Genomic DNA, 87203 nt, shown 5'->3' with positions numbered 1-87203 from the left:
AGCCGCAGCCCTTCGGCAGGCACATCCCGCCCACCGGGCGCGATGTGTCCGGCCTCAGCCCCCGCGGGGACGGCGATGCTTGCGGCATTGAGCCTCAAGCACATCGCCATGGCGGGCCGGCTAGGGAGCGGCCCGGCGCTCGGCCCGCGGGCCCCCATGCGGAGTGGCAAGCATGACACTGCCGCCGCTGCAGCGCCGTAGCCTGCTGATGTGGCTGGCCGCCTCGTCGGCCCCATCGGCTTACAGCCAGCCCAGTGGTCCATGGCCGACGCGGCCGCTGCGCATCGTCGTGCCCTATGCAGCGGGCGGCGCGGCCGACGTCGCCGCCCGTCAGCTCGCGCCCGAGCTGCAGAAGAGCCTGGGCCAGCCGGTGACCATCGACATCAAGCCCGGCGCCGACGGCAATATCGGCACCGCCGAAGTCGCCGGCGCCAGCGATGGCCACACGCTGCTGATGGGCAGCGTTGGCACGCATGTCATCAACCCGCTGCTGTGGCGCCGCCTGCCCTATGACGCGGTGAAGGATTTCGCGCCGATCAGCCTGGTCGCGACCGTGCCGCTGGTGCTCGTCATCAACCCCGGTGTCGCGCAAGCCTTGGGCGTGCGCAGCGTGAGCGACCTGGTGCACGCCGCCACCACCCAGCCCGGGCGCCTGCACATCGCCTCCGGCGGCAACGGCAACCCGACGCACCTGTCCGGCGAGCTCTTCAAGCGACTGACCCAGACCTACATGCTGCACTTCCCCTACCGCAGCGCGGCCTCGGCCCAGCAGGACGTCATCGCCGGCAACATGGACCTGATGTTCGACTCCCTGCCCTCGGCCCTGCCGCAGATCAAGGCCGGCAAGCTGCTGGCCTTGGCCGTCACGAGCGCGCGGCGCAGCCCCAGCCTGCCGGAGCTGCCCACCGTCGAAGAAGCCGGCGGGCCGGCGCTCAAGGGCTATGAGGCCAGTGCCTGGATCGGCCTGTTTTCTCCCAGCGRCCAGCCGGCGGAGCAGCTTGCCCGCCTGCAGCGTGACAGCGTTGCCGCACTCGCCAGTCCCGCGCTGCGCGAGCGGCTGACCGCACGTGGCATGCTCGTGCATGGCAGCGGCGGGCCGGAGTTCGCTGCGCTGATTGCCGCCGAGACGGCCAAGTGGGCGCGCGTCGTCCAGCTTTCGGGCGTCAAGGTAGACAGATAGAGTGAGCCCCTCGCCCGGTCTTGCTCTGCTGGACGCGGGCAAGCCCAGTCGGTCCCCCGTGGGGACGACGATGCTTGCGGCATTGAGCCGCAAGCACATCGCCAGCGCGGGCCGGCTTGGGAGCGGCCCGGCGCTCGGCCCGAACGCGCATCACTGATGGAGATCGCCATGAAGCTGAACCGTCGCCAAGTTGCGGCCCTGGCCGGCAGCCTCGCGCTGCCTGCCGCCGCCCAAGCGCCGTGGCCGAGCAAGCCCATCCGTCTCGTCGTGCCCTTCACGCCTGGTGGCACGACCGACCTGCTGGCCCGTGCAATGGCGCCCGAACTGCAGCAGCGCCTGGGGCAGGCTGTCGTCGTCGACAACAAGCCTGGCGCCGGCGGCAATATCGGTTCGGCCGAGGTCGCCAAGGCCACGGACGGCCACACGCTGCTGATGGGCACGGTCGGCACGCATGCGATCAACGCGTCTCTCTACCCCAAGCTGCCCTACGACCCGGCGAAGGACTTCGCGCCCATCACGCTGGTCGCGGCCGTGCCCAATGTGCTGGTGCTCAACCCCGCCAACGCGGCGCGTTATGGCATTCGCAGCGTGGCTGACCTGATCCGCGTCGCGCGCGCCAATCCTGGCAAGCTCAACATGGCCTCCAGCGGCAACGGCACGTCCATCCACCTGGCCGGCGAGCTGTTCAAGAGCATGACGGGCAGCTTCATGCTGCACTTCCCCTACCGCGGCTCGGGTCCCGCCCTGCTCGACCTGATCGCCGGCAACACCGACCTGATGTTCGACAACCTGCCCTCGGCGCTGCCGCAGATCAAGGCCGGCAAGCTGCTGGCCCTGGCCGTCACCAGCGCTCAGCGCAGCCCGGCGGTGCCCGACCTGCCCACGGTGGCCGAGGCGGGTGGCGCGGTCCTGAAGGGCTATGAAGCCAGCTCCTGGTTCGGCCTGTTGGCGCCTGCCCACCAGCCGGCCGACCAGGTCGCCCGCTTGCAGCGCGAAGCCGCGGCGGCGCTGAATACGCCGGCGCTGCGCGAACGGATGGCGGGGCAGGGCGCAGTGGCTGGTGGGGGCTCCTCCGCGGAGTTCGCGGCGCTCATCGCCAGCGAGACCCTCAAGTGGGCCAAGGTCGTGAAGGTCTCGGGCGCCAAGGTCGATTGATGTCCCTCTTGCGCACCTGGCGCGCTGACCTGATCGCCGGCGCCGTCGTCGCCGTGCTGTTGATCCCGCAGAGCCTGGCCTACGCGATGCTGGCCGGCCTGCCGCCGCAGGTGGGGCTGTATGCCAGCCTGCTGCCGCTGCTGGCCTATGCGGCCCTGGGCTCCAGCCCGGTGCTGGGCCTGGGCCCGGTGGCGGTGCTGGCGCTGATGATTGCGCAGGCCCTGGGCGCGCTGCCGGCCAGCGTCAGTGCGACCGAAGGCGCGCTCGTGCTCGCAGCCGAGGTGGGCCTGCTGCTGGCCATGGCGGCCTTGCTGCGCCTGGATGCGCTATCCAGCCTGTTGTCGGTGCCGGCGCTGCGCGGCTTCGAGACCGGCGCGACGCTGATGATCGCGGCCGGCCAGCTGCCGGTGTTGCTGGGCAGTGCGGCGGCGGGCTTCACGCTGCCCGACCTGATCGCATCGGCCCCGCAGGGCGGCTTCGGCGTCGCCAGCGCGGTCTGGGGAGGCGCAGGCATCGCGCTGCTGCTGCTGTCGCGCCGGGCCGGCCCACGCCTGCTGGCGCGGCTGGCGCCGCTGCTGCTGCTGGTTGCGGCGATGGCGCTGTCGGCCTTCACGCCCGCCGCCATGGGCGTTGCCCAGGTCGGTGCGCTGCCGTCGCTGGTCTTGCCGCTCGGCTTGCCGCGGCTGGAGGCTGCGCTGTGGCTGCAGTTGCTGCCGTCCGCAGCCCTGGTGGCCCTGATGGGTTTCGTTTCCAGCCTGGCGGTGTCGGAATCGCTGGCGCAGCGGCGTGGCGAAAAGCTGCTGCCGGCGGCCGAGATGCGCGGCCTGGCAGCGGCCAACCTGGTCGCGTCGGTCAGCGGCGGCATGCCGGTGGCGGGCAGCTTCTCGCGCAGCATCCTGCTGCACGAGGCCGGCTCGGCCAGCCGCTGGAGCCTGGTGTTCGTCTGCGCCTTCATGTTCGTCGCGATGCTGCTGCTGGCCGAACCGTTGGCTCATTTGCCCAAGCCCGTGCTGGCCGCAACCATCGTTGTGGCCGTGCTGGGCGGCTTCTCGCTGCAGCCCTACCGTGAGGCCTGGCGCTATGCGCGCGCCGAAGGGTTGTTGATGGTGGCCGTCACGGTGGCCGTGCTGTGCTGGAGCATCGCGGCCGCGCTGGCCATCGGCGTGGTGGGTTCTGTCGCGCTGCTGATCCAGCGCACGGCCCAGCCCCACGTCGCCCGCATCGGCCGCGTGCCGGGCACGCAGCATTACCGCAACCTCGAGCGCTATGCCGTCGAGTGCCGGCCCGAGGTCGTCGGGCTGCGCGTCGACGAGAGCCTGGTGTTCACCAATGCCCGCGGCCTGGTCGACGCCGTGCTGGCCCATGTGCGCGAGCACCGTGAGAAGGTCGGCGCGCCGCAGCGCGTGCTGATGCTGATGGCGCCGGTCAACCACATCGATGTGTCGGGCCTGACCGCCCTGCAGGAGCTGCATGCGGCGCTGCAGGCTGAGGGGCTGAGGCTGGAGTTCTCCGAGGTCAAGGGCCCGGTGCTGGACAGGCTCAAGGCCGTGGGTTGGCTGGAGCGCTATGACGTTTCGCTCTACCTCAGCCACCACGAAGGCATCCAGGCCGGCGAACATGCCCTGAGGCCGAGTCTGGCCGACATGGATGCCCCAGGACAGCTGTAGGGCTCTTCTGCTACCGTCTTGGCCCAATTCCCGGTCCCCGGACGCCATGAACGACAAAGAGACATTGCTCGGCATCCGCCGTGGCATCGAGAAGGAAAGCCTGCGCGCCCTCCCCGGGGGCGGCCTGGCGTTGACACCGCATCCGGTGGCCCTCGGCGCGGCCCTGACCCATCCGCACATCACGACCGACTACAGCGAGTCGCAGCTGGAGCTGATCACCGGCGTGCATGCCGGTGTCGACGACTGCCTGCTGGAGCTGACCGAGGTCCACCAGGCCGTCTACCGGGCCCTTGCCGACGAGCGGCTCTGGGTGGGCTCCATGCCCTGCGGCCTGCCCACGGACGAGACCATCCCGATCGGCCGCTACGGTTCGAGCAATGTCGGCCGTGCCAAGAGCGTCTACCGCATGGGCCTGGGCCAGCGCTATGGCCGGCGCATGCAGACCATCTCGGGCATTCACTACAACTGGTCGTTGCCGGGCGTGTCGACGGAGGGCTATTTCGGTGCCATCCGCAACTTCCGCCGCGAGGGCTGGCTGCTGCTCTACCTCTTCGGCGCCAGCCCGGCGCTGTGCGACAGCTTCGTGCATGACCGCGAGCATGGCCTGCAGCGCCTCTCCAACCACACCCTCTACCTGCCGCACGCCACCTCGCTGCGCATGGGCCGGCTGGGCTACCAGAGCGACGCGCAGTCCAGCATCGCCGTCACCTACAACTGCCTGGAGAGCTATGCGGCCTCGCTGCAGGAGGCGCTGAGCCGGCCTTATCCGCCTTATGAGGCCATTGGCGTGCAGACGCCCGGCGGCGACTACAACCAGCTCTCCACCAGCCTGCTGCAGATCGAGAACGAGTTCTACAGCACCATTCGCGCCAAACGGGTGATCCGCTCCGGCGAGCGGCCGCTGCATGCGCTGCGCGAGCGCGGTGTCGAGTACATCGAGGTGCGGCTGATGGACCTCGACCCCTTCGAGCCGGTCGGCATCGGTGCCGACGCCATCCGCGTGCTGGACGCCTTCCTGCTGCACTGCCTGAAGAGCGACAGCCCCGACGACACGCCCGACGAGATCGCCGCCAACAGCCGCAACCAGCACCGCGTGGCCGCCCGCGGCCGGGAGCCGGGCCTGATGCTGGAGCATTGGCGCGGGGGTGAGCGCAGCCTCGCCGACTGGGCCGGCGAGATCCTCGCCGCCTGCGCTGTGCACGCCGCGGCCCTTGACGCGGCCCATGGCGGCGACGCCTACCGCGCGGCCCTGCGCCGCGTCGGCCAGCGCCTGCAGCAGCCCGAGCTCTGCCCATCGGCGCGCGTGCTGACCGTGATGGCCCAGGACTTCGACGACAGCTATGTCGGCTTCACCCGCCGCCAGAGCGACGCCACGCGTGCGGCCCTGCTGGCGCTGCCGTTTCCAGACGAGCTGCAACGCCGCTTCGAGAAGATGGCGGCCGAGTCGCTGGCCGAGCAGGCCCGCATCGAGGCGGCCGACACCATGGATTTCGAGGAGTTCCGGCGCTTCTACGTGGCGCCGGCGCGGATGGCGGTTTAGGGCCGTTCGGCCCTAAATGCTGGGGTCCAGCGTTGCGTAGACCGACGAGCTGAAGCGCGGCCGGTCGTCCTGCGCGTCCTTCGCCCAGCGCGTCAGGTCCTCGGCCGGCATCGGGCGCGCGAACAAAAAGCCCTGCAGCTTGTCGCAGCGTTTGCCGCGCAGCACCTCGGCCTGGCCTTCGGTCTCGACCCCTTCTGCCACCACCTGCAGGCCTAGCGCATGGGCCAGTTCGATGACGGCCCTGACGATGGCGCGGGCGTCGGCGCTGCTCTCCAGGTCCTGGATGAAGCTGCGATCGATCTTGAGCTGCGACACCGGCAGGCGACGCAGATAGGCCAGGCTGGAATAGCCGGTGCCGAAATCGTCAATGGACAGGCACAGACCGAGTTCGGCCAGGCGCTGCAGTGAGCGTTCGGTGGCGGTGGCGTCGTCCATCGCGACGGACTCGGTGATCTCGCAGGTCAGTTGGCGGGCGTCGACGCCATACTGGGCCAGCGCCTCCTCGAAGCGGCGCACCAGGGCGTCGGGCTGGCGCAGCTGCTGCACCGACAGGTTGATGGCCACGCGCATCTGCAGGCCCGCCTCACGCCAAAGTGCAATCTGGCGACAGGACTCCTTGATGACCCAGTCACCCAGCGGCACGATCAGACCGAAGCGCTCGGCCACCGGGATGAAGACGACCGGGCTGATCGCACCGCGCTGCGGGTGCTGCCAGCGCAGCAGCGCCTCGACGCCCCTGACTTCGCCGTGGGCAGTGGCGATCTTGGGCTGGTAGTGCAGGGTCAGGCGGCCGCTGCCGGTTTCGCCGGCCAGTGCGGCGCGCAGGTCGCGGGCCAGCTCGACCTGCTCGCGCACGCCGGCCTGCATATGCGCCTCGAAGAAGGCAAAGCCATTGCCGCCCGCACGTTTGACCGACTGGGCGGCCGAATCCGCCTGGGCCACCAGCGCCTCGCCGGGCCCCTTGCCGTCGTACAGCGCGATGCCGACCGAGGCCGACAGCCGCAGCGGCTGGCTGCCGGCGCCAGGCACGCCCGTCATGGGCTCGGCCAGTGCGTCCAGCAGACGCTGGGCGATTTGGGCCAGCGTCGTCTCGCCGACCTCGCCTTCGAGCACCAGCACGAATTCATCGGCGGCCAGCCGGGCCAGGGTGTCGTGGCCACGGGCCAGGCCTTGCAGCCGCAGAGCGGTCTCGCGCAACACCTGGTCGCCGGCGGCCAGGCCGAAGCTGTCGTTGATGGGCTTGAAGCCGTCCAGGTTGACGGTCAGCAGGGCCAGACGAGCGCCCTCGCGCTGGCCGCGCGCGGCGGCATGCTGCAGGCGGTCGTCAAGCAGCTGGCGGTTTGCCAGGCCGGTCAGCGGGTCGCGCAGCGCGATTTCCTGCAGCTCGGTCGTGGCGGCCTGCAGGGACTGCTGCAGCCGGTTGGTGCGGCGCTGGCCGCGGGCGTCCAGGGCCGAGGTGATCAGCGTCAGCAACAGCAGCGCGAAGGTGGCGCCGGCGACGAGATTGCCGAGGTTGTCGCCGCGCAGCGCGTCGGCGCTGAGGCAGACCGTGCCTTCGGCAATGTCGGCGGCGGCCATGCCGGTGTAGTGCATGCCGGCCACGGCCGCACCCATGACGAGGGCCGCGACGAGCTGGCCCCAGCGGGCCCAGGCCCGCGGCAGCCTGCGCAGGCCGAAGAAGATGATGAGGGCCGCGGCGGCTGCGCCGGTGGCGACGGCGACCGAGGCCGCCACCAGGCCCCAGTGCCACTGGATGCCGGGGGCCAGCACCAGGGCGGCCATGCCGGTGTAGTGCATGGCGCAGATGCCAGCGCCCATGCTGATGGCGCCCACGGCCAGGCGGGTGGGCGTCAGCGCCTCTCCGGCCGCAACGCGCAGCGCGATAGCCGACACGCCCACGGCCGCGAGCCAGCTCAGCAGTGTGACGGCGCTGTCATAGCCGACGAGGAAGGGCAGCTTGAGGGCCAGCATGCCGACGAAATGCATGGCCCAGATGCCCGTGCCCATGGACAGCGAACCGGCAATCCACCAGGTGCGGGCGACCAGCGCATCGGGCGTGCGCACGCGTTGGGCGAGGTCCAGCGCCACATAGGAGGCGAAGGCAGCGGTCAGGTAGGACAGCACCACGACCGCCGGGTCGAAGCGCAGCGCGAGTACGGCAGCGGACATGCCGCCAGTATGAAAGCCCGACGCAAGATTGGCCCGGCGCCATTCGCTTGCTGCGTGAAGGGGTGCCGGAACCCACGGCTCACGCTGGGGAGATGCGTGCAACGTGACCGGCCTCGCGCCCCACGGGGCGCGGATGGGCCTCTTGGCACAGGGCCGCAGGTCCCGGCGCACCAGCGCCGAGCGGCTCGCGCCAGCGAGCTGCGTGCCAAGTGACCAACAAAAAAAGACCCGGTCAGCAGGCTGCCGGGTCGTGAAGCCCTCAGGGTAGAGGGCGTCGTTGGGATGGAGGCACTCTAGAGCTTCGGCCGGCGCCCCGGTGGGCAATATTCACTTGCACTGCCCATAATCCCGCCATGTCAGCCCCCCAGCACCGCCCCACCGAAGCCCTGTCCGAAGCCGATCTGGAGCGCCTGCAGGCTCTGCTTGACGCCTTGCCGGCGCCGCTGGAACCGCTGGACGTCAGCATGGCCGATGGCTATCTCTGTGGCGTGCTGCTGCAGCCTTCAGTCGTGTCGCTGGAGCAATGGCTGCCGCCGCTGCTGGACAGCGAGGGGCGACCCATTCCCCAGCGCATCAGCGACGAGTTGATCGGGCTGCTGCGCCGCCGCCACAAGGAGCTGAACCTGGCCATCGTCGGTCGGCAGTGGTTCGACCCCTGGGTGTTCGAGCTCGACGAGGACGCCAGCCCCAGCGAAACCGTGCTGCCGTGGGTGGCCGGCTTTGCGCATGCGCTGGACGCCCATCCCGCGCTGATGAAGCTGCCCGAAGAACCGCTGCTGGAGCCGCTGGCGGCCCTCTATCTGCACCTGGACCCGGACGACCTCGAGGACGCCGATACGCTGCTCGAGGAGATCGAGTCGCTGGAGCCGCCGACCGATCTGGAAGAAGCGGTCGAGGGGCTGGTCAGCGCGGTGTTGATGCTGGCGGACGTGTCTAGGCCATTGAAGCCGCAGCCGGCCCAAAAAGCCGTCGGGCGTGCAGGCCCAGGCCGGTCGCGACCGAAGCAAAGCGGTCGCCGCTGACGCGCGCCGCGGCGGGGAAGCCGGCGGCCATGCCGTCCACCAGCAGGCGCAGCCCGGTTGAGCCGCCGGTGAAGTAAAGGGCGTCGATCTGGCCGGCCTTCAGGCCGGCAAGCGCCACGGTTTCGTGGGCGGTCGAGATGATGCGGTCGAGGTCGGCGCGCAGCGCGTCCACCGCGGTCTTCTCGCTCAGCGGCAGTACCAGGCCGGTCTCGATGTGACCGAGGTCCATCGTCGTGTCCTCGCCGCCCGACACGGCAATCTTGGCGCCCTCGGCGCGAGCGGCCAACTCGTGGCCCAGGCGCTCCTCCAGCACCGTCATCAGCCGGGCGTGCTGGCGCACGTCGCTGAACCAGCTCTTCATGCCGCGCCACTCGGCCACGCGCAGCGGCGAGTAGCAGGTGTTGATCAGATGCCAGGTGGCCAGGTCGAAATAGATGCCGCTGGGCACCTCGCGTCCGCTGGGTCCCGTGGTGCGGTAGCCGAACTCCTGCAGCAGGCCGGCGAGTTCGATGTGGCGGTCGAAATCGGTGCCGGCGATGTGGATGCCGTGGCTGGCCAGGATGTCGTCGCGGCGCGCCAGGCGCTGCATGCGCTCGGGGCCGACGCGCACGATGGAGAAGTCGCTGGTGCCGCCACCGATGTCGGCGACCAGCACGACCTGTTCGCGCGTCGCCTGCTGCTCGAAGTCGAAGGCCGCCGCGATCGGTTCGTACTGGAAATGCACCTCGCGAAAGCCGACCGCGCGGGCACAGGCCTCCAGCTGGGCCTGGGCGGCCGCATCGCGCTCGGGCTCACTGTCGACGAAGAACACCGGCCGGCCCAGCACGGCGCGCTCGGGTTCGCCGGCCAGGCGGCGCAGCCGCTTCAGGTAGCCGGCGACGATGTCCGAATACTTGGCGCCGCGGCCGCCGCCCACATCGGTGGTCTGGTCGATGAGGGGCGAGCCGAGGATGCTCTTCATCGAGCGCATCAGCCGGCCGTCGTGGCCCTCGACATAGGCAGCCACGGCGGCGCGGCCGAAGGCGCGCGGCGGGCCGTCGGCGTCGTGGGCGCCTTCGGTGAAGTAGAAGACCGCGGTCGGCATCGTGCGTTGAGCCGGTTCCAGCTCGATGAGATGCATCTCGCCGGCGGCCGTGCTGGCATTGGGCACCGCCACCGCGGAATTCGACGTGCCGAAGTCAATCGCGCAAAAAGGGGGAGGGGCAATCATTCGAATTACGGCCCTGGGAGGCCAGTCCTGACAAGTCCTGAAAAGTTCGGAGGAAAGGGCGCGGATTCTAGGAACACAATCGCGCGCCTGATTTGCGGAGATTCGATGAAGACGCGCCATTTCGCTCCCCTCCTGCTGGCTGCCGCACTGGCGGCCTGCGGCCAACGTTCCGAGCAGGACCTGCTCGCCGCCGCGCAAAAGCGCATGGAGCAGAAGGACGTCGGCGGTGCTGTCATTGAACTGAAGAATCTGCTGCAGCAGAACCCCGAGAACGCCAAGGCCCGGCATCTACTGGGCAAGGCGCTGCTGGATGCCGGTGACGTAGCCGGCGCCGAGATCGAGTTGCGCCGGGCCTGGGAGCTGGGCGCGCCGCGCGACGAACTGGCGCCGCTGCTGGCGCAAACGCTGCTGCTGTCGGGCCAGTCGCGCAAGTTGATCGGCGAATTCTCCGACCAGACCCTGGCCGACCCCGTGGCCCAGTCGACGTTGCAGCAATACCTGGCCATGGCCTTCCTGGCTCAGGGCAACGTGACCGAAGCGAAGGCGGCGGCCGGGCGAGCCCTGCAGCTGCAGCCCGAGTCCGAGGACGCCATCATCGTCAGCGCCCGCACCAAGGTGGCCGCCGGCTTTCCCGACGAGGCCCTCGCGGCGCTGGACCAGCTGATCCTGAAGAACCCCAAGGCGGGCAAGGCGCTGCTGCTCAAGGCCGAGGTGCTGCTGGCGCGCGGCAAGATGGATGAGGCCGAGCCGCTGCTGCGCGAAGTGCTGGTGCTGGATCCGCGCTCCTACGACGCGCGCTCGCTGCTGCTGCGCCTGGCGTTCGGTCGCCAGCAGATCGACGTGGCGACCAAGCTCGTCGACGAAATGCCGCCGGATCTCGCCAAGAAGCCGCAGGGTCGTTTCATGCAGGGCCAGCTCGCGCTGGCCAAGGGTGATGCGGCCAAGGCGAAAGAGCTGGCCGTGCCCCTGCTCAAGGTGATGCCCAACTACCTGCCGCTGCTGCGCCTGGCCTCGGGAGCCCATCAGCAGTTGGGCGAGCTTGCCGACGCGGAGAACCTGCTCAACCAGGCCCTCAAGCTCGCGCCTGAGGACCTGGCGCTGCGCCGCCAGTTCGCCGGGCTGCAGCTGCAGCGGCGCTCGCCCGCCAAGACGCTGGAGACGCTGCGCCCGATGCTTGAAAGCGGCCGCGCCGACGCCGACTCCCTGCTGATGGCCGGCAAGGCCCAGCTGATGCAGGGCAATTTCGAGGCTGCCGATCAGGCCTTCGGTGCCGCCGCCAAGCTGCGCCCTGACGACGCCAAGACCACCGCGGCCCTGGCACTGTCGGCCATCATTCGCGACAGCGCTGCGCCGGGCGGCGCCAGCCGGGCCAAAGCCGACGCGGCCATGAACCAGCTGCGCGACATTGCCGCCAAGGACAGCGGCAGCAGTTACGACCTGATGCTGATCAATGCGCTGCTGCGGCGCAATGACCTGCCTGCGGCCCTGGCAGCCCTGGACAGGCTAGCGCCCAAGATGAAGGACAGCCCGGTGCCGGACGGCCTGCGTGGGCGGATCCACCTCGTTCGCAAGGACACGGCGGCGGCGCAAGCCTCCTTCGAAGCCTCGCTGAAGGCCGATGCCGGCTATCTGCCCGCCGTGCTGGGCCTGGTCACGCTGGACATGCAGGCCAACCGCAGCGAGGCCGCCGTCAAGCGCCTGGAGAGCTTCGTCACGACCCAGCAGCATTCGCCGCAGGCCCGCTTGGCCCTGGCCGACCTGCTGGCGCAGACGCGTGCGCCGGTCGATCGCGTCACCGAGGTGCTCGCCGCCGGCGTGCGCGAGGAGCCGACCGAGGCCGCACTGCGCGTGTCGTTGATCGACCACTACCTGCGCAACGGCGACGCCGCCAAGGCCGCCCAGGCGGCGCAGGAGGCTGCGGCCGCCCTGCCGCTCAACGCCGACCTGCTGGAGCGCCTGGCGCGCACCCAGCTGGCGTCGGGCGACAAGGCCCAGGCTGCCAAGACCTATACGCGCCTGACGGTGATGGCGCCCACGCGCGCCCAAGGCTGGCTGGGCCTGGCCCAGCTGCGCTTCATGGAGAAGGACGACGCGGGCGCCGAGCGCGAAGTCAAGCGCGCGCTGGAAGCCGAACCGGCCTCCGTGCCGGCTCAGCGGCTGCTGATCCAGCTCGCCGCCCGCCAGGGCCGCGTCGACGAAGCGCTGACCGCCCTGCATGAGCGCCAGAAGAAGAATCCGCAGGAGGCCTTTGCGCTGATGGCGGAGGCCGAGATCGAGAGCAATCGCCAGCACTACGACGTAGCCATCGCGGCCCTGCGCAAGGCCGTCGCCCTGCGCGAGCCGGCCGACGCCGCACCGCGTCTGTTCTCCGTGCTGATGGCGGCCAAGAAGCGTGACGAGGCGCAGGCCTTCGAGACCCAGTGGGCGGCTGCGCACCCGCAGGACCAGAGCTTCCCGGCAGCCACGGCCGACATCCTGCTGGCCCGCGGCGAACTCGACCCGGCGCTCGCCCGCTATGAAGCACTGCTCAAGCGCAACCCTGACGCGCTGCCCATCATCAACAACGTCGCCTGGCTGCGCAGCAAGACCGGCAAGCCCGGTGCGCGCGAACTGGCCGAACGTGGCCTCAAGCTCAACCCCGACTACGCGGCCTTGCGAGACACCTATGCCACCGTGCTGGCCAACGAAAAGGACTTCAGCAAGGCGATCAGCGCGCAGCGCCAGCTCATCAGCGACCAGCCCGACCAGCCGGCCTACAAGCTCAACCTGGCGCAGATCCTGATCCAGTCCGGCGACAAGCCGGCCGCCAAGGCCGAGCTTGAAGGTCTGGCCAAGCTGGGCAAGAAGTTCCCGCAGCAGGCCCAGGTCGAGGCGCTGCTGAAGACGCTCTGATCAGACCGCGCCGTAGAAGCCGAAGGCCATGCCCGGCTTTCGGCCAGCGATCAACTCGGCCATCGCATGGCCCGAGCCGGCGCCATGCGTCCAGCCCAGGGTGCCATGGCCGGCGTTGATCCACAGGTTGCGCGCCTTCCTGCTGCGGCCGATGTAGGGGATGTTGGTCGGCGTGCTGGGGCGCAGGCCGGTCCAGTAGTTGGGCTCGCTGGTGTCGGCCACGCCGGGAAAGAGTTCCTCGTAGCGCTTGACCAGGGCGGCACAGCGCACCCGGGCCGTCGGTGAATCGAGGTTGAGGTCGAAGCCCGACAGCTCGGCCGTGCCGGCGATGCGGATGTGGTCGCCCAGGCGCGAGATGGCGATCTTGCGGGTGTCGTCCAGCAGGCTGACAACGCTGGCGGCCTCGGGCTTCTTCAGCCGCAGCGTGGCCGAGTAGCCCTTGGCGGGATAGATGTTCAGGTGCTCGCCGAGGGGCTGAACCAGGGCCGGCGTGTACGAGCCCATGGCGGCGACGAAGGCATCGGCCTTCAGCGTCTTGCGCTCGCCATTGCGGGTGTGGGCAACCTGCACGGACTCGATGCCGTCGCCCGCACGCTGCAGTCCGAGGATGTCGTGCTCGTACAGGAATTGCGCGCCGCGTTCGGCGCACAGCCGGGCGAGCTTCTGCGTGAAGACCTTGGCGTCACCGCTTTCGTCGCTGGGCGTGAAGGTGCCGCCGAATATGCGGTTGCCGAAGGCCGCCAGCGCCGGCTCGACCTTCAGCACCTCCTCACGGCCCAGCACGCGGCGGTCCACGCCATGGCGTCGCATGATCTCGGCGCCGGCGGCGCCGTTGTCGAAGTCGGCCTGGCTGGAGAAGAAATGCAGGATGCCGCGCTCCAGGCGGTCATATTCGATGCCGGTGCGCGCGACAAGATCTTTCAGCGAGGCATGCGAGTAGCGGCCCAGCTGCACGAGTTCCTCGACATTGCGCTCGAAGGCGGCGTTCGTGCACTGCATCAGGAAGGCCAGGCCCCAGCGCCACTGGTTGGGGTCCAGGCGCGGACGGAACAGCAGCGGCGAGTCGTCGCGCAACAGCCACTTGGCCACCTTGAAGGGTGCGCCGGCATTGGCCCAGGGTTCGCAAAAGCTGACCGAGATCTGCGCGCCGTTGGCGAAGCTGGTCTCCAGCGCGGCGTCCGGCTGGCGGTCGACGACGATGACCTCATGCCCCTCGTCGAGCAAATACCAGGCGGTGGCGATGCCGATGATGCCGGCGCCGAGAACGACGATCTTCATGGCTGTCCTTTTGAGTTCTTAGAGGGGTTGCAGGAGGAGTTGTAAACCCAGCGCGGCCATCAGCACAGCGACGAGGGCATCGATGACCCGCCAGGTGTGGGCGCTGCGCAACCGCGGCGCCGCCGCCGCCGCGCCGAAACCGAGCAGGCCAAACCACATCGCCGACGCCAGGCCGGCCCCGGCCGCGAAGGCGGTGCGCAGCTCGGCCGGCTGGCGCGCACCCAGGCCGCCGAGCAGCACGACGGTGTCCAGGTAGACGTGGGGATTCAGATAGGTGAAGGCAAAAGCGGCCGACAAGGTGGCGCCGAGGCTGGACGCGGCTGTTGCGGCATCCAGCCCGGGGGCGGGACGCCAGGCGCGCCGGGCGGCGAGCAGCGCGTAAATGAGCAGGAAGGCGGCGCCACCGAAGCGAAACACTTCCAGCAGAAGCGGCTGGCCCTGGATCAGCGCACCGAGGCCGAAGACGCCCAGCGCAATCAGCAGCCAGTCCGACAGCGTGCAGACCGCGACGACGGCGCCGACGTGTTCCCGCTTGAGGCCTTGGCGCAGCACCAGCGCGTTCTGGGCACCGATGGCCAGGATGAGGCCGGCGCCCATGGCCCAGCCCTGCGCAAAGACGGCGGGCGCGGTTGCAGAGGCCAGAGCGGAAGCGGGCATCGGCGGATTCTCTGCATCGGCAGGCAATTAAAGAAGTGTCATTCATATTATTGGCCATACATTAGCAGTGCTAATGAATGACTTCGATCACGCCGCGCTGGACTGCCTGGCCGCCCTGGCCGACGAGCAGGGCTTCGAGCGTGCCGCCCAGCGCCTGTCGATCACGCAGAGCGCCGTGTCGCAACGCTTGCGGTCGCTGGAGGCCCAGGTCGGCCAGCCGCTGGTGGTGCGCTCGCGGCCGCTGCGGCTGACGGAGGCGGGCAAGGTGCTGCTGCGCTTTGCCCGGCAGTTGCAGGCACTGCGCGTGGATGTGGCACGAGAACTGGGCGAGCGCGTCGCGCCGCAATCGCGCCTGGCCATTGCCGTCAACGCCGACAGCCTGGCGACCTGGGTGCCCGCAGCGCTGGACGCGCTCGTGCAGCGGGGCCTGCGTGAGGGCTATGGGCTGGAGCTCGTCGTCGACGACCAGGACTTCACCCACGACAGCCTGCGCCAGGGCGCGGTGCTCGGCTGCATGTCCACAGTGGCCGAGGCGCTGCAGGGCTGCCGGGTGCAGGCCCTGGGCGTCATGCGTTATGTGGCAGTGGCCAGCCCGGGTTTCCTGGCGAGCCAGTTGCCCGAAGGTTTGCACGCCGGCAACTTCGCCGACACCCCGTTTCTCGTCTTCAACCGCAAGGACGACACGCAGGTGCAATGGGTGTCACAGGCCTTCGGCGTGCGCGGACCAAGGCTGCGCGAACGCTTTGTGCCGTCCAGCGAAGCCTATGTGCGCGCCGCCGCCATGGGTTGGGGCGTGGGCGTGGCGCCCGAGATCCAGGTTCGCGCCCTTGTCGAAGCCGGCCAGCTCGTCGTGCTCAGGCCGGAGATCGGCGTCGACGTGGCGCTGTACTGGCACCAATGGCAGTTGCAAGGGCGGGGCGCCCTGCTGGATCAGATCGGCCAGGCCCTGGCGGACGGCGCCAAGCTTGCGCTGGGCTGATCAGCGAGTGGCCGTCACTGGAGCCGATGCGGCCGTTGTCGGTGCTGCCACCTGGGCGAGCATCAAGTTGGTGCCGCCCTGTTCGGGATGTATGGCACTCGCCATCCACAACGTACAGACGAGCACGGTGGCAATCAGGCCGCTGGCGACCCACTTCAACAGTTCTGAACTCATGCAAAAAGCCGGGGGGCTTGGAGGTGGGGCAGCTTAAGCGCCGGACCCTGCGAACCTATCCTGAGCTCTAGGGAGGCGCAGAAAAGAATTGCAAAAGCGCAACGCTCCCCTCGGATCGGGGGCATCGGCCCGCAGACCCCATCAACACTGGGAAAAACAGGGGTTGCCCCTGTGCGGAAATGCCTGGCGAGGCAATATTTACTCACAGATGGGGGGTTCGGTTGTCACATGAATCCCGCACACTGGGTTCACGGTGCTGATGTTGTTGTCGGCCCGTCAAGCCAATGAGGTCTGCCATGCGATTCGTTCCAGCGCTGCGCTTCTTCCGCCGAGACGTCGCTGCGCGCAGCGAGCCGGATCCCGCCGACCTCGGCACCGCCTTCGGCCTGGATGCCTGCTTGGACGGCGTGGGCGTCAGCGAATATCGCAGCCAGCCGCCCAGTGATTTCCTCGAATCCCAGTCGTCTGTCGCGATTCAGGAATCGCCGCTGAGCTGGTTGTCGCGCCGAACGGCTTAGAGTTTCGGAATCCGAATCCGGCTCACCATCAACGAGCCGGATAGCGCGAACATCAGCACCAGCGGGTGCAACTTGAAGCCCGCCAGCCACCAGACGCCACCCCATAGCGCGTCACCGATGGCCCCCTGAACCGCGGCCACCCACAGCACAGCCACAAGCAGCATGGACGTCGGAATCGGCGTGCCCTCGAAATACGCCACCTTGTCCGAGCCTGCGCTGAGTTTTTCCGCCGTCACGTTGTAGCGCGCCAGCCGGCTGACGCCGCAGGCGACGAAGAACACCAGCACGATTCGGTCATACAGCCCCTGCATGCCGCAGCCGTAGGCGATCGCCGCGGGCGCGACGCCGAAGGAGATCACGTCGGCCAGGGAATCCAGCTCGCGGCCCAGGGCCGAGCTCTTCTGGCGCCAGCGCGCAATACGGCCGTCCAGCACGTCGAAGGCCAGCGCCAGCGGAATCAACGCACAGGCGTATTGCAGATGTTGGCGCTCGCCGGTCTGCAGGAAGCTCATCACGGCGAACAGGGCGCCCATGCCGGCGCAGGCATTGCCGAGGGTGAACCAATCGGCGAGATGGAACTCGCGGATCATCGAAAAGGGCTTGGGTTTTTCCATCAGGACCTCCTCCTCAACGCTGCTCCAGCGGATCGATGTCGTCGCGCCGGGACGGGCTCGCAGGCGGCCGGCTGACCGCTTTCACGACGAGATGAGGCACGAGCAGATGCAGTGGCATGCGAAGGTAATGGCTGCGAACGAAGAGCGCAAACTCGGCAACGCGCGTGCCCGGCGCCATCGAGCCGCGGTGCGCGCTGGTCAGGGCCCGCCTCAGCAAGCCCTGCATCAGCCAGCGCAACAGAGGGCCGGGCCGGGCAGGGCAGCGCTCCAGCACATCCTCGGGGACGGGTGTGTGCAGATGGCGCCGGCACAGGCAAAGGGCATAGAACAGCGGCCGGCCCAGCGACAGGGTTGCGGCGCGCGCCAGTAAGGTGTTCCAGAAGCCAGGCTCGGCAGCATGGCGGCGCAACAGGCTGTCGAGATCACTGAGGTCGCGCAGGCCGTGCCCCCATTCGCCCTCGTGCATCAGATGCGTCGCGCTGTGCAGGATCTGGTCCGGCGCCGACGGCAGGCTGAAACGCGGGAATTCCGTGACCGGCTGGGCGGCCGCCAGAAGCGGTGCGCTGTGGGTTTTGATGCGCGCCGTCAATGGCAGGATGTTGTGGTGCAGGTCCAGGTTGGTCTGGCGGCGCAGGTGCACCATCGGCGGTAGCTCGTGCATCCATCGTCGGTAGTAGCGTTCATCGTAGGCTGTCCCCGCAGCACTGGCCCAGCCACCGAGCATCAGCGCCGCCTCCGCCTCGTCGAGCTGCTCACGCGGCACCAGGATGTCGATGTCCGAGAACAGCCGGCCCGGGGCTGGCGGCAGGTCGCCGGCGACATAGGCCGCGCCCTTGAGCAGCATCACGGGGCCGGGGAGGCTTGCCAGATCGCGGGACAGCAGCACCAGCTCCCAGCGCACGGCGCGCCGCTGTTCCTGGGAAACGGCCAGCAGCGCGCGCATCTGGCGGCGCACGGGCAAGGGCAGTGAGCGCTCGACGCCCGCCTCACAGGCCAGCGCACCCAGCCGGGCCAACAAGCCGGCCGACACGGCCTGGCGCAGCAGCAGGTCCCAGGTCGCTTCGCCATGGGAAGCCATGAAAGCCGGCTCGCGCAAGGAGCGCAGCAGCGGTTCCCATGCCGGCGTCATGACTTCAGCCCGTCAAGCGTGGCCAGCCCTTCCGCCAGGTCGGAGTAGCAGAAATCCCAGCACCCGCACGAATCGATCAACGCCGCCGTCAGCTCGAAACCCGCCCGGCCCAGCATGCTGTAGTTGAACGCATGACCGGCCAGCCGTTCGAAGGCCTGGGCCTTGGGCACCGGCGCCAGCTGCGTCGGCGCGCCGGCGTGCCAGCGCGGAAAGATCAGCTGCGTAGGCCGCGCCTGCTGTTGCTGGCCGGTCACGCTGGCGGCCGACGCGCGCAAATGGGAGACCGTGCCCTTGTGCGTGTCGCGGGCGGCCTCACCCAAGACGGCCTGCGGGGAGAAGCGGCGGATGATGGCGATCGACTGGTTCTTCAGGCTGACCGGACGGGCCAGCGGTGCGACCTGCCCGTCATCGCGGTCGATCATGGCCATCTCGTCAGAGAGCAGCCGCCAGCCCGACAGCATCAGCGCGGCCGTCAGCGTGCTTTTGCCGGCACCGGGGTCGCCCGGCATGACGAGGCATTGGCCGTCTTTCTCGAGTACCGCCGCGTGGAAGAGCAGGTAGTGATTCGCCTGGCTGGCCAGGCACCAGTTCATGCCCCATTCCAGCAGAGCGAAGGCGTGGTTGGCAGGCAGCGGCAGAAAGGGGCTGTGCTGATCCAGCCGGAATTCCACCTGGGCGCCAAGCCAGCGCCGCAGCCCGGTGACAGGCTGCACATGCACGTGGAAGTCGGCGATGCCGCCCTCGGGTTCCAGCTCGAAATCCGCGTACAGCGCCGCCAGGCCCGCCGCCACGGGCGGGCAGCTGCTGTGGATGCGGTAGGCGAAGGGGCCAGTCCTGAGCGTCAGGCCGTCGTGCAGCCGTTGGCCAAGTTCCGCCGGGGCCAGCATGCCCAGCGTCAGCATCGCTGGACCAACAACAGCTGTTCGAGCTGTTGCAGCACATCGGCGGTCATTTCCGAATCGGCATCCATCAGCGCAGCCAGTTCGTCGAACTCCGCAGGCGGCTGCTCGGCGAGGCGTCGCAGGGCGGGTACCAGCCAGGCGGCGAGGCGATGGGCGTCGTTGGACAGCGCGTGATGCACGAGGCAATCGTCACCCCAGACCCTGATCGACAGATCGGCCCCGTAAGTGAGCGCCCATCGAGGCGTTGACACTGGATCGGTGGTGGTCACGGAGTGGCTGCAGAAAGACTTCGGGCGTCGCTACGGACGCCCGAAGTGTCACACCGACGGTGCCGGCCGCTCAGGAGTACAGGCTCTGGAAGTAAGCCATGACCTGGTTGGCGTCCCAAGAGACTGTCGTATTGACCTGGTATTTGCCGCCCAGCGGGCAGACGGCATTGAACATCTTGATGGCTTGGGCGACCGTGATCGGATAGTCGGTACCGACGTTCAGCGCATTCAGGATGGTCGCCGCGGTGGCGCGGCCCAGCGCGTAGATCATCGTGTCGTTCTGGCCGCCGGGCGTATTCAGCACCTGCAGCAGGGTGGCCTTGCTCGTGCACAACCCGAACGCCGAATCGCGGTAGCCATAAACATTGCAGGCCGAGGACTCAGCCTTGTAGCGGAAGGCGTCCATCAGTGTCTGGCCACCGCTGATGAAACCTCCGAAGACGGTGCCCTTGTTGCCGCCGAAGCTGCAACTCGCCGTGGGCAGAGTGCCCTTCAGCGTGCCGGCCGGCCAGGTGCTTGCGTTCTTCCAGTAGCCGGGCGACTTGCCGAGGAGCTTGCAGTCCGCCTTGCCAGGCCGCGGCGACGCATTGCCGGACATCTGGCCCGACACGGTGCAGTTGTAGGCCTGGCTCGCCAGCGCCGGTTTGCTCAACAGGCTGCCCAGCACGACCGGCGTGGCCGCGCCCGCTTGGGCAAAGCGTCGGCGCGACGCGTTCATCCGGGTCGAGGTCGGCCGGCCGGCGGACGCGTCGACGGAGGCCGGCACCTTGGGCGTCGACTGCGGGTCGTTGATTTGGCGTTCGCTCATGACAGTGTGCCTCGTGGATCCGTTTTTGGGTTGCACCAGACTAGGGCACAACTCGCTCTGGGCGTCAGAGCGGGCCGATGCTAATAGGGGGCTCGGCGGTTTGGATGGCAGTGTTTCACACAAAGCCTTTTGGGGGTCATCTGGCGCCCCCTTGATTGGGTGGGCCTGAATCAGGGACTTAGAGGGCGGCTGACGAAAACGTGTCACATGTCTTCAGATCGCCCGCTTCCAGGCCGCGCTTGAACCAGCGAACACGCTGCGCGCTGCTGCCGTGGGTGAAGCTTTCGGGCACGACGGCGCCCCGGGAGCGCTTTTGCAGGGTGTCGTCGCCGATCTGGGAGGCGGCGTTCAGCGCCTCCTCGATGTCGCCTTGCTCCAGCCAGCCTTTGCTGCGCTGCGACAGATTCGCCCAGACACCGGCAAAGCAGTCCGCCTGCAGCTCCAGCTTGACGCTCATGGCGTTCGCCTCGCGCTCGGAGACGCGGCCGCGGGCGCGATCCAGCTTTTCGGTCGTGCCCATCAGGTTCTGCAGGTGGTGGCCGACCTCGTGGGCGATGACATAGGCCTGGGCGAAGTCGCCCGGCGCGCCCAGGCGCTGTCGCAAGGTGTCGTAGAAGCCCAGGTCGATGTAGACCTTGCGGTCGGCGGGGCAGTAGAACGGGCCCATGGCGGCCTCGCCGGTGCCGCAGCCGGTGGGCCAGCGGTCGCGGAAGATGACAAGCTTGGGAGCGGGGTATTGCTGGCCTGCGCGTTGGAAGTAGGCGCCCCAGACGTCTTCGGTATCCGCCAGTACCTTGCTGACGAATACCGCACCCGGATCCTTGGGGTGTTGCTCGGCCGGCGCGCCCGGCTGGACCTGCGGCGCAGCGCCGCCCCCGCCGTCGAGCAGCCCGAGCACCGTCAGCGGGTTGATGCCGAAGGCCCAGGATGCCAGCAGGGCGATGACGACACCGCCCAGGCTCAGGCCGCGCCCGCCGATGGGCAGGCCGCCACCCCCGCTGCTGCTGCCACGGACATCTTCGACGTTGTCGCTCTCACGCTGGCCATCCAACTTCATGCTGTCTCTCCTGCTGATCGGGCAATCCTACGGCCCATGACCGCCAAAACGCAGTCCGTCGCCTCTCGCGGGCGTCGCACCGGCCGGCTGGACACACTGCCGCCGCATCGCCGAACCAGGAGCCCCCATGAAACGCCTCGCCCTGCTGACCCTTGCCGCCGCCCTTGCCACCAGCAGCTTTGCCGGCGACAACGACTGGCATCTGCGCATCAAGAAGGAATCCGACGGCTGGACGGCCCACTTCAGCGGTCCCATCGACTACGGCAGCGGCAAGAACCGCATCAAGGGCTCGGGCGTCAAGGTCGAGAAGGCGCGCGCCCTCGGCAGCTTCAGCAAGCTGCGCATCGACGGCCCCTTCGACGTCAAGCTGACCCAGGCGGGCAGCGACCAGGCCACGGTGGTTGCCGACGACAACATCGAGCCGCTGGTGGAGACCGTTGTCGAGGGCGATGCCCTGGTGGTGCGCATGAAACGCGACGCCGGCTTCACGACGCGTTCCGCGCCGACGGTGCGCGTCGACGCCCGGGCCCTGCAGTCCATCGCCATCAATGGCTCGGGCGACCTGGCCGTGGAGCGCTTCAAGGCCGACAGCCTCAGCCTGAACGTCATCGGCTCGGGGGATGTGCATTTCGGTGCCGTCGAGCTGAAGGACCTGAGCGTCAGCATCAGCGGCTCGGGCGATGTGCGCCTGGCCGGTCGGGCGGACCAGCAGAGCTGGACGGTCAGCGGTTCGGGCGATGTTGACGCGCGTTCCCTTGCCGGCCGCGCAGCCCGAGTCAACATCAACGGTTCGGGCGACGTGTCTGTCGGGGTGACGGAACAGCTGGACGTCCAACTGAGCGGTTCCGGCGACCTGAGCTACGCCGGACGGCCGCAGTTGCGCCAAAGCGTCAGCGGCTCGGGCGAGATCAGCCGCCGCTAGAGCGCGACGGCCCAGGCCCCTCAGAATGGGGCCGTGAACCCCAACGACCTCTGGTGGCAGACGCTGGCCGATGGCCCGCTGCTGCTGGCCCTGTTTGATGCGGGCGAATGCCTGCGGCAAGCCAATGCGGCCTATCGACAGGCCTGGGGGCTGGCTGCCGATGCATCGCCGGGCTGGCTCGAGATGGTCGAGGCCGCCCAGCGGGCCGGCGTCGGCCCGGTCGACGTGCCGGAGCGCCGCAGCCGCATGGCGCAGCGAGGCTATGAACAGGCCTGGCGCGACGGCCGGCGCCTCTGGTGGGTGGAGCAGCGCATGCCAGACGGCGGCCTGGCGCTGACCGGCGTGGACATCAGCGCGCTGGCGGGGCCGCGGCCTTTGACGGGCCAGTTGCTGTCGGCTCAGGCCGGCCGCGAACTGCTGCAGGCTCTGCTGGCCGACCCGCGCGCCTGGCCCTTGTCCGTGGCGACGTTGGCAGCCGAGGCCGATCCGGCCGAGCTGCTGGCGCGCACCCGTGGCGAGGATGGCTGCATGCGCCTGGACGACGGGCGGCTGCTCGTCATGCTGCCGTCCACTGGGCCAGCCCAGGCCGCGGCGCTGGGCGAGCGCCTCGGGGCATTGACGCTCACCGAGGCCATCTGGGGCGAATCGGCAGCGGCACTGATCGTCAGGGCTTGAGCTTCAGGTCCCGGCCTTGAGCCTGGGCCGGCGCGGGCAAGCCGGCGATGGCGGCCAGCGTGGGCGCCAGATCGGCAATTTCGACGCGTTCTTTCACCTCGCCCTGGCCGACATAGCCCGGACCCCAGAACAGCAGGGGCACATGGGTGTCGTAGTCGTAAGGGCTGCCATGGGTGCTGCCACCAGGCCGGTAGCTGAAGATCCAGTTCCGCTTCAGCACGATCTGCAACTGCGCGGCGCGCGTCGGATCGAAGGACTTGCGCATGGCTTCCAGGTAGGGGGTGGTGCGGTCGTCACCCAGCAACTGCTCGCGGGTGAAGACGGTGGCCACGCCGGGCAGCTTCAGCAGTTCCTCGCGGGCGGCAGCCTGGACGTCAGCGAACTTCAGGCCCTTGTCGGCGGCCAGCTTCTCGTCCAGCAACAGACCGGAAGCGGAAAAGTCGCGCGCCAGCCTGTCGACGCCAAAGCGTGCCGACAGGGCGGTATTGACGACCGCCAGTGACGGCGAGCTGTTGAAGCGGCCGGCATCGCGGCCCTGGGTGGCCGCCCATTCCGGCGTATCGGTGAAGCCGTGGTCCGCCGTCAGCGCGAGTACATAGTTGCCGGCACCGACTTCCTTGTCGAGGAATTGGAAGAAGGCCTGCAGATGGCGGTCCAGATGCAGGGTGTGGTCGTGCGACAGCCGCGACTCGGGGCCGAAGGCATGGTTGATGTAGTCGTGGCTGGACAGGCTGACCGACAGGATGTCCTGCACACCGCGCTGGCCGAGCTTCTCGTTCGTGATGGCGGCGCGCGCGAAGGCCAGCGTTAGCTCGTCGCCGAAGGGCGAGGCCAGCAGGCCGCCGTAGAAGCGCGGGCCGGGGCCGTCCATCTTGTCGCCGATGACGGCCGGCAGCTTGTTGCCGTTGCCGCTGGCAATCTGCCAGGACTGGCCGTCCGGCACGGAGCGGGCATAGGCGGCTTCCGGCAGGAGCGGCGCCCACGTCTTCTTGAAAAAGGCATCCGACGGCTTGGCGGCGTTGAAGTCCGTCACCCATTGCGGATGGGCCTGCATGTAATAGGTGCTGGAGGCGAAACGGCCCGTCTCCGTCATGTACATATACGCCGTGCCCTTGTGGCCGGCCGGCAGGATGGCGCCGCGATCCTTGCCCGAGATGCCGATGACCTTGGACGCCGGCGAACCCGTGCGCAGCACGTCGCCCAGGGTCTCGACCTTGAGGTTGCGCGGGCTGGTGCCGGCCAGCGGCGCGGTCGGGCTGTCGATGTACTGGTAAGCCACGTCGCCGGTGTTGTAGACCTGGGCGCCGGTGGCGGGGTCGCGCCATTCGTTGCTGATGATGCCGCTGCGCTGTGGATAGGCGCCGGAAAGCATCACCGAGTGGCCGGCTGCCGTCACCGTGTGGCCATGGCCGTAGTGGGCCTGCGAAAACCAGCGCCCATGGTCGAGGAAGCGGGCGAAGCCGTCAGGTGCCAGCTGGTCCCGGTAGCCCGTCACCTGGCGCATCGGCAGGCCGTCGATGACGACCAGGACGAGGAGCTTGGGGTTTTTTTGCGGCGCCACGGCCGGCGGCGCCGTCGTTGCGCAGGCGGACAGGGCAGCGGCGAAGGCCAGGCTCAGCAGGCGGCGGCGAGTGTGCAACATGACGTTTTCGTGACAGTGGGTCCGCAAGCTTACGTCGTCACAATGTCTGGCTTGTAAACGCCATGGCCGAACCGGACACCTTCGACCCCACCCATGCGCTGGACGGCTGGCGTCCGCCCGCGCCTGTGCCCGTGCCGCTGCAGGATCTGGCGCTCGGCGCGTTGCTGCGGGGCGACGGCAATGGGCAGGGCAGTGAGCCGCTGCTTCCTCTCGTCAGGGCTGAAACCGTCAACTTCGACCCCACGCATCTGCTGGACGGCTGGCGCCCGCCCGCTCCGGCGCCCTTGGACCTGGAACTCAGGTCCCTGGTGCGCGCGGGCCGCAGCGGGCCCGACGAGGCCAAGAAGGCGCGACTGAAGGCGCGTGGCTACGAGATGCTGGACGTTGAGGACATCGAGTTGCCCGAGGCGCCGCCGCCGCGCATCGCCGTCGAGCTCCTGGTTCGGGAAGTCTCGCCCGCGCCACCGCTTGCCGAGGCCGAGTTCGTGCCGCCGCCTGTGAGCGAGGTGCCGCCTGCGCCGCCGGTCGAGGGGCCATGGCCCCTCTTCGAAGCCGAAGCACAGGTCCTCGAGGAAATGGCCTCGGCGCCCGCCGAGCCCGACGCTGTCGACTCGCCTGGAGCGCCGCCGCTTTTCGCCGCCGAAGCGGCATGGCTTGATCTCCGGTTCGAGCCGCCTCAGATCGTTGAGGACGATGAAGCGTTGGCGGAGCCGCCACCCGCAACTGCGGTCATGCATGGCGGCGAAGCGTTCGCAGCGCCCTCGTCGGACGTGGGCGCCGCCGCGCTGATGGCAGACGTTGAAGCGCCCGAAGTGTTCGCGCCGGAGCCAACGCCGTTCATCGACATCGCCGAGTCGATCGACGAGCCGCCGCAGCCCGCTGCCGCGCAGGCGCCTGAGTCGTTGAGCGCGCCGCTGCCAACAGCGCCTGCCCTTGTGGAGGACGCTGAGCCGCTCGAAATTCCGCCACCTGCTGCGGTCGAAGCGGCAGTGTTGGACCCGGAGCCGCCGACGGTCGAGCCCGAGCCCGAACCGCTCATCGAACCCGTCGAGCTGCCCGACGAGCCGCTGCAGCCCGCAGTCGCGCAAATGCCTGAACCGCCACCCGCGCCGCCGCTGTCCACGCCCACCGTCGCGGAAGACGCCGGGTCGCTCGACACGCCGCCGGCCGCCATCGAAACGCCGGTACTGGATTTCCGCGCACCGCCCCCTGCCGTCGTCGAAGCGCCGGTGCTGGACTTCCGGGCCCCGCCGCCACCGTCCGAGCCGGACCCGCAGCAGGTCCTCGACGACATCGAGCTGCCCAAGGTGGTGCCCCTGCCCACGGCCGTCGAGGCACCGGTGCTGGACATGCAGGCCCTTGCCTCGCGCAGCGAACCCGACCCGCGGCTGGTTGCTGAGTGGCAGCCGCAGGCCTGGACGGCGTTGACGCAGCACGTGGCCGATGCCAGTACCGAGGTGTCGCAGACGGCGCATGGCCTGCACGTGGAAAACCATGCAACGCAGTGGCTCTGCGCCCTGTGGCCGCCCCTGGACGCGCAGCCGGCACTGCTGGCGCGCTGGCCTGAGATGGTCACTCTCGTCGGCGCGGCGACGAGAGTCGATGCCTTGGCGTCCTTGCTGGAGGAACTGCCTGCCGAGGCGGCGTTGTGGCCGGCCGAGCTGGAGGCGGACTGGGGGCTGATGGCGGAACTCGTGCTGCGTCAGGACACGGGCCTGCGGCCGACTCACGCGCAGGTGCTGCGCGAGTTCGTGGAAGCGGAGCGCCGCGCCAACCTGGCGCGCCTGAACGCCGGCTACCAGTCCCAGGGCCGCGTCGCCCGGCGCAAGCCATGACGAGCGGCCAGGCGCCGTTGCTGGAGGTGGCCGATGGCGTGGCGCGCATCACGCTGCGCCGGCCACGCCAGGCCAATCGTCTGGCTGTGGACGACCTCGACACCCTCGGCGGCTTCATCGAGGCGGTGCATGCGAACGATGCCGTGCGTGTGCTGGTCCTGGCCGGCGAAGGCAGGCATTTTTGTAGTGGCTTCGACCTCGGCGCCCTGGGCGCCGTCGATGCGGGCGCGCGCTTCGGGGAACTGGCCGATGCACTGGAGGCCGCGCGGCCCATCACGATTGCGCGCCTGCATGGCGGTGTCTATGGCGGCGCCGCCGATCTGGCCCTGGCCTGCGACTTCCGCCTCGGCGTGCCGGCCGTCGAGATGTTCGTGCCGGCGGCGCGCATCGGGCTGCATTTCTATGCCGGTGGCCTGCAGCGCTTCGTCGACCGACTGGGTCTCGCCACCGCCAAGCAGGTGCTGCTGGCCGGGCGCACGCTGGACGCCGCCGCCCTTCTTGGCTGCGGCTATCTGGACCAGTTGCTGCCCGACGCCGCAACGCTGGACGCCGCGCTGCAGGCTCTGGCCGACGAACTGCAGGGGATGGCGCCCCTGGCCCTGCTGCCGATGAAGCAGCACCTGAACGCGATCGCCGCTGGGCGGCTCGACGCGAAACAGCTGGCGGCCGACATCGTCAAGGCGCGCGATTCGGCCGATCTTGCCGAGGGTCAGGCGGCCTGGGCGGGCAAAAGACCAGCGCGATTCAAGGGGGGTTGAAAGCCCTAGGCCGGGGCTTTCGCCACATCGTGGAAAATACGGGGCCTGCGCGCCTGCCTGGCGCCCCTCTTTACACACTCTTCGACAGGACCAGCGTGGCCAAAGAAACCACCAAGACCACCATCGAAGCGGATGGTCTGCGCTACCGCTCCAAAGCTCCCGGTTCGCCCTTCGCGGCAACCTCGTCTTTCGGCGCAGCAACGATGTCTTGCTTCCTTTGCGGCAAGCACCGCCCCCGAGCCATGCTCAAGTCCAAGAAGCTGTTGGGCAAGTCGCAGCCCGTCTGCTCGCCTTCTTGCAAGGAACTCGATGCGCAAATAGCAGCCAAATAGGGCTGTCAGCCCCTCACCTCGCGTGAGGGCCATGAACGACCCAGCGCCGCCACGGCCTCGACCGCCGTGGCGGCGCTTTTTGCATTCAGCCTTGGCGGAAGCAGCGGCCGCAGACGGAACGGTAGCGCGCGTTGCCGCCGATCTCGACCTGGGCGCCCTCGGTGACCTTGCGGTTGTTGGCGTCCACGCGCATGTTCATCGTCGCCTTGCGGCCGCAGTCGCAGATGGTCTTCATCTCGTCCATCTCGTCGGCCAGCGCCAGCAACGTGGCCGAACCGGGGAAGAGTTCGCCCTGGAAATCCGTGCGCAGGCCGTAGCAGATGGCCGGCAGATTGCGCAGATGCGCCAATTCGTGCAGTTGCTGCACCTGGTGCTTGGACAGGAACTGCGCCTCGTCGACCAGCAGGCAGGCGATGCCCGGCCCGTCTTCGTTCTGGCCGACCAGGGCCAGGAAATCGGTGGTCTCGTCGAATTGCTCGGCCTCACGCTTCGGGCCGAGGCGCGACGTGACGAAGCCGTGGCCATAGCGGTCGTCCAGGCGAGCCGTGAAGATGCRCACCCGATGGCCGCGTTCCTCGTAGTTGTGTGCCACCTGCAGCAAGGCGGTGGATTTGCCGGCATTCATCGCGGCGTAGCGGAAAAAAAGCTTGGCCATGTCGTCTTCTGGAGCGGAGCGGCATTGTCCTCGCTCGCTTACCCCGCAGATCGGGGTAGGGAAAGCCCGCGATTTCGGCCTTTGCTGGCGGCAACCGCGGGCTTGCGAGATGGCGTTGTCATCTTCGCCGTGCGTCAATTCACGTTTCGTCCCGACCTGTCTGAAGAATGAGCAAAGACACCGTCACCGCGGTCCGCCAGGATGGCTTGCGCTACCAGTCGAAAATCGGCGGTTCGCCTTTCCTTGGAAGCGGCCACACCCGCTCCTGCTTCAAATGCGGCAAGCATCGTGCGCCGGCCAGCCTGCAGTCCATCCGACTGCTTGGCCGCAACGAGGTAGTCTGCAAGCCCAACTGCAAGGCCGAGCCCTAAGGGGCCTCTGTCGGCTGGGTGCGCTTGCCGCACCCTATGACGCCCGCCATTGACGGCGCTTGACCGGTTGCATAGCATGATATGCATATCGGTTGAGCGGAGCTCGTCATGGTCGAAGATGTCGTCAAGGAACTGGGCCACCTGAGCCTGGGCACTCGCCTCAAGCGCATCGGCGAGACGTTGCAGGCGCAGACCCAGGCCGTGCTGGTGGCGCATGGCTTTGAGCAGCCGGCCGCATGGTTTCCGCTGCTGGCGGCGCTGGACCGGCTGGGGCCGCTGAGCGTCGGCGAGCTGAGCCAGGCCGTGGGTGTCAGCCAGCCCGTCATCACGCGTTCGCTGCGCGGGCTGGAAGACGAAGGCCTCATCGGCTCGGAGGCGTCGGAGCAGGACCGGCGGGTACGCCGCATCGCGCTGAGCAGGAAGGGGCAGGGTCTCGTCGAGCGGTCGCAGCGCGAGGCCTGGCCGGCCATCGAAACGGCCGTCGCGCAGGCCWGCGCGGGGCTGGAAGGCGACCTGCTGGCCCAGCTCGCGGCGCTGGAAGACGCGCTGATCGAAGCGCCGCTGATGCAGCGAGGGCCGGCATGAACGAACTCGACCGACCCGTCTGGGCCAGCCTGCAGCACCAGCCGCATTGGGGCACGGGTGACGAGAAGGCGCGACGCTTCAAGGCCGACATCAACCGCTTTGCTGCGACACCCGACGAAAGCGCCGCCAGCCTGGCCGCGCTCGCCGCCCTCGTGCAGCCGGGCGATGACGCCGTCTTCCTGGCCCAGGTGCCACCCATCGTCGTGCCGCCGGGCTTGATCGCAGTGAAGGAAGCGCTGGGCGTGCAGATGGTGGCGACGCAACCTTTGACGGCAGACGGAGACTTGCAAGTCCTCGGCGATGCCGATGCCGCCGAGATGCTGGCCCTGGCCACGTTGACCGAGCCCGGGCCCTTTCTGCCGCGAACCCACACCATGGGCCGCTTCATCGGCATCCGCATCGACGGCCGGCTGGCGGCCATGGCCGGCGAGCGCATGCGCTTTGCCGGCCATGTCGAGGTCAGCGGTGTCTGCACCCACCCCGACTTTCGCGGTCGGGGCCTGGCGCGCCGGCTGTCGGCCGCGGTGACGGCCGACATCCAGCGTCGCGGCGAGCAGGCTTTCCTGCACGCCTGGACGATCAACACCGCCGCAATCGTGCTCTACGAGAGCCTGGGTTTCGTCAAACGCGCCACGGTCAATATCGCGGTGCTGAAGCGCCAGCCAGCTTGACGGGCGCCTCACTCCAGCCGCCGCCCAGCGCGCGGATCAACCCGACGGTGGCCTGGTACTGGGCCGAGCGCACCTGCAGTGCGGCCCGCTTGTTGGCAAGCTCGCTGCGGCGCGCATCCAGCAGTTCGAGCTGGCTGACCAGGCCGTTGCGGTAGCGCGTGTCCGACAGCCTCAGCGCCTGGCCGGCCGCGCTGACCGCACGTGCATTGGCCTCGCCCTGTTGTTGCAGCAGGGTCAGCGCGCCGAGTTGGTCCTCGACGTCCTTCAGCGCCAGCAGGAACTGTTCGCGGAAGGCGATGGCGCTGCCATCGAGCTGGGTCTTGGCCGCGTTGACACCCGCCTCGCGGCGGCCGCCGTCAAAGATGGGCAGCGCGGTCAGCAGGCCCACGCCCCAGGTGCTGGCGCCGCTCTTCAGCAGGTTGGACAACTCACTCGACACGCCGCCGCCCTGCGCCGTCAGCGCCAGGCTCGGCCACCACGCAGCCTGGGCGACGCCAACCCGCGCTTGCGCGGCCTGCAACTGGCTGCGTGCGGCGGCGAGGTCGGGGCGTCGTTGCAGCAGCTCGCTCGGCAAGCCGGCGGGTACGGTGGGCAGGGCAGTGGCCCACGCGGTGGGCGCGAGTCGGAAGTTGGAGGCCGGCTCGCCCAGCAGCACGGCCAACGCCGTTTCAAGCTCCAGGCGGCGGCGGTCCAGGGCCAGCGCCTCGGCCTCGTTGGCGGCCAGCTCGGCGCGCACGCGAGCCAGGTCCAGGTCGGCGACGTCGCCAGCGCGGGCGCGCTTCTCGGTCAGCGACAGCGTCTCGCCATAGGCCGCAACGGTGCCCCTGACGATCTCGCGCTCGGCATCCAGCGCACGCAGCGCCAGGTAGCCGCGGGCGACATTGGCCTGCACCAGCAGGCGGGCATCGGCCAGCAGCTGTTCGCGGGCGAGCACATCCAGCGCGCTGGCATTGCGTTCGTGCAGCAGGCGGCCGCCCAGGTCCAGTTCATAGGCCAGGTTCAGGCCGGCGTTGTATTGCGTGACGCCTCGCGCGCCGGGGTCGGCAGCGCGGCCGGCACCGGCGGCGACGCCGAGCTGCGGCAGACGCGCCGCCTCGGTGCTGCCCAGTGCCGCACGCGCCTGCGCCAGGCGGTTGGCCGCGGCTTGCACGCTGGTGTTGGCCGCCATCGCACGGCCGACGAGGTCGTCCAGCACCGGGTCGGCAAAGGGCTGCCACCAGCTGGCGGTCAGCGCAGGTGCGTCGTTCGCAACCTGGGCCTTGTAGGCGGCGGGCGCCTGCGGCAGCTGGGACGGGTCGACCCTGCCGACCGACGCGCAGCCGGCCAGCAGCAGCGCTGCAAAAAGTGGGGTCAGGTTCAATTTCATGATGTTGATCACTTTCCTCGTTGCGGCAGGGCGTCGATGACGGGCTGCGTGGGTGCGGCAGGAGCAGCGGCGATCTGGCCACCGTGGTGGCGCAGCGGTGCATTGCCGGTGACGCGGCGCACGATGACGTAGAACAGCGGCGTCAGGAACAGGCCGAACAGCGTCACGCCGATCATTCCGGCGAACACCGCGATGCCCATGGCCTGGCGCATTTCGGCGCCGGCGCCGGTGGACAGCACCAGGGGCAGCACGCCCATGACGAAGGCCATTGACGTCATCAGGATGGGACGCAGTCTGAGCCGCGCCGCCTCCAGCGCGGCCTGCATCGGCGTTCTGCCGGCGAACTCCAGCTCACGGGCGAACTCGACGATCAGGATGGCGTTCTTCGCACTCAGGCCCACCAGCACGATGAGGCCGATCTGCGTGAACACGTTGTTGTCGCCATGGCTGAGATACACGCCCGTCATCGCCGCCAGCAGGCCCATGGGCACGATGAGCAGGATGGCGATGGGCAGCGTCAGGCTTTCGTACTGCGCGGCCAGCACCAGGAAGACCAGCAGGATGGCGAGAGGGAAGACCCACGCACCCGAGTTGCCGGCAATCTTTTCCTGGTAGGTCAGGTCGGTCCACTCGTAACCGATGCCCGGGGGCAGGGTCTCGGCGGCGATGCGTTCTACCGCGGCCTGGGCCTGGCCCGACGAGAAGCCAGGTGCGGCGCCGCCATTGATGTCGGCGGACAGGAAGCCGTTGTAGCGCAGCGCGCGCTCCGGCCCGAAACTGGGCGTGACCTTCATCAGCGCGGCCAGCGGCACCATCTCGCCGGTGTTGGAGCGCACCTTCAGCGCGCCGATGTCCTCGGCACGGGCGCGGTAGGCGGCGTCCGCCTGCACGCGGACCGAATAGGTGCGGCCGAACTTGTTGAAGTCGTTCACATACAGGCTGCCGAGGTAGATCTGCATGGTTTCGAACACGTCCGTCACGGCCACGCCAAGCTGGCGCGCCTTGGTGCGGTCGAGGTCGGCGAACAGCTGCGGCACATTGACCTGGTAGCTCGAGAACAGGCCGGCCAGTTCGGGCGTCTTGTAGGCCTTGGCCATGAAGCCCTTCAGCGCCTGGTCCATGGCCTCGTAGCCGAGGCCGCCGCGATCCTGCAGCTGCAGCTTGAAACCACCCGTCGTGCCCAGGCCCTGCACGGGCGGCGGCGGGAACATGACGATGAAAGCATCCTCGATGGCGCCGTATTGCGCGTTCAGCTTGCCGGCGATGGCGCCCGCGGACAGATCCTTGCTCTTGCGCTCGTCAAAGGGCTTGAGCGTTGCAAACACGATGCCCGAGCTGGAGCTGTTGGTGAAGCCGTTGATCGACAGGCCGGGGAAGGCCACCGCGTGCTCCACACCCGGCGTCTTCAGCGTGATGTCGGTCATGCGGCGGATGACGTCCTCGGTGCGGTCCAGCGTCGCGCCGTCGGGCAGCTGGGCGAAGCCGATCAGGTATTGCTTGTCCTGGCCGGGCACGAAGCCACCGGGCACAGCCTTGAACAGGCCGGCCGTGGCTGCAACGAGCACGAGGTAGACGACCATCATGAAGGCCTTGCGCGACATCAGCGTCTTCACGCCACTGCCGTACTTGGCGGAGCCGCTCGAGAACAGCCGGTTGAAGCCACCGAAGAAACGGCCCAGCACGGCGTCCATGCCACGGGTCAGCGCGTCCTTGGGGGCGTCGTGGCTCTTCAGCAGCAGGGCGGCTAGGGCCGGCGACAGGGTCAGCGAGTTGATCGCCGAGATCACTGTCGAGATGGCGATGGTCAGCGCGAACTGCTTGTAGAACTGGCCGGTCAGGCCGCTGATGAAGGCCAGCGGCACGAACACCGAGATCAGCGTCAGCGCGATGGCGATGATGGGGCCCGACACCTCACGCATGGCGCGGTAGGTGGCGTCGCGGGGCGACAGGCCCGAGGCGATATTGCGCTCGACGTTCTCGACCACCACGATGGCGTCGTCCACGACGATGCCGATGGCCAGCACCAGGCCGAACAGGCTCAGCGCATTGATGGAGAACCCGAAACCGTGCATCACCGCGAAGGTGCCGATGATGGACACCGGCACGGCCAGCAGCGGGATGATGGAGGCGCGCCAGGTCTGCAGGAACAGGATGACGACCAGCACCACCAGGGCCACGGCCTCCAGCAGCGTGTGGATGACGGATTCGATGGACGCGCGCACGAACTGCGTCGGGTCGTAGACGATGGTGTATTCCACGCCTTCGGGCATGGCCGTCTTCAGGTCTTCCATCGCGGCGCGCACATTGGCCGAGATGTCCAGCGCATTGCCGCCCGGAGCCTGGAAGATCGGCACCGCGACGGCGGACTTGTTGTCCAGCAGCGAGCGCAGCGCGTATTCGCTGGCGCCGAGCTCGACGCGGCCGAGGTCGCGCAGCCGCGTCACGGCCCCATTGGCGCCACTCTTGACGATGATGTCGCCGAATTCCTCAGCGGTCTGCAGCCGGCCCTGCGCGTTGACGGACAACTGCAGGTCGATGCCTTGCAGGCCCGGTGAAGCGCCAACGACGCCGGCGGCGGCCTGCACGTTCTGGCCGCGGATGGCGGTCACCACGTCACTGGCCGACAGGCCATGCTCGGCGACCTTCTGCGGGTCCAGCCAGACGCGCATCGCGTAGTCGCCCGAGCCGAACATCAGCACCTGGCCCACGCCGGGGATGCGCGCGAGGCGGTCCTTGACGTTGAGCAGCGCGTAGTTGCGCAGATAGGTCATGTCGTAGCGCTCGTTGGGCGAGGTCAGGTGCACGACCATGGTCAGGTCGGGGCTGCTCTTGACCGTCGTCACGCCCAGGCGCTTGACCTCCTCGGGCAGGCGCGCCTCGGCCTGGCTGACGCGGTTCTGCACCAGCTGCTGGGCCTTGTCGGGGTCGGTACCGAGCTTGAAGCTGACGGTCAGCGTCATCAGGCCGTCAGTCGTCGCCTGGCTGCTCATGTAGAGCATGTCCTCGATGCCGTTGATGGCTTCCTCGAGCGGCGTGGCCACCGTCTCGGCGATGACCTTGGGGTTGGCGCCGGGGTATTGGGCGCGCACGACGACCGAGGGCGGCACGACGTCGGGGTATTCCGAGATCGGCAGCGCGCGGATCGACAGCAGGCCGCCGATGAAGATCAGCAGCGACAGCACGCCCGCAAAGATGGGGCGGTCGATGAAGAATTTAGAGAGATTCATGTTGGCTCCAGACAGCACGCCCCCCGCAGGCCGGCTGAACCGGCCCGCAACCAGGGGCTCGCGGTGGGATGAGGGCTAGATCAGGAGGTTTTTGCAGCGGCTTGCTGCGCCGCCAGTTCGGGTTTGGCGTCCATGGCGACGTCCTTGGGCGCGAGCACCGACCCCGGCCTCACGCGCTGCACGCCGCCGACGACGATGCGCTCGCCGCCCTTGAGGCCGCTGGTCACGACACGCAGGCCGTTGACGTTGGCGCCCAGCGTCACACCGCGCCATTCGGCCTGGTTACCCTGGCCGACGACGATGACATAACGCTTGTCCTGGTCGGTTCCGACGGCGCGCTCATTGACGAGCAGGGCCGCCTCGTTCTTCGCCTGGCCCATGCGCAGCTTGGCAAACTGGCCAGGGATCAGGCCGCCGTCCTTGTTGTCGAAGACGGCGCGCACGCGCAGCGTGCCGCTCCTGGCATCCACCTGGTTGTCGACGAGTTGCAGGCGGCCTGTCTGGCTCTTGTCACTGCCTGCCAGCATCTCCACGGGAATGCGCTCCATGCCTTTGCGCTCGGCGCCGCCGCCGGGCAGCGAGGCGAGCGCCTCGCGCACCACCTTTTCGTCGGCGTCGAAGCTGGCGTAGATCGGGCTGACCGACACCAGCGTCGTCAGCACCGGCGCACCGGCACCCGCGGCGACGAGGTTGCCCTGCGTCACTTCGATCCTGCCAACGCGGCCCGCCACCGGTGCACGCACCTGGGTGTAGCTCAAGGACAGCTGCGCCGATTGCAGCGCGGCCTGAGCGGCGCGCAGGTTGGCCGCACCTTCACGGGCGGCGTTGTCCTTCTCGTCGAACTCGCGGCGCGCCACGGCGCGCTCCTCCAGCAGGGACTTGGCGCGTTGGGCCTCGCTGAGCGTGTAGGTGACGCGGGCCTGGGCGGCGGCCACCTGTGCTTCCAGGCGCTGCACCTCGGCCTGGTAGGGCGCGGGGTCGATGGTGACGAGCAGGTCGCCCGCCTTCACGAGGCTGCCCTCGCGGAAATGCACGGCCTGCACGGCGCCCGACACACGGGCCCGCACATCGACGCGCTCGACGGCTTCCAGGCGGCCCGAGAACTCGTTCCAGGCCGATACATCCTGGCTGACAACCTGGGCGACGGACACCGGTGTGGCGGGCGGCGTGGTGGGGCCGGCGTCGGCCTGGGCTGCGCCCGAGCCGAACTGGGCGAAGCCCACGGCGCCCAGGGCGACGAGAGCGACAGCGCCAGCGATCAGGCCGGCACGACGATTGAGACGAGGGTTGGACTGCATTTCTATTTCTCTCCGAAGGTCAATCAGGCAGGAATCAGGCGGGAAGGGACAGCGCGCGGCGGGCCGCTTCACGCAGGAATTCGTGGATGGGATTCAGCGCATAGCCCGGCGCGATGGCGGGCAGCGTCATCTCCTTGGCGGTGCCGCCTTGCTCCCGCAGTGCAACGGCATAGCGGCGCGACTCGTCGCTCAGCGGGTGGCCCGCGGCGCTGAGGATCAGCGCGGGCGCCAGGCCGCTCAGCCGGCTGGCGTTCAGCGGCGCGGCATAGGGGTGGTCGGCGCGCGTGCTGCCGCCCAGATAGGCCTGCCAGCCCTTGGCGTAGTGGCATTCACAGCCGCCGCATTCGCCGTCGCGCATGGAGGCGCTGCCGAGTTGCGGGTCCAGCATGGGCGCAATCAGCAATTGGCCAGCGAGCTTGGGTGCGTGCTGGTCGCGGGCCATCAGCGCGAGCGCCGCGGCGAGGTTGCCGCCCGCTTCCTCGCCGGCAACGAACAGGGCGGTGTGCGGGCTGCCGGTCAGCCTGGCCGGCTTGGCGGCGAGGGCCTGCAGGGCCTCGAAGGCGGCGCTCAGGCCGCTGGGGAAAGGGTGCTCAGGCGCCAGCGGATAGTCCAGCGAGACGACATCAGCGCCCGCGTCGGCGAGCATCTCGCTGCGCGCCCGGCTGGCCTGGAGTGAGCCGTCCGTGAAGCAGCCACCGTGCAGCCACAGCAGCAGCGCGCGCCCGTCGCCGTCCAGCGGCCGGCGCGCCGTGTAGACCTGGGCCACGAGGCCAGGCGCAGGGCCGAGGCGCAAAGTGGCAGGGGAGGCGATCTTGTCCATGGACCGAAAGATAGTGATCAACGGCCTAGGGATAAACGGCCTTGAAAGTGACTCACTTTTCCTTGCCGTGGAACAATGAAGTCATGGACCGACTCTCCGCGATGCAAGCCTATGTCCGGGTGGTCGAGGCCGGCACCTTCACCAAGGCGGCCGATTCCCTGGACCTGCCCAAGGCCACCGTCACGCGCCTGATCCAGACGCTGGAAGGCCATCTGCGCACCAAGCTGCTGAACCGCACCACGCGGCGCGTGACAGTGACGCCGGATGGCGCGGCCTACTACGAGCGCGCCATGCGCCTGCTGGGCGACCTGGAGGAGCTGGAAGGCAGCATGAACCAGGCCCGTGTGACGCCGCGTGGCCGCATACGCATCGACGTTCCCGGCGTGGTGGGGCGCGAGATGATCATTCCGCACCTGCCGGATTTCTACGCCAAGTACCCCGACATCCAGATCGAGCTTGGCGTCAGCGATCGCACGGTGGACCTGATCAGCGACAACATCGACTGCGTGATCCGTGGTGGCGAGTTGACCGACCAGAGCCTGGTCGCGCGGCGCATCGGCGAATTCCGCTTCATCACCTGCGCGACGCCCGAATACCTGCGCCGCCATGGCGCGCCGGCCCATCCGCTGGAGCTGACGCAGGCGCCACATCGCATGGTGGGTTATTTCTCGGCACGCAGCGGCAAGGTCATGCCAGACACCTTCCGCCGCGGCGAGGAAGAAATAGAGGTGGCGGGCAACCACATCCTGGCGGTGAACGATGCGAATGCCTATCTGAATGCCGGCCTGGCCCACCTGGGCGTCGTGCAGGTGACCTGCTTCATGGCCGGGCCGCTGCTCAAGAGCGGCGAGCTGGTGCGGGTGCTGGAGGAATGGGACGCCGACCCGGTGCCGGTCTATGTCGTCTACCCGCCCAACCGCCATCTCAGCAGCAAGCTGCGGGTGTTTGTCGACTGGGTCGTCGAGCTGATCGGCCGCGAGGCGATGGGCGGGCTGAAGTTGCGCTGTACGACGAGCTGAGGACTCAAGCCTCGTCGGCCGCGCTGCTGGCGACCACGGCCGCCGGACCGAAGTCTTCGGCCGACGGAGCTGGGGCGCTGATAGCCAGCAACATGCCCGCCGCCAACGCTGCGACAGCCGTCGCGGCGGTGATCAGCGTGGAAATGGATCGGGTGTTGTTCATGGTGACTCTCCTGGTCGGCCACCGCCGAGCGGGGTGTGCCGATAGGTTGTCACTGTAGGAATTGCGCGCCGCGAGAAAAAGCGGGGCAGAGAGAACGGCGAGTTGCTGCCAGCGGAACAATCCGCGGCTTGAAAACCGGTCAGCTCTTGCGCGGCGCACCCCGCCCGCGTTCCTCCAGCCAGGTTTTGGCCGTCGAGAAATGTCCGCAACCGATGAAGGGCCGCGGCGGCTTCAGCGCCGACAGCGGCGACGGGTGGTTGGCCTTCAGCACGAGGTGATCCTGCCGGGCGGCCTCGATCAGCGGCGCCTTAGCCTGGGCATAGCTACCCCACAGCATGAAGACCTTCGGCGCTGGATCCTCAGCCGCGGCCTTGATGAGGGCGTCGGTGAGCACTTCCCAGCCGCGACTGGCGTGGCTGGCGGGCTGGCCGTCTTCCACCGTCAACACGGCGTTGAGCAGCAGCGTGCCGCCTTCGGCCCAGCGCACCAGGCTGCCATTGGGCGGGAAGGGCTTGCCGAGGTCGCGCTGGATCTCCTTGAAGATATTGCGCAGGCTGGGCGGCAGCGGCACGCCGGGCGGCACGCTGAAGCTCAGACCTTCCGCCTGGCCGGGGCCGTGGTAGGGGTCCTGGCCGAGGATGACGACGCGGGTGCTGGCCAGCGGCGTCAGCGTCAGCGCGCGCAGCGGCTCGGGCGGGTAGATGGTGGCGCCGGCGGCGGCGCGCTCTTCCAGGAAGGCTTCTAGTTTCTGACCAACGGGCGAGGCGGCCCAAGCTTCGACGACGGGGCGCCAGTCGGTGTCGGGGAGTTGCAGCGGCAGCTTCATCCGAACAGGGTCGCCAGCGCCTGGCCCGGGTCGGGCGCGCGCATGAAGGCCTCGCCGACGAGGAAGGCGTTGACGTTCGCCTCGCGCATGCGCTTCACGTCCGCCGCGCCGAGGATGCCGGATTCGGTCACCAGCAGCTTGTCGGCCGGCACGCGCGGCAGCAGGGCCAGCGTCGTGTCCAGCGTCACGTCGAAGGTGCGCAGATTGCGGTTGTTGATGCCGACCAGCGGCGTCTTCAGCTGGAGGGCGCGGTCGAGCTCCTCGCCGTCATGGACTTCAACAAGAACGTCCAGCCCGAGGGCATGGGCCGACGCCTCGAGGTCGGCCATCTGCGAGTCGGCCAGGCAGGCGGCGATCAGCAGGATGCAGTCGGCGCCCATCGCACCGGCTTCCATGACTTGGTACTCGTCCACCATGAAGTCCTTGCGCAGCACCGGCAGCTCGCAGGCGGCGCGGGCTTCGCGCAGATAGGCGGCCGAGCCCTGGAAGAAGCGCTCGTCAGTCAGCACACTCAGGCAGGCCGCGCCGTTGCGGGCATAGCTTTCGGCGATCTGCCCCGGCTTGAAATCCTCGCGAAGCACGCCCTTGCTGGGGCTGGCCTTCTTGATCTCGGCAATGACGGCCGCGCGGCCGGCCGCGATGGTGGCGCGCAGCGAACGCTCGAAGCCCAGGCGCTCACCCTTGCGGGCCTCTGCCTCCTCACGCTGTGAGGCCAGCGAGCGCTTGAGCTTGGCCGCCGCGATCTCTTCCCACTTGACCTCGACGATGCGGTTCAGGATATCGCTGCTCACGCTTTTCCTCCCAGCCCCTGGGTCTGCTTGACGAAGGCATCCAGCTTGGCACGCGCCGCGCCACTGTCCAGCGCCGTGCGGGCACGTTCGATGCCGTCGGCCAGCGTCGGCGCCACGTTGGCGGCGTATAGCGTCGCGCCGGCGTTCAGCAGCACGATGTCGCGCGCTGGGCCGGGCTTGCCGTCGAGCACACCGACCAGCATCTCGCGCGACTGTTCCGGGTTCTCGACCTTGAGACTGCGGTTGCTGGCCATGGCCATGCCGAAGTCTTCGGGGTGGATCTCGTACTCGCGCACGGCGCCGTCTTTCAGCTCGCCCACCAGCGTCGTCGCGCCCAGCGAGATCTCGTCCATGCCGTCCTTGCCGTAGACGACGAGCGCGTGCTCGGCGCCCAGGCGCTGCAGCACGCGCACCTGGATGCCGACGAGGTCGGGGTGGAAGACGCCCATCAGGATGTTGGGCGCGCCGGCCGGGTTGGTCAGCGGGCCCAGGATGTTGAAGATGGTGCGCACGCCGAGCTCGCGGCGCACCGGCGCGATGTTCTTCATCGCCGGGTGGTGATTGGGCGCGAACATGAAGCCGATGCCGCACTCGTCCAGGCACGCGGCCACGGCACGTGGCGAGAGCTGGATGTTGGCGCCCAGGGCCTCCAGCACGTCGGCGCTGCCGGTCTTGCTGCTGACGCTGCGGTTGCCATGCTTGGCCACCTGCGCACCCGCTGCCGCCGCGACGAACATCGAGCAGGTGGAGATGTTGAAGCTGTGTGCGCCATCGCCACCGGTGCCGACGACGTCGACGAGATGCGGCAGCGGCCCAATCTCATGCAAGGGCACCTTGTTGGACAACTCGCGCATGACCTGCGCGGCGGCCGTGATTTCGCCGATGGTTTCCTTCTTCACGCGCAGGCCGGTCAGCAGCGCCGCAGAGATGACGGGCGACATCTCGCCGGCCATGATGCGGCGCATCAGCGTCAGCATCTCGTCGTGAAAGATCTCGCGGTGCTCGATGACGCGGGTCAGGGCTTCGGTGTCGGTGATGGGCATGGCTCAGCGCTCCAGGAACTCGCGTGCGGCGGCAATGGCGTGATCGACGCCGGGGGTGTCGACATCGAGATGGGTCACAAAGCGCAGACCGATGAGGCCGGTGGCCAGCACGCCGCGTGACTTCAGGTGCTCCAGCAGGGCCGGTGTGCGGCCGTCGCTGATCTGGGCAAAGACGATATTCGTCTGCGGTGGCGTGACCGTGACACCCGGCAGCGCGGCCAGGCCCTCGGCCAGGCGCTTGGCCAGCGCGTGGTCGTCGGCGAGGCGGTCGACGTGATGGGTCAGCGCATGGTCGGCTGCGGCCGCCAGCAGGCCGACCTGACGCAGGCCGCCGCCCACCATCTTGCGCACACGGTGGGCGCGGCCGATCAGCTCGCGCGAGCCGACCAGCATCGAGCCGATGGGCGCGCCCAGGCCCTTGCTGAAGCAGAGGGAGACCGAGTCGAAAGGGCGGGCCAGGTCGGCCACGCTGCGGCCCGAGGCAACCGCCGCGTTGAAGAGGCGGGCGCCGTCGAGATGCGTGGCCAGGCCACGCGCATGAGCCAGTTCGCAGGCGGCGTTGGTGTACTGGGTGGACAGCACATTGCCGCTCCAGGTGTTCTCCAGCGCCAGCAGCCGCGTGCGTGCGAAGTGCGGGTCGTCGGGCTTGATGGCGGCGGCGATGTCTTCGAGCTTGATCGTGCCGTCGGGCTGGTTGGTCAGGGGCTGGGGCTGGATGCTGCCCAGCACCGCCGCGCCGCCGCCTTCGTAGCGGTAGGTGTGGGCGAGCTGGCCGACGATGTACTCGTCGCCACGGCCGCAATGGGCCAGCAGGGCACAGAGGTTGCTCTGCGTGCCGCTTGGCATGAAGAGAGCGGCCTCCTTGCCGAGCAAGGCAGCGACGCGCTCCTGCAGCGCGTTGACGGTGGGGTCGTCGCCGAAGACGTCGTCGCCAACTTGTGCCGCTGCGATCGCTGCGAGCATGGCGGGCGTCGGCTTGGTGACTGTGTCGCTGCGCAGATCCACGACCTTGCCGGTGGCGGCTGCGCCCGATCCGGGCGCGTAGTCGGTCATTGGTGCACCCTTCGCGCTTCGCGCTGTCCCGCCACGCGGGAATGAGCCCCTTCGGGCGGCCGTGCGGGGCTCATGCCTTCAACTCCAGGAAGTTGCGCAGCATCGCGTGCCCATGCTCGCTGAGGATGGACTCGGGGTGGAACTGCACGCCCTCGCACGGCGTGGCCGTGCCGGCCAGTTCGCGGTGGCGCACGCCCATGATCTCGCCATCCTCGCTGCGCGAGGTGATCTCCAGCACCGCCGGGCAGCTCGCTTCCTCGATGACGAGGGAGTGGTAGCGGATCACCGAGAAATCCTTGGGCAGTCCGGTGTAGACACCGCGGCCATCGGTCGTGATCGTGCTGGCCTTGCCGTGCATCTGGCGCTGGGCCCGGATGATCTTGCCGCCCAGGGCCTGGCCCATGGACTGGTGGCCCAGGCACACGCCCAACAGCGGCTTCTTGCCAATGAAATGCTGGATGGCTTCCACGCAGACGCCGGCTTCGTTGGGCGTGCAGGGGCCGGGCGAGAACACGATATGAGCCGGGTCCAGCGCCGCCATCTCGGCCACGGTGATCTCGTCGTTGCGCACCACCTTCACSTCYGCGCCCAGTTCACCGAAGTACTGGACGAGGTTGAAGGTGAAACTGTCGTAGTTGTCGATCATCAGCAGCATTTGGACTCCCGCCGGGCCGCCCCAAGGGAGGCCATCCCCCTTGGGGGGCAGTGAACGAAGTGAACGTGGGGGCTCATCAAAATCCCTCCTCGACGAGTTCGGCGGCGCGCAGCAGAGCGCGTGCCTTCGCCTCAGTCTCTTGCCACTCCAGTTCGGGTACCGAGTCTGCGACGACGCCGGCCGCCGCCTGCACATAGAGCATGCCGTTCTTGATGATGCCGGTGCGGATGGCGATGGCCAGGTCCATGTCGCCGGCAAAACTCAGGTAGCCGCAGGCACCGCCGTAGATGCCGCGTTGCACGGGCTCCAGCTCGTCGATGAGTTCCATCGCTCGTACTTTGGGCGCGCCGGTGAGCGTGCCGGCAGGGAAGGTGGCCTTGAGCACATCGAGCTGGCCGACATCGTCTCGCAACGTCCCCTCGACGTTCGAGACGATGTGCATCACATGCGAATAGCGCTCCACGGCGAAGGACTGCGTCACCTTGACGCTGCCGACGCGGGCGATGCGGCCGATGTCGTTGCGCGCCAGGTCGATCAGCATCAGGTGCTCGGCGCGCTCCTTGGGGTCGGCCTGCAGCTCGGCTTCCAGTTCCAGGTCGCGCTCCACCGTCGCGCCGCGCGGGCGCGTGCCGGCCAGGGGGCGGATCGTGACCTTGCGGCTGCCGTCGCCGGCATGTTCTTCACGGACCAGAATCTCGGGGCTGGCGCCGACGATCTGGAAGTCGCCCAGGTCGTAGAAGTACATATAGGGGCTGGGATTCAGCGCCCGCAGCGCCCGGTACAGCGCGATCGGCTCGGCCTTGTAGGGCTTGGAGATGCGCTGGCCGACCTGGACCTGCATCAGGTCGCCAGCGGCGATGTATTCCTTGGCCTTGGCCACGGCGGCCAGGTAGTCGGCCTTGGCAAAGCCGCGCGTGACTGGGTGGGCTTCACCGCGCGGCACGCGGGGCACGCTGACCGAATACGTCAGCTTGTCGCGCAGCTGCGAGAGCTTCTTCTTGGCGCGGAAATAGGCCTCCGGCTGGCGCGGGTCGGCCCAGACGATGAGGTACAGGCGCCCGGAGAGGTTGTCGATGACGGCGACTTCCTCGGACAGCAGCAGCAGGATGTCCGGCGTGCCCAGGCTCTCGCCTGCGTGATCGCGGTCCAGGCGCTTCTCGATGGCGCGCACGGCCTCGTAGCCGAAGTAGCCGGCSAGSCCGCCGCAAAARCGCGGCAGACCCGTCGGGATCTTGGGCTTGATGCGCTCCTGGTAGGCGGCGATGAAGTCCAGCGGGTTGCCTTCGTGCGTCTCGACGATGGCGCCGTCGGTGACGACTTCGCAGAGCTGGCCCGTTGCGCGGATCAACGTGCGGGCGGGCAGGCCGATGAAGGAGTAGCGCCCGAAGCGCTCGCCGCCGACGACGGACTCCAGCAGGAAGCTGTTGCGGCCCTGGCCGGAGCCGGCGCAGAGCTTGAGGTACAGGGACAGCGGGGTTTCGAGATCCGCAAAGGCCTCGCTGATCAGCGGGATGCGGTTGTAGCCCTCGGCAGCGAGGCTCTGGAATTCAAGTTCGGTGATCACGGTCAAACCTTGAAAAGACAGTTTTCAGGGCTTGGCGTGCAGCCCGATGGAGAACGGGCAACGCGAGAAAAAGCGCGTCAGGGCGCGCCAAGCAGCATCAGTCGGCGGTGAACCAGCGACGCCAGGGCCAGGCTCCCCGGTCGCTCGACCCCGTGATGTACTTCCGCGTGATGAACATGATCGGATCAGTGTATCAGCGGGTCTTTGAGCCTGACACGCCATACTTCGGTTCACGAAGATGCCGCCATCGCGGCACAGCAACGGAGCGAGACATGCGCGCATTCATCGTCGCGGCCCTGGTGGCCGTGGGCAGTCTGAGCGGGGGGAGCGCCTGGGCCGAGACGGTCGAGGTGGCCAACGTGAAGTACGAGACGGCCATGGACCTGGCGGGCCAGAAGCTGGTCCTCAACGGCGCCGGCGTGCGCTACAAGTTTGTCGTCAAGGTCTACACGGCGGGCCTGTACCTGACGCACAAGGTCAGCACGACGCCCGAGGTGCTCGCGGCGCCCGGCCCCAAGCGCATCCATATCCAGATGTTGCGCGAGATCGACGGCAACGAACTCGGCAAGCTTTTCACCAAGGGCATGGAAGCCAACGCGCCGCGCGACGAGTTCGTCAAGTCCATCAATGGCGTGCTCAAGTTGAGCGAAGTCTTCGCCAGCCGCAAGCAGCTCAACAGCGGCGACAATTTCACGGTCGACTATGTGCCCGGGCTCGGGTCGACGCTGCTGGTCAACGGCAAGTCGCTGTTGAGCGAGCCGATCAAGGAGCCTGAGTTCTTCACGGCCCTGCTGCGCATCTGGCTGGGCGACAAGCCGGCCGACGATGCGCTGAAAGAAGCCCTGCTCGGCATCAAGCGCGAACGCCGCCGCTGAGGTCTAGCACGTCGAGCCGGCCCAGATGCTGCAGGGCCGGCACGGCACGGATGTCCTCGCCATGGTTGTAGCCGTAGGTCATCAGCACCAGCGGGCAGCCGGCCGCGCGCGCGGCCTCTGCGTCGTTGCGTGAGTCGCCCACCATCCAGGTAGCCGCGGGCGATGTGCCCAGCGCCTCGCAGGTCTTGAGCAACGGCAGCGGATCGGGCTTCTTGCGCGCGAAGTCGTCGCCGCCGAAGACGTGGGTGAAGTAACCATCCAGCCCCTTGCGCTTGAGCAGTTCGCGCGCCGGCGCGCCCGGCTTGTTGGTCAGCACGGCCAGCGGCAGGCCCAGCGCTCGCAGTGCTTCCAGCCCTTCGACGACGCCCGCGTAGACAGTCGCATGCTCGCCATTCAGGCCGGCGTAGTGCTGCTGGTAGAGCGGCCAGGCTTGCTCGAACAGCGCCGGCGCGCCGCCCACCTCGGCCAGCGTCGTGCGCACCAGGTGCTCGCTGCCGCGGCCGATGGTGTGCTCGACGAAGGCCGACGTGACCGGTGGCAGGCCGAGATCGGCCAGCACGCGGCCCAGCACGGCAACGAAGTCGCCCAGCGTGTCGATAAGGGTGCCGTCCAGGTCGAGGATGAGGGCTTGAGGTTTCATGTTTTCAGCTGGCCATCGGCCTTGAACATCGCCTTGATGCCCCGCACCGCCTGGCGGATGCGCGACTCGTTCTCGATCAGCGCAAAGCGCACATGGCCGTCACCATGGTCGCCGAAGCCGATGCCGGGCGATACGCAGACCTTGGCCTTCTCCAGCAACTGCTTCGCGAACTCCAGCGAGCCGAGCTCGCGGTAGGGCTCGGGAATGGGCGCCCAGATGTACATGCTGGCCTTGGGGCAGTCCACCACCCAGCCGGCCTCGATGAGGCCCTTGTAGAGCACGTCGCGGCGGCGCTGGTAGCTGGCGGTGATGTCCTTGACGCACTGCTGGTCGCCCTCCAGCGCAGCGATGGCGGCGACCTGCAGCGGCGTGAAGGTGCCGTAGTCGTGATAACTCTTGATGCGCGCCAGCGCCGCGACGAGATCCGGGTTGCCGACCATGAAGCCGACCCGCCAGCCGGCCATGTTGTAGCTCTTGGAGAGCGTGAAGAACTCGACCGCCACGTCCTTGGCGCCGGGCACCTGCATGATGGATGGCGCGACGTAGCCGTCGTAGACGATGTCGGCATAGGCCAGGTCATGCACGACGAGGATGTCGTGCTTCTTGGCCAGCGCCACGACGCGCTCGAAGAAGGCCAGGTCCACGCACTGCGCCGTCGGGTTGGACGGGAAGCCGAAGACCATCATCTTGGGCTTGGGGTAGCTGCCGCGGATGGTCTTCTCCAGCTCGGCGAAGAAGTCGACCTCGCTGCTGACCGGAATGGCGCGGATGTCGGCGCCGGCAATGACCGCGCCGTAGATGTGGATGGGGTAGCTCGGGTCCGGCACCAGCACGGTGTCGCCGCGGTCGAGTGTGGCCAGCATCAGGTGGGCCAGGCCCTCCTTGGAGCCAATGGTGACGATGGCCTCGTGGTCGGGGTCGATGGCGACGCCGTAGCGGCGCTCATACCAGTGCGAGATCGCCCGGCGCAGGCGCGGGATGCCCTTGCTGGCCGAGTAGCCGTGGGTGTCGGGCCGTTGCGAGACTTCGTTGAGCTTGGCGACGATGTGTGTCGGTGTGGCCCCGTCGGGGTTGCCCATGCTCATGTCGATGATGTCTTCGCCCCGTCGGCGAGCCGCCAGCTTGAGCTCGGCGGTGATGTTGAAGACGTATGGCGGGAGACGGTCGATGCGCGCGAAGCGGCGCTTGCCGCTGGAAGCGGAAGAAGAGGTCATTGGCAGTGTTCACGTGAGCGCCCGGAACCGTCCGAGCGACGTGGGCGGCGTGGCGCCGCACCGCGGGCGACTCTAGCGCACTAAGCTGGTGACCATGAGCACGCCTGAGTCCCTCACGCTGACCGTTGACGATCAAACCACGGTCTCGGCCTTGTGGCTGCAGCCGCCCAAGCCGCGTTCGACCTACGTGTTCGCTCATGGCGCCGGTGCCGGCATGCACCACAGCTTCATGGCGGCGTTGTCGCAGGCCCTGTTCGACGCGTCGGTGGCGACCTTGCGCTACCAGTTCCCCTACATGGAGCGCGGCTCCAAGCGCCCCGACTCGCCCGCTGTGGCGCACGCCGCCGTTCGCGCTGCGGTGGCAGAGGCGCGCCAGCGGTTGCCCGACACACCGCTGTTCGCGGGCGGCAAATCCTTCGGCGGCCGCATGACCTCGCAGGCCCAGGCGGCCGAGGCGATGCCGGGTGTGCGTGGGCTGGTGTTCGTCGGCTTTCCCTTGCACCCGGCTGGCAAACCGGCCATTGACCGGGCGGCGCACTTGGCGCAGGTCGCCGTACCGATGCTGTTCCTGCAGGGCACGCGCGACGAACTGGCCGACCTGGCCTTGCTGCGAGGCGTTGTCCAGGGCCTGGGCGACCCAGCCACGCTGCATATCGAGGAGGATGCCGACCACGCCTTCCATGTCAGGGCGCGCAGCGGGCGCAACGACGCGCAGGTGGTGCAGGCCTTGGCAGCGGCGATGGCGGCATGGTTCCTAGCGCAAGCCCCTGGGGCGCGCGGCGGGTGACTTCCTAGAATCGGGCAATGAACACCTCCGCCGCCCCCATTGCCTGCATCGGCGGCCTCAATATCGACCGCAAGCTCAGGCTGCTGTCCAACTCCCTGCACGGGTCGTCCAACCCGTGCGAGTCACATGAAACCCCCGGCGGCGTCGTGCGCAACGTCGCCGAGAACCTGGCGCGGCTGGGCCTGCCCGTCGCGCTGGTTGCCGCGGTGGGCGACGACGCCGGCGGGCGCATGCTGCTTGAGCAGGCCGCGCAGGTCGGCATCGACACGCGCGCCGTCATCCGGCTGCGCCGCCACGCCAGCGACAGCTACACCGCGGTGCTCGCGCCAGACGGCAGCCTGGAACTCGGCCTGGCGTCGATGCCGCTCGTCGAGAGCCTGAACCCCTGGGCGCTGGCGGCCAGCAAAGCCTTGCGCGCCGGGGCCGCCCTCGTCGTGGCCGACGGCAACCTGCCCACCGACGCCTGGCCCTTGCTGCTCGGCGAGGCGCGCGCCAGCGGCATCCCATTGGTGGGCGTGGCGGTGTCCGAAGCCAAGATGGAAAGACTGCCAGAGCGCCTGGACGGCCTGCACCTGCTGGTCATGAATGCCGGTGAACTGGCCACCATCGCGGCAGACGCGAACGAGGCCTTCGATGCATTGCACGCACGCGGCGTCGGCTGCGTGCTGGTCTCCAAGGGCGCCGACGGCTTGCTGCTCAGCACGCCGGGCCGCGCACCACGCCACTGGCCGGCGCCGCAGGTGCATGTCGTGGACGTGACCGGTGCTGGCGACGCACTCTCGGCCGGCGTCTGTGCCTCGCTGCTGCGCGCGCCCGACGACTTCGACGCCGCCGCTCGCCTGGGCCTGGACCTCGCTGCACTGACGCTGCAGACCGAGGACAGCGTCCACCCCGAACTGAACCCCAGGTTCCTGGAAGAACGATAGATGAACGAACTGATCCAGCTCTCGCCCGAAGTCGCCGCCGCCCATGAGCAGGGCCGGCCGATCGTGGCCCTCGAATCCACCATCATTGCCCACGGCATGCCGTGGCCGCAGAACCTGCAGACGGCGCGCGAGGTCGAGGACGTCATCCGCATCGAAGGTGCCGTGCCGGCGACCATCGCGGTCATCGGCGGGCGCATCCGCGTCGGCCTGACGGACACCGAATTGCAGCAGCTGGCCCAGGCGCCCGACGCCATGAAGCTCAGCCGCCGCGACCTGCCGTTTGCCATCGCCACCGGGCGCCTCGGTGCCACGACGGTGGCGGCGACGATGATCTGCGCCCACCTGGCCGGCATCGAGGTCTTTGTCACCGGCGGCATCGGCGGCGTGCACCGCGGCGGGCATGAGAGCTTCGACATCTCGGCCGACCTGCAGGAGCTGGCGCGCACGCCGGTGGCCGTCGTCTGTGCGGGCGCCAAGTCAATCCTCGACCTGGGCCTGACGCTGGAGTATCTGGAGACCCACGGCGTGCCGGTGCTGTCGGTCGGCCAGGACAACTTCGCCGCCTTCTTCACCCCCGACAGCGGCTTGAAGGCGGACTTCCGCATGGACTCGGCCGACGAGCAGGCCCGCTTCATCCGCGCCAAGTGGACGCTGGGCCTGGCCGGCGGTGTCGTCGTCAGCAACCCGGTGCCGGCAGCACAGGCCATGCCGCGCGAGGAGATCGACGCCATCACGGCCCAGGCCCTGGCGGAAGCCGACGCGCAAGGCGTCGCCGGCAAAGCCATCACGCCCTTCCTGCTCGCGCGCATCAAGGCGCTGACGGGTGGTCGCAGCCTGACGACCAACATCGCCCTCGTGAAGCACAACGCGATCGTCGGCGCTCGGCTGGCGCGCGCGCTGCAGAACTAAAAGCGAAAAACGCGCAAGCTGGTGGTGGCCAGCAAACTGCGAGCAAAACAGGCCGGTTAAGCTGATCTGTTTCCTGAGTCAATCCCCATTACTTTCAGCAGGCTTGCATGCGCGCGACCTCTCCTGTGATTCTTTGTGGCCTGGTGCTGGCCGTTCTGGCGGGCTGTGGGCGCAAGGACGATGCAGGCGGCGCGTCGGCCCCGGCGGGGGCGGCGAGTGCGCCGCCGGCGCAGAACGTCGGTGTCGTCAAGGTCAGGCAGGCCGACGTGCCGATCACCGTGGAGGCCAGCGGCACCGTCACCGCGCTGCAGAGCGTGGACCTGCGTGCGCAGACGAGCAGCATCGTCGCCCAGGTCCTCGTCAAGGACGGCCAGAACGTCAGGAAGGGTGACCTGCTGTTCCGCTTCGATGACCGCGGCGACCGCGCCGCGCTGGAGAAGGCACGCGCCCAGCTGGCCCGCGACCGCGCCAGCCTCACCGACCTGGAGCGCCAGCTCAACCGCGCCAAGGAACTGAAGGCGCAGAACTTCATCGCCCAGAACGCGGTGGACACCGCTCAGGCCAACTTCGATGCCGGCCAGGCGTTGATCCGCAGTGACGAGGCCGCGATCCAGGCGACCCAGGTCACGTTGGGCTACAACGAGTTGCGCGCGCCCATCAGCGGGCGCGTCGGCATCGTCAGCGTCTACCCGGGCAGCCTGGTGCAGGCCAATGCGACGGCGCTGCCGCTGGTCAACATCGCGCAGCTGGACCCCATCGCCATCAGCTTCACGGTGCCTGAAACCCAGCTCGGCTCGCTGCTGAGCGCCACGCGCGCCGGCGAGCTGGATGTCGAGGCCTTGCCGCCGCCGGGCTCGGCGCGCGGCGCAACCTCCATCAAGGGCCGCGTCACGGCGGTGGACAACCTCGTCGACAGCGCCACCGGCACGATCAAGGTCAAGGCCGAGTTCGACAACAAGGCCCAGTCGCTTTGGCCGGGCCAGTACCTGCGCGTGCGCGTCACGCTGCGCACGCTCAAGGGCGTGACCGTGGTGCCGCAGGCCGCCATCATCATGCGCGGCAACGAGCGCTCGGTCTACGTCGTGGCGCCCGACAACACCGCCAAGCTGGTGCCCGTGCAGCTGCGTCAGGCCATGGGCGAGCAGGCGGTGGTGGAGGGCCTGGACGCGACGGCCCAGGTCGTCATGGAAGGCAAGCAGAACCTGCGGCCGGGCACGCCACTGCGCATTCAAGCCAGCGGCGGAGCGGGCGCCGCATCGGCCCCAGCGTCTGCCGCTTCGGGCGCTGACAAATGAGGCTCACCGAGCTGTTCATCCGGCGGCCGGTCATGACCGTGCTGCTGAACCTGTCGCTCGTCATCGCCGGCCTGGCCGCCTGGAGCCGCATCCCGGTCGCGGCGCTGCCGTCCTACAACACGCCCATCATCAACGTCGGCGCGTCGCTGCCGGGCGCATCGCCCGAGACCATGGCCTCGTCCGTCGCGCTGCCGCTGGAGAAGCAGTTCTCGACCATCGCCGGCCTGTTGACCATTTCGTCGACCAACACGCTGGGCAACACCTCGCTGACGCTGGAGTTCGACCCCTCCCGCAACATCGACGCCGCCGCCGTGGACGTGCAGGCGGCGCTGTTCCGCTCCCTGCGTGCGCTGCCGGCCGAGATGACCTCGCCGCCCAGCTACCGCAAGGTGAACCCGGCCGATGCGCCGGTGCTGCTGGTGGCGCTGACGTCGCCTTCCATCGACCTGACCGAGCTGAACGACTACGCCGAGAACCTGCTGTCGCCGGGCCTGTCCACCATCGACGGCGTGGCCCAGGTGTCCATCTTTGGCCAGAAGCGCTATGCGGTGCGCATCAAGGTCAAGACGGACCTGCTCAACCAGCGCAACATCACGTTGGACGAGCTGCAGACGGCGGTGCGCGCCGCCAATGCCAACACGCCGGTCGGCGTGCTGGACGGCTCGCGCCAGACACTGACCATCCAGGCCAACCGCCAGCTGCGCAACGCCGCCGAGTTCGGCCGCACCGTCGTCGCCTCGCGCAACGGCGCGCCGGTGCTGCTGCGCGACGTGGCCGACGTGCAGGACAGCGTCGAAACCAGCAAGACCTACTCCACCTACCAGGGCGAGCGCTCCATCGTGCTGGCCATCCAGCGCCAGCCCGACGCCAACACCGTGCAGGTGGTGGACAAGGTCAAGGCCCTGCTGCCGCGCTTCGCGTCGCAGATGCCAGCGTCGATCCAGATGAGCACGCTGAACGACCGATCGGTATCCATCCGCGAGTCGCTGCACGATGTCTACGTGACGCTGGCGCTGACGGTCGGCCTCGTCGTGCTGGTGATCTTCATCTTCCTGCGCCGTGCCGTGGCCACGCTGATCCCGACGGCCTCGCTGCCGATCTCGCTGATCGGTGCGCTCACGCTGCTGTTCGCACTCGGCTACTCGCTCGACAACATCTCGCTGCTCGGCATCACGCTGGCCGTGGGCCTGGTGGTGGACGACGCCATCGTCATGCTGGAGAACATCGTCCGCCACGTCGAGGACGGCATGAAGCCCTTCGACGCGGCCGTGCGCGGCGCGCGCGAGATGGCCTTCACCATCCTGTCGATCTCGGTGTCGCTGGTGGCCGTGCTGATTCCGATCTTCTTCATGCCGGGCGTCATCGGCCTGCTGTTCCACGAGTTCGCCGTCGTCGTCGGCCTGGCCATTCTTGTGTCGGCCGTCGTGTCGTTGACGCTGGTGCCCATGCTGTGCAGCCGGTTGTTGAAGGCCGATGAGCACCACGAGGACGGCCCGATGGGGCGCCTGTTCGAGCGCGGCTTCACATGGACGCTGGACACCTACACGCGCACGCTGGACCTGGCCCTGCGCCACCGCGTCTGGGTGCTGGGCGTGGCCCTGCTGAGCTTCGTTGCGACGATCTGGTTCTACGCAACCATCCCCAAGGGCTTTTTCCCCGAGGAGGATATCGGCCAGATACAGGCCAGCACCGAGTCTGCCGAGGACACATCCTTCGCCGCGATGACCCTGCTGCAGGAGCGCGTGGCCGCCATCGTGCGCAACGATCCCAACGTTTTCGCCCTGAGTTCGGCCGTCGGCGGTGGGCCCTCGGGCAGCGCCACCAATACCGGCCGCATGTTCATCAACCTGAAGGCCCGCAATAGCCGCGAGTCCATGCCCAAGGTGCTGGAAGGCCTGCGCAAGAAGCTGCGCGCGGTGCCCGGCATCCAGGTCTATCTGCGCCCGGTGCAGAACCTGCAGCTCGGCGGCCGCCAGAGCAAGAGCCGCTACCAGTACACGCTGCAGTCGGTATCCACCGGCGAACTCAACACCTGGGCAACCCGGCTGCAGGAGAAGCTGCGCGGCGATGAGCGCTTCCGCGACATCACCAGCGACTCGCAAATGCGCGGCCTGCAGGCCAGCCTTGTCATCGACCGCGAGCGCGCCGCCATCCTGGGCGTGCAGATGCAGGACTTGCGCAATGCGCTGTACGGCGCCTTCGGCGAGCGCCAGGTGTCCAGCATCTATGCCGAGAGCAACACCTACCAGGTCATCATGGAAGCCGGCGAGGACGACCGCAGCAGCGAAGCCGCTTTCGACAAGATCTACCTGCGCGGCAAGAACGGCGCGCAGGTGCCGCTGACGGCCTTCGCCACCGTGCAGCGCACGCTCGGGCCCACGGCCGTCAACCACCAGGGCCAGCTGCAGGCCGTCACGATCAGCTTCAATCTCGCACCCAACGTGCCGCTGGGCGACGCCACCAAGCAGATTGACGCCTTCACGCGCGACATCAAGCTACCACCCAGCGTCATCACCAGCTACGGCGGCGATGCGGCCGTGTTCCAGGATTCGCAGGGCGGCCAGCTGCTGCTGATCGGGCTGGCAGTGGCCGTGATCTACGTGCTGCTGGGCGTGCTCTACGAGAGCTACATCCACCCATTGACCATCCTGGCCGGCCTGCCGTCGGCGGCGGTGGGCGCGCTGATCACGCTGCAGCTGTTCGGCATGGAGCTGACCATCATCGCCACCATCGGCATCGTCATGCTGATCGGCATCGTCAAGAAGAACGCGATCATGATGATCGACTTCGCGCTGGACGTGCAGCGCAGCCAGGGGCTCAAGCCGGCCGAGGCGATCCGCCAGGCCGCGATCCTGCGCTTTCGGCCCATCATGATGACGACGCTGGCGGCGCTGATGGGCGCGCTGCCCATTGCGCTCGGCCTGGGCGCGGGGGCCGAGCTGCGCCAGCCGCTGGGCCTGGCCGTGGTGGGCGGCCTGATCCTGTCGCAGGCGGTGACGCTCTACATCACGCCCGTGATCTACCTGGCGCTGGACCGCTTCAGCGGCACCGGGCCGGACGTGCGCGAAGTGGCGGACTTCGCCAGCAAGGCAGCCTGATCAGCTCAGTTTCAGGCGGCCTTCGCGGCTCTCGGTGAGCAGCCGCTGGGCCGCGCGCTCCAGCATGCCGATGACGGCGTCAAAGCCTGCGACCGGGCCGAAATAGGGGTCGGGGATGTCCTGGCCGGCCAGCTCGGGCACGAAGTCGGTCAGCAGCAGGATCTTGGCGTGGTGCTCGGGCGCTGCCTTGGTGCGCAGCGCGTCGACATGCTCAGCCTCCATGGCCAGCACGAGGTCGTATTGGCCGAGCTGCTCAGGCTCGACGCGGCGCGAGCGCCATTTGCGGTCGAGGCTGTAGTTGTGCCGGCCCAGTGCCGCTGCGGCGCGGGCGTCCACCGGGCCGCCGCGCGGGTCAGCGTGCACGCCGGCCGAGGCAATGGTCTTGAACACGTTGCCGAGCTTGGCCCTGAAGATGGCCTCGGCCATCGGTGAGCGGCAGATGTTGGCGGTGCAGACGAGCAGGATGGCGGCCATGTCAGTTACTCAGTTGCGCGGGACGAGCGCCGGGCCGCTCCCAAGCCGGCCCGCAATGGTGATGTGCTTGCCGGTCGAACCGGCAAGCATCGCCGTCCCCGCGGGGGACCGGCCAAGGTAATCCTTGGACGAGGGGCTCACGATCTCGCAAGTTCCGTGCGCATCGCGTCGATGACGGCCTTGTAGTCGGGCTTGCCGAAGATGGCCGAGCCGGCGACGAAGGTGTCGGCGCCCGCCGCGGCGATCTCGCGGATGTTGTCGACCTTGACGCCGCCGTCGATCTCCAGGCGGATGTCCCGGCCGCTGGCGCTGATGATCTCGCGCGCCTTCTTCAGTTTTTGCAGTGCCGACGGGATGAAGCTCTGGCCGCCAAAGCCGGGGTTGACGCTCATCAGCAGGATCACATCGACCTTGTCGATGACCCACTCCAGCACGTCCAGCGGCGTGCCCGGGTTGAACACCAGGCCGGCCTGCTTGCCCTCGGCCTTGATGAGCTGCAGCGTGCGGTCCACATGGGCGCTGGCCTCGGGGTGGAAGGTCACCACGTCGGCGCCGGCGCGGCAGAAGGCCTGCGCCAAGCTGTCGACCGGTTGCACCATCAGGTGCACATCGATGACGGCCGGCGTGCCGTCGGGCTTCACGGCATGCTTGCGCAGCGCCTCGCACACCATCGGTCCGAAGGTCAGGTTGGGCACGTAATGGTTGTCCATCACGTCGAAGTGGATCCAGTCGGCGCCGGCGGCGAGCACGTTCTTCACTTCGTCGCCCAGGCGGGCGAAGTCGGCGGACAGCAGGCTGGGGGCGATGCGGTATTGCGGTGCGGCGGGCATAGCGGGTGATTCTAGGCAGCCCGCTTGCCCCGCTTCAGCGGCCAGGCCGCTTGAAGCTGTCGCGCGCCTGCTGTGCCTCGGCCCAGTGGTGGCAGCCGGGCTGGTGGTCGTTGATCAGGCCCATGGCCTGGATCAGCGCATGCATGGTGGTCGGGCCGACGAATTTCCAGCCGCGCTTCTTCAGGTCCTTGGACAGGGCTTCGGAGGGCGCTGAGGTGGCCAGGTTGTGAGCCACCGAGTTCTTGGGCGGCTCGAAGCGCCACAGATAGGCGGCCAGCGAGCCTTCTGCAGCCACCAGCTCCACGCAGCGCCCGGCGTTGTGGATGGCCGCCTCGATCTTGCCGCGGTGGCGCACGATGCCGGCGTCGGCTAGCAGGCGGTTCACGTCCTTCTCGCCAAACTTGGCGACCTGGTTGTAGTCGAAACCCGCAAAGGCGGCGCGAAAGGCCTCGCGCTTGTTCAGGATGGTTCGCCACGACAGGCCGCTCTGGAAGCCCTCCAGGCACAGCTTCTCGAACAGGCGGAAGTCGTCGGCCACGGGCTGGCCCCATTCCTCGTCGTGATAGCGCAGATAGGTCTCGTCGCCGGGCGCGGCGGCGCACCAGGCGCAGCGTGGGCGGCCATCAGGGGGCAGGAAGAGGGGTTTCATCGGTATTTGTCAGCGAGTTGGCGCAGCGTGCCATCCTTCTCCAGCTTGCGCAGCGCCTGGGTCAGGCGTTCCTCATGGGCGGCCGGCAGGTCGGCGCGCAGCGCGAGGAACTGCGGCTCCTCCTGGAAGACGGTGCGGCCGAACCTGAGCTTGTCGCCCAGCTTGCTCTGTGCCACATGGCGCTGCAGGTTGATGTCCTGGCCGTAGATGGCGTCGGCGCGGCCCATGACCAGCATCTGCAGGGCCTCGCGCTCGGAGCTCACCTCGGCGACAGCCACATTGGCCGCCACCAGCCGGCGCGCCAGCGCCGTGCCACGCATGACCAGCACCGGCTTGCGGCGGCTCAAGGCGGCCAGTTGGGCCAGGGAATCGGGGTTGCGCGGGTCGTCGGCGCGCTGCACGACCACGTGGCGGACGATATACAGCGCCACCGGCGCATAACGCCATTGTTTCTCGCGCTCGGGCGACTTCAGCAGGCAGAAGAAGGCATCAATGAGGCCGTCGGCCAGCAGGCGTTCCACACGCTTGAGCGGCACCTGCTGGTCCAGGCCCGTGAAGTGCAGGCCTGCGTCCTGCCGCTCGATGGCGCGCAGGATTTCCAGGCAGAGCCCGGGTTTGAGCGGGCCACCATCGGGGTCGTACTTCACTGTCGAGCTGGCCTGCTGGACCGTGCGCAGCGTCAGCTCCTGGGCCGGCGCCGCCAGGCTCAGCAGCGCAGTCAACAACCAGAGCCAGCGCAGCACTTAGGATCACACACCCCGAAGAACATGCGGCGAGCATAGCCCCCGAGACGGACAATCACCCGATGGCCAACCCCCGTTTCAGTTGCAGCGTCACCGTGCAGACCCTGCCCGAGCAGACTCATCTCGAGCAAAGCCTGTACGCCTTCAGCTACACGATCACGATCGAGAACACCGGCGATGTGCTTTCCCAGCTCATTGGCAGGCACTGGGAGATCACGGACGCGCGTGGCCAGATGCAGGTCGTCGACGGCCTGGCCGTCGTCGGCCACCAGCCCGTGCTCGCCCCAGGCCAGAGCTTCCAGTACAGCTCCTGGGCCCAGATCGGCACCCCCCAGGGCACGATGCGCGGGCGTTTCCTGTGCGTGACCGAGGGCTGCGAGATCTTCCACACCGAGGTCGACGAATTCCTGCTCGCCGACAGCGCTTCTCTGCATTGACCTGGGATCTCACAGCTCTCCTGAACGCGGCCGACCCGCAGGCCGCGCTCGCCGAGCGCAATCTGTGGCTGGTGCGCCTGCTGGAATGGCTGCGGCACGCGCCACGTGAAGAGGCCTCATCGGGCACGCCGCTGCCCATCGTGCGCCTGAAGCACCTGCTCAATGTGCTGGAGCGCCACCCCGAGCACGCCTGGGCGTTTGCCAATGTCATCGGCGGCGTCTGGAACGACGTCGATGCGGTGGCGCTTTTCGCCGAAGTGGGCTTCGCGCCGCGCATGGCGCTGTGGCATGAATTTCTGGGCCGGCTGCGCCGCCGCCTGTTGCCGGCCACGACCGACACGCGCGACCTCGCGGCACTGTTCGAGCTGCTCTTTCCCGACGAGGCCGACGAGGACTGGATCGCCGCCATCGACGATGAGCTGCTGGCGCGATTGGGCCTGCTGTTTGCCGCCACGCCCGACGACGGCTGGCGCATCGAGGCCAACGCCGCGATCACCGTGCTGGTCAGCAGCGTGCATGCCGCCGGCCTGGCCGGCCCGCTGCGGGTGCGCATGGATGCGGAGTTGGTGCAGGACAAGCCCTTCCACCAGCTGCCCGCCGCCTGGGCGGCCGTCGAGCGCGCGCTGGCCGGCGCCGATGACGATGCGGCCGCACTGGGGTCGGCCATGCAATACCTGCACGCGTTGCTGGACCGCTGCCGCGCTGCTGCGCTGACGGTGCCCGAGCATCTGGAAGTGCATGGCGTGTCGGTGGATCTGATGTTCTCCGTCGAGCAGCTCACCGCGCGGCTGGACCGCATCGATGCGCTGCTGGCCTGCCTGCTGTCCCACGAACCCCAGCGCGAGCTGCTGCGCCTGGTGTCGGGCCTGGTGCGCGTCGTGCACGAGCGGCGCAGCCTGCGCACGCTGTTCGCGCGCCACTACTCGCTGATGGCGCGCAAGGTGGCCGAGCGCAGCGCCGAGACGGGCGAGCACTACATCACCCGCAGCCGCGAGGAATACCGCGACATGCTGCGTCGCGCGGCCGGTGGCGGCGCTGTTTTGGCCGGCACCACCTTCCTGAAGTTCGGCATCGCCCTGCTCGGCTTCACGGCCTTCTGGGGCGGCTTCTGGGCCGGTGTGAACTACGCGCTGTGCTTCGTCCTCATCCACCTGCTGCACTGGACGGTGGCCACCAAGCAGCCGGCGATGACGGCCCCGGCCATGGCCGACAAGCTGTTGCACATCGACCGCGACGACGCCATCGTCGGTTTCGTCGACGAAGTGACCCATCTCGTGCGTTCACAAGTGGCCGGCATCATCGGCAACCTCACCGTCGTGGCGCCGCTGGTGCTGGCGGTGCAGGGCCTGTGCTGGCTGGCCTTCGGTGCGCCGCTGGTGGGCGTGCGGGATGCCGAATACGTGCTGCATTCGCTGAGCCTGTTCGGCCCTTCGCTGCTGTTTGCCGCCTTCACCGGCACGCTGCTGTTCGCGTCCAGCATGATCGCCGGCTGGGTGGAGAACTGGTTCGTCTTCCACCGCCTGGACAGCGCCATCGCGTGGAACCCGCGCATCGTCGCGACGCTGGGTCAGACGCGCGCGCAGCGCTGGTCGCACTGGTGGCGGGCCAACATCTCCGGCCTGACGGCCAACATCAGCCTGGGCCTGATGCTGGGCCTGGCGCCGGCGCTGTTCGGCTTCGTCGGCCTGGGCCTGGAGGTGCGCCACGTGACGTTGTCCACCGGCCAGCTCGCCGCCGCCGTGGGGGCGCTCGGTGTCGGCGTCATGACGACCTGGGCCTTCTGGTCCTGCGTGCTTTGCATTGCCGGCATCGGCATRCTCAATGTCGGCGTCAGCTTCTTCTGCGCCTTCAAGGTGGCGATGCGCTCGCGCGGTGTGCGCCTGGCCGACCGCAAACGCGTCTACGCGGCTATCCGCGCGCGGCTGCGACGCCAGCCCTTGAGCTTCCTGATCGCGAGGAGTTAGTCCTCGCGCCGCTCGCCCTTCTTGCGGCCCGAGAACATGGTCCACCAGATGATGAAGACGAAGATCAGCAGCGCGCCGAGGGCTTCGAGGGCGAGTAACAGCATGGTTTGGTGCGCGCGGTTGGGGCTGGCCGCCATTCTAGGAAGCCTTGCCGCCTGCTCCTCGCCACCCCTGCAGCCGCCCGAGCCGGCGCCGGCCGTGCCGGCCGCGCTGCGGCCCGCGCCGCAGCGCTGGGTCGCCGCCGACTGGAAGGATCTGCCTGGTTGGGGGAGCGATGACCTGCTGGCCGCCTGGCCGGCCCTGCTGGCCAGCTGCCAGCGCCCCGCGCCGGGCTGGGCCGAGTTCTGTGCCCGCGCCGCGCTGCAGGCGCCCGCCGACCCGCTGGAGGCCACGCTGTTCCTGATGAAGCATCTGCGCCCCTGGCGGCTGCAGGGCGAAGGCGGTGAGGCCGCCGGGCTGCTGACGGGCTATTTCGAGCCCCAGCTCGCGGCCAGCCGCACGCGCCAGGGTGCCTTCCAGTGGGCGCTGCATGCGCTGCCCGCCGATGCCGCGCTGCGTCGCACGCCGCGCCGCGACATCGACACCCATCCGCGCTTCACGGCGCTGGAGCTGGCCTATGTCGACGACCCTTTTGCGCTGCTGCAAATCCAGATCCAGGGCTCGGGCCGTCTCGTCGTGCGTGATGCGGCTGGCGCCGAGCGCATCAGCCGCGTCGCCTACGCGGGCCACAACGATCAGCCCTTCCAGTCTGTCGCGCGCGCGCTGCTGGACCGTGGCGAGGTGGGCGACGCGACGCCACGAACCCTGAGCGACTGGGCGCGCCGCAACCCGGCCAAGGTGCGCGAGGCCCTGGCCGTCAACCCGCGCGTCGTCTACTTCCGCGAGGAGCCCCTGCCCGATGTGAACCAGGGCCCGCGCGGCGCCCAAGGCGTGCCGCTGACGCCGGGCCGTTCCGTCGCCATCGACCGCAGCTACATCGCGCTGGGCACGCCGCTGTGGCTGGACAGCACCGCGCCGCTGTCGACGACACCGCTGCGTCGCCTCGTGCTGGCCCAGGACACCGGCAGCGCCATCCAGGGCGCCGTGCGCGCCGACCTGTTCTGGGGCTGGGGTGAAGAGGCCGCGCTGCAGGCCGGCCGCACCAAGCAGGCGCTGCGGATGTGGGCGCTGTGGCCCGAGGGTTCCAGCCCTACTCCGAAACCTTGACGCCCTTCCAGAAGGCGTAGCGGCCCTTGATCTCGGCTGCGGCGGGCAGCGGGTCGGCGTAGTACCAGACCGCATCCGGGTTCATCTCGCCGTTGACGAACAGGCTCAGGTACTGCGCCTGGCCCTTCCAGGGGCAGCCGCTGCGGTGGTTGGAGAAGGTCGTGTATTCCTTCTTCAGCGCTTCGGCCGGAAAGTAGTGGTTGCCTTCGACGACCACCGTATCGTCGCTCTCGGCGATGGTTACGCCGTTCCACACTGCCTTCATCGTCTGCTCCGGGAGAATTGAGGGATGAGACGCTACCACTCCCACCTCGGCCGCGACATCGTCATCACCGGCGGCAGCGCCCGGGATCTCGACCCCGGCCAGTTCGGCGTGCTCGCCATCGACGGCGGCGCGGGCGGCTGGTCGGTCGTGCACAAGGGGCCGGAGGGCGACGTGGACGAGCTCAACAACGAGATGCACTTCGAGACGTGGGAGGAGGCGCTGGCGTTTGTGAAGGAGTTGATCGGGATGATGACCGCACCATGAACTCTCCCGCTGCCCCGCTCACCCTCTATGGGGCTGCTGCCTCGGGGTCTGTGGCTGTCGAAGCCGCGCTGACGCTGCTGGGCCTGCCTTACCAACTGATCGAAGGCGCCACCTGGGCCGAGGCCGCCGCGCGTGATCGCGTCGCGCCAACCAACCCGATGCGCCAGATCCCGACGCTGGTGCTGTCGGATGGCGAGGTCATGACCGAGAGCGCGGCTATCCTGATCTATCTCGCTGACCTGCATCCCGAGGCGCGGCTGGCGCCGACGCCGAACGATCCGCTGCGTCGGCAGTTTCTGCGCTGGATGCTCTATGTGTCGTCGGCGATCTATTCGCTGCACTGGATCAAGCCGGACGTGAAGCGCATTGGCGCGCCCGACAGCGCTCGCGACGCCGTGGTCGATGCCGTGCATGAACGCATCGCCTTCTGCTGGGCCCATATGGACGCGCAGCTGACGCCGGGGCGCTGGCTGCTGGGTGATGACCTGACGGTGCTCGATCTGTATGTCGCCGTCATCTCGCGCTTCGGGCCTTGGCGGGAGCGGTTCTACGCAGCAGCCCCGCGGATGGCAGACGTGATGCGGCAGGTGGATGAGGAGCCGCGGCTGGCAGCATTGTGGCGCGAGCGATTTCCCCAGGACTGAGTGTTAGGAGACATTAGTGCAAGACCGTCACGGGAATCTTGTGAGCATTGGGGACCTTGTTCGAGTCCTTGAGATCGCGCCGGAAGTTCTTGATTCGCTCGCCGACGACGAGCGGCCGCACATTCAAGCGATGCTTCACAGGGAGTACGAGATTGACGACCTTCCTGAAGAGGGGAAGGTCAGTGTGTCAATCTGGTGGGAAGAAGGTGAAGGCCTGACAGCGCATGGAGGCCTGTACCTGCTGTCGCACGAGTTTGAGTTGGTGCATAAGGCGCCGGAGGCGCGATGACTCAAACCTGCCCGCCCGCCTTCGCCCCCTTGCCCTGCAACACCGGCGCATCCGGCATGCCCAGCAGATCCGCCGCCAGCGCCTCGGCCACCTCGATGCCGTCGACGCCCGCGCTCATGATGCCGCCCGCATACCCTGCCCCCTCGCCGGCCGGAAACAGCCCGCGCACATTGACGCTTTGGTAGTCCCGCCCACGGTTGATGCGCAGCGGGGATGAGGTGCGCGTCTCCACGCCCGTCAGCACCGCATCCGGCCGGTCGAAGCCGCGGATCTGGCGCGCAAACGCAGGCAAGGCCTCGCGGATCGCCTCTAGCGCATACGACGGCAGCGAGCCGCGGCCCTTTTGCTGCAGGTCGGTCAACGTCACGCCCGGCTTGTAGCTCGGTGCCACGTCACCGAATTCCTTGCTGACCTGCCGCTTGACGAAGTCCCCCACCAGCGAGCCCGGCGCCAGGTAGCCGCCGCCGCCCAGCTCATAGGCGCGGCTTTCCCAGATGCGTTGGAAGGCCATGCCGTCCAGCGGGTTCACGGGGCTGCCGTCGCGCTTGCCGTCCTGGCGGTAGTCCTCGGGCGTGAGCCCCACGACGATGCCGGCATTGGCATTGCGCTCGTTGCGCGAGTACTGACTCATGCCGTTGGTGACGACGCGGTCGGGCTCGCTGGTGGCAGCCACCACGGTGCCGCCGGGGCACATGCAGAAGCTGTAGACCGAGCGGCCGTTCTTGGCGTGGTGCACGAGCTTGTAGTCGGCCGCGCCGAGGATCTCGTTACCGGCGTGGACACCGAAGCGGGCCGCGTCGACCAGGCTTTGCGGATGTTCGATGCGGTAGCCGATGGAAAAGGGCTTGGCTTCCATCTGCACGCCGCGGGCATGCAGCATCTGGAAGGTGTCGCGGGCGCTGTGGCCGAGCGCGATGACGACGTGGGTGGTGGCAATCTGCTCGCCGGATTCGAGCTGCACGCCACGCACCGTGCCGTTCTCGATCAGCAGATCGGTCATCTTCTGCTGGAAGCGGATCTCGCCGCCCAGCGCCTCGATGTCGGCCCGCATCTTGATGATCATGCTGACCAGGCGGAAGGTGCCGATGTGSGGCTTGCTGACGWACRSGATCTCKTCSGGCGCGCCGGCCTTGACGAACTCGGTCAGCACCTTGCGCGTCAGGTGGCGCGGGTCGGAGATCTGGCTGTAGAGCTTGCCGTCGGAGAAGGTGCCGGCGCCGCCCTCGCCGAACTGCACGTTGCTCTCGGGGTGGAGCTTCTGTTCGCGCCACAGGCCCCAGGTGTCYTGSGTGCGCTCGCGYACGGCCTTGCCGCGCTCCAGCACGATGGGGCGCAGGCCCATCTGGGCCAGGATCAGCGCGGCGAACAGGCCGCAGGGGCCGAAGCCGACGACGACGGGCCGCGGGCCCGTGAAATCGCCGCGTTGAGCGAGGAAGTGGTAGCCGGTGTCGGGCGTGGGCCGGATCTGGTGGTCACCGGCAAAGCGCGCCAGCAAGGCGGCTTCGTCGACGCCTTCGGCCAGCGCGCAGTCCAGCGTGTAGACCAGCTGGATGTCGCTGCGCTTGCGCGCGTCATAGCCGCGGCGGAACACCTGGATGGTGGCCAGCTCGGCGTCGGCGAGCTTGAGCCGCGCCAGCACGGCGGGTCGCAACGCGTCTTCGGTATGGCTGAGCGGCAGGCGGAGTTCGGTGATGCGGATCATGGTGGTCAGGATTTAGCCGACAACAAAAACAAACAGGCCCCGCAGGGCCTGTGTGTGAGGAAGATCGTCAGGYGATCAGCCCGTCAATCAACCCGAATGCGGGCGCTTGCCCGGGTTCTTCTTGGAGCGGGTGTGCGAACCGCGCTCCAGGCTGCTCAGCTGGCCCTTGCCGGCGGTGAAGGTCACGCCCTTGGGGGCTTCGGGACGGGGGGTGGCGCGGCGAGCCGCTTCGGTGATGATCTTGTTGCCCATGATGGCTCCGTAAACAAAAGCCCACAGCAGGGGCGAAACGCAAAACAGCGACGAAAGGCGCGGATTTTAGCCTGTTCGGCCTAACCAGGCTTCAAAGTCCGGCAGATCCATCGGCCGGGCCAGCAGATAGCCCTGGATAAGGTCGCAGCCGCAGGCCGTGATGCAGTCCAGTTCGGCGGCGTTTTCCACCCCTTCGGCGGTCACCTTGAGGCCCAGGCCCTGGCCAACGCCGACGATGGATTTCAGCAGGGCCTGGCGGCGCGGGTCGCCGTCCACGTCCTGCACGAAGCTGCGGTCGATCTTGAGTTCGTCCACCGGCAGGTGCTGCAAATAGGCCAGCGACGACTGCCCGGTGCCGAAGTCGTCGATGGCCAGGCTCACGCCCCAGGCCTTCAGCGCGTTCAGCACGGCGATGGGATCGGTGCCGCTGGACATCAGGCCGGTCTCGGTGACCTCCAGCTGCAGCTGGCCCGGGTCGACGCGGTATTCGGCCAGCAAGGCGGCGAGGCGGGCCGGCAGGGTCTGGTCCTGGATGTCCAGCGTCGAGATGTTGACGGCAATGCTCATGGGCTTGCGGCCCTCGGCCTCCCAGGCTGCCAGGGTGCGCACGGCGCGGGCCAGCATCCAGTCGGTGATCTGGCGGATGCGGCCGCTGCGCTCGGCAAAGGGCACGAAGTCGCCCGGTGGCAGCCAGCCGCGCTGCGGATGCTGCCAGCGCACCAGGGCCTCGGCGCCGGTGATGCGGCCGGTCTTCAGACAGCGCTTGGGCTGCAGGAACTGGCGCAGCTGGTCCTGCTGGATGGCAGTGGCCAGGTCAGACAGCAGGCTCAAGTGCAGGGCGCGCGAGGCCTCGGCGCTGGGGTTGAAGACGGCAACGTCCTGGCGCAGGCGCTTGGCCTCGAACATGGCCTGCTCGGCACGGCGCAGCAGGGCCTCGGTGTCAGCGGCATGCTCCGGCCAATGGGCCACGCCGAGCGACACCGACAGGTCCAGCGACTGGCCCTGCCAGCTGAGCTTGTGCTCGACCTCTTCGCGCAACTGGGCGGCCAGCGCGTTGGCATGGTCCAGCCGTGCCACGGGGGCGAGGGCCGCGAAGGTGCCGCCGGCCAGGCGCCCGTAGGCGGCGACGCCTTCGAACAGGCCCTCCAGCTTGGCTGCCGCACCGCGCAGCAACGCGTCGCCCGCGTCAAAGCCCAGCACGCTGTTGACCGCCTTGAGCCGGTCGACGTCGATGCAGATCAACACGGCCAGCTGCTCGCGCTCGGGCAGGTTGGCCAGCAGCCGGTCGCCGTCGGCGATGAAGCGGGCGCGCTGGGGCAGGCCGGTCAGCAGGTCGATGTCGGCCAGGCGGCGCAACTCGGCCTCGCGCTCGCCGACGGCCGCGGCCATGGTGTTCATCGCCGCGGCCATGTGGCCGAGCTCGTCGGCCGAGTCCACCTCGATGCGGTGGCCGTATTGGCCCTGCGCGATCAGCTCGGCGCCGTCCTCGGCGCGCTTGAGCGGGATGACGATGGAGCGCGTGACGCCCACCGCCAGCAGCGCCCCGGCGACGAGGGCGCCGATGCACAGGGCCAGCACGCCGGTGCGGTCGACGTCGATCTGGTCGCGCAGCTCACGGGCCTGGGCCGTGCCCGCACGCTCCTCGCTGGCCGCGAGCTGGTGGATGGCGCTGACAAAGAGGGACAGGGCCGATTCGGTGTCACTGCCCAGCAGGGCGCGGGCGGCCTGGAAATCGTCGCGCTCGATGAGGTTGCGCACGTCGACATAGCTGGCGCGGTAGTCGGCCAGGCGCAGGCGCACCTCGGACAGGCGATCGGTGCGGGGCCCCAGTGGCAGCACCATGGCCAAGCGCTGCATGGCGTCGTCGAGCCGATTGTTGGCCGACGCGATCTCGGGGTAGGCCGACACGCGCAGCTCGGCGTCGGGGCTCATCAGCACCAGCAGCTTGCGGGCGACGGCCTCGGCATTGCGGTTGATCTCGTTGACCGAGTCGCGGATGACGGCCTGGTCGTCGACGATGCGGTTCAGCGCATCCGACAGCCCCGTGAGGCGATAAACCGACAGGGCGGCGAGGCCCATCAGCAGCAGCAGCAGCAGACCGAAGGCCAGGCCCAGGCGGGTGCGTATGCGCAGCCGCCGCGACAGCCGGCTCAGGGGCCTGTCGAGGCTGCTCATGGGGCCGACGGCATCTCAGGCGTCATGCAGCGCTCCAGCGCGTCAGCAGCAGCCGCGCGGTGGCCACGTTGGTGGCGCAGGGCACGTCGTGCACATCGCAGGCGCGCACCAGGGCGTTGATGTCGGGCTCGTGCGGCTGGGGCGTCATCGGGTCGCGCAGGAAGATGACGCCGTCCAGGTCGCCCACCGCCAGCCGCGCGCCGATCTGCAGGTCACCGCCCATCGGGCCGCTGAGCACGCGCTCGATGGTCAGGCCATGGGCTGCGTTCAGCCGGGTGCCCGTGGTGCCGGTGGCCATCAGCTGGCAGCGGCGCAGCAGCGGCAGGAAGTCGGCGACCAGGGAGATCATGGCGTCCTTTTTGCCATCGTGGGCGATCAAGGCAAGCTTCATGGTCGGAAAGGCGGGGAGTTCTGCAAAGGATTGACGTTACACGCAAGACGTGACCATAAACGCGCAAGACTTGGCACATTGCCATTCTGGCCGCAGCTGTTACTCAACGTACCTGCCGCCGGCCTRCTGCCATGGTCTGGCAGCGGGGCTCGGCAGCATCGCCAATCTATCCCGCCAACCCCGCAAAAGACACCATGAACTTCCGCCAGCTCCACCAGGGCCCCGGGCTCCTGAAGATCGCCAACGTCTGGGACGCCGGCAGCGCCGTCCTGGTCCAGGCCTTGGGCGTGCCGGCCCTGGCCACGACCAGCGCCGGCCTGGCCTGGGCCCTGGGCTACCCGGATGGCAACCACCTGCCGGTCGACGAGCATGCCGCGGCACTGCGCCGCATCGCCCGCGTCGCCCGCGTGCCGCTGTCGGCTGACAGCGAGGCCGGCTACAGCGACGACCCRGCGGTGGTGGCCGACAACATCCTGAAGTTCGCCGAAGCCGGTGCCGCCGGCATCAACATCGAGGACGGTGCCGGAGCGCCCGCCCTGCTGTGCCGCAAGATCGAGGCCATCAAGGCCGCCGCGGCGCGGGCCGGTGTCGATATCTTCATCAATGCGCGTTGCGATGTCTGGCTGAAGAACCTGGCGCCCGGCCGGGCGGTCGAGGAGGTGCTGCTGCGGGCGCGCGACTATGCGGCGGCCGGCGCCGACGGCCTGTTTGCCCCTGGCGTGACGGCCGTGGCCGACATCGAGGCCCTGGTGGGCGGCCAGCCCCTGCCGTTGAACGTGATGGCGCGGCCGGTGCTGCCGGGCCTTGACGAACTCCAGCGCCTGGGTGTGCGCCGCATCTCGGCCGGCAGCGCCATCGCCGAGGCGGCCTGGGGCCGGGCGCAGCGTGCGGCGACGGGCTTCCTTGAGCATGGTGCTGGCACTGAGCTGTTCGACGGCGCCGCGCCCTATCCGCAGATCAATGGCGCCCTGGCTTCGGCTCAAGGCTGAAGCGACACCCGCAGCTGCAGTTCACGCTCCGGCCGGCCGGCAGCATCCGCGCTGCTCAAGGTGCCCTTGGGAGCGGGGGATGCCGCACTGCCGCTGCGTGCGACGGTCTGCCAGCGGTCCAGCGCCAGCTGCAGCGTCGACTGGAAGGCGTGGTCGTCCTGGTCGATGTCGAACTCGACCTGCACCGGCGCCTTGCCGCCGGGCCAGGTAGGYGTCACGGTGAAGCTCTGCACCGAGCGGCGCTCGGCGCTGCGCGGGCTGGCGTAGACGCGTTGAGGCGTGCGGGTGGTCGGGTCGAGCTCGACGACGGCATCCACCCACTGCAGAGGCTCGCGGGTCGTCAGGCGCAGCATGCCGCGTTGGCCGTTCAGCACGTTCAGGCGCTGGATCTGCTGGGGCGCTGGCGCGGCGGTCGAGGTGACGATGCCGGCGCCGCGCGGCGAGATCGAGCCCGCCGTGCCGACCACGACCGCACCGTCGCGCACGGCGGCCTGTGCGGCGGGCGGCAGGTTGGAATCCACCCAGCGCAGCTCGACGATGAGCTGCACGGCGGGTGGGGCGGCGGTGGCCCAGGGCGCAACCAGGGCCAGCAGGAGCAGGAGGCGGCGCTTCATGCGCCCAGCTTATTCCTCAACGGCCTTGGCCCTGGCCGCCAAAAGCCGCGGTCCGAACAGGTTGATTGCCAGACCGGCCAGCACCAGGGCTGCCGCGATGAGCTTCCAGGCCGGCAGCGGCTCGCCCAGCAGCACCGCAGCCGAACCCATGCCGAACACCGGTACCAGCAGCGCCATGGGCACGATGCGCCCGGCCGGATGGCGGGCCAGCAGCCAGCTCCAGACACCATAGCCGAACAGCGTGTTGCCGACCGACTGCCACAGCACCGCCGTCCAGGTGCCGAGGTCCGACGCCGCCAGGCCCGCGGCCATCTGCTGCGGCCCGTCGATCAGCAGCGCCAGCAGCAGCAGCGGCGGCACCGCGAAGGCGCTGCTCCAGACGACGTAGGCGAGCATGTCGATGCGGCCGGCGCGCTGCGTCAGCAAATTGGCGCAGGCCCACGAGAAGGCGGCCGCCAGCACCATGGCGATGCCCACCGCCGTGGTGGTGCCGTCGGTGTGCGAGGCGATGACAACAATGCCGCTGGCTGCCAGCACCAGCCCCAGCCATTGCGCGCCCAGCACCTTCTCCTTGCGGATGCGCACCGCCAGCAGCAGCGTGAAGAACACCTGGGTCTGCACGACCAGCGAGGCCAGCCCCGGCGAGATCTGGCTGCGCATGGCGAGATACAGCAGGCCGAACTGGCCCACGCCGATGAGGATGCCGTAGCCCGCCAGATTGCCCCAGCCCACCTGCGGCCGGCGCAGGAAGAAGCAGGCCGGCACCAGGGCGAAGCTGAAGCGCAGCACGGCCAGCGTCATCGGCGGCAGCGTGTGCAGGGCGTATTTGATGACGACGAAATTGCTGCCCCAGATCGCCACGACCGCCAGTGCGAGCAGGAAATGGCGCAGCGGCAGGGTCTGTGCGGAGGGGGATGACATGGAGGCAGTCTAGGCGGAGGCACTTCTACAATTTTTGCCATGGATTTCCTCGTTCCCGCCACGGCGCTGGCCGGCCTTGAAGCGGCCGCGCAGGGCGGCGAGGCGGCAGCGCTGGCCGAGTTGGCCTGGCAGCTGCGCCAGCGCGACAGCCGCCGCGCGCTGGCCCTGTGTGAGCAGGTTCTGGCCATGGCGGGTCTCACGCCTTCATTGCAGGCCCGGCTGGCGCTCTCGCGTTGCGAGATCGCCGCCCTGCAGGGGCGGCTCGACGAGGCCGAAACGCAGCTGGCGCAGGCTCGGCGCAGCGGCGGCGGGGCCACGCTGGAGGGTGATGCCTTGCTGGCCGAGGCCGTCGTCGCCAAGGCGCGCGGCCAGCGCGAGCGCGAGCTGGGCGCCTATGCCCGTGCTGCGGCCTGCCACGCACGCGGGCCTGACCCGCGCCGCCAGGCCATCGCCCGCGCCTGGCTGGCCTACGAGCAGTCCTTCGCGACGCCAGCCGATGCGGACGCACCCGCGGCCGAGCCCGCTGCGGCTGCCTTTGCCGACGCTGCGCTGGCACTGCCGCTGTCCCGCCGCGACCCGGCGCGCGCAGCGGCGCTCTTCCTGCGTGCGGCCGATGCGGCCCGCCACTGGGGCCTGCTGCGGCACGCCCTGGTCTGCACCATCAATGCCGGTACGGCCCTGCAGGGCCTGGGCGAGTTTGACCGCGCAGCTGCCTGCTACGACCAGGCGACGCTGGAATCGCGCGCGGCCGGTTGGCCGGCCTTGATCGGCGCCTGCGAGACGCGGCTGGGCGCGCTGCTGAAGGAGATCGGCCGCCTCGATGAAGCGCTCGTGCTGCTGGGCGACGCGCTGGCCTCGCTGGCGGGCGTGCCGCCTGGCATCAACAAGGCCAACGCCTGTGCCGAACTGGCCCAGACGCTGCTGGCCCTGGGCCGCGGCGTCGAGGCGGTCGGCCCCATGACCGAGGCGATCGCGATGTACCGCGCGGTGCGCTCTACGGACAACCTGACGGTCAACCTGCTGGGCCTGGCGCGGGCGCTGTCGGCGGCAGGCCAGGTGGACGCGGCGCAGGCTGCGCTGGATGAAGCGGAGCAGCTGATCGCACGCCATGGCTTCAACGCGCTGGTCGTCGGCGTGCAGGAGGCGCTGACCGAGATCCACCGCCGGTACCCGCACCTGGCGCCGCCGCCCGGCCTGGTGTTGCCAAACGCGACGCTGCACCACGGCGAGGCGACGCTGGCCGAGGGGCTGAAGATCGTCGGCTGGAAGGCGCCGGCCTCCCTGCACGTAGCCCTGGCCGAGGACTGGGCCGCGGCCGGCGACATGGGCCGGGCCTATGGCCATGCCCGCCAGGCCCTGGCGCTGAAGGACGGCGAGACCGAGCGCATGCGGCTCAGCCAGACGCCGGCGGCGCTGCGCCGCGGCGCCGTGCCGCAGGGCGCGGGCGCAACGGCCGCCGAGCGCCTGCTCAGCCCCAAGGAGCGCGAGGTGCTGGTGCTGGTGGCGCGCGGCTACGCCAACAAGGAAATCGCCACGGCGCTGGCGGTCAGCGACGAGACGGTCAAGTCGCATCTGAAGAAGATCTACGCCAAGCTGGAGGCCGGCTCGCGCAAGCACGCGGTGACGCGAGCGCGGGCGCTGGGAGTCATCGGCGTGGCGGGCTGACCGGGTTTTTCCTCCCCGCGCTCGCGGGTCCCCCGCCGCGGGGGATGGGCGGGGTCGGGAGGCGGCCGCACAGTGCCCTCACCCCGGACAAGACGACCACGAGCCCGGGCTGGCGGCATGAGCGCGGGCCCTGGGTTGGCGGAGCGCTGTCCGCCCGCAAACCCAACCGCTTTTCGCCATGAACCGAGAACCCCTTTCCGCGCTGCGGCGCCTGGCCCTGCTGGGCGGCCTGGCCGCCTTGCTGGCGCCAGCCGCACACGCCACCCAACTGGTGCACCAGAACCTCAAGCAGATGATCGCGGCCGCCGACGTCATCGTCAGTGGCGATGTCGCCAAGGTCAGTGACGGCATCGACCGCGGCGTGCCGTTCACGGAAGTGACGCTCAAGGTCAAGGGCAGCGTCAAGCGTGAGCTGGCGACGGACAGCAGCTACCGCTTCCGCCAGTACGGCCTGCTGAAGAACCGCCGCATGGCCGATGGCAAATACCTGCTGGCCACACGCATCGAGGGCCTGCCGGGCTGGACGGTCGGCGAGAAGGTGACCGTCTTCATGAACAAGCCCTCGGTCCGCACAGGCCTGACCAGCCCGGTGGGCCTGGCCCAGGGCAAGCTGACCGGCAGCGGGCCGAAGCTGGCCAATGCCTTCGACAACCGCGGCCTGTTCCAGGGCATGAGCGTGGACCCGGCCGTGCTGAGCCCGCTGGAGGCTGAGATGCTGGCCCGCAACAGCGGCGCCGTCGACGGTGGCGTGCTGAACCAATTGGTCAAGCGCGCGGTGCGCGAAGACTGGATCGCCAAGGGAGTGATGCGCTGATGAACGCCTTCCTCAAATTCCCGCTGGCCGCGCTGTTCGCGGCGGCTTCCCTGGCCCAGGCCGCCGGCCCGCTGCTGCTGACCGAGCACCCGCGCAACCCGCAGCCGCTGCGCTGGGACACGAGCAAGCCCATCCAGGTCTACACCGACATCGGTCCGCTGACCCACCGCGACAACGGCACGGAGTTCCTCAGCAACACTCAGGCCGACAAGATCACCGCCTTCGCGCTGAAGCAGTGGAGCGATGTGCCGACCTCGACCTGGAAAGCCGTCACCGACCCGGCCAAGTTCAAGAAGTTCAGCCAGCTCGCGGGCGTCGGCGTGGACGTGAAGGACGGCGAGACCGCCAAGCGCGTCTATGGCCAGGCGCTGGAGGGCGGCATCTACGTCATCTACGACCAGCGCGGCCAGGTCATCGAGGAGTATTTCGGCGTGCCCAAGGACCAGGTGCTGGGCATCGCCTTCGCCGAGATCGCCGAGGACCGCGACGGCGACGGCTACCCCGAGACCATCGTCAAGGCCACGGCCGTCATGAACGGCTATGTCGTGCCGCATGAGCCGTTGGACCCAGACCAGCCCTGGATGCCGCCGCCCGACATCGACGGCAAGCGCATCGCCGGCGTGTTCACGCACGAGTTCGGCCACGCCATCAACCTGTCGCACTCGCAGGTCAACGGCACCATGGCCTATTTCAGCCACCCCTACTACTACGAGGCTTTCCCGGGCGTGCCCGGCTGCGTGCCGGCCCTGCATTCCTGGCGCGACGACGATCCGGCGGCGAAAAAGATCGACCCGAAGTACATCGAGACGATGTTCCCCTTCATCGACCCGACCTTCCCCGATGCCAACGGCCGCAACGCCGGTTACGAGCAAAGTACGGTGGACCGCAGCGACGACATGGCGGGCATCTCCGACCTCTACCCGAGCGCAACCTACCTGAAGACGCGCGGCTCGGTGGCTGGCACGCTGTTCCTGAAGGATGGCCGCACGCCCTATGGCGGCATCAATATCGTCGCCCGCAACGTTGCCGACCCGCTCGGCGACGCGATCTCGGCGATGAGCGGCGACAAGACGCAGGGCCTGGTCGGCCCCGACGGGCGCTTTCGCATCAACAACCTGAAGCCCGGGCAGAAGTACGTGCTCTACCTGGAGGAGATCGTCGCTGGCGGCTATCCGACGACGCCGACCGCCCTGGTCTCCGAGGCCGAGTACTGGAACAGCAACGAGCAGTCCAACGCGGCCAACGACCGCGCCTGCACGGCCAGCGCGATCACGGCCGAGGCGGGTGTCACCAAGACGGCCAACTTCTACTTCAATGGCTACAAGGACGGCGTGCAGTACACGCCCATCGTCTACGGCTTCCTGGGCAGCATGTCCAAGGACGGTGAGCGCGCGGCGGGCTGGATCGACAACAAGCCCTTCGTCTGGGACTCGCGCAGCGGTGTTGAATGGGCGCCGGACGGTGTTGCGGGCGTCAACACCAGCATCACGCGCGACGGCCGCAAGCTCATCGTGCAGGCCGACCTCAACGGCAACGTCATCGGCACCGATGGCGAAGGCCAGCCGGTGAAGACCAACTCGGCCACGATCTGGGACACCCGCACCGGCGGCCTGACCGACCTGGGCAACCTCAACCGCGACCGCTGCGGCGGCAGCAGCCAGATCGGCGTCAGCAGCAGCTACGGCTGGGCGCTCGATTCGACCGGCCGCACGGCCGTCGGCACGGCCTATGTGGACCGCAATGGCGATGGCAGCTGCGAAGGTGGCTGGTCCGGCGACGCCRCCATCGGCGGCGARGTCATCCCCTTCATCTGGACGGCGGGCCGTGGCATGCGGGCGCTGAGCCTGGACGGCGTGGACCTGAGCGCCGAGCCCTGGCACCGGGCGCATGCGGTGTCGTCCGATGGCCGCGTGGTGCTGGGCAACAGCAACTTCATGAAGGCCTATGCCTGGATTGACGAGGGCAAGCCGATCGACCTCTACAAGGCCGTCGGTGCCATCGACGGCTATGCGATGACGCCCGACGCTGGCCGCGTGGCGCTGAACACGGAGCGCGACGGCGTCGTGTTCTGGAATGCCAACAAGGGCAGCAAGGCCAGCGCCTTCACGAAGTTCAGGCAGATGCAGTGGTGTGTGGACATGCCGCTGCTGGGCCTGGACGTGACCTGCGAGAGCGAGGGCGCCGCAGCCATCCAGCAGCAGTTCGGCGCCATCCCCGTGCAGGTGGCCGACATCAGCGACGACGGCAAGATGATGATCGGCTCGGCCGGTGTCTGGTTCAGCGGCCTGCGCGGCGTGCTGTGGCTGGAGGACATCGGCTGGATCCAGCTCAGCGACTTCTTCCGCACCCAGGGCGTGGCCGAGGCCTATCGCTACGGCCTGGACGGCCCGGCGTCGATGAACGCGGCCGGCAACGAGATCGTCGGCGGCATCCCGGGCTACCCGATGAGCTGGTATGTCGACCTGAAGAAGGCCTTCGTCTGCAAGCATGGCAACTCGACCGAGGTCGGTTTCCCGAGCGAGTTCGTCGACGAAGTGAAGCAGGGTGCCCGCATGGGCCGCTGCGAGCATCTGCGGCACTCCGACCGCTAGTCGATGCAGGTGCGGTTGCGCCCTTCCGCCTTGGCCTTGTAGAGCAGGCGGTCGGCGCGCTCCAGGGTCTGGGCCAGGGTGTCGCCGCGGCGGTGCCCGGTCAGGCCGATGGAGACGGTGATCGCCACCTGCTTGTCGTCACCAATGTCGATGCGCAAGGCGGCGGTCTGTTGGCGCAACCTCTCCATGCCGGCCACGGCCGGCGGCATGGCGGTGTCGGGCAGCAGCACGAGGAACTCCTCGCCGCCCCAGCGCGCCAGCACGTCGGTGCCGCGCATGGCGGTCTGGCCGCCCTGGGCGAAGGCGCGCAGCACGGCATCGCCGGCCGCATGGCCGTGCTCATCATTGACGCGCTTGAAGTGGTCCAGATCGACGAGGGCGATGCAGAAGTCGTGGGGGTGGCGAAGCGATCGCAACAGCTCCTGGTCCATCAGCGCCTGCACCTGGCGGCGGTTGGGCAGGCCGGTCAACTCGTCACGCGTGGCGATGGCCTGCAGCTGGGCCAGCGCCCGGGCCAGCTCCTCGCGCTGCTCGGAAAGCCGGCGGCGGATGCGGCTCAGCCGCGCCGTCAGCACGGCCACGGCGGGCAGCATGCAGGCCAGCATGACGAAGTGGCCGAACTCGACTTCGGGTGGGTAGGTCGCTGGCTGGAGCCAGGCCATGGTGCCCATGACCATGGCGAACAGCGCGAGTGCAAAGAAGCTCAGCACATAGGCGCTGCGCGCGCGCAGCTGGAACATGCCGAACATCAGGATCAGCGTCAGCACCGGGAAGGCGCCGCCGCGCAGCAGCCCGGCCTGCGCATAGCCCAGGGCCGCGCAGCTGATCGCGAAGCCGATCTGTACGCTGGTCAGCGAGGGGTCGGTGAAGCGCCGCGACCAGCCGCTGCGGATGGCGGCATAGATCAGCGCCATGCCGCCCAGGGAATAGGCCGCCCAGCCCCACAGCACCGGCCCGAACTCGCCGCCGTTGACCTTGATGGCGTAACACAGCATCACGGCGCTGATGCCCATCAGCGCCATCGCGAGCGAGGTCTGGCGCAGCCGCAGGCGCTGGGCTGGTTCGCTGCCCAGCCACAGGTCGCCGAGCCGACGGAGGTACGACGCCGCCATGGCGCTAGCCTACCGCGCCAGCGGCGCCGGGGCACTGTCCGCCTGCGTCCTTGTTCGAGCCTTCAGCCCACGTAGCCGGTCTGCAACGCTTGCGCCCAGTCGGGCCGGCCGTTGCGCGCGGCCAATGTGGCCATCGCGCCGTGGTCATAGGGCACCGCGTGCTGGGCACAGTGCCAGGCGCCGTCGAGCTTCTCGACGATGGCGTAGGTCGCGTCGGGCGTGCCGCGCTCGACGACATAGCGCTCCGGCTCATCGTCCACATAGGCCTGCAGGCCGACGCTGCCGGGGTTGACGAGGACCTGGCCGGCGGCATTGCGCAGAAAGCGCGGCAGATGGCTGTGGCCGCAGGCGATGAGTGCGCTGCGTTGATCGCCCAGGCGCTCGGCGATCTCGGCGGCCGTGGCCAGGCCGAGTACGCCGCCGCGCGGGGTTTCCAGGAAGTGCTCGCAGTCACTGCGTGGCGTGCCGTGGCACAGGAAGATGTCCGGCGCCCATTGCCACATCGGCTGCAGGCTGCGCAGCCAGTAGAGCTCCGGCGTGCCGAGCGTGGACAGCGCATAGCCGTCGGAGGCGCCACCGGCGTCGGGCTGCCATTCGAGGATCTGGCGTTCGTGGTTGCCGGCCAGGATGGGCCAGCCCGAGGCCATCAGGAACTGCGCCGTCTCGCGCGGCAGCAGCGGGCCGGAGAGGTTGTCGCCCAGGCACAGCACTTGGTCGGCGCCGCGGCGGCGGATGTCGGCGGCAACAGCTTCAAGGGCTGGCAGATTGCCATGGATGTCTGAGACGAGGGCGATGCGCATGGTCTCGAGACTAGCCGCCCAAGTGACCGAGAGGCAACACGCCGCTGGCCTTGACCTCACCAAGCGAGAAGCTGGTGTGGATGTCTTTCACGTTGGGCAAGTTCAGCAGCGTGTCGATGGAAAAGCGCGAGAAGGCGTCCAGGTCGGTCGCCATGACCTGCAACTCGAAGGTGCCGGCGCCCGAGATGTAGTGGCAGGCGATGACCTCGGGCAGCTGGCGGATGGCGTCTTCCAGCGGCTTGGTGGCGGCGCCCGCGCTGCGCTCGGCGTCCACGCGCACAAAGGCCAGCACGCCCAGGCCCAGCTTGCGGCGGTCGATCTCGGCGCGGTAGCCGGTGATGTAGCCCTGGTCCTCCAGCCACTTGACGCGCCGCCAGGTCGGCGCGGCCGACAGGCCGATGCGCTGGGCCAGTTCGGCGTTGGACAGGCGAGCATCGGCCTGCAACTCGGCCAGGATGGCGATGTGGTGGCGGTCGAGGGCTTCGGGAGTGGCGCTGGAATCGACGACTTGAGAACTCATGGTTTGCCCTGATCGGCGAAGTGGCGATGCAATTGGAAGCGAATTTGGCAGATCTGAGCAAGAAGATTGCCAGGGTGGCTGGTTTCGAGCGCAATTGAGAAAGCACTGCTCGCCCCCATTTCCCTACACTGATCGGTCCGGCCATACTGGCCCATGGCCCGCGCGCCTGCCTCACAAGGGCTGGCCTCTCGGGTCGCCATTCAGGAGCTCCCACTGATGAACGCCCCGCTGCCCGAACACATCCTGCGCGCGCTGCAGACTGTCTCCCTCGACGACAAATACGCGCTTGATAGCGGCCGTGCCTTCATGAGCGGCGTGCAGGCCCTGGTGCGGCTGCCGATGCTGCAGCGCACGCGCGATGCGATCGCCGGGCTGAACACGGCAGGTTTCATCAGCGGCTACCGCGGCTCGCCGCTGGGCACGTACGACCAGGCGCTGATGGCGGCCAAGAAGCATCTGGCCAAGCAGAACATCGTCTTCCAGCCCGGCGTCAACGAGGAACTCGGCGCGACGGCCGTCTGGGGCACCCAGCAGCTCGACCTCTTCCCCGAGAAAGCCAAGTTCGACGGCGTCTTCGGCCTCTGGTACGGCAAGGGCCCGGGCGTGGACCGCTGCATCGACGTGTTCAAGCACGCCAACATGGCCGGCACGAGCAAGCACGGCGGCGTCATCGCCATCGCGGGTGACGACCACATCGCCAAGAGCTCGACGGCCGCACACCAGAGCGACCACGTCTTCAAGGCGGTCGGCTTCCCGACCTTCTTCCCGAGCAGCGTGCAGGACATCCTGGACATGGGCCTGCACGCCTTTGCGATGAGCCGCTTCTCGGGCGTTTGGGCGGGCATGAAGACGATCCAGGAGATCGTCGAATCCTCGGCCTCGGTCAGCGTCGACCCGGATCGCGTCAACATCATCCTGCCGGAAGACTTCCAGATGCCGGCCGGTGGCCTGCACATCCGCTGGCCGGACCCGCCGCTCGAACAAGAGTCGCGGATGATGAATTACAAGTGGTACGCAGCGCTGGCCTACATCCGCGCGAACAAGCTGAACTACAACGTCATCGAGGGTGCCAACGACCGCTTCGGCCTCATCACCAGCGGCAAGGCCTTCAACGACACCCGCCAGGCGCTGCACGACCTGGGCCTGGACGACGACACCTGCCGGCGCATCGGCATCCGCCTGCACAAGGTCAACGTCGTGTGGCCGCTGGAAGCGCAGATCACGCGTGACTTCGCCAAGGGCCTGCAGGAGATCCTGGTCGTCGAAGAGAAGCGCCAGATCATCGAATACCAGGTCAAGGAAGAGCTCTACAACTGGCGTGCCGACGTGCGCCCCAATGTGCTCGGCAAGTTCGACGCCGGTGACGGCGGCGAGGGCGGCGAGTGGAGCGTGCCCAACCCGAGCGAGCACTGGCTGCTGCGCCCGCAGGCCGACCTGACGCCGGCCATCATTGCCCGCGCCATTGCCAAACGCCTGAAGAAGATCGGCGTGGACAGCGACATCGCGGCCCGCCTGGACGCGCGTCTGGCCATCATCGACGCCAAGGAAAACTCGTTGAAGGCCGAGGAAAAGACCGCCGGCGGCGCCGACCGCACGCCCTGGTTCTGCTCCGGCTGCCCGCACAACACCAGCACCCGCGTGCCCGACGGCTCGCGTGCGGTGGGCGGCATCGGCTGCCACTACATGGTCACGTGGATGCCCGGCCGCAACACGGCCACCTTCACGCAGATGGGCGGCGAAGGCGTGCCCTGGGTCGGCCAGGCGCCGTTCACCGACGAGAAGCACATCTTCTCCAACCTGGGCGACGGCACCTACTTCCACAGCGGCAGCCTGGCCATCCGCCAGAGCATCGCCGCAGGTGTCAACATCACCTACAAGATCCTCTATAACGACGCGGTCGCGATGACCGGCGGCCAGCAGGTCGGCGAGCGGCCCGAGGGCCACACCGTCATCCAGATCATGAACAGCGTGATCTCGGAAGGGGTGAAGAAGCTGGTCATCGTCACCGACGAGCCCGAGAAGTACGAAGGCGTGGCCCTGGCGCCGGGCGTCACCGTGCATCACCGCGACGAGCTGGACGAGATCCAGCGCCAGTTCCGCGAGCTCGAAGGCACCACGGTCATCATCTATGACCAGACTTGCGCCACCGAGAAGCGCCGCCGCCGCAAGCGAGGCAAGCTGGTGGACCCGGCCAAGCGCGTCGTCATCAACGAGCTGGTCTGCGAGGGCTGCGGCGACTGCTCCGTGCAGTCCAACTGTCTGAGCATTGAGCCGGTCGAGACCGACTTCGGCCGCAAGCGCCAGATCAACCAGAACACCTGCAACAAGGACTACTCCTGCGTGAAGGGCTTCTGCCCGAGCTTCGTCACGGTGGAAGGCGGCGAGCTGAAGAAGCCCAAGAAGGAAGCGCGCAAGAGCCCCTTCGACGCCGCGCTGGCACCGCTGCCCATGCCCATCGTGCCCAACCCCGAGAAGGCCTGGGGCATCGTCGTCGGCGGTGTCGGCGGCACCGGTGTCATCACCATCGGCCAGTTGCTGGGCATGGCGGCCCACCTGGAAGGCAAGGGCGTCATCACGCAGGACGCCGCGGGTCTGGCGCAGAAGGGCGGCGCGACCTGGAGTCACATCCAGATCGCCAACAGCCCGGAAGCGATCTTCTGTACCAAGGTCGGCACCGCCGAGGCCGACCTCGTCATCGCCTGCGACGCCATCGTCGCTGCCAACAAGGCCACGCTGGCCGTCATGCGCGAGGGCCGGACCTATGTGGCGTTGAACACGCATGGCTCGCCGACGGCGACGCTGGTCAATGACGCCAACTGGAGCTTCCCCGGCGCCGCCTGCGAGCAGGCCGTCGGCAATGCGGTGGGCCGCGATCACCTCGGCTCCTTCGACGCCGAGGAAGTGGCCGTCAAGCTGGTGGGCGACTCGCTCTACACCAACCCGCTGATGCTCGGCTATGCCTGGCAGCAGGGTCGCATCCCGCTGAGCTACGACGCGCTGATGCGCGCCATCGAGCTCAACGGCGTGCAGATCGACAACAACAAGATCGCCTTCGAATGGGGCCGTCGCTGTGCGCAGGACCTGAAGAGCGTGCAGGCGCTGTATGCCGCGCAGCAGGTCATCCAGATGGTCAAGCGCCAGGGCGTCGACGAGCTCATCACCAAGCGCGTGGACTTCCTGACCGGCTACCAGAACGCCGCCTACGCGGCCGAGTACAAGGCCTTCGTCGACAAGGTGCGCGCGGCCGAAGCCAAGCTGGGCGGCACGACCAAGCTGACGGAAGCGGTCGCGCGCTATCTGTTCAAGCTGATGGCCTACAAGGACGAGTACGAGGTCGCCCGCCTGCACACCGACATGGGCTTTGCCGAGAAGGTGGCCGGCATGTTCGAGGGCAACTACAAGCTGGTGCATCACCTCGCGCCGCCGCTGCTGGCCAAGAAGAACAACAAGGGCGAGCTGGTCAAGCAGCCGTTCGGCCAATGGATTCGCCCCGCCTTCGGCCTGCTGGCCAAGATGAAGGGCCTGCGCGGCACGGCTTTCGACATCTTTGGCCACACCGCGGAGCGCAAGATGGAGCGCCGCTGGATCGCCGACTACCGCGCCGGTGTCGACAAGGCGCTGGCCGGCCTGACGACCGAGAAGCTGGCCGATGCGGTTGAGCTGGCCCGCGTGCCGGAAGACATCCGCGGCTACGGCCACGTGAAGGAGCGCCACGAGAAGGCCGCCCGCGCCAAGTGGGATGCGCTGCTGGCCAAGTTCTGACCGCGCGCAGCGCTTTGCCGTTCAGGGCCTGATCGTGGAGTGCTGCAGCACGATCAGCCAGCGACCGTCGATGCGCTGATAGGCAAAGCTGTAGCGCGCCGGCCGCGTCTTGGTCTGGCCTTCGACCTGCTCGCTGAACTCGTATTGGCCCGACCGCACCGCCGTGTCGCCGAACAGCTGCAGGTTGCCAACGATCCAGCGCATGCGCGCCGTCGGCCGTTGCGCCATCTGCTCGAAGAACACCGGCAGTGCAACGCCGTCCAGCGGCACGGCCGTGTATTCGTCGTCGGTGATCAGCGCGCCCGGGGCATACAGCTGCTGGAGCCGTCGTGGGTCGCGGCTGTTGTAGGCGTCCTTCCAGTCTTCCAGTGCCTGCATCAGGTCGTTGGCGCAGTTGCTGCCGGGCTGGTCGCAACGCAGCGGCGGTGACACGACCACCGTGCGCTTCGTCGTGCAGCCGCTGCCGGCCAGCATCAGCAACAGGCATGTCGCCGCAGCGAGCACGCGGCGCATCTTGTTGATCATTGCCATGTTCAGCCCCCCTGCGTTGTGGTGCGAATTGTGAATCTGCCCGTCGCGGGGCAATCCCTGAACGGGGCCGCGTCCGGGGGTGCCTAGACTGCGCCCTTTCCAACAGGGAGAACCAATGAAGACGATGCTGCGCGGCCTGCTGGCCGCTGTCGGCCTGCTGCTGAGCCTGTCCACACAGGCCGCCGACGCCCCACCCGAGAACGCTGCCTGGACCGAGGCCAAGGCCGCGGCCAAGGAAGGCCCGGCCGACGTCGCCATCGCAGGGCAGGCCACGCTGCACCTGCCGGCCGGCCGCATCTTCATCCCCCAGCCCCAGGCCGGCAAGCTGCTGACCGCGATGGGCAACCCGGGCGAACACACCGAACTGGCCGGCCTCATCTTCCCCAAGGGCGACGGCGAATGGTTCGCCACGCTGCGCTACATCGCCTCCGGCTACGTGAAGGACGGCGACGCCAAGGAGTGGAAGGCCGATGACCTGCTGGCCAGCTACAAGGAAGGCACCGAGGCCAGCAACGACGAGCGCCAGAAGATGGGCGTGGCGCCCATCGAGATCACCGGCTGGGCCGAGCCGCCGGCCTATGAAGCGACCCAGCACCGCCTCGTCTGGGCGATGAGCTCCAAGGAAAAGGGCGCGCCGGCCGACGCGGGCCAGGGCGTCAACTACAACACCTATGCGTTGGGCCGCGAGGGCTATCTGAGCCTGAACTTCATCACCGACCTGAAGGACCTGCCGGCCCAGAAGCCCGATGCGAAAGCCTTGCTCGGGGCGCTGGAGTTCGACAAGGGCAAGCGCTACGAGGACTTCGATTCGGCCACCGACCATGTCGCCGAGTACGGCCTAGCGGCCCTCGTCGTCGGCGTGGGTGCCAAGAAGCTCGGCTTGCTGGCGGTCATGTTCGCTTTCGTCGCCAAGTTCGCGAAGATCATCTTCATCGCGGTCCTCGGCTTCGGTGCGGTCATCACCAAGTTCTTCAAACGCGACAAGCCCACGGCCTGATGTTCAAGCTCCTTGCGTTGCTGTTCACGGGCGCCAAGTTCGGCAAGCTCTTCGTCACCGGCGGCAGCATGCTGGTGTCGCTCGTCGTTTACGCATGGATCTACGGCTGGCGCTATGCGGCAGGCTTCATCGCGCTGCTCTTCGTGCATGAGATGGGCCACTTCATCGCGGCGCGCTACAAGGGCCTGAACGTCGGCGCGCCGACCTTCATCCCCTTCGTCGGCGCCTGGGTCGAGTTGAAGGATATGCCGCACGACGCGCAGACCGAGGCTTTCGTCGGCCTGGCCGGGCCGATGCTGGGCACGGTCGGCGCCACGGTCACCTATCTGATGGCGCGCAGCTGGGGCGCCGACTGGCTGCTGGCCGTGTCCTACAGCGGCTTCTTCCTGAACCTGTTCAACCTGATCCCGATCTCGCCTTTCGACGGCGGCCGCATCACGGCCGTGCTGTCGCCGCGCATCTGGCTGCTCGGCGCGCCCATGCTCGTGGCGCTGTTCTTCTGGCGGCCCAGCCCGATGCTGATCCTGATGGCCCTGCTGGCCTGGCCCCAGCTCATCAAGGCCTGGCGGCATCGCAGCGACAGCCCCGAGGCGCAGACCTATTACGCCGTGCCCGCGGCCGTGAAGTGGGAGTACGCGACCTACTACCTCGTGCTGGCCGCCTACCTTGCCGTCATGTGCCACGACGTGCACGAAATGCTGGCCGTCGTGCGCGGCTGACACGAGCAGGCGGGTTGGCCTCGGGGCGCACTACGATCCAGCCGCACCCCGTGCCCGGAGTTCCCCATGACCCGCACCCGCCTGCTGCTGGCCTTGTGCCTGTCCGCCCTGCTGGCGTCACCAGCCAGCGCGGAACGGCAGCTGCGCGCCTGTGCCCATCCGGCCGCCCAGCCGATGAGCTGGGAGCAGCAGGGCCGGCTGCACGGCGTCTGCGTCGAGGTCGCGCGTCGCGCCTTCGCTGCCGCCGGATGGACGCTTGCCGTCGAACCGGTCGGGCCCTGGTCCCGCTGCCAGGCCCTGGTCGAGCGCGGCGAAGTGGACGTGATGGTCTGCGCCTTCGACACCCCCAAGCGGCGCGGGTACGCCGTGGTCGTGGAGCCGGCGCTGGCACGCAATGAGGGCGCACTCTTCGTGCGGCGGGACAACCCGCTGCGCTTTGAGGGCTGGACCGATCTCGCCGGCCTTCGCATCGGCGTGGGCCTGGGCGTCAGCCTGGGAACGGAGGTGGACCAGCAACTTGCCCATCATGCCCTGGTGGACAACGCGCTCAGCGAGGAGCTGAACCTGCGCAAATTGCTGCTGGGCCGCCTGGATGCGGTTGCCACGGCGCGCGAATCGGGCGAGCAACTGTTGCGCGCCGTGGGCTGCGAGCAGGAGGTGCGCGTGCTGCCGCGTGGCCTCGGCGCGGCAGGGCTGTACCTGCAGATATCGCGGCAATCGCCGGGCGTGTCGGCCGCCGCGCAGGTGCGGGACTATCTGCTGCAGCCCGGCTACGCAGCCGAACTGCAGCAGCTGCATCGCCAGCAGGCCGAGCTCTATCGTCAGCAAAATCCGCCGCGCGAACTGGGGCGCTGCGGGCGCTGAGGCTGCCGGGCAAGCGAGGCTTCACCAGTCAAGTGCCGTCGTCGCGCGGCGCCGGCCTAGACTGGGCCGCACCATGCGCCAGGATGATGCCGACCCCGCCGCCGCTCCAGCCCGCCGCTGACCGCCGCAGGTGGCTGGGCCTGCTGCTGGCGGTGCTGGGCGCCATCGGCTTCTCGGGCAAGGCCATCATCGTCAAGCTGGCCTACCGCCATGGCGTCGACGCGGTCACGCTGCTGATGTGGCGCATGCTGCTGGCCCTGCCGTTCTTCCTCGCGATGGCCTGGTGGGCCGGGCGCGGCAAGCCGGCGCTGACGCGTCGCGACTGGCGCGACATCGGCGTGCTCGGCTTCACCGGCTACTACCTGGCGAGCTACCTCGACTTTGCCGGCCTGGCCTACATCACGGCCAGCCTGGAGCGGCTGATCCTCTACCTCAACCCGACGCTGGTGCTGCTGCTGTCGGTCGTCTTCTTCCACCACCGGCTGCAAGCGCGGCAGGTCATTGCGCTGGCCATCAGCTATGCCGGCGTCGTGGCGGTGTTCGCGCATGAACTCAGCTTCCAGGGGTCCGACACGGCGCTCGGGGCGGCCCTGGTGTTCGGCAGTGCCGTCAGCTATGCCGTCTATCTGGCGCTGTCCGGCAAGGTCGTGCAGCGCCTGGGCTCGATGCGGTTGGCAGGCCTGGCCAGCAGCGTGGCCTGCGTGCTGTGCATCGCGCAGTTCGCGTTGCTCAAGCCCGCCTCCGCCTTCATCGTGCCCGAGCCGGTGATGTGGCTGTCGCTGCTGAATGCCACCGCCTGCACGGTGGCGCCGGTGCTGATGGTGATGCTGGCCATCGCCCGCATTGGCGCACCGCTGTCATCGCAGGTCGGCATGGTCGGGCCGATGAGCACCATCCTGATGGGCTACTTCATCCTCGGCGAGCCAATGAACGGCTGGATCGCGGTCGGGACCATGCTCGTGCTGGTGGGAGTCTTCCTCACCACTCGCCCGCGGTGATTTGGGCCGAGCGCTGGGCCGCTCCCGAGCCGGCCCGTCAGGCGATGTGCTTGCGGCTCAATGCCGCAAGCATCGCCGTCCCCTCGGGGGACCGGCTGGGCACGCCCGCGTTCAGCGCGGCGTGACTGGACGAGGGGCGGACATCACCTTCCGTAGAGGTAGCCCGGCAGCCACAGCGTCATCTCCGGCCACACGTACATGAACACCATGCACAGGATGACGATGAGCATGTAGGGCATCATGCCCGCGAAGATCTGGTTCAGCGTCACATGCGGCGGGCTCACCCCCTTCAGGTAGAAGGCCGACATGGCCACCGGCGGGCTCAGGAAAGCGGCCTGCAGGTTCACGAACACCAGCACGCCCCACAGCATCGGGTCGATCTGGAAGTGCGCCAGCAGCGGCAGGAAGATGGGCACGAAGATGACGATGATCTCGGTCCACTCCAGCGGCCAGCCCAGCACGAAGATGATGGCCTGCGACAGCAGCATGAACTGCAGCGGCGTCAGGTCCATCGACAGCACCCAGCGCTCCACCAGCGCCTGCCCGCCCAGCAGCGCGAACACGGCCGAGAACAACGCCGAGCCGACGAAGAGCCAGCAGACCATGGCCGTCGTCTTGGCGGTCAGGAACACCGCCTCGCGGGTCTTCTTGAAGGTCAGCGAGCCGGCCTGCCAGGCCATCAGGAAGGCACCTGCCGCACCCACTGCGGCTGATTCGGTGGCGGTGGTGATGCCGAACAGGATGACGCCCAGCACCACCAGCGTCAGGATGCCCAGCGGCATCACCGACGACACCAGCATGGTCAGGATCTCGTACTGCTCGGCGTCGAAGCGCCAGTAGTACCAGGCCAGCAGCAGGGCCGTCAGCACGCAGACGATGGCGAAGCCCGTGTAGAAGTTCTTCGGTACGGCCTCGGGTCGGGGTGCTTCGCTGACTGCGCCACCCATGCGCTGCAGCGGCTCGTCGGCGGCGGGCTTGGCTGCGCCCGGTTCGGCCAGGGCACCGGGCGGTTCCTGCAACCCGCCGCTGGCCCCTGGCGGTTCGGCCAGGCCGCCCGATGGGCTCGGCGGCTCCTGCAGCCCGCCGGGTGCGGCCGGCGCATCCAGCTTCTGCATCGCCGCGGGCGCACTGACCTCGGTCTTTTGCGTGTAGTCGGTGACGTACCACCAGGTCGTGCCGAGGCAGACCAGGGCCAGCCACACGGGTACCAGAGCGCGAAGCAGGCTGGCCAGCAGCCGGCCCCAGCCCATGGGTGCGCCTGAAGGGGACAGCACCGCCTTCAGCAGTGCCCACAGCATGCGCGGCGAATAGCGATCGGCCAGTGCGGCGATGGCCGGCGAGATCGGTGCGCGCTGCTGCTCCGGCGGCAACTGCGGCGCGACCTTCGGGTTGATCATGCACCAACCGATCACGTAGACCAGGTACAGGAAGGCCAGGAAGAAGCCCGGGAACATCGCCGCTGCGTAGAGCTTGACGACCGACTGCCCAGCCACGGCCGCGTAGACGATGATCATCACGGAGGGCGGGATCAGGATGCCCAGCGTGCCGCCGGCCGTGATGACGCCCGCGGCCAGGCGCGTGTCGTAGCCGGCCTTCAGCATGGGCCGCATCGCGATAACGCCCATCAGCACGACGACGGCGCCGACCAGGCCGCTGGCGATGCCCCAGAAGGTGCAGATGACCAGCGTCGTGACGGCCAGCGAGCCGGGCAGGCGGCGGAAGGCCAACTGCACGCTGTGGAACATCTTGTCCACCAGCGCGCCGCGCTCCATCACATAGCCCATCAGCACAAACAGCGGTATCGACAGCAGCGTGTCGTTGTTCATCGCGCCGTAGGCGCGCTGCACCATCAGGTCGAAGATGCGGTTGTCCAGCCAGGGCTGGCCGGGGTCGTAGAAGGCGACGAAGCCGAACAGCATGCCCAGGCCCATCAGCGTGAAGGCCGTCGGGAAGCCCAGCAGGATGACGACCACGATGAGGCTGAGCATGGTCAGGCCGAGGGCGGCGTTACTCATGCGGGTTGCCTCCAGTGGTGCTGCGCTGGCGCGCGATTTCGTCGATGCTCTTGGTCCGTTCGATCGCCTCGCGGGCCGCGTCGGCGTCGACGTGCGTGCTGGCCGCCAGCTGCTGCTCGACGACGTCGATCTCCTCGGCGTCGCGCAGCCGTGGCGTCCACGCCCCCGTGCGGATGCAGACGATGCAGCGCAGGATCTCGGACAGGCCCTGCAGCATCACCATCGCGCCGGCGATCGGGATGATGGCCTTGAAGGGGTAGACCGGCAGCGGCGTGGCGTTGAAGGTGGTCTCGTGGATGCGCAGCGAGTCGCCGAAGTAGGTCCAGCCGCTCCAGGTCAGCGCGCCGATGCCGGGCAGGAAGAAGACGACGTAGAGCACGAGGTCCAGCCAGGCCTGGGTGCGCGGCTGCATGCGCCCGTAGAGGAAGTCGCCGCGCACATGGCCGTCGTGGGCCAGCGCGTAGGCGCCGCCCATCATGAACAGCGTGCCGTAGAGCATGTTGCTCGCGTCGAAGATCCAGGCCGTCGGCATGTTCAGCGCGTAGCGCTTGAACACCTCGGCCACCACCATCAGCATCAGCACGACGATCAGCCAGGCGGAGGCCTTGCCGACCCACGTGCTGATGCCGTCGACGGTGTGAAGAATCTTCTGCAAAGACATACGAGCCTTCAAGCAATGACACTGTTTCCAGCGACCGAGCGAAGCCGGTGGATCCGGCTTTGCCGGTCCACCTGGCTTGCCCCTTGAGGGGCGGCCGTCAGGCCGTAGGGGTGGGCCTATTTCTTGGCGAAGTAGTGGTTCCAGGCCATCTTGAAGTCGACCAGGTAGTCGTTCTGCCATTGGCCGGCACGCAGGGCGAAGGCACGCTGGCTGTCCAGCACCTTCTTGAAGTGCGGGTTCTCGGCCGACTTCTTGGCGATCACCTTGTCCCAGGATTCGAGCTGGTTGCGCAGGATGGCGTCCGGCGTCTTGTAGAAGGCCACGCCGCCCTTCTTCATCTCGGCGTAGTCCTTGGAGTTGCGGTCGATGGCCTTCCAGCTCATGTCGGCGCTGGAAGCCTGCACCGCGTAGTCGATGATCTTCTTCAGTTCGGCCGGCAGCGCGTTGTACTTGCCCTTGTTGAACAGGATCTCGAACTGCTCGGTGCTCTGATGGAAGCTCTGCAGCATGCAGTTCTTGGCCACGTCGGGGAAGCCGAGGATGCGGTCGCTGGTGGCGTTGTTGAACTCGGCCGCATCGATGAGGCCGCGGTCCAGCGCCGCGACGATCTCGCCGCCCGGCAGCGGGTTCACGGCCGCACCCTGCTCGGTGTAGAGGTCCACCGCCAGGCCCACGGTGCGGAACTTGACGCCCTTCATCTGGTCCAGGTTGGCCACCGGCTTCTTGAACCAGCCATAGGGCTGGGTCGGCATCGGGCCGTACAGGAAAGACACCACTTCCATGCTGATGGACTTGTAGATCTCCTCCAGCAGGGCCTCGCCACCGCCGTAGTTGTGCCAGGCCAGCAGCATGTTCGGATCCATGCCGAAGCCCGGGCCTGAGCCCCACAGCGCCAGCGCCGAGTTCTTGCCGTAGTGGTAGGCCACCACGCCGTGGCCGCCGTCCAGCGTGCCCTTGTTGACGGCCTCGAGCAGCTGGAAGGCCGGCACCACCGCGTTGGACGGCAGCACCTCGATCTTCAGGCGGCCGCCGGCCATGTCGTTGACCTTCCTGGCGAAGTCCTGGGCGTACTCGTGGAAGATGTCCTTGGCCGGCCAGGTCGACTGGAAG

The 87203-nt window shown here is 68.5% G+C and carries 81 protein-coding genes (1 of these 81 cut by a window edge); 37 read left to right on the top strand and 44 right to left on the bottom strand.

The genetic code is table 11. The features are described 5' to 3' along the window. Positions 1–172: 172 nt before the first annotated feature. The 4 genes from ACXJKJ_RS08305 to gshA all read left to right on the top strand — a co-directional run bounded on the left by ACXJKJ_RS08305 (position 173) and on the right by gshA (position 5542). A complete protein-coding gene (locus ACXJKJ_RS08305) occupies positions 173–1180 on the top strand; it encodes a tripartite tricarboxylate transporter substrate binding protein (protein WP_457389766.1) in 1008 nt (335 codons plus the stop codon). A 168-nt stretch (positions 1181–1348) separates the two neighbouring features. Beyond that, positions 1349–2335, top strand: coding sequence for a tripartite tricarboxylate transporter substrate binding protein (locus tag ACXJKJ_RS08300; RefSeq protein WP_457389765.1), 987 nt, complete (start codon positions 1349–1351; stop codon positions 2333–2335). Beyond that, the gene (locus ACXJKJ_RS08295; protein ID WP_457389764.1) at positions 2335–4002 is read left to right on the top strand and encodes a SulP family inorganic anion transporter; all 1668 of its coding nucleotides are present in this window, start codon (positions 2335–2337) and stop codon (positions 4000–4002) included. Before ACXJKJ_RS08300 ends, ACXJKJ_RS08295 begins: the two co-directional genes overlap by 1 nt. A gap of 46 nt (positions 4003–4048) precedes the next feature. After that, positions 4049–5542, top strand: coding sequence for a glutamate--cysteine ligase (gene gshA / locus ACXJKJ_RS08290; protein ID WP_457320587.1), 1494 nt, complete (start codon positions 4049–4051; stop codon positions 5540–5542). 12 nt (positions 5543–5554) lie between these two features. Here the strand turns inward: gshA and ACXJKJ_RS08285 are convergent, their stop codons facing one another. Continuing rightward, positions 5555–7711: a putative bifunctional diguanylate cyclase/phosphodiesterase gene (locus ACXJKJ_RS08285; protein ID WP_457389763.1), complete on the bottom strand. Its 2157-nt coding sequence runs from the start codon at positions 7709–7711 to the stop codon at positions 5555–5557. 353 nt (positions 7712–8064) lie between these two features. Here ACXJKJ_RS08285 and ACXJKJ_RS08280 point away from each other — a divergent pair, with 353 nt between their 5' ends. After that, positions 8065–8733 (top strand): YecA/YgfB family protein, encoded by a 669-nt coding sequence (locus ACXJKJ_RS08280; RefSeq protein WP_457389762.1) that lies wholly within the window; start codon positions 8065–8067, stop codon positions 8731–8733. Here the strand turns inward: ACXJKJ_RS08280 and ACXJKJ_RS08275 are convergent. Next, complete coding sequence (locus tag ACXJKJ_RS08275) at positions 8645–9943, bottom strand: Hsp70 family protein (protein ID WP_457389761.1); 1299 nt, start codon at positions 9941–9943, stop codon at positions 8645–8647. The two genes, ACXJKJ_RS08280 and ACXJKJ_RS08275, sit on opposite strands and share 89 nt — an antisense overlap. A gap of 105 nt (positions 9944–10048) precedes the next feature. Here ACXJKJ_RS08275 and prsT point away from each other — a divergent pair, with 105 nt between their 5' ends. Continuing rightward, positions 10049–12835 carry an XrtA/PEP-CTERM system TPR-repeat protein PrsT gene (prsT, locus tag ACXJKJ_RS08270; protein WP_457389760.1) on the top strand — a complete coding sequence of 929 codons (2787 nt, stop codon included), beginning with the start codon at positions 10049–10051 and terminating at the stop codon, positions 12833–12835. On the opposite strand, the gene ACXJKJ_RS08265 is transcribed toward prsT, so the two are convergent. After that, positions 12836–14113 carry a D-amino acid dehydrogenase gene (locus tag ACXJKJ_RS08265; RefSeq protein WP_457389759.1) on the bottom strand — a complete coding sequence of 426 codons (1278 nt, stop codon included), beginning with the start codon at positions 14111–14113 and terminating at the stop codon, positions 12836–12838. It abuts the gene before it with no gap. 18 nt (positions 14114–14131) lie between these two features. Further along, the gene (locus tag ACXJKJ_RS08260) at positions 14132–14770 is read right to left on the bottom strand and encodes a LysE/ArgO family amino acid transporter (RefSeq protein WP_457351294.1); all 639 of its coding nucleotides are present in this window, start codon (positions 14768–14770) and stop codon (positions 14132–14134) included. A 73-nt stretch (positions 14771–14843) separates the two neighbouring features. Between ACXJKJ_RS08260 and ACXJKJ_RS08255 the strand changes: the two genes are divergently transcribed. Then, positions 14844–15749, top strand: a complete 906-nt coding sequence (locus ACXJKJ_RS08255; protein ID WP_457389758.1) for a LysR family transcriptional regulator ArgP — start codon at positions 14844–14846, stop codon at positions 15747–15749. On the opposite strand, the gene ACXJKJ_RS08250 is transcribed toward ACXJKJ_RS08255, so the two are convergent. Continuing rightward, positions 15750–15923 (bottom strand): hypothetical protein, encoded by a 174-nt coding sequence (locus ACXJKJ_RS08250; protein WP_157281035.1) that lies wholly within the window; start codon positions 15921–15923, stop codon positions 15750–15752. Between the two features lie 296 nt (positions 15924–16219). Between ACXJKJ_RS08250 and ACXJKJ_RS08245 the strand changes: the two genes are divergently transcribed. After that, a complete protein-coding gene (locus ACXJKJ_RS08245; protein ID WP_056191657.1) occupies positions 16220–16441 on the top strand; it encodes a hypothetical protein in 222 nt (73 codons plus the stop codon). Here ACXJKJ_RS08245 and pssA read toward each other — a convergent pair. The 6 genes from pssA to ypfJ form a co-directional block, all read right to left on the bottom strand. Continuing rightward, positions 16438–17055 carry a CDP-diacylglycerol--serine O-phosphatidyltransferase gene (gene pssA / locus ACXJKJ_RS08240; RefSeq protein WP_056191659.1) on the bottom strand — a complete coding sequence of 206 codons (618 nt, stop codon included), beginning with the start codon at positions 17053–17055 and terminating at the stop codon, positions 16438–16440. The genes ACXJKJ_RS08245 and pssA overlap by 4 nt on opposite strands. Positions 17056–17068: 13 nt before the next feature. After that, the gene (locus ACXJKJ_RS08235) at positions 17069–18184 is read right to left on the bottom strand and encodes a nucleotidyltransferase domain-containing protein (protein WP_457389757.1); all 1116 of its coding nucleotides are present in this window, start codon (positions 18182–18184) and stop codon (positions 17069–17071) included. Then, positions 18181–19086 carry an HprK-related kinase A gene (locus ACXJKJ_RS08230; RefSeq protein WP_457389756.1) on the bottom strand — a complete coding sequence of 302 codons (906 nt, stop codon included), beginning with the start codon at positions 19084–19086 and terminating at the stop codon, positions 18181–18183. Before ACXJKJ_RS08230 ends, ACXJKJ_RS08235 begins: the two co-directional genes overlap by 4 nt. Continuing rightward, positions 19080–19355: a hypothetical protein gene (locus ACXJKJ_RS08225; RefSeq protein WP_457389755.1), complete on the bottom strand. Its 276-nt coding sequence runs from the start codon at positions 19353–19355 to the stop codon at positions 19080–19082. Before ACXJKJ_RS08225 ends, ACXJKJ_RS08230 begins: the two co-directional genes overlap by 7 nt. Positions 19356–19425: 70 nt before the next feature. Beyond that, a complete protein-coding gene (locus tag ACXJKJ_RS08220) occupies positions 19426–20163 on the bottom strand; it encodes a hypothetical protein (protein WP_056191663.1) in 738 nt (245 codons plus the stop codon). A gap of 178 nt (positions 20164–20341) precedes the next feature. After that, positions 20342–21220 carry a KPN_02809 family neutral zinc metallopeptidase gene (gene ypfJ / locus ACXJKJ_RS08215; RefSeq protein ID WP_056191665.1) on the bottom strand — a complete coding sequence of 293 codons (879 nt, stop codon included), beginning with the start codon at positions 21218–21220 and terminating at the stop codon, positions 20342–20344. A gap of 127 nt (positions 21221–21347) precedes the next feature. Here ypfJ and ACXJKJ_RS08210 point away from each other — a divergent pair, with 127 nt between their 5' ends. Beyond that, positions 21348–22142 carry a head GIN domain-containing protein gene (locus ACXJKJ_RS08210; protein WP_457323752.1) on the top strand — a complete coding sequence of 265 codons (795 nt, stop codon included), beginning with the start codon at positions 21348–21350 and terminating at the stop codon, positions 22140–22142. A 33-nt stretch (positions 22143–22175) separates the two neighbouring features. Next, the gene (locus ACXJKJ_RS08205; RefSeq protein ID WP_457389754.1) at positions 22176–22817 is read left to right on the top strand and encodes a hypothetical protein; all 642 of its coding nucleotides are present in this window, start codon (positions 22176–22178) and stop codon (positions 22815–22817) included. Here ACXJKJ_RS08205 and ACXJKJ_RS08200 read toward each other — a convergent pair. Next, positions 22807–24459 carry an alkaline phosphatase family protein gene (locus ACXJKJ_RS08200; RefSeq protein ID WP_457389753.1) on the bottom strand — a complete coding sequence of 551 codons (1653 nt, stop codon included), beginning with the start codon at positions 24457–24459 and terminating at the stop codon, positions 22807–22809. The genes ACXJKJ_RS08205 and ACXJKJ_RS08200 overlap by 11 nt on opposite strands. A 62-nt stretch (positions 24460–24521) precedes the next feature. On the opposite strand from ACXJKJ_RS08200, the gene ACXJKJ_RS08195 reads away from it, so the two are divergent. The 3 genes from ACXJKJ_RS08195 to ACXJKJ_RS08185 all read left to right on the top strand — a co-directional run bounded on the left by ACXJKJ_RS08195 (position 24522) and on the right by ACXJKJ_RS08185 (position 27384). Continuing rightward, the gene (locus ACXJKJ_RS08195) at positions 24522–26294 is read left to right on the top strand and encodes a hypothetical protein (protein WP_457389752.1); all 1773 of its coding nucleotides are present in this window, start codon (positions 24522–24524) and stop codon (positions 26292–26294) included. Then, entirely contained in the window at positions 26291–27052 is a 762-nt protein-coding gene (locus ACXJKJ_RS08190) for an enoyl-CoA hydratase/isomerase family protein (protein WP_457389751.1), read from the top strand. Before ACXJKJ_RS08195 ends, ACXJKJ_RS08190 begins: the two co-directional genes overlap by 4 nt. Positions 27053–27147: 95 nt before the next feature. Further along, the gene (locus ACXJKJ_RS08185) at positions 27148–27384 is read left to right on the top strand and encodes a hypothetical protein (RefSeq protein WP_056266878.1); all 237 of its coding nucleotides are present in this window, start codon (positions 27148–27150) and stop codon (positions 27382–27384) included. Between the two features lie 85 nt (positions 27385–27469). Here the strand turns inward: ACXJKJ_RS08185 and ACXJKJ_RS08180 are convergent, their stop codons facing one another. Further along, complete coding sequence (locus ACXJKJ_RS08180; RefSeq protein ID WP_457389750.1) at positions 27470–28039, bottom strand: thymidine kinase; 570 nt, start codon at positions 28037–28039, stop codon at positions 27470–27472. Between the two features lie 479 nt (positions 28040–28518). Here ACXJKJ_RS08180 and ACXJKJ_RS08175 point away from each other — a divergent pair, with 479 nt between their 5' ends. Together ACXJKJ_RS08175 and ACXJKJ_RS08170 are read left to right on the top strand one after the other, a co-directional pair. After that, on the top strand, positions 28519–28995 hold the full coding sequence (locus tag ACXJKJ_RS08175) for a MarR family winged helix-turn-helix transcriptional regulator (protein WP_457389749.1): 477 nt from the start codon (positions 28519–28521) through the stop codon (positions 28993–28995). Beyond that, positions 28992–29666 (top strand): GNAT family N-acetyltransferase, encoded by a 675-nt coding sequence (locus ACXJKJ_RS08170; RefSeq protein ID WP_457389748.1) that lies wholly within the window; start codon positions 28992–28994, stop codon positions 29664–29666. The genes ACXJKJ_RS08175 and ACXJKJ_RS08170 overlap by 4 nt, the downstream gene beginning before the upstream one ends. Here the strand turns inward: ACXJKJ_RS08170 and ACXJKJ_RS08165 are convergent. The 4 genes from ACXJKJ_RS08165 to ACXJKJ_RS08150 all read right to left on the bottom strand — a co-directional run bounded on the left by ACXJKJ_RS08165 (position 29632) and on the right by ACXJKJ_RS08150 (position 36377). Continuing rightward, a complete protein-coding gene (locus ACXJKJ_RS08165; RefSeq protein WP_457389747.1) occupies positions 29632–31032 on the bottom strand; it encodes an efflux transporter outer membrane subunit in 1401 nt (466 codons plus the stop codon). The genes ACXJKJ_RS08170 and ACXJKJ_RS08165 overlap by 35 nt on opposite strands. Before the next feature lie 8 nt (positions 31033–31040). Next, the gene (locus ACXJKJ_RS08160; protein WP_457389746.1) at positions 31041–34259 is read right to left on the bottom strand and encodes an efflux RND transporter permease subunit; all 3219 of its coding nucleotides are present in this window, start codon (positions 34257–34259) and stop codon (positions 31041–31043) included. Positions 34260–34339: 80 nt separating this feature from the next. Continuing rightward, a complete protein-coding gene (locus ACXJKJ_RS08155; protein WP_457323528.1) occupies positions 34340–35557 on the bottom strand; it encodes an efflux RND transporter periplasmic adaptor subunit in 1218 nt (405 codons plus the stop codon). Between the two features lie 34 nt (positions 35558–35591). Beyond that, on the bottom strand, positions 35592–36377 hold the full coding sequence (locus ACXJKJ_RS08150; RefSeq protein ID WP_457323529.1) for an alpha/beta hydrolase fold domain-containing protein: 786 nt from the start codon (positions 36375–36377) through the stop codon (positions 35592–35594). A gap of 83 nt (positions 36378–36460) precedes the next feature. On the opposite strand from ACXJKJ_RS08150, the gene ACXJKJ_RS08145 reads away from it, so the two are divergent. Continuing rightward, the gene (locus ACXJKJ_RS08145) at positions 36461–37396 is read left to right on the top strand and encodes a LysR family transcriptional regulator (protein ID WP_056191688.1); all 936 of its coding nucleotides are present in this window, start codon (positions 36461–36463) and stop codon (positions 37394–37396) included. A gap of 4 nt (positions 37397–37400) precedes the next feature. Here the strand turns inward: ACXJKJ_RS08145 and ACXJKJ_RS08140 are convergent, their stop codons facing one another. The 7 genes from ACXJKJ_RS08140 to trpE form a co-directional block, all read right to left on the bottom strand. Continuing rightward, positions 37401–37559 carry a hypothetical protein gene (locus tag ACXJKJ_RS08140; protein ID WP_157256194.1) on the bottom strand — a complete coding sequence of 53 codons (159 nt, stop codon included), beginning with the start codon at positions 37557–37559 and terminating at the stop codon, positions 37401–37403. 139 nt (positions 37560–37698) lie between these two features. Then, complete coding sequence (locus tag ACXJKJ_RS08135) at positions 37699–38385, bottom strand: uracil-DNA glycosylase (RefSeq protein WP_457389745.1); 687 nt, start codon at positions 38383–38385, stop codon at positions 37699–37701. After that, positions 38382–39176 (bottom strand): indole-3-glycerol phosphate synthase TrpC, encoded by a 795-nt coding sequence (gene trpC, locus ACXJKJ_RS08130; protein WP_457389744.1) that lies wholly within the window; start codon positions 39174–39176, stop codon positions 38382–38384. Before trpC ends, ACXJKJ_RS08135 begins: the two co-directional genes overlap by 4 nt. After that, positions 39173–40219: an anthranilate phosphoribosyltransferase gene (trpD, locus tag ACXJKJ_RS08125; protein WP_457389743.1), complete on the bottom strand. Its 1047-nt coding sequence runs from the start codon at positions 40217–40219 to the stop codon at positions 39173–39175. The genes trpC and trpD overlap by 4 nt, the downstream gene beginning before the upstream one ends. A 3-nt stretch (positions 40220–40222) precedes the next feature. Further along, positions 40223–41272, bottom strand: coding sequence for a low-specificity L-threonine aldolase (gene ltaE, locus ACXJKJ_RS08120; protein WP_457351269.1), 1050 nt, complete (start codon positions 41270–41272; stop codon positions 40223–40225). 70 nt (positions 41273–41342) lie between these two features. Beyond that, positions 41343–41927, bottom strand: a complete 585-nt coding sequence (locus ACXJKJ_RS08115) for an anthranilate synthase component II (protein WP_457389742.1) — start codon at positions 41925–41927, stop codon at positions 41343–41345. 76 nt (positions 41928–42003) lie between these two features. Beyond that, complete coding sequence (gene trpE / locus ACXJKJ_RS08110; RefSeq protein ID WP_457389741.1) at positions 42004–43491, bottom strand: anthranilate synthase component I; 1488 nt, start codon at positions 43489–43491, stop codon at positions 42004–42006. 272 nt (positions 43492–43763) lie between these two features. Between trpE and ACXJKJ_RS08105 the strand changes: the two genes are divergently transcribed. Further along, positions 43764–44366, top strand: coding sequence for a chalcone isomerase family protein (locus tag ACXJKJ_RS08105; RefSeq protein ID WP_056191702.1), 603 nt, complete (start codon positions 43764–43766; stop codon positions 44364–44366). Here ACXJKJ_RS08105 and gph read toward each other — a convergent pair. Then, a complete protein-coding gene (gene gph / locus ACXJKJ_RS08100) occupies positions 44344–45006 on the bottom strand; it encodes a phosphoglycolate phosphatase (RefSeq protein WP_457389740.1) in 663 nt (220 codons plus the stop codon). The genes ACXJKJ_RS08105 and gph overlap by 23 nt on opposite strands. Then, entirely contained in the window at positions 45003–46220 is a 1218-nt protein-coding gene (alaC, locus tag ACXJKJ_RS08095; RefSeq protein WP_457389739.1) for an alanine transaminase, read from the bottom strand. Before alaC ends, gph begins: the two co-directional genes overlap by 4 nt. A 94-nt stretch (positions 46221–46314) precedes the next feature. Here alaC and ACXJKJ_RS08090 point away from each other — a divergent pair, with 94 nt between their 5' ends. The 5 genes from ACXJKJ_RS08090 (at position 46315) to ACXJKJ_RS08070 (ending at position 53235) form a co-directional block, all read left to right on the top strand. Further along, positions 46315–47007, top strand: coding sequence for an alpha/beta hydrolase family protein (locus ACXJKJ_RS08090; protein WP_457389738.1), 693 nt, complete (start codon positions 46315–46317; stop codon positions 47005–47007). A gap of 17 nt (positions 47008–47024) precedes the next feature. After that, positions 47025–47933, top strand: coding sequence for a carbohydrate kinase family protein (locus tag ACXJKJ_RS08085; protein WP_457389737.1), 909 nt, complete (start codon positions 47025–47027; stop codon positions 47931–47933). Beyond that, the gene (locus ACXJKJ_RS08080; RefSeq protein WP_457389736.1) at positions 47934–48842 is read left to right on the top strand and encodes a pseudouridine-5'-phosphate glycosidase; all 909 of its coding nucleotides are present in this window, start codon (positions 47934–47936) and stop codon (positions 48840–48842) included. It begins immediately after the preceding gene. Positions 48843–48949: 107 nt separating this feature from the next. Then, complete coding sequence (locus ACXJKJ_RS08075; RefSeq protein ID WP_457351256.1) at positions 48950–50137, top strand: efflux RND transporter periplasmic adaptor subunit; 1188 nt, start codon at positions 48950–48952, stop codon at positions 50135–50137. Next, complete coding sequence (locus tag ACXJKJ_RS08070) at positions 50134–53235, top strand: efflux RND transporter permease subunit (RefSeq protein ID WP_457389735.1); 3102 nt, start codon at positions 50134–50136, stop codon at positions 53233–53235. Before ACXJKJ_RS08075 ends, ACXJKJ_RS08070 begins: the two co-directional genes overlap by 4 nt. On the opposite strand, the gene ACXJKJ_RS08065 is transcribed toward ACXJKJ_RS08070, so the two are convergent. The 4 genes from ACXJKJ_RS08065 to ACXJKJ_RS08050 form a co-directional block, all read right to left on the bottom strand. Then, positions 53236–53709 (bottom strand): low molecular weight protein-tyrosine-phosphatase, encoded by a 474-nt coding sequence (locus tag ACXJKJ_RS08065; protein ID WP_457389734.1) that lies wholly within the window; start codon positions 53707–53709, stop codon positions 53236–53238. Between the two features lie 137 nt (positions 53710–53846). Continuing rightward, positions 53847–54539, bottom strand: a complete 693-nt coding sequence (gene rpe / locus ACXJKJ_RS08060; protein WP_457389733.1) for a ribulose-phosphate 3-epimerase — start codon at positions 54537–54539, stop codon at positions 53847–53849. Positions 54540–54573: 34 nt separating this feature from the next. Then, on the bottom strand, positions 54574–55188 hold the full coding sequence (locus ACXJKJ_RS08055) for a DNA-3-methyladenine glycosylase I (RefSeq protein ID WP_457389732.1): 615 nt from the start codon (positions 55186–55188) through the stop codon (positions 54574–54576). Next, positions 55185–55931 carry a substrate-binding periplasmic protein gene (locus ACXJKJ_RS08050; RefSeq protein ID WP_457389731.1) on the bottom strand — a complete coding sequence of 249 codons (747 nt, stop codon included), beginning with the start codon at positions 55929–55931 and terminating at the stop codon, positions 55185–55187. The genes ACXJKJ_RS08055 and ACXJKJ_RS08050 overlap by 4 nt, the downstream gene beginning before the upstream one ends. Before the next feature lie 62 nt (positions 55932–55993). On the opposite strand from ACXJKJ_RS08050, the gene apaG reads away from it, so the two are divergent. The 3 genes from apaG (at position 55994) to mltA (ending at position 59538) form a co-directional block, all read left to right on the top strand. Continuing rightward, the gene (apaG, locus tag ACXJKJ_RS08045; protein WP_056192606.1) at positions 55994–56368 is read left to right on the top strand and encodes a Co2+/Mg2+ efflux protein ApaG; all 375 of its coding nucleotides are present in this window, start codon (positions 55994–55996) and stop codon (positions 56366–56368) included. Then, positions 56365–58332: a site-specific recombinase gene (locus ACXJKJ_RS08040; RefSeq protein WP_457389730.1), complete on the top strand. Its 1968-nt coding sequence runs from the start codon at positions 56365–56367 to the stop codon at positions 58330–58332. Before apaG ends, ACXJKJ_RS08040 begins: the two co-directional genes overlap by 4 nt. 102 nt (positions 58333–58434) lie before the next feature. Further along, positions 58435–59538, top strand: coding sequence for a murein transglycosylase A (mltA, locus tag ACXJKJ_RS08035; protein ID WP_457389729.1), 1104 nt, complete (start codon positions 58435–58437; stop codon positions 59536–59538). Here the strand turns inward: mltA and ACXJKJ_RS08030 are convergent. Next, on the bottom strand, positions 59522–59803 hold the full coding sequence (locus tag ACXJKJ_RS08030; protein WP_056191728.1) for a DUF427 domain-containing protein: 282 nt from the start codon (positions 59801–59803) through the stop codon (positions 59522–59524). The genes mltA and ACXJKJ_RS08030 overlap by 17 nt on opposite strands. A gap of 24 nt (positions 59804–59827) precedes the next feature. Between ACXJKJ_RS08030 and ACXJKJ_RS08025 the strand changes: the two genes are divergently transcribed. The 3 genes from ACXJKJ_RS08025 to ACXJKJ_RS08015 are packed head-to-tail and all read left to right on the top strand — an operon-like array spanning position 59828 to position 61000. After that, the gene (locus ACXJKJ_RS08025) at positions 59828–60067 is read left to right on the top strand and encodes a hypothetical protein (RefSeq protein ID WP_457389728.1); all 240 of its coding nucleotides are present in this window, start codon (positions 59828–59830) and stop codon (positions 60065–60067) included. After that, the gene (locus ACXJKJ_RS08020; RefSeq protein WP_457389727.1) at positions 60064–60711 is read left to right on the top strand and encodes a glutathione S-transferase family protein; all 648 of its coding nucleotides are present in this window, start codon (positions 60064–60066) and stop codon (positions 60709–60711) included. Before ACXJKJ_RS08025 ends, ACXJKJ_RS08020 begins: the two co-directional genes overlap by 4 nt. 16 nt (positions 60712–60727) lie before the next feature. Next, positions 60728–61000 carry a hypothetical protein gene (locus ACXJKJ_RS08015; protein ID WP_457389725.1) on the top strand — a complete coding sequence of 91 codons (273 nt, stop codon included), beginning with the start codon at positions 60728–60730 and terminating at the stop codon, positions 60998–61000. A gap of 1 nt (position 61001) precedes the next feature. Here ACXJKJ_RS08015 and ACXJKJ_RS08010 read toward each other — a convergent pair whose 3' ends face one another. The 4 genes from ACXJKJ_RS08010 to ACXJKJ_RS07995 form a co-directional block, all read right to left on the bottom strand. Continuing rightward, positions 61002–62702, bottom strand: a complete 1701-nt coding sequence (locus tag ACXJKJ_RS08010; protein WP_457389724.1) for an FAD-dependent protein — start codon at positions 62700–62702, stop codon at positions 61002–61004. An 87-nt stretch (positions 62703–62789) separates the two neighbouring features. Further along, positions 62790–62954 carry a hypothetical protein gene (locus tag ACXJKJ_RS08005; protein WP_200955205.1) on the bottom strand — a complete coding sequence of 55 codons (165 nt, stop codon included), beginning with the start codon at positions 62952–62954 and terminating at the stop codon, positions 62790–62792. 66 nt (positions 62955–63020) lie between these two features. After that, positions 63021–65129 carry a putative bifunctional diguanylate cyclase/phosphodiesterase gene (locus tag ACXJKJ_RS08000; protein WP_457389723.1) on the bottom strand — a complete coding sequence of 703 codons (2109 nt, stop codon included), beginning with the start codon at positions 65127–65129 and terminating at the stop codon, positions 63021–63023. 22 nt (positions 65130–65151) lie between these two features. Next, positions 65152–65520 carry a methylglyoxal synthase gene (locus ACXJKJ_RS07995; protein ID WP_457321088.1) on the bottom strand — a complete coding sequence of 123 codons (369 nt, stop codon included), beginning with the start codon at positions 65518–65520 and terminating at the stop codon, positions 65152–65154. Between the two features lie 194 nt (positions 65521–65714). Here ACXJKJ_RS07995 and ACXJKJ_RS07990 point away from each other — a divergent pair, with 194 nt between their 5' ends. Then, positions 65715–66509, top strand: a complete 795-nt coding sequence (locus tag ACXJKJ_RS07990) for an isocitrate lyase/PEP mutase family protein (RefSeq protein ID WP_457351233.1) — start codon at positions 65715–65717, stop codon at positions 66507–66509. Here the strand turns inward: ACXJKJ_RS07990 and ACXJKJ_RS07985 are convergent. Together ACXJKJ_RS07985 and ACXJKJ_RS07980 are read right to left on the bottom strand one after the other, a co-directional pair. After that, complete coding sequence (locus tag ACXJKJ_RS07985; protein ID WP_457389722.1) at positions 66500–67123, bottom strand: hypothetical protein; 624 nt, start codon at positions 67121–67123, stop codon at positions 66500–66502. The two genes, ACXJKJ_RS07990 and ACXJKJ_RS07985, sit on opposite strands and share 10 nt — an antisense overlap. A 9-nt stretch (positions 67124–67132) precedes the next feature. After that, positions 67133–68020 (bottom strand): EamA family transporter, encoded by an 888-nt coding sequence (locus tag ACXJKJ_RS07980; RefSeq protein WP_457321094.1) that lies wholly within the window; start codon positions 68018–68020, stop codon positions 67133–67135. Positions 68021–68083: 63 nt separating this feature from the next. On the opposite strand from ACXJKJ_RS07980, the gene ACXJKJ_RS07975 reads away from it, so the two are divergent. The 3 genes from ACXJKJ_RS07975 (at position 68084) to ACXJKJ_RS07965 (ending at position 73114) form a co-directional block, all read left to right on the top strand. Continuing rightward, on the top strand, positions 68084–69709 hold the full coding sequence (locus ACXJKJ_RS07975; RefSeq protein WP_457389721.1) for a LuxR C-terminal-related transcriptional regulator: 1626 nt from the start codon (positions 68084–68086) through the stop codon (positions 69707–69709). Between the two features lie 178 nt (positions 69710–69887). After that, entirely contained in the window at positions 69888–70523 is a 636-nt protein-coding gene (locus ACXJKJ_RS07970; RefSeq protein ID WP_457389720.1) for a hypothetical protein, read from the top strand. Continuing rightward, on the top strand, positions 70523–73114 hold the full coding sequence (locus tag ACXJKJ_RS07965; RefSeq protein ID WP_457389719.1) for a hypothetical protein: 2592 nt from the start codon (positions 70523–70525) through the stop codon (positions 73112–73114). The genes ACXJKJ_RS07970 and ACXJKJ_RS07965 overlap by 1 nt, the downstream gene beginning before the upstream one ends. Here ACXJKJ_RS07965 and ACXJKJ_RS07960 read toward each other — a convergent pair. The 3 genes from ACXJKJ_RS07960 to ACXJKJ_RS07950 form a co-directional block, all read right to left on the bottom strand. Continuing rightward, on the bottom strand, positions 73111–74226 hold the full coding sequence (locus ACXJKJ_RS07960; RefSeq protein WP_457389718.1) for a diguanylate cyclase: 1116 nt from the start codon (positions 74224–74226) through the stop codon (positions 73111–73113). The two genes, ACXJKJ_RS07965 and ACXJKJ_RS07960, sit on opposite strands and share 4 nt — an antisense overlap. 62 nt (positions 74227–74288) lie before the next feature. After that, complete coding sequence (locus tag ACXJKJ_RS07955; RefSeq protein ID WP_457389717.1) at positions 74289–75026, bottom strand: metallophosphoesterase family protein; 738 nt, start codon at positions 75024–75026, stop codon at positions 74289–74291. Between the two features lie 10 nt (positions 75027–75036). Next, positions 75037–75546 carry an Lrp/AsnC family transcriptional regulator gene (locus ACXJKJ_RS07950; RefSeq protein ID WP_056191761.1) on the bottom strand — a complete coding sequence of 170 codons (510 nt, stop codon included), beginning with the start codon at positions 75544–75546 and terminating at the stop codon, positions 75037–75039. Between the two features lie 216 nt (positions 75547–75762). On the opposite strand from ACXJKJ_RS07950, the gene ACXJKJ_RS07945 reads away from it, so the two are divergent. After that, entirely contained in the window at positions 75763–79308 is a 3546-nt protein-coding gene (locus ACXJKJ_RS07945; protein ID WP_457389716.1) for an indolepyruvate ferredoxin oxidoreductase family protein, read from the top strand. A gap of 21 nt (positions 79309–79329) precedes the next feature. On the opposite strand, the gene ACXJKJ_RS07940 is transcribed toward ACXJKJ_RS07945, so the two are convergent. Further along, positions 79330–79839, bottom strand: coding sequence for a DUF4440 domain-containing protein (locus tag ACXJKJ_RS07940; protein WP_457389715.1), 510 nt, complete (start codon positions 79837–79839; stop codon positions 79330–79332). 115 nt (positions 79840–79954) lie between these two features. On the opposite strand from ACXJKJ_RS07940, the gene ACXJKJ_RS07935 reads away from it, so the two are divergent. The 4 genes from ACXJKJ_RS07935 to ACXJKJ_RS07920 all read left to right on the top strand — a co-directional run bounded on the left by ACXJKJ_RS07935 (position 79955) and on the right by ACXJKJ_RS07920 (position 83417). Further along, on the top strand, positions 79955–80836 hold the full coding sequence (locus ACXJKJ_RS07935) for a DUF2167 domain-containing protein (RefSeq protein WP_457389714.1): 882 nt from the start codon (positions 79955–79957) through the stop codon (positions 80834–80836). Then, entirely contained in the window at positions 80836–81555 is a 720-nt protein-coding gene (locus tag ACXJKJ_RS07930; protein ID WP_457389713.1) for a site-2 protease family protein, read from the top strand. The genes ACXJKJ_RS07935 and ACXJKJ_RS07930 overlap by 1 nt, the downstream gene beginning before the upstream one ends. Before the next feature lie 66 nt (positions 81556–81621). After that, positions 81622–82419: a substrate-binding periplasmic protein gene (locus ACXJKJ_RS07925; protein WP_056191770.1), complete on the top strand. Its 798-nt coding sequence runs from the start codon at positions 81622–81624 to the stop codon at positions 82417–82419. A gap of 83 nt (positions 82420–82502) precedes the next feature. Then, entirely contained in the window at positions 82503–83417 is a 915-nt protein-coding gene (locus tag ACXJKJ_RS07920; RefSeq protein ID WP_457389712.1) for a DMT family transporter, read from the top strand. A 143-nt stretch (positions 83418–83560) separates the two neighbouring features. Here the strand turns inward: ACXJKJ_RS07920 and ACXJKJ_RS07915 are convergent, their stop codons facing one another. The 3 genes from ACXJKJ_RS07915 to ACXJKJ_RS07905 form a co-directional block, all read right to left on the bottom strand. Next, positions 83561–85432, bottom strand: coding sequence for a TRAP transporter large permease subunit (locus ACXJKJ_RS07915; protein WP_457351214.1), 1872 nt, complete (start codon positions 85430–85432; stop codon positions 83561–83563). Next, positions 85425–86093 (bottom strand): TRAP transporter small permease subunit, encoded by a 669-nt coding sequence (locus tag ACXJKJ_RS07910; protein WP_457389711.1) that lies wholly within the window; start codon positions 86091–86093, stop codon positions 85425–85427. Before ACXJKJ_RS07910 ends, ACXJKJ_RS07915 begins: the two co-directional genes overlap by 8 nt. A gap of 116 nt (positions 86094–86209) precedes the next feature. After that, positions 86210–87203: the 3' portion of a TRAP transporter substrate-binding protein gene (locus ACXJKJ_RS07905; RefSeq protein ID WP_457389710.1), read on the bottom strand. Its footprint extends 116 nt past the window's final position; the window shows 994 of its 1110 coding nt (coding positions 117–1110); the start codon falls outside the window, past its right edge; its stop codon occupies positions 86210–86212.

It is taken from the genome of Roseateles sp. P5_E1, from assembly GCF_054049335.1.
This window is presented reverse-complemented; position numbering and strand designations above follow the sequence as displayed.

Bases quoted from the DNA above. Each gene is read 5' to 3' on its own strand.
- ACXJKJ_RS08245 (WP_056191657.1), top strand. From the start codon at position 16,220: ATGCGATTCGTTCCAGCGCTGCGCTTCTTCCGCCGAGACGTCGCTGCG.
- ACXJKJ_RS08075 (WP_457351256.1), top strand. From the start codon at position 48,950: ATGCGCGCGACCTCTCCTGTGATTCTTTGTGGCCTGGTGCTGGCCGTT.
- ACXJKJ_RS07950 (WP_056191761.1), bottom strand. From the start codon at position 75,546: ATGAGTTCTCAAGTCGTCGATTCCAGCGCCACTCCCGAAGCCCTCGAC.
- ACXJKJ_RS08150 (WP_457323529.1), bottom strand. From the start codon at position 36,377: ATGGACAAGATCGCCTCCCCTGCCACTTTGCGCCTCGGCCCTGCGCCT.
- ACXJKJ_RS08105 (WP_056191702.1), top strand. From the start codon at position 43,764: ATGCGCGCATTCATCGTCGCGGCCCTGGTGGCCGTGGGCAGTCTGAGC.
- ACXJKJ_RS08135 (WP_457389745.1), bottom strand. From the start codon at position 38,385: ATGAAGCTGCCGCTGCAACTCCCCGACACCGACTGGCGCCCCGTCGTC.
- ACXJKJ_RS08260 (WP_457351294.1), bottom strand. From the start codon at position 14,770: ATGCCCGCTTCCGCTCTGGCCTCTGCAACCGCGCCCGCCGTCTTTGCG.
- pssA (WP_056191659.1), bottom strand. From the start codon at position 17,055: ATGGAAAAACCCAAGCCCTTTTCGATGATCCGCGAGTTCCATCTCGCC.
- ACXJKJ_RS08080 (WP_457389736.1), top strand. From the start codon at position 47,934: ATGAACGAACTGATCCAGCTCTCGCCCGAAGTCGCCGCCGCCCATGAG.
- ACXJKJ_RS08090 (WP_457389738.1), top strand. From the start codon at position 46,315: ATGAGCACGCCTGAGTCCCTCACGCTGACCGTTGACGATCAAACCACG.
- ACXJKJ_RS07970 (WP_457389720.1), top strand. From the start codon at position 69,888: ATGAACCGAGAACCCCTTTCCGCGCTGCGGCGCCTGGCCCTGCTGGGC.
- ACXJKJ_RS08000 (WP_457389723.1), bottom strand. From the start codon at position 65,129: ATGAGCAGCCTCGACAGGCCCCTGAGCCGGCTGTCGCGGCGGCTGCGC.
- ACXJKJ_RS07955 (WP_457389717.1), bottom strand. From the start codon at position 75,026: ATGCGCATCGCCCTCGTCTCAGACATCCATGGCAATCTGCCAGCCCTT.
- ACXJKJ_RS07995 (WP_457321088.1), bottom strand. From the start codon at position 65,520: ATGAAGCTTGCCTTGATCGCCCACGATGGCAAAAAGGACGCCATGATC.
- gshA (WP_457320587.1), top strand. From the start codon at position 4,049: ATGAACGACAAAGAGACATTGCTCGGCATCCGCCGTGGCATCGAGAAG.
- ACXJKJ_RS08155 (WP_457323528.1), bottom strand. From the start codon at position 35,557: ATGCAGTCCAACCCTCGTCTCAATCGTCGTGCCGGCCTGATCGCTGGC.
- ACXJKJ_RS08300 (WP_457389765.1), top strand. From the start codon at position 1,349: ATGAAGCTGAACCGTCGCCAAGTTGCGGCCCTGGCCGGCAGCCTCGCG.
- ACXJKJ_RS08165 (WP_457389747.1), bottom strand. From the start codon at position 31,032: ATGAAATTGAACCTGACCCCACTTTTTGCAGCGCTGCTGCTGGCCGGC.
- ACXJKJ_RS08170 (WP_457389748.1), top strand. From the start codon at position 28,992: ATGAACGAACTCGACCGACCCGTCTGGGCCAGCCTGCAGCACCAGCCG.
- ACXJKJ_RS08200 (WP_457389753.1), bottom strand. From the start codon at position 24,459: ATGTTGCACACTCGCCGCCGCCTGCTGAGCCTGGCCTTCGCCGCTGCC.
- ACXJKJ_RS07935 (WP_457389714.1), top strand. From the start codon at position 79,955: ATGAAGACGATGCTGCGCGGCCTGCTGGCCGCTGTCGGCCTGCTGCTG.
- ACXJKJ_RS08220 (WP_056191663.1), bottom strand. From the start codon at position 20,163: ATGAGCGAACGCCAAATCAACGACCCGCAGTCGACGCCCAAGGTGCCG.
- ACXJKJ_RS08265 (WP_457389759.1), bottom strand. From the start codon at position 14,113: ATGAAGATCGTCGTTCTCGGCGCCGGCATCATCGGCATCGCCACCGCC.
- ypfJ (WP_056191665.1), bottom strand. From the start codon at position 21,220: ATGAAGTTGGATGGCCAGCGTGAGAGCGACAACGTCGAAGATGTCCGT.
- ACXJKJ_RS08025 (WP_457389728.1), top strand. From the start codon at position 59,828: ATGAGACGCTACCACTCCCACCTCGGCCGCGACATCGTCATCACCGGC.
- ACXJKJ_RS07940 (WP_457389715.1), bottom strand. From the start codon at position 79,839: ATGGCAATGATCAACAAGATGCGCCGCGTGCTCGCTGCGGCGACATGC.
- ACXJKJ_RS07930 (WP_457389713.1), top strand. From the start codon at position 80,836: ATGTTCAAGCTCCTTGCGTTGCTGTTCACGGGCGCCAAGTTCGGCAAG.
- ACXJKJ_RS08085 (WP_457389737.1), top strand. From the start codon at position 47,025: ATGAACACCTCCGCCGCCCCCATTGCCTGCATCGGCGGCCTCAATATC.
- ACXJKJ_RS08285 (WP_457389763.1), bottom strand. From the start codon at position 7,711: ATGTCCGCTGCCGTACTCGCGCTGCGCTTCGACCCGGCGGTCGTGGTG.
- apaG (WP_056192606.1), top strand. From the start codon at position 55,994: ATGGCCAACCCCCGTTTCAGTTGCAGCGTCACCGTGCAGACCCTGCCC.
- ACXJKJ_RS08005 (WP_200955205.1), bottom strand. From the start codon at position 62,954: ATGGGCAACAAGATCATCACCGAAGCGGCTCGCCGCGCCACCCCCCGT.
- ACXJKJ_RS08030 (WP_056191728.1), bottom strand. From the start codon at position 59,803: ATGAAGGCAGTGTGGAACGGCGTAACCATCGCCGAGAGCGACGATACG.
- rpe (WP_457389733.1), bottom strand. From the start codon at position 54,539: ATGCCCGCCGCACCGCAATACCGCATCGCCCCCAGCCTGCTGTCCGCC.
- mltA (WP_457389729.1), top strand. From the start codon at position 58,435: ATGGTTTGGTGCGCGCGGTTGGGGCTGGCCGCCATTCTAGGAAGCCTT.
- prsT (WP_457389760.1), top strand. From the start codon at position 10,049: ATGAAGACGCGCCATTTCGCTCCCCTCCTGCTGGCTGCCGCACTGGCG.
- ACXJKJ_RS07915 (WP_457351214.1), bottom strand. From the start codon at position 85,432: ATGAGTAACGCCGCCCTCGGCCTGACCATGCTCAGCCTCATCGTGGTC.
- ACXJKJ_RS08160 (WP_457389746.1), bottom strand. From the start codon at position 34,259: ATGAATCTCTCTAAATTCTTCATCGACCGCCCCATCTTTGCGGGCGTG.
- ACXJKJ_RS08145 (WP_056191688.1), top strand. From the start codon at position 36,461: ATGGACCGACTCTCCGCGATGCAAGCCTATGTCCGGGTGGTCGAGGCC.
- ACXJKJ_RS08055 (WP_457389732.1), bottom strand. From the start codon at position 55,188: ATGAAACCCCTCTTCCTGCCCCCTGATGGCCGCCCACGCTGCGCCTGG.
- ACXJKJ_RS08070 (WP_457389735.1), top strand. From the start codon at position 50,134: ATGAGGCTCACCGAGCTGTTCATCCGGCGGCCGGTCATGACCGTGCTG.
- ACXJKJ_RS08140 (WP_157256194.1), bottom strand. From the start codon at position 37,559: ATGAACAACACCCGATCCATTTCCACGCTGATCACCGCCGCGACGGCT.
- gph (WP_457389740.1), bottom strand. From the start codon at position 45,006: ATGAAACCTCAAGCCCTCATCCTCGACCTGGACGGCACCCTTATCGAC.
- ACXJKJ_RS07975 (WP_457389721.1), top strand. From the start codon at position 68,084: ATGGATTTCCTCGTTCCCGCCACGGCGCTGGCCGGCCTTGAAGCGGCC.
- trpD (WP_457389743.1), bottom strand. From the start codon at position 40,219: ATGCCCATCACCGACACCGAAGCCCTGACCCGCGTCATCGAGCACCGC.
- ACXJKJ_RS08295 (WP_457389764.1), top strand. From the start codon at position 2,335: ATGTCCCTCTTGCGCACCTGGCGCGCTGACCTGATCGCCGGCGCCGTC.
- ACXJKJ_RS07920 (WP_457389712.1), top strand. From the start codon at position 82,503: ATGATGCCGACCCCGCCGCCGCTCCAGCCCGCCGCTGACCGCCGCAGG.
- ACXJKJ_RS08210 (WP_457323752.1), top strand. From the start codon at position 21,348: ATGAAACGCCTCGCCCTGCTGACCCTTGCCGCCGCCCTTGCCACCAGC.
- ACXJKJ_RS08195 (WP_457389752.1), top strand. From the start codon at position 24,522: ATGGCCGAACCGGACACCTTCGACCCCACCCATGCGCTGGACGGCTGG.
- ACXJKJ_RS08230 (WP_457389756.1), bottom strand. From the start codon at position 19,086: ATGCTGACGCTGGGCATGCTGGCCCCGGCGGAACTTGGCCAACGGCTG.
- ACXJKJ_RS08020 (WP_457389727.1), top strand. From the start codon at position 60,064: ATGAACTCTCCCGCTGCCCCGCTCACCCTCTATGGGGCTGCTGCCTCG.
- ACXJKJ_RS08065 (WP_457389734.1), bottom strand. From the start codon at position 53,709: ATGGCCGCCATCCTGCTCGTCTGCACCGCCAACATCTGCCGCTCACCG.
- ACXJKJ_RS07925 (WP_056191770.1), top strand. From the start codon at position 81,622: ATGACCCGCACCCGCCTGCTGCTGGCCTTGTGCCTGTCCGCCCTGCTG.
- ACXJKJ_RS07960 (WP_457389718.1), bottom strand. From the start codon at position 74,226: ATGGCGGCGTCGTACCTCCGTCGGCTCGGCGACCTGTGGCTGGGCAGC.
- ACXJKJ_RS08250 (WP_157281035.1), bottom strand. From the start codon at position 15,923: ATGAGTTCAGAACTGTTGAAGTGGGTCGCCAGCGGCCTGATTGCCACC.
- ACXJKJ_RS08190 (WP_457389751.1), top strand. From the start codon at position 26,291: ATGACGAGCGGCCAGGCGCCGTTGCTGGAGGTGGCCGATGGCGTGGCG.
- ACXJKJ_RS08280 (WP_457389762.1), top strand. From the start codon at position 8,065: ATGTCAGCCCCCCAGCACCGCCCCACCGAAGCCCTGTCCGAAGCCGAT.
- ACXJKJ_RS08255 (WP_457389758.1), top strand. From the start codon at position 14,844: ATGAATGACTTCGATCACGCCGCGCTGGACTGCCTGGCCGCCCTGGCC.
- ACXJKJ_RS07910 (WP_457389711.1), bottom strand. From the start codon at position 86,093: ATGTCTTTGCAGAAGATTCTTCACACCGTCGACGGCATCAGCACGTGG.
- ACXJKJ_RS08235 (WP_457389757.1), bottom strand. From the start codon at position 18,184: ATGACGCCGGCATGGGAACCGCTGCTGCGCTCCTTGCGCGAGCCGGCT.
- alaC (WP_457389739.1), bottom strand. From the start codon at position 46,220: ATGACCTCTTCTTCCGCTTCCAGCGGCAAGCGCCGCTTCGCGCGCATC.
- ACXJKJ_RS07945 (WP_457389716.1), top strand. From the start codon at position 75,763: ATGAACGCCCCGCTGCCCGAACACATCCTGCGCGCGCTGCAGACTGTC.
- ACXJKJ_RS08275 (WP_457389761.1), bottom strand. From the start codon at position 9,943: ATGATTGCCCCTCCCCCTTTTTGCGCGATTGACTTCGGCACGTCGAAT.
- ltaE (WP_457351269.1), bottom strand. From the start codon at position 41,272: ATGACCGACTACGCGCCCGGATCGGGCGCAGCCGCCACCGGCAAGGTC.